Genomic DNA, 101177 nt, shown 5'->3' with positions numbered 1-101177 from the left:
TAATTTTAATAAATAACCTTCAATTATTTTAATTTTATTTTTGGTTAATTTCTTTCCATATTCTTTCATGTATTTTTTCTCTTTGTTTTTTTAATATCTAGGCTTAGACATAATCCTTTTAGTTCATTTTTTAATACAGTTAGTGCTTCTGGTATATTAGGTTTAGGTAATTTTAATCCTTTCACTATTGCTTCATATGTTTTTATTCTACCTTTTATATCATCTGATTTTATTGTAAGCAATTCTTGTAAAATATTTGATGCTCCGAACGCCTCTAAAGCCCATACTTCCATTTCTCCAAAACGTTGCCCTCCAGATTGTGATTTTCCTCCTAATGGCTGTTGAGTAATTAAGGAATAAGGTCCTATTGATCGTGAATGTAATTTATCATCTACCATGTGCCCTAATTTCAACATATATAAAATTCCAATTGTAGTTGGATATTTGAATTTTTCACCAGTCTCGCCATTATATAGAGAATTTTTACTTAGTTTAGATATTTTTGCTTTTTTACAGTATTTTAATAATTCTTTAATTGTACCACCATTAAAAATTGGAGTTTTTATTCTTTTTTTTATTTTATATCCTATTTCTCCAGTTATAGTTTCATATATTTGACCTAAATTCATCCTTGATGGTACTCCTAGAGGATTTAATACCATATCTATAATTGTACCATCTTCTAAGAATGGCATATCTTCTTCTTTTGCTATTTTAGCTACAACTCCTTTATTTCCGTGTCTACCTGACATCTTATCTCCTACCTTTAGATTTCTTTTTTCAGCTATATAAACTTTTACTAATTTATATACTCCATTTTTGAGCTGATCTCCAAAAATTATATTTTGTTTTATGTGCAAATAAAGATTTAGTAGTCTTCTTTTTTCTTTTTTATATTGTTTTAATATATCCTTTAATTCTTTTGGAATTTTCATTTTATAACGACCAAGTGTTATCTGGTTTTTTCTTTTTAATTTTGCTATTTTTAAAAAGTACTTTTTTATATGTTTTATTTTTGCTTTTATAAGATTTATTATATAGTTTATTTGTTTTTTTATATTAACTATAATTTTCGCTTTATTCTTATTTTTTTTACTTTTGGTAAATATCGATCTTCTAATTACTATTCCTTTGAGCGAAGGACCAGCCCTGACTGAGGTATCTTTTACATTAACTGTTTTTTTTCCTATAATTGCTGTTAGTAATTTTTTTTCTGGTTTCATTTTGGTCTCAGTATTTTTAGTAATTTTTCCTACTATTATCCTGCCATGTTTTATAAATGTTCCAACCTTTACTATCCCTTTTTTATCTAAATTTTTCACTTCTTTTTTAGATATTGTCGCTATTTTCTTTGTGAATTTTTCTTTACCTAATTTCGTTCGTCTTGCTTCTATTGTTAATTTCATAATCTTTATAGAAGTAAAAGAATCCTCTTTAATTATTTTTTCTGATACTACAATTGCATCTTCAAAATTATATCCTTTAAAGGGCATAAAAGCTACTTTAATATTTTTTCCTAATGCTAATTCTCCTTGTTTAGTTGCAAAACCTTCAATAAGCACTTGACCTTTTTTAATTATTTCTCCTCTTTTTACTACAGGATTTATATTGAAACAAGTATTTTGATTGGTATTTTTAAATTTAGTAAGATTATGAATTTTTAGATTGCTACTAAACAAATTCTTTTTTCTTTCTTTATATTCTATAATTATTTTTTTACTACTAACATATTTTACTATTCCATCTTGTGGTGCATACATAATACTTCTTGTAGATTTAATCATATCTTTCTCCATTCCTGTGTAGACTATAGGAATATCTGGATTTAATAATGGAACTGCTTGACGCATCATATTTGAGCCCATCAATGCTCTATTTGCATCATCATGTTCTAAATATGGTATTAATGATACTGAAATTGAAGCAAGTTGATTGCAAGCTACATCCATAAAATCTATTTTATCCTTTTTTTTCACCTGGTAATCTGAATTACTTCTACAAATTATATTATTGGAATAATCAAATTGTTTATTGATCTGACATATTCTTTTACCAATTTCTTCTTCACTATTTAGATAAATTATTTTTTTGCTTCTTTTACCTTTTTCTATTTTTAAATATGGTGTAACTAAATGTCCAAGTGAATTTACTTCTCCAAATACGCTGAGAGAGGAAAGTAGTCCAATATTCGGACCTTCAGGTGTTTCAATTGGACACAATCTACCATAATATGAGTAATTAATATCTCTTATTTCATAACCTGCTCTTTCTCTCGAAATTCCTCCCGTTCCTAGATATGACAACCTTCTTTTATGAGTTAATTCTGCTAATGGATTCATTTGATCCAGAAATTGAGATAACGGATTTGTACCAAAGAATGTATTTAATACATTATTTAAAAGTTTTGCTTTTATCAATATCGTTGGTTTAGCGTATTTTAAAATTGTATTAATACTTGACTTTTTCTGAATTTTTTTTCTTACTTTTTCTTTCAAGTAAGATAGTATCTTTTCTACACCCAATGAATATTGAACATATAATTGGTCACCTACTGTATTTACTATTTTATTGCATAAATGTTCTGGATCTTCCAATTCTTTTTTTGAATTATATAGAGCTATGACATTGGCAATTATTACTAGTATATCTTCTAAATAAATTCTTAAACTCTTTTTAGGGTTAACAAGTAATTTGTTTAGTTTTCTTCTCCCTGATTTACTAATTATAAATTTTTTTCTATAAAATAGTAATTTATAAATAAGTCTTTCAGTTGTAGCTTTGTCTTTGGGGTTTTTATTTTTTAATTGTTGATAAAGATATACGAGTGCCTCTTCTTGAGAATTAGTAGGATCTTTTTTTAATGTGTTATATACTATGGAATATTCACTTTTAAAGTCTGACTTGGTTTTTATTAAAATATAATTTACATTGTGTGTTTTTAATTTGTAAACTTGGTTTTTATTTAGTCTTGTATTTCTTTCTAAGAGAATCTTACTTCTTTCTATAGTTAGAATTTCTCCTGTATTTTCATCAACGAAATCTTCAAACCAATATGTTAAAGCCCTACTTGCTAATGTTTTCCCAATTATATTATTTCCTTGTTTTATGTTTATTTGTTTTGATAAATAGAATAACTTCAATATATCTTCGTCTTTACTATATCCTAAAGCTCTTAGGAATGTGGTTAATAAGAATTTCTTCTTAATGTCAAAATTTAGGTTTAATAAATTTTTACTATCCGCAGTAAACTCTATCCATATTCCTTTTTTGGGAATTATTTTACCATAATAGTATTTATATCCATTTTTCATAGATGATTCACCAAAAAAAACTCCTGGTGATCTTATTATTTGTGCTACAATGACTCTTTCGTACCCATTAAAAATAAAGGACCCCAAAGGTGTCATGTACGGAATATATCCAAGAAATATTTTTTCTTTAATTTTTTTTCTTGTTTTCTTTTTTTTTGCTGTTAATTTAAAATTCGTATTTAACTGTACGCTATAGGTTAAACCACGTTCTAAACAATATTCTACACTGTGTAATGGGGGCGAAAGATAATATTTTTTAAATGAAATCTTGAAATTTTTTTGATAGGGTTTGTATGGAAAATGTGTTTTAAATACTTTAGTTAAACCATCTAGTTTATATTGTCTTATTTTTTTTTTATAATCATATGAAATAAATCTTTTAAAAGAAGCTATTTGTATATTTAAAAAGTCTGGATACGTAATTATTTGTTTTACTTTTTCTAAGGATTGTTTGTTTTCTGGAGTCTGCATGGTCTTTTGTTTATTTTAATTCTGCTAAAGCTCCTATTTTGTAAAATTCTTTTATTAATAATTCAGCTTCTGCTTTATTTAAATTACTCTTTATTATACTAGGTACTTTATCAACTAATTCTTTCGAATCTTTCAGACCATGACCAGTTAGCGATCTTATCAGTTTAATCACTGCTAATTTTGATTGTCCAGGGGTTTTAAGAATTAAATCGAATTTCGTTTTAACTTTTTCTTTTGTTTTTTGGTGAGCAGAAGTTTGGGGCGTTTGGGTATTTGTAGTTAATGAGATATCATCAATTCCGTATTTCTCATGAAGAATCTTGGATAACTCATTTATTTGTAAAACAGTTAAGCTTACTAATTCTTTAGCTATTTTTTTTATTTTCATATTTGTAAATGATTTGATTTTTTAAATTACATAATAATAGAAAAATTCTATTTAAAGAAAAAATAGTTTTTCTTATTGAAAAACCAAGATTTGCAATTAAATTAGTTAATAACTCTTTTTTTGATTTCATGTTAATTAAATCTTTCAATCCTTTCTCACCCAGAAATAAATTCTCTTCTGATATTGCTAATTTAAAAATTTTTTTTATACTTAATTCATATTTTTTCGTAAATTTTAATAACAAATAAGCCGTTTCTTTATTGTCTTTTGACCATAACAAAGTTGTATTTTCTTTTATTAATGGAATTATTTCCATGAATTTAGTATTTTTAGTTAGTTTAAAACTTTTTTTTAGCAAGGTATTTTTTACAACCTTAATATTTATATTTGTTTTTCTACTTCTTCTTCTTAAGTATGATTGTTGAAAAGCTTTTATTCCTTTTAAATTTATTAAATAAAAATGCAGCTTTTTCTTTCCAAATAAGTTACTAAAAAAAAGAATGTTTTGTTTTTTGTTCATAATCTTTTAAGGTTTAATTCTATAACTTCGGCCCATTGTACTTGAAATGTATATTTTTTTTATTAAATTTCCTTTTAAGTGTTGAGTTTTGGTCATATTTAAAATATATAGTAAAGATTTTAAATTTTCTAGAATTTGTGTATTCGTAAAATTTATTCTTCCAATAGAAGTATGCATAATACCATATCTATCAGATTTTAGAAATATCTTACCTCTATTAATTTCATTAATTATTTTTTGTGGATTATTATTTACAGTACCCAACATGGTATTTGGCATTAATCCTTTTGGGCCTAAAATTTTCACTAATTTTACAATTGACTGCATGGTTTTTGGTGTTGCAATTAATATATCAAATTTGGTCCATCCTTTTTGTATTTTTTCAATATATTTCTTAAATCCAATTTTTATATTGTTGTTTTTTTTTATTTCATTTCTTTTTTCTTTTTCTACCATAGATAATATTTTATATTTTTTACCATTGCCGTAAGGTAAATTAACTTGTATCCTAATAGGAATATTATTTGTTTTATATTCGATATTTAAAACTAGATCTATGTCAATCGAAGCATAATTTTTGTTTTTATTTTCTTTTTTCATATGAACAATAGCTTCTTGTATACTATATAATTTGTTTTTCATTTTTTTCTTTACTTTATTTCAATTCCTAAAGTTTTAGCTGTTCCAATTATCATTTTTATAGCTGAATCTATTTTAAAACAATTCATGTCTTTAATTTTTTTAATTGCTAATTCTTTTAGTCTTTTCATAGAAATTACTCCTATTTTTTTTGTTTTTGATGCGTTAGATCCTTTTTCTAGATTCAAAACATCTAATAATAAAGAAGATGTTGTGGGAGTTTTTATCTTAATTTTAAAACTTCTATCTTCATTTACTTTTATAACTACTGGTATTAGTTTTCCCATTTGATTGCAAGTTTTTTTATTATATAATTTACAAAATTCAAGAATATTTATTCCTGCTGTTCCTAGTATCGGTCCTATTGGTGGAGAAGGGTTAGCTAATCCTCCTTTTAAATTTAGTTTAATAATTTTTATAACTTTTTTACTATTCATTTTTTTTTAAAATTTAAATAATAATTTAGCATGTATATCACGGATGGTAAGAATCGAACTTACCACCTTCGGTTTTGGAGACCGATGCTCTACCAAGATAAGCTACACCCGTAAAACATATTATTCTAATATTTTAGTAATTTTTCCAGCTCCTACAGTATGACCTCCTTCTCTTATTGCAAATTTTAATCCTTTATTTAAAGCAACAGGTTGAAGCAATTCTACTTCTAGTGTTATATTATCCCCTGGCATTACCATTTCAATTGTTTTAGAAAATTTTATTGTCCCAGTTACATCCGTAGTTCTTAAGTAGAATTGAGGTTTATAATTATTGTAGAAAGGAGTATGGCGACCTCCTTCATCTTTTTTTAAAATGTATATTTGAGCTTTAAATTTTCTGTGTACCGAAACTGTACCAGGTTTAGCAATTACCATTCCTCTTCTAATATCTTGTTTTTCTATACTTCTTAATAAAAGACCTACATTATCACCTGCTTCACCTTTAGCCAATATTTTTCGAAACATTTCGACTCCTGTAACTATTGAATTAATTTTTTTTTCACTTAGACCTAAAATTTCAATAGAATCTCCTGTTTTAATAATCCCTGATTCGATGCGTCCAGTTGCAACTGTACCTCTTCCAGTTATAGTAAAAACATCTTCTATCGGCATTAAAAACTTTTTGTCTTTTTGTCTTTTTGGAATTTTTATATGTTTATCTACTGCTTTCATTAGCTCTAATATTTTGGATTCCCATTTACTTATCCCATTAAGAGCGCATAAAGCAGAGCCATGTATTATAGGAGTATTTTTACCATCATATTCATATTTAGACAATAAATCGCGTATTTCTAATTCTACTAATTCAATCAATTCTTTATCATCTACCATTTCTATCTTATTTAGGAATACTACAATATTAGGAACTCCTACTTGTCTAGCTAATAAGATATGTTCTCTAGTTTGTGGCATTGGTCCATCAGTAGCAGAAATTACTAAAATCGCACCATCCATTTGAGCCGCACCTGTCACCATATTTTTAATATAATCTGCATGTCCTGGACAATCTACGTGGGCATAATGTCTTTCTAATGTTTCGTATTCAACATGTGATGTATTAATTGTTATACCTCTTTCCTTTTCTTCTGGAGCATTATCTATAGCACTAAATTCTTTAGCAAGTGCTAATCCTTTTTTAGCTAAAACATTAGTTATTGCTGCTGTTAATGTCGTTTTACCATGATCAACATGTCCTATAGTACCTATATTTAAATGTGGTTTTTCACGCTTAAAAATTTCTTTTCGCATTAATTTTCAGAATTACTAATTAATATGAATAGCCAATGACGGGTTTTGAACCCGTTGCTTCTTTCATACCAAGAAAGTACTCTACCAATTGAGTTACATTGGCTTAATATATAAGCGGAAAACGGGGTTCGAACCCGTGTTTTCAACGTGGAAGGCTGATACTCTGCCACTGAGTTATTTCCGCTTATAAAAATGGGGAGAGTAGGATTCGAACCTACGAAGGTTAAACCAGCAGATTTACAGTCTGTTCTCGTTGACCACTTGAGTATCACCCCTATTTTATACAAAAATTATAGCCGGAAAAGGGATTCGAACCCTTGACACCGAGATTACAAATCACGTGCTCTGACCAACTGAGCTATTCCGGCAAATATTAAGAATGTCTGTGAATTTGGTTTTTTAATAAATTATTGATTTTGTATAAAAGTTATTAAAAAAAAACAACTTAGAACTAAAGGACAAACATGCTACAATAATAATTATTTATTTTTTATAGAAATATTTAGTTAGTATAGTTTTTTCATTTTTTATATTTTGTTTAATTTTTAAAAAAATTTTCGAAATAAAAATTTTTGTATTTAATTTAAATCTGTTAATATTTATATACTCCTTATTTCCAAGACCAATAACTTTTTTCTTATACTTAACGGGGTTTCTTTTACTATCGAATAAATATATTTTTTTTATAATTTTACTTTTTAATAGATTATAAATCATGTTTTTTTTTAAATTAACAAATAACTTGTTCTTTATAATACAAGAGGTAGAAATCGTCTTTCTATTATCTTTAATTAGAATTATACTATTGTTAGTGAAATTCACAAATTCTGGATAATTGAAATAAATTAATTTAATATTCAGACCATATACAAGTCCTAGTGACGCTGCGAACCCTATTTTAATGCTTGTATATGATCCAGGACCAAAATTGAATGCTAATGCTTTTAAATATATACTTGCCAAGTTGCAAGATTTTAAAATATTTATAATTATTAAATGAATAATATTTATATGCAGAAATTTTCTAGGTGAAAACGTTATATTTTTTAATAATAACTTTTTATATATTAAAGAAATAGAACATATAGTAGTAGTAGAATCCATTATCAAAATAAGAGCCATTTAAATTAAATATTTTAATGCTTCTTGCTTAATTTTATTTAAAATAAATTTAATTGTATTAGTACGATTATAACTGAAAAGTTCGCTTAACAAAGAATTATAACTTAATGAAGTTTTATGATTTATTATATCAATTGGGAAGTTATTTGAATATATCTTTGTAATTAAAAATGAAAACCCCATTATTAGAATGGAATTACTATAAGAAAAAACGTAAATTTTTCTCTTTTTATACAAAAAACCTAGCCATAGGTGAGATTTACAACCATTTAATATATTTTTCTTATTAATGAATTTGGGTTTATAAAAATTTATTTTATTTCCTAGAGTAATTAAGTAATTATATAGAATCTTTTTTTTTTTCAGATAATATAAAAGTATTAACGTTCGTTGTTCTTTTTTTAAAAGAGTTTTCATTAGCTAGATTAAAGTATTAACATAGCATCACCAAAATTATAGAATTGATATTTCTTTTTAATAGCAAGATCATATGCATATTTTAAAAAATCATATCCTACAAAAGCTGCTAATAAAGGCATTACAGTTGATTTAGGTTGATGAAAATTAGTAAGTAACGAATTTGCTATATGAAATTTATAATAAGGATAAATGAACTTATTTGTCCATTTTTTATTTGGAATCAAGGTATTAGAAGGAGAAACAGAACTTTCTAAAGCCCGTAAAGTACTTGTACCAATAGCACAAACTTTTTTTTGTGAATTAATACTATAATTAATAAAATTACAGGCTTTATGAGTTATTTTAAAGTATTCTTCTTTCATTTTATGTTTTTGTATATCTTCGACAATGATTTTATCATAAGTATCATGACCTAGATGCAAGGTAACATAAGAAATATTAATACCATAGAATTCAAGTTTTTTCAAAATATACTTGGAAATATGTAATCCAGGAAAATGAGGAGAAGTAGAGAATAGTCTGCAGATTGGAAAAATCTATAAAAGGCTTTTTAAAATTTGATTAGTCCAGATTGTATTTTACCTAAATTTTTAATTTTGTTTTTAAAGATTTGATTTGGTAAATCGCAAGTAAATTTTATAATACGTCCTTTGGAAATCGTATTATCATGTACTACAGCAATAAGTTTTTCATTGTTTTCATCTAAGAAGAAAAGTCTATTTCCAATTCTAATTTTACGAGCTGGTTGAACCAGTACTTCCCATGATTTTTCATTTGGATTAATTTCTCTTAATAAATAGACTTGTAGATCTGATCCATTTTTTTCTTTTTTTCCATATAATATATATTTATACATTTTAGTATTATTTAAAACGAGAGTATCTCCTGTAATAAAATAACTATTAAAATCATTCATATATTTATGCTGAATAGTCATATTCATTCGATTTAAAACCATAAGTCTAGTTCTATTCTTAGAGAGTCTTGGTTTATTAGGTATTAATTTTTTTGGCACTTTAAAATTAAAATCTGAATTTTTAAAATTAATTAAAATATATTTAGATATATTATATGAATCTTTTTTTGTTTTAAATGCTTTTTTGTTAATTTTGTTAATTTTGTTAATTTTGTTTTGATTCACTTGGTTCCCTTTTCCTTTACGACCAAACAAATTCTTTCTTTTGTGACAAATTCTTTTTTTCATTAAATATGTATTATAATTTCATTAAAAATACTTGAAAATTAATATTTGGATATAAGAAAAAATAGAGAATATAAAGAACATAACACATGCAAAAATATTTTTTAATTTTTTTTTATTAAAAACTACGAAGAGTTTGATCCTGGCTCAGGATTAACGCTAGCGGCGAACATAACACATGCAAGTCGAGGGGCAGAAAAAAATATAAGGTTACTTCTATTTTTTTTAGACCGGCAAACGGGTGAGTATAACATATGTAACCTTCATCATGCAGAGGAATAGTTTCAGGAAACTTAGAATAATACCTCATAATACAAGTAAAATTGTCTACAATGAAACTTGTCAAAGTTTTAACGGCATGAAATGGGCATATGACTGATTAGCTAGTTGGAGAGGTAACTGCTCACCAAGGCAATGATCAGTAGGGGACCTGAGAGGGTGTACCTCCACATTGGTACTGAGACAAGGACCAAACTTCTACGGGAGGCAGCAGTGAGGAATATTGGTCAATGGAGGAAACTCTGAACCAGTTACGCCGCGTGCAGGATGAATGCCAGAAAGGTTGTAAACTGCTTTTGTATATGACTAAAAAATTCTATTGTTAGAAATAATTGAAGGTAATATACGAATAAGTATCGGCAAACTTCGTGCCAGCAGCAGCGGTAATACGAAGGATACAAGCGTTATCCGGAATTATTGGGTTTAAAGGGTGCGTAGGTTGTTTTTTAAGTCAGTAGTGAAAGCTAACAGCTCAACTGTAAAACTGCTATTGAGACTGTAAAACTCGAGTTAGATAGGAGTAACTGGAATGTGTGGTGTAGCGGTGAAATGCATAGATATCACACAGAACACCAATAGCGAAAGCAGGTTACTAGATCTCAACTGACACTGAGGCACGAAGGCATGGGGAGCAAACAGGATTAGATACCCTGGTAGTCCACGCAGTAAACGATGATCACTAACTGTTGGATATAAGATAGAAATAAAATATTCAGTGGTTAAGCTAAAGTGATAAGTGATCCACCTGAGAAGTACGATCGCAAGATTGAAACTCAAAGGAATTGACGGGGGTCCGCACAATCGGTGGAGCATGTGGTTTAATTCGATGCTACGCGAGGAACCTTACCAAGACTTAAATGTACTACGAATACACTAGAAATAGTTTAGTCTTCGGACGGAGTACAAGGTGCTGCATGGTTGTCGTCAGCTCGTGCCGTGAGGTGTAAGGTTAAGTCCTTTAACGAGCGTAACCCCCATTATTATTTACCAGCGTTAAGCCGGGAACTATAATAAAACTGCCAGCGCAAGCTGTGAGGAAGGTGGGGATGACGTCAAATCATCACGGCCCTAATGTCTTGGGCCACACACGTGCTACAATGGTCGAAACAAAGAGAAGCAAATGGGTAACCATAAGCAAATCTACAAAACCGACCTAAGTTCGGATTGGAGTCTGCAACTCGACTCTATGAAGCTGGAATCGCTAGTAATCGTGCATCAGCCATGGTACGGTGAATACGTTCCCGGGCCTTGTACACACCGCCCGTCAAGCCATGGAAGTTGGAAGTACCTGAAGTCAGTGACGTAAAAGAATCTGCCAAGGGTAAGATCAATGACTGGGGCTAAGTCGTAACAAGGTAGCTGTACCGGAAGGTGCGGCTGGAACATTAAAATTAATGAAAGCTATTAAAAGAATAAAGCAGTCTTATAGCTCAGAAGGTAAGAGCACTACACTGATAATGTAGAGGTCGCTGGTTCAAATCCAGCTGAGACTATTACTGGGGGTTTAGCTCAGGAGGTTAGAGCCACTGCTTTGCACGCAGGAGGTCATCGGTTCGAATCCGATCTCCTCCAATAAAAGAGCAAGCAGCATACATAGTAAGATTTAATTAAATAAGTAATTTAAGGGCATTTGGTGGATGCCTAGGCTCTGAGAGTGGAGGAAGGACGTGAGCAGCAACGAAAAGTTACGGTGATTTGCAAAACAGAAGTAGATCCGTAAATTTCCGAATGGGGAAACCTGCTAATATAAAAATTAGCATCTTGTAAAAGAGCATAGACCTAGTGAACTGAAACATCTTAGTAACTAGAGGAAAAGAAAACAATAGTGATTCCGAAAGTAGTGGTGAGCGAAATTGGAAAAGCCTAAACCATTACTTAAGTAATGGTGTTGTAGTACTAACAGATGTAATTTCATTCTATAGTAGAAGAAGTTGGAAAAATTCACCCAAGAAGGTGAGAGTCCTGTATACGAAATAGAATAAATACCTATTAGGATCCTGAGTAAGACGGATCACGGGAAATTCTGTCTGAATCCGCCAGGACCATCTGGCAAGGCTAAATACTACTCAGAGACCGATAGTGAACAAGTACCGTGAGGGAAAGGTGAAAAGAACTTCTAAAAGAAGAGTGAAATAGATCCTGAAACCATTTGCCTACAAGCGGACGGAGCTGTTAAAGAAACAAGTAACGTCGTGCCTTTTGCATAATGAACCTACGAGTTAATTGTACTGGCAAGGTTAAATGATTTAAATTATGAAGCCGTAGCGAAAGCGAGTATTAAATGTGCATATAGTCAGTATAATTATACGCGAAACCGGGTGATCTACTTATGGGCAGGTTGAAGCTTTGGTAAAACATTGTGGAGGACCGAACCGGTAAACGTTGAAAAGTTTTCGGATGATCTGTGAGTAGGAGTGAAAGGCTAATCAAACTCGGAGATAGCTCGTACTCCTCGAAATGCATTGAGGTGCAGCATTGTGTAAAGTATTACAGAGGTAGAGCGACTGATTAGATGATGGGACTATGTAGTCTACTAATTCTAGACAAACTCCGAATGCTGTAATATGTTTTACAATAGTGAGGGCTTGGGTGATAAGGTCCAGGTCCGAGAGGGAAACAACCCAGACCAAAAGCTAAGGCCCCAAAGTATATGCTAAGTTGAATAAACGTAGTTCAGTAACGTAGATAGCTAGTATGTTGGCTTGGAAGCAGCTATTCATTTAAAGAGTGCGTAACAGCTCACTGGTTTAGTTACTGAGCATGGATAATAATCGGGCATAAGTATATCGCCGAAGCTATGGGATCGCAATGATCGGTAGGGGAGCATTGTAATGACAGTGAAGCTTGTTTTGTAAAATCGAGTGGAGTGATTACAAAAGAAAATGTAGGTATGAGTAACGATAATGCAGGCGAGAAACCTGCACACCGAAAAACTAAGGTTTCCTCAGCAATGTTAATCAACTGAGGGTTAATCGGACCTAAGGCAAAACCGAAAGGTGTAGTCGATGGAAAATCGTTTAATATTACGATGTAGTTTACTATTTACTCAAAGGAGTGAAAAAGCAGTTAAACTGTCGCGTGCTGATGGAAGTGCACGTGAAAGTATTAAGGCTTATGTATATAGGAAAATCCGTATATGTTGCTAAAATAAAAGAGTACCAAGAAATGGATAGAACAGATAAATGCTTTCAAGAAAAACTTCTAGAAATAAATGAAATAGTAAATTTCCGTACCAAAACCGACACAGGTAGTTAGGGAGAGTATCCTAAGGTGCTCGAGTGATTCACGGCTAAGGAACTAGGCAAAATTGACCTGTAACTTCGGGAGAAAGGTTGCCTTCTTTGAAGGTCGCAGTGAAAAGGTCCAGGCGACTGTTTAACAAAAACACAGGGCTCTGCAAAATTGCAAAATGAGGTATAGGGTCTGACACCTGCCCGGTGCTGGAAGGTTAAAGAAGAATGTTAGCAATTAATTGCAAAGCTTTCAACCGAAGCCCCAGTAAACGGCGGCCGTAACTATAACGGTCCTAAGGTAGCGAAATTCCTTGTCGGGTAAGTTCCGACCTGCACGAATGGTGTAACGATCTGGACACTGTCTCTGCCATGAGCTCGGTGAAATTGAAGTATCGGTGAAGATGCCGATTCCTCGCAATGGGACGAAAAGACCCTGTGAACCTTTACTGCAGCTTCGTATTGATTTTGAGTAAGTAATGTGTAGGATAGGTGGGAGACTTGGAAGCATTCTCGCTAGAAAGTGTGGAGTCGACATTGAAATACCACCCTTTATTTCCTTTAAATCTAACTCTTTAGAAAACAAAGAGAACAGTGCGTGGGTGGTAGTTTGACTGGGGTGGTCGCCTCCTAAAAGGTAACGGAGGCTTACAAAGGTACCCTCAACACGTTTGGTAATCGTGCTTAGAGTGCAATGGCATAAGGGTGCTTGACTGTGAGACTGACAAGTCGAGCAGATACGAAAGTAGGGCATAGTGATCCGGTGGTACTGTATGGAAAGGCCATCGCTCAAAGGATAAAAGGTACTCCAGGGATAACAGGCTAGTCTCTCCCAAGAGATCATATCGACGGAGAGGTTCGGCACCTCGATGTCGGCTCGTCACATCCTGGGGCTGAAGAAGGTCCCAAGGGTTAGGCTGTTCGCCTGTTAAAGTGGCACGCGAGCTGGGTTCAGAACGTCGTAAGACAGTTCGGTCTCTATCTATTGTGAGCGTTAGAAGCTTGAATGGATCTAACTCTAGTACGAGAGGACCGAGTCGGACGAACCTATGGTATATCAGTTGTATCGCCAGGTGCAAAGCTGAGTAGCTAAGTTCGGATAAGATAAGCACTGAAAGCATATAAGTGCGAAACTAACCATAAGATTAGGCTTCTTTTAAGGGTCGTTGAAGATTACAACGTTGATAGGCTATAAGTGTAAAGATAGTAATATCAAAGCTGAGTAGTACTAATTACCCATAAGCTTATACGTTAAATTTTCTATTGTATGCTCTGAGATCTTAGTTATAATTTTTGTTTCTAATGCAGTGGGCGATTATAGCAATAATGTTCCACCTCTTACCATTCCGAACAGAGAAGTTAAACTTATTAGCGCCGATGGTACTAGTTTTTCTGGAAGAGTAGGTATCGCCCATTGTTTGAATATTTATTAATTAGCTAGAAATAAAGATTTTAGTATTATATTTACGTGTTTGTATTTTGGTACTTTTTCTTTAGACATCAGAAGTATTTATCTTCCTTATTACGAAGAAAAAAGTTCATGAAGAAAAGATAAAAAAAAAAGATGAGTAAAGCTAGTAAATATCAAATTTCAGCGATTAAATATCGTCCTTTAGATTTTGAGAATGTAATTGGACAAAAACATATAACTGATACTTTAAAACAAGCGATAAGCCAAAAAAAAGTAGCAAAGTCTTTTTTATTTTGTGGTCCTAAAGGAGTTGGTAAAACTACCTGTGCAAGAATTTTAGCTAGAAAACTTAATAATGTTATTGAATTGGATTCAGCATATGAATTGGATGCTGCATCCAATAATTCAGTCGATGATATTAAAGACATTATTAAGAAATTAAATTATTTGCCATTTTGCGGAAAATACAATATTTATATTATTGATGAAGTTCATATGCTCTCACATTCTGCCTTTAATGCTTTTTTAAAAGTTTTAGAAGAACCTCCTTCACATGTTATTTTTATTTTAGCAACTACCGAAAAAAATAAAGTTTTACCTACTGTATTATCACGTTGTCAAATATATGATTTTAAACATATTAATATTAAAAATTTAATGAAAGCTTTAATTAAAATTTGTACGTTGGAAAACGTAGAATACGAAAAGGATGCGTTATTATTAATTGCTGAAAATTCTGAAGGCTCTTTAAGAGATGCTTTATCTTCTTTTGATAGATTAAAGCTTTTTTCTAATAACAAAATATCACGTAAAATTGTTGCAAAGCAATTAGGAATATTAGATATTCAATACTGCTTACAAATTACTGAGTTAATAATTGATAAAAATATAATTGATAAAAATATCTTGAAAACTTTACTTTATTTTGAGAAACTTATAAAAAAAGGGATAAATAGAAATTGTTTTATTAATCATATTGCAGCTCATTTTAGAAATTTATTAGTTCTTAAAAATAATGGAACAATTCAATTCTTTAATTATTCTGAAAAATTTAAAAACAGATTATATGCACAATCCAAGAAAGTATCTTCTAATTTTTTAATTAAAGCTTTAATAATATGTGAAAAAACTGATAACTTTATTCGCAAAAGTTATAATAAGAGATTAACGATCGAAATAACTTTAGTAAAATTAATTGAATTAAACTTTAGTATGCGCAAAGAAGAATATGAAAATTTATAAATAATATATATTTATATGTTTTAAGTCTTAAAACAAATGCGCAAATAAGAATATGAATTATTTGAAAGAATTTCAAAATTATGCAATTCAAAAAAAAGCGATAGATAAGAAAACTCTATGTTATTATTTAAATTCAATGAAAAATTCCATTACACCTTATATAATAGAAGAAAGAAAATTAAATTTTTCTCAAATGGATGTATTTTCACGTCTTTTGATGGATAGAATTATTTTCTTAGGTACTCCAATCGTTGATAAAATTTCTAGTATAATTCAAGCCCAGATTTTATTTTTAGAATCTATAGATAACAAACAAGATATACAGATATATATAAACTCTCCAGGAGGGAATATATCATCAGGATTAAGTATATATGATACGATGCAGATTGTAAAGCCTAAGGTTTCTACTATTTGTACTGGTCTAGCAGCCTCAATGGCGGCTATATTACTATGTGCTGGTTATAAGGGCAAACGTTATATTTTAAAACACTCAAGAGTCATGATACATCAACCGATTGGTTCTGTAAAAGGACAATTGTCAGATCTCGAAATATCTACAAGAGAAATTTTCAAGCTAAAAAAAGAATTATATGAAATTCTTAGCAAACATACTGGACAACAATTTAAAAAGATCGAAAAAGATTCTGATAGGGAATATTGGATGAATTCCAAAGAAGCGAAAGCATATGGTATTATTGATGAAATTTTGTAACTTGTTGGAATTATGTTGAATATAAAATTTAAGACATCTTTAAGATGTTCTTTTTGTAGTGCAAAAAAAAAAGAATTAATTAAAGTCTTCATATTTGATAGTGATTTGGTATGTAATAATTGTATTATAAAAATACTATATATATATAAAATATATATTAATTTTAAGAATGCAAAAAATACTCAACAGCTAATTGTCACACCAAAGAATATTAAATATTATTTAGATAAATATATTATTGGCCAAGAAGAAGCGAAACAAATAGTTTCTGTATCAATTTATAATCATTACAAAAGGCTTATTTTATCTGAAAATAAAATAGAAGTAAATAAAGCTAATATATTGTTAATAGGAAATACAGGTACTGGAAAAACTCTGTTTGCAAAAAGTCTTGCTAGATTTTTAAATCTTCCTTTAGCAATAGTTGATGCTACTTCATTGACTGAAGCTGGATATGTTGGAGATGATGTAGAAAATATATTAACTAAATTGTTGCAAAAAGCTAATTTTGATTTAAACTTAGCTGAAAAAGGTATTATCTTTATAGATGAAATAGATAAAATTTCTAAAAAAAGTATTCATAATACTTCAATAACAAGAGATGTTTCAGGCGAAGGAGTACAACAAGCTTTACTTAAGATTTTAGAAGGATCATATGTGAATATCTCAACACAATTTGGTAGAAAACATCCGGAGAACCCAATGGTATCTATAAATACAAAAGATATACTTTTTCTATCTGGTGGTACATTTGCAGGATTAGATGAAATAGTTTATAACAGATTAAATGTATCAAAAATAGGTTTTAATAAGAAAAGAAAAGACAATAAGAAAGAATTATTTGATTCACTAAAATCAGAAGATTTAATTAATTTTGGTTTTATTCCAGAATTTCTTGGTAGATGGCCTATAATTTGTCAGTTACAAAATTTTACTGAAAAAGAATATAAAGAGATATTATTATCAACCAAAAATTCAATTTTAAAACAATATAAAAATCTTTTAAAATTGGATAAAATAGATTTTTCAATTACTAAAAAAGCTATTGAGTTAATAATTAAAAAAGCGATGAAATTAAATATTGGAGCTAGAGGATTACATTATATCTGTGAGAAAATATTTAATAAATATACTTTTTCTTTCGAATGGTTTAAAAAGAAACAAATTAAAATTACAAAAAAAGCAATACAAAAAATAATTTAAACTGAAGATAAAGATGAAGATAAAAACTCATTTAATTAAAAACTATATAAAAAGATGAAGATAATAACTCCTTTAATTAAACAATATAATGAAATAAAAAAAAAATTCACTAATACAATTATATTATTTAGAGTAGGTGATTTTTACGAAATGTTTGGAACAGATGCTATAAAATGTTCGAAAGTATTAAATATTGTTTTAACTAAACGTAAAAATAAGGGTAATACCAACTCGCATGTGGAATTGGCAGGTTTTCCTCACCATTCTATAAATAATTATTTACCTAAATTAGTTAAAGCAGGATTCAAAATTGCGATTTGTGAGGAACTAGAAAAAAAAAATACAAAAGAGAGAGGACTTTTAAAAAGAGGAGTAACCGAAATTATTACCCCAGGTGTCGTGACTAATAGTGACGTGTTAGATGCTAAAAAAAACAATTTTTTATGTGCAATATTTTATAAAAATTATAAAACCCAACTTGGTATTTCTTTTTTAGATATTTCAACTGGTGAATTCTTAGTGGGAGAAGGTAACCAAAATTACATTAATATAATTCTTAATAAATTTTTACCTAAGGAAATAATTTGTCCACAAAAAAAAGAAAAAGATATTAAATCTATTTTAAATAATAATATTTTAAGTAAAAATATCCATTTACAAGGATTAGAAGATTTTGTTTTTGATTTTGATTCTTCTTATAAATATTTAATCCAACACTTCAAAACTAATTCTTTAAAGGGGTTTAATATACAAAAACTTGGGCTTGGTATATCTTCTGCAGGTGCAATTTGCTCTTATGTCTGTAATATCTGTAATTATAAAATATCCCATATTAATTGTATTAAAAAAATTAGTTTAGAGAACTCTCTTAATATAGATAATTTTTCTTTAGAAAATTTAGAAATCATTTCATCTAAAAATGAAGACGCTTTAACATTATTAAAAGTGTTGGATTTTACCAAGAGTCCAATGGGAGGTAGATTACTAAAGAAATGGCTAATATTTCCTCTTAAAGATATAAACAAAATTCATTATCGACAGAATATATTATATGAATTTTTAAACCAAAAACAAATAATAAAATCTATAAGAAACAAACTAAAAAAAATATCTGATTTAGAAAGATTATCAGCTAAAATAGTGAACTTAAGAGCAAATCCATATGATTTATTATTATTAAAAAAAAGTATAAAGAATATAATAGAAATAAAAAAAATCCTGAGCAGATCAAGTAGTAATATTCTTAAAAACTTGGCAAAAGAAATTATTAATTGTAACAAATTATATAATACAATTGAAAAAGTCTTATATGAAGAAGCACCAAAGAAAATAAATGTAATAAAACCCGGAATATCAAAAGAATTGGACAAATTAAGAACTCTAGTAATTGAGAGAGAACAAACAATATTAAAAATATGTGAGAGAGAAAGAAAACAAACAGGAATAAAAAATATAAAAATAAACTCGAATCATATATTTGGCTATTATATAGAAATTAAAAAACCAACCAAAAAGATCAAGGTGCCCAAACACTGGAAAATACAACAAACATTAGCTAAGGTAGAAAGATATATATCAGAAGAATTAAAAAATCATGAAATAAAAATAAAACTTGCACAAGAATCTATTCTAAAAATAGAAAGTAAAATATTGGAAGATCTAACATGTTTGTTATTAGAAAATGTAAAATATAATCAAAGAAACGCAAAAGTAATAGCAAAAATAGATGTAATGATTTCTCTAGCAATATGTGCTAAACAAAATAATTACATATGTCCTAAAGTTAATAATAGTTTTAATCTTTATATAAAAGATGGGCGTCATCCAGTAATCGAAGCACAAATACATTCGCAAGGTGCTAAAGCAATAACTTATATAGCAAATGATATTTTGTTTAAAAAAAACGAACAACAAATATTTATAATAACTGGTCCAAATATGGCAGGAAAATCAGCTATATTACGCAAAATTGCAATTATTATTATAATGGCTCAAGTAGGGAGTTATATTCCTGCAAGTTATGCAGAAATTGGTATAATAGAAAAAATTTTTATAAGAGTTGGAGCATCAGATAATATTTCAATTGGAGAATCAACATTTATGAATGAAATGAATGAAACAGCTAGCATACTAAATAATATATCTGAAAGAAGTCTTATATTGCTAGATGAAATTGGGAGAGGAACTAGTACTTATGACGGAATTTCGATTGCCTGGGCAATCATAGAATTTTTGCATAATCATCCGAACCAACCATTTGTATTATTTTCTACTCATTATCATGAATTAAATAATATGAAAAATTATTATATTAGAATAAGAAATAGAAGCATATCAGTAAAAAAAATAAATAAGCAAATTATATATACAAGAAAATTATTACCATTTGGGTGCAAAAATAGCTACGGAATTAATGTTGCTAAAATTGCAGGGATACCTAAGACAATAATAGAAAGATCAAAAAAAATTATGACTTGTTTAAAACAAATGAAAAAAATTAATTCGCATATAAAATACAAAATAATTAAAAAAAATATTGAAAACTTAAACATAAATACTCTTACTCTTGCGAGTGCTCAAAGCTTTTTAAAACATATAAAATTTATTTTGAAAAAACAAGAAAATAAATAAACATATTAAAAAATATAGAAATAAATCTCGAGAGAAATAAGATATCTGTAGAGGATTACTTATAAAAAATCCTTTCTTTGTTGTCGGTGGTATAACGTAAATCAATTAATTGTAATATTCTCCAGATGACTTCTGAGCAAACAAGTCTCAAATGCATTTACAATATTTTAGTATGCGAGAATAGCTCAGGTTGGTAGAGCATTACCTTGCCAAGGTAATGGTCGCGGGTTCAAATCCCGTTTCTCGCTGAGTTTTTGCTAATTCAGCCTGGATGGTGAAATTGGTATACACACAGGACTTAAAATCCTGGAGCTTGTAAAAAGCTGTGTGGGTTCAAATCCCACTCTAGGTAAAAGAATTTATTTTCTTAAGTTAAAGAATTTTATATGTTATATGTTTTAAGTTCAAGAATTTTATAATGTTATTTCTAACATATGTGTTAATTTTGTTCTCGTTAGCAACTAATTGCATTGCCAGATATTTTGAGATATATTCAATTCCTGGGAGATAATTTGAAAACCCTATTATCGCAGCTTGATTAAAATTATGATATATATAAAAATTAATAAAAGAGGTTTTTATAAAAACAAAAGTTTTGAACTCAATGTTTTCTTGAATAATACTTTTTGAGAAATAAGTTATTATTTGAAATAAACTCAAATTATTAATTTTATATTTTAGTATTTCAGATTTGTTATTACAAAGACAAGCAACTTCCAAAATAAAAGTAGATAATTTTTGAAACAGATCGTTTTTAGTTACAAAATCAGTTTCTGTAGAAAGAATGATAGCTATAATTTTAGTTTTGGTTTTATTTCTTCTGCATAAAATGAAATTTCTTTTGAATTTGGTTTTTGTTCGTGTTGTTCTCGCTTGCTTATTTGATTTATGAATTAAATAAGAAATTCCTAAATTGATATTTCCTTTTGAAAAAATAATTGCTTGTTTACATTCCATTACAGATGCACTAGTAATTTTTCTTAATTTCTTAATATTTTTTAATATTGTTGGTTGCATATTAATATTGTTGGTTTACTAAAACGTGGGTATTTTTCTTATTACTTAAATATAAATGTACACCACTTTCAATTGCATTAGCTATGTAATACAAAATAAGGTTAATAGACTTTGAATTATCATCATTAGCAGGAATTGGAAAATTCATTTTCTCTGGGTCAGAATTTGTGTCGACTATTCCAACAATTGGAATTCCTAATTTTAAAGCTTCTTTAACTGCCGCTTGTTCTTTATTTATATCAATAATTACTATACAATCTGGAATAAAGTTGAGGTTCCTAACAGAGCCTAAGTTCTTTTTTAACTTTGTATAAAGTCGTGAAATGAGTAATCTTTCTTTTTTAGAAATTAAATTATATAAGCCTGAATATTTATTTTGTTTGATCATATTCATTTTATAAATTGATTCTCGTATTGTCGAAAAATTAGTTAATAAACCTCCAATCCAACGTTCATTAATATAAGGCATATTAATATTGTTGGCATAATAAGCAATTATTTTCTTTGCTTGTTCTTTTGTTCCTACAAATAAAACTATCTTACCTGATGCAGTAATTTTCTTTAAGAATAGGCATGAAGAATATATTTTTTTTTTAGTTTTATAAAGATCTATAATATGTATTCCTTTTTTTTGCATTAATAAATAATGGTTTATTTTAGGGTTCCATTTAGATGTCGAATGACCAAAATGGACACCTGATTTTAAAAACTTAGAAAATTTTAAATTATACATATTATCTTTTTGAAAATTGAAATTTTTTTCTAGCTTTCTTTTTACCATATTTTTTACGTTCTACAACTCGAGAATCACGAGTTAGTAACTTATTTTTTTTTAATATTTTGCGATATGATTTATTAAATTTACATAAACTTCTAGATAGTGCTAACAAAATAGCTTCAGTTTGACTTTTTAAACCACCCCCAGATATAGTAATAGAAATATCAAATTTTCCACGAGTATTGGTTAACTCTAATGGATAAAAAATTATATTTTGAAAATTCATTTTCTTATTAATTAGAAATTTTCCAGTGCCAGGCTTAAGATATAATCTAGCAACTGCTGTTTTTCTACGTCCGACAGCATTATAATTTTTCATTAATTCAAATATTTAATGTTACTAATGTTTTGAAATTTCTGTATATTGTCATTAAATATATATAAATTTTTGATCATTTTTTTTTTTAAAGAATTTTTTGGTAACATCCCGAGCACTGCTTTTCTAATTATGAACTCAGGTTTTTTTTTTATTAAGTCTGAAGCTTTCTTGACCTTTTGACCACCTGGATATCCACTGTAACTAATATATGTTTTATTCTTATTTTTTTTTCCAGTTAAAGTTATAGTTTTTGCGTTAATAATAATAACTTTATCACCACCAAGAAAATTAGGTGAAAAGTTTATTTTATGTTTTCCAATAATTATATGAGCAATAATTGATGCTAAACGTCCTAGACGTTTGTCAAATGCATTAATAAGATACCAATTAATTTCTAGATTTGTTTTTATCATTTTCATATGATCTTCTTTAATATAAAAGAATATTATATATTTTTTATATGATCTTAACTCTTAAAGTTTTATTTCTTAAAAACAAAGAACATGAATAAAATAATAGGTATAGATTTAGGTACTACTAATTCTTGTGTTTCAGTAATTGAAGTAAATGGACCAACTGTTATACAGAATGCAGAAGGTAAACGTACGACACCTTCTATTATAGCTTTTACAGAAGGAGGAGAAATTAAAGTAGGTGATCCAGCTAAACGCCAAGCAGTAACTAATCCTAAAAATACAATATTTTCTATTAAACGTTTTATGGGAAGAAAATATTCTGAAGTAATTGACGAATTAAAATATGTACCTTACAAAATAGTTAAAGGTGAAAACGATACTCCAAGAGTAAAAATCGTAAATAAATTATATTCTCCACAAGAAATTTCTGCAATGGTACTTCAAAAAATGAAAAAAACTGCAGAAGACTACTTAGGATATAAAGTGACAAAAGCAGTAGTTACAGTTCCTGCCTATTTTAATGATTCTCAACGTCAAGCAACTAAAGAAGCTGGTGAAATTGCTGGTTTAGAAGTAGAAAGAATTATTAATGAACCAACAGCAGCTGCATTAGCTTATGGTTTAGATAAAAACAATCAAAATAAAAAAATAGTAGTTTATGATTTAGGAGGAGGAACTTTTGATATTTCAATTTTGGAATTAGGAGATGGAGTATTTGAAGTATTATCCACAAATGGAGACACTCATTTAGGAGGTGATGACTTTGATAAAATTCTTATGAATTGGTTAATAAAAGAATTTAAAGAGGAGCAAGGAATTAATCTAGCTGATGATGCTATTGCTTATCAAAGATTAAAAGAATCTGCAGAAAAAGCAAAAATTGAACTCTCTTCTACTACTAAAACAGAAATTAATTTACCTTATATAACTGCTACTCCAACAGGACCAAAACATTTAGTAAAAACATTAACAAGAGCAAAATTTGAAAAATTATCTGAGCCTTTAATTAAAAGATCTATTAATCCTTGTAAAGATGCATTAACAGCAGCTGATTTAAATGCAAAAGATATAGATGAAGTTCTTTTAGTAGGTGGCTCAACTAGAATACCCAAAATTCAAGAAGAAGTAGAAAAATTCTTTAAAAGAATTCCATCAAAAGGAGTTAATCCAGATGAAGTAGTAGCTATTGGCGCAGCTATTCAAGGAGGAGTATTAGGTGGGGATGTAAAAGATGTTTTGTTATTAGATGTTACGCCATTATCTTTAGGAATCGAAACATTAGGAGGTGTTTTTACCAAATTGATACAGTCTAACACCACGATACCAACTAGAAAATCAGAGATATTTTCGACAGCGACTGCTAACCAATCTGCTGTAACTGTTAGAGTTGGACAAGGAGAAAGACCTTTGTTTAATGATAATAAAGAAATTGGTCGATTTGATTTAGTTGACATTCCACCAGCACCAAGAGGAGTTCCTCAAATAGAAGTAATTTTCGATCTTGATGCTAATGGTATTTTAAATGTTTCTGCTAAAGATAAAGGAACTGGTAGAGAACAAACAATTAGAATTCAAGCTTCCTCTGGCTTAGGTAAAGAAGAGATAGAAAGAATGAAAAAAGAAGCAGAAAAAAATTATGAAAAAGATGAAAAGATAAAAAAAGAAATAGAAAAAATTAATACTGCTGATACACTAATTTTTAGTTCTGAAAAATACATGAAAGAATATGGAAAGAAATTAACCAAAAATAAAATTAAAATAATTGAAGGTTATTTATTAAAATTAAAAGAAGCAATCAATCTAAAACAAATGTTAGATATAGATACTTACATAGAAAAAATTAATAATTTTTGGGCTACATCACAAGAAATTTTTAATAAGAACCAAACCAATAATCAATCTAATAAAAGAGATAAGAAAGATGTTGATTCGCAAGTACAAGATGTTGATTATGAAGAAGTAAAATAAATAAAAGAATATGTTTTACTTAGGAATAAAGTTTTAGATTTTGTACAATAAAAAGCATAATCTATTTCTTTAAATTTACTTAATGAAAAGAAAAACAAACAATTAAATAATTAAATTTTATGAATTTACAATTTACAAGCTTCAGAAGGAATTCTTTAAAAGAAAAGAATTAAAAGAAAAAGATTAATATTAAAAGAAAAGAATTAAAAGAAAAAACATAGAATCTTTTAAGAAGAAATACAAAAATTATAAAATTAATTCAGAGATAAAATCTAAAAAAGTTAGATTAGTTGGAGAAAAAATTGAGTCAAAAGTTTATACACTAAAAAAGGCATTAAAAATAGCTAAAAAACTTGCTTTAGATTTAGTAGAAATTAATCCAAAAGCTACAATTTGTAAAGTAATGAATTTTAAAAAATTTTTATATAAGTTAAAGAAAAAAAAACTAAAAAAAAATTTAAGATTGACTAAAGAAATTAGATTAACTTCTTATACTAATTCTCATGATTTATCTTTTAAAATAGAACATGCAAAAAAATTTTTAATATTAAAAAATAAGGTTAAATTTTCTATTTTTTTCAAAGGAAGAAGTATCATTTCTAAAGATTTAGGAGAAAAAATGTTATTAAAATGTATTGACTTACTTAGTACTTTCATTAAAGTAGAACTACCTCCAAGAATGGATGGAAAAAAAATGTTTATTGTTTTAAGTCCGAAACAAAATACACTTAAAAAGACATGAAATTAAAAAGAAAATCTAGTTATAAAAAAAGATTTAAAATAACTAGTAATGGTTTTATAAAGAGAAAAAAGGCTTTTAAAAATCATATATTAACTAAAAAATCAAAAAAAAGAAAAAGAAGATTGTCAAATTTTTCTATAATAAAAAATTCTATTAAAAGATCGATAAAAAAAAATTTATTCTTATAAAATGCCAAGATCTGTAAATGTGGTTGCAGCTAAAAAAAGAAGAAAACAAATTTTAAATAAAGCGAAGGGATTTTATGGGGCAAGAAGGAAATTATATACTGTAGCAAAAAATGCGGTAGAAAAAGCATTATATTGTTCTTATATTGGAAGAAAACAAAAAAAACGTAACTTTAGAAAATTATGGATTATACGAATAAATGCTGCTGTAAGAAAATTTGGTTTCAATTATTCTAAATTTGTTAATATTTTAAAAAACAATAATATTAAATTAAATAGAAAAACTATATCAACTATTCTTAGTGATGAAAATTGAAGAATGAAATTTGTATAAGTAATCTAAAAAAAGTATTCCATTTAAATGATCAAATTCATGTAAAATTACTCTTGCTAAAAAACCTTTTGAGCGTACTTTATGTTTATACCAATTGATGTCAACATATTCAATGAAAATATTTTCCTTTCTTTTAATTTGTTCAAAAACTTTAGGTATACTTAAACATCCTTCAGTATACTCTTTGTCAAAACAATGAGTAATTACTATGCTGGGATTTAAAATGATTATTTTTCTTGAATCAAAACAATTAACTAGAAATAATCTTATAGTTAATCCTATTTGTGTAGCTGCTAAACCTACTCCTTTATGTTTGAGCAATAGATAAAACATTTTTATAATTATATCTTTCAAGTTATTTTTATCTTTCAAGTTATTTTGTTTGTTTATCTTTTTGCATTTTTTATGCAAAATTGGGTCTCCATACTTAATCAAAGTTATAATCATTTTTATTATCTTATATTTTTTCTTACATATTAGATATTTTAAAACCTAATAGAATCTATGCTAATTGAAAAAGGAAAAATATCTAGAATAAAAAATATTAATTGGGATGTTGAAATTCCTTTTGGCAAATATTATACTGATCATATGCTTTTTTGCGAGTATAGAAATGATCTTTGGAAAGAACCCCAAATTCAAACATTTGGTAATTTTATATTTTTTCCAAATACTTTAGTTTTTCATTATGGACAAGCTATTTTTGAAGGAATGAAAGCTTTCAAAGATAGAAAAAATAATATGTTTTTATTTAGGCCATTAGAACATTTTAAAAGATTCAATATTTCAGCAAAACGTTTAGCAATGCCAGTTATTCCAAAAAAAATTTTTGTAGAAGGATTAATAAATTTATTAAAATTGGATACTAAATGGATAGTTCCTAAATATGGTTATTCATTATATATAAGACCTTTTATGATTGCAACAGATGGTACTCTTACTGCAAAACCAAGTTTAAATTATCTTTTTTTTATTTTTTGTACTTCTGTAAATAAGTATTATTCAAGACCATTAAAAGTAAAAATAGAACTCAAATATAGTAGATCTTATAATGGTGGTATTGGTTTTATTAAAGCTGCTGGTAACTATGCAGCTTCTTTTTTTCCAACTAAAAAAGCTCAATTAGAAGGTTTCGATCAAATATTATGGACTGATTCTGCTACACATTCAATTATTGAAGAATCAGGAACGATGAATGTGTTTTTTTATATTCAAAATACTCTTATTACGGCACCAGCAGACGAGAAGATACTAAATGGAATTTCTCGTAGAAGTATTATTGAATTTTCAAAAAAAAACAATATTAATGTTATAGAAAAATATTTAACTATAGATGAATTAAAATATTATTTGAAAAAAAAAGAAGTTGCAGAAATTTTTGGTACTGGTACAGCTGTAGTAATAAATCATTTTGAAAAAATAAATTTAAAGAATAAAAATTATTTATTACCTATTTTAAAAAAAGAGGAGAGGATTTCTTATTTCTTGAAAAAAAATCTGTTAGATATTCAATATAATTTAAATAAAGATCCATATCACTGGAGATTTCCAATACAATAATACAAGTTATTAATGGACAATACAAAATGTAATTAAGAATATGTGTGAAGATATGACCAAATTAATAAACCAATAAGATAATAAGTAAATAAATTTTTTAGTTATTTTTACTATTAGCTATAAGAAGTAAGAAACTAATAATTATAAATTAATCATACAGGCAAGAACCTATTAATTCATTTTTAAAATACAATACAATATACTGACCTTCAGTCATGGCTCTTTGAGGTAATTTAAAACAGATATAAATCCCATTATTAATACAATATAACGTAGCTCTTTGTAATTTTTGTTGAGATCGTATTTTTGCTTTTATTTTAAAAGGTTTCTTCTCTTTAATAATTTTATTATAATTTTTATTTAACCAAGTTATGTGTTTGTTTTTTATAAAAAATACTGATTTAAATAATCCAGGATGTTTTTTGCCTTTACCTACATATAAAATATTATGCTTTAAGTCTTTATCTAGAACAAAAAGAGGGTGATTAAATCCACCAAGTTGAATTCCTTTTCTTTGGCCTTTAGTAAAAAAAGCAACTCCTTCGTGAAATCCAATTTTGTTTCCATCTTTGGGTTTGTATTTGATTTTTTCTGCTAATTCTGCTAAAATATTAATTTTGTTTTTTAATGATAATTTATCTATTTTGTTTTTATAAATATTACATTCTGGGTTTATTAATATTATTGTTCCTATCTTTTTAGTAATTGTTTTTTTTAGTATTGAAGAAAAGTTTTGTTTTCCTAAAAAACAAATTCCTTGAGAATCTTTTCTTTTAGCATTTACTAATTTAGCAGATTTTGCAATTGTTCTAACTTGTTTCTTTTTTATATTTCCAAGTGGAAATAACGATTTTTTTATTTGATATTGATTTAAGCAACATAAGAAGTATGATTGATCTTTCTTATGATCTAAGGCAGTTAAAAGTTTATATGCATGATTGAATCTGCCTGAAATTTTTTTTTTACGTACATAATGTCCTGTTGCAATATAATCTGCTTTTAATATTGCAGATTTTTTCAGAAATAAATTAAATTTTATTTTTTTATTACATAGAATATCCGGATTAGGAGTTTTGCCTTTTAAATAATTATTTATTGTATGATCATAAATTATTTTTTTATAATAGTTTGTTATATCTATAATATAAAATGGTATCCCAAGTTTTTGAGATACCATTAATGCCGTTAGACTTTCCTCTTCCCAATCACAGTTTTTATCCAAAAAGGTGTTTTTCAAATATATACCGATTACTTCATAACCTTTTGTTTTTAATATTAATGCGGCTACACTGGAATCTACTCCTCCTGATAACCCAACTATTACTCTTTTCATACTGAAAGCTTTATATGGTAGAAAAAATGTATTCGTTATTATGTTGTTTTTTTATGTTTCCTAGATTTGGGTGCAAAATTAGGATCATTTTTAAGATTTTGAAAAAATAATTTATGTTCTTTACTAATTTTTTTAGGAACCCAAATATTAATATTTATAAATAAGTCTCCTCTATCTCCTATACCAAAAAAGTTCATTTTAGGTAACCCTTTTCCTTTTAATCTTAATATTTTACCACATTGACAACCAGGTGAGATTTTAATTAGAACTTTTCCATTTAAAGTTGTAATATATTCAGATGTTCCTAATATCGCTTGTGGAATTGAGATATATAAATCATAAAACAAATTCTCGCAGTTTCTTTTGAAGTTTTTATTAGGTATTTCTTCTACTAAGACGATTATATCACCTGTTTTTCCAATACCAAAAGGTGCATCATTACCTTTACCTAAAAATTTAATTTGCATTTTATTTTGAATGCCTGCTGGAATTTTAATATTAATCAGTTCTTCTACTTGTTTTAACCCTTGATTATTTACACCTCTAGGTATTCTCAGAATTAATTTTCCTAAACCAAAACATTGGGTACAGTTTATTGTAGTTTGTAGTTGTCCTAAGAAGGTATTAGAAACTTTGTGAATATAACCAGTTCCATTACATAAATTACAAATTTTAAATTTTACATCTTTAGAAAATTTCATACGTTTAACTTTGATTTTCTTTATTATTCCATTGTTAATTTCATTTAATTCTAACCTAATTTTAATTCTTAAATTTTCTCCTTTTTTTTTTGTTGTTTCTACAAAATCTGAATCTGTAAAGCCATCGGCAAATCCACCTAATTTCTCGTTAAATATATCTCCAAAACTACTAAATATGTCTTCTACATTTAGATCACTATTTTGATTATAAAATTCATTATAATTTTCAGGTCCATATTGATCATATTGTCTGCGCTTATTTTTATCACTTAATATACTGTATGCTTCTGCAGCTTCTTTGAATTTTGCTTCTGCTTCTTTTTTATTTTTTATATTACGATCAGGATGATATTTTAAAGCTAATTTTCTGTATGCTCTTTTTATTTCATCCGAATTAGCATTTCTATCTATCCCAAGAATTTTATAATAATCTTTCTTACTCATTTCTTTTTTTTTAATTACCTACTAGAACTTTAGAAAACTTAAGAATTTGATTTTTTAACTTATAACCTGACTCTATTACAAATAGAATTTTTCCTTTTAATTTTTTATCTTTAGTTTTTTGTATAGAAATAGCTTCATGAACATCAGTATTAAATTTGTCTCCTTTTTTAGTTGGTATTTTTTTGAGTCCCTCTTTTTTTAAAAGATTAAAAAATTTTGTTTTAATGATTTTTATTCCTTGATAAAAGTTGTTTTTATCTTTAAAACTTCTATTAAAATCTTCTCCAAAACTTAACAAATCCAATAATAAATTGCAATTTGCTTTTTCTATTACTAATTTTCTTTCTTTTTCTTTACGTTTTTTATAATTTTCTATTTCAGCTAGAGTTTTAATTAAGAAATTTAGTTGTCTTCTTTTATAAGAATTAAATTGAATAAATAATTTCATTATTTTTTTTTTTACTTTTAAGTTTTTTGTTTCATAGAATTTTATCAAGTCTAAATATATATTTTTAATTCTTGTCATTTTAATAATTGTTTTTATTGTTTCTTTTTTCATTATTTAAATAAAAATAGTATTTAAAATAGTATTTACTATATATTCTTTTTTTTTAAAAACAAATAATATTTTAAGCAATGAAAGAATTACTTAAGAAAAAAGAAGCAAATCCAAAAGCATTAAATTTAGAAGAAGCAGTTATTGGTGGAATATTAATAGATCCTAATTGCTTGGAGGATATTATTGATATAATAGAGCCAGAAATTTTTTATAAACTTAAAAATAAGGAAATAATAAAAGTTATAAGAACATTATATAATAATTCAGAACCAATAGATATTTATACTGTTTCTAATGAATTAAAGAAAATAGGTAAATTTAATGTTGTAGGTGGAGACTTGTATTTAACTAAATTAACAAACAATAGAATTTCCTCAGCGAATATAGAATATCATAGTAAAATAATAAAAAATAAATTTATATTAAGACAATTAATTGAAACTTCATACGAAATAATAAAGCTATCTCAAGAAGAGAAAAGCGACGTATTAGATTTATTGAATTACGCAGAAATGAAATTATTTAAAATAAATAATAAAACGAACCTCAAAGATACTACTAAAAGTATTAATTCATTAATAAAAACAACTATTAATAATTTAAAAACTAATGTTAAAAATTTAAATGGTATTCCATCTGGATTCAGAGATCTTGATAAAATAACTTGTGGATGGCAAAATTCAGAATTAATAATTTTTGCAGCAAGACCTGGAATGGGAAAAACATCATTTGCTCTTTCTATGGCCAGAAACATAGTTGTCAATTTTAAAATTCCTATATTAATATTTTCTTTGGAAATGTCAGCAACTCAATTAGTTACTAGATTAATTTCAGCAGAAACTGGAATTCCATCAGAACGCTTAAAATATTCTGATTTATCTAAATTAGAATGGAAATTAGTTAATAGTAAAATTAAAAGCTTATCTGAAGCACCATTATATATTGATGACACTCATTATCTTTCAATATTTGATTTACGTTGTAAATGTAGAAGAGAAATATCTAAGAATAAAATTAAATTAATTATAATCGATTACTTGCAATTAATGACTTCTGGTAAGTTGGAAACTTTACCAAATTTACCAAGAGAACAAGAAGTATCTTTTATATCTAGAAATTTAAAAGCCATTTCCAAAGAGTTTAATTTACCGATTATAGCTTTATCACAATTATCTAGAGCAGTAGAAACAAGAGGAGGACGTAAGAGACCTATACTCTCTGACTTACGTGAATCAGGTGCTTTAGAGCAAGATGCAGATATTGTTACATTCATTTATCGTCCAGAATATTATGGTTTTACTAATTGGGACAATGGAGAAAATGAATCGTGTAAAGGTGAGGCTGAACTAATAATAGCTAAAAATAGAAATGGTAGAATAGATAATGTAAGAATAAAATTTGTTAATGAAAATGTTAATTTTTCAAATTTAAACTTAGAATAGCACTTAATTGTTCTTTAGAATTAGAACTAAAGCTAATATTATGAGAATACCTTAAAAAAGAATATTAAAGAAAGGTAATCTTTTAACTCATAGATTGGAGATTTCAGAGAACATGTATATTTTAAATCAAAATTCAGAATTTTTATTTTATAAACTTTTAAGTAATTATTATTTGTATAAAAAGAACTTATTAAGTGATATTTTTATAAATGTTCTTAACAAATATAAGAAATATTTATGTTTGAAAAAACGAAACAACATAATAGTAAAGAACAAACCAAATAGATTGAATATCTTATTATTAATTAAATTAATTCATAATTTCTGGAAAATCAAATACATATCAGAACGAGGTTTTCTTTATATAGAAAATATAAAATATTTAAACACATCATTTTTACATTATAAAAAAGTTAATATTTATTCATCAAATGGAATCATCTTACCAGGGCTTATAATACCTAATCAAAAATATAATACAAATTATAAAAAATCTAATACAAAATATAAACTCAAAATAGATATAGGAGTTGAAACTATGAATGAAGTCTATGAATTAGGAATTAATTATAATTCATTAATTTTTTTAACAGATAGTTTAAGTATACTAAATAAGAAATATTTAGTTAGTAATCATATTTCAAGTAAACTTGGTTTATTTATTTTCCTTGAAATAATAAGTTCCTTTAAAAAAAATACAAACATTAACTTTATTTTATATAATAATTTAAAGAACAAAACCTTAATTTTAAAGAAGAAAATTAAAATAATAATAACATTAAACAGAAGCAAAAGAATTGGTATTATTTTTATAAATAAAGATAATTTAGAAAAAATCTTATTCTATTGTCAGAAAACGAATATAATTTGCTATATAAATAATTATAAAATTAATACTTATTTTGTAACATTGAATGTTAAGTATTTAAATACTCCAAATGAAATGATCAAAAAAAAAGATCTTGAGAAGATTATACAATTTTTTATATGGATATTTACAGAATTTAATTAACGAAATTTGATCTTATTAACTAAATAATAATGTATTTATATTTTTGTTTTAATCAAGTATTCAAATCAAATTCAAATTGTTTTTTAATAATAAGGATACTATTACTGCTATTGCTACACCAAATGGTATAGGAGCAATAGCAATAATAAGAATTTCTGGTAAATTATGTTTTAAAATAGTAAGTAGTTGTTTTGTTTCAAAAGAAAAGAAACAAATAACTGAATTAAAAACTAATACTATGTATCTAGGTTTTATAAAACAAAATAAGAAGCTTATTGATAAAGTATTTTTATGTTTATTTAAAAAACCTTTTTCATATACTGGAGAAGATCTTATTGAAATATATTGTCATGGTACTTTATACATACAAAATAAGATATTAAAATTCTTAATAGATAACGGAGCAAGATTAGCTAATCCAGGAGAATTTTCTTTCAGATCCTTTAAAAATGGTAAAATTGATTTAATTCAAGCTGAAGCTTTATCCGAGTTATTTAAAGCAGAAGATGAAGCAGCACATTCTTTGGCAATTAAGAATTTAAATGGAAAATTTTCTATTTTTTTAAAGGAAATCCGAAAAGATATTATCTATTTAAATTCATTAATTAATGTTTCTTTAGATTTTGATGAAGATAATATATCAGAATTCAATTATAAAAAATTTCTAACTACCTTAGTTGTTTTAATAAAAAAAATAAAAATAACAATTATTGGGTTTAAAAAAAATAATATTTTAAAAAAAGGATATTACTTAGTATTAGTTGGTAGACCAAATGTTGGAAAATCTACATTATTCAATCTTTTATTAAAAAAAGAAAGATCAATAGTATCAAATATATCTGGAACTACTATAAATTATATAGAAGAAGATTTCTTCATAAAGGGTATAAAATCTCGTATAGTAGACACAGCTGGAATAAAAGCAAATAAATTGGATAACTTGGATATAAAAGGAATACATAAGACCTACGAAACTATTAATAGTGCTGATTTAATATTAGTTATAAAAGATAAAATAGAAAAAGATTTAGAAAAAGATTTGAAAATATCAATAAAGAAACAAATAATAATTATTATTAATAAATGTGATTTACTTAAAAAAAAAATAAGATCAAACAAACAATATATATTAATATCAGCAAAATACAGAATAGGATTAGAAAGAATAAAAAAACAAATAAATAAAAGATTAAATTATAAATATCATAAAACAGATAATATTATTAATAATATGCGAAATTATGAGTGTTTAAAACAAGTATTACTAACTTTGATGAAAATAAAAAAAACAAGAAAAAATTCTTTAACGCCAGAAATATTCTCTTTTTTATTAAGAGAAGCTAATTATCATCTTGGTAAAATTACTAAAATTGTTAATAATGATGAAATTTTAAATCAAATATTTGCTACTTTTTGTCTAGGTAAGTAAGTCAAATATAAATTATACCGTATATTTTATGAACTTAAAAGATCTTAAATGTTCTTTATATCTACTAATTAAGTTGTTCTTTAGATATTTGAATGTTATAAAAAAATTAAATTGGGGTGATTAGCTCAGTTGGTTCAGAGCGTCTGCCTTACAAGTAGAATGTCACTGGTTCAAATCCAGTATCACCCATGTTTTTTATAAATTATGTATTTCTTTTTAGATTATAAAAAAGATTATAAAAATTCATCAAGAAAAAAAATTCTATTTAATTGGTTTGTTTGTAATTCTGAATTAGAGATTATTGATTTTGCTTTAAATTTTAAAGAATCAAATATTTTAAAGTTTCAAAAAAGTCTAAACAAGTCGAAATATCTTATTGGACATAATATCTTTTTTTTACTAAAATATATGAGATCTTATATATCAAAAGTGAACTATAATGTGAAAAAGAAATATATAATAGATACAGCAACAAGTTCAATAACTATATGGAAAAGATATTCCATGCCAAATATTCAAATACTTTATAAGTGGCTTGAGCAAATAAGTGAGAAAAAGGATAAATACGAAAACCAAATATTAAATATATTATGTTTATCAAAATATTTTTTTAGATTAGTTTTATTAAAAAGAATATTCTTAACAGATCTGAATAACTTAAGTTATATTAACCAAATTATAAAAAAAATAAATGTAATAAGTAATACAACTGATAGAAATTATTTAAAACTTAATTTCAAAAGCACTAAACAAAGAGAAATAAAAGAAAATTTAAAACATAAAATGTGGAGCAAATATTTTAATATACACAATCATAGTAATTATTCAATATTAAATTCAACGATTGAGATAAAGACATTATTAAAAAAAGTGAGAAAATATAAAATGGAAGCAGTTGGTTTAACCGATTTAGGAAATCTGATGGGTACTGTTAAGTTTTTGAAATATATTAAAAACTATAATAAAAATTTTAATTTAAATATTAAACCGATTATTGGTTGTGAATTTTATTTATCTACTAAAAATAAAACAAACATTTACAGCCAAATTTTGATAGCTAAGAATAAGATAGGTTATTATAATTTAATTAAATTATGTTCACTCAGTTCTTTAAAACTAGAATTTGATGAGTATCCAGTTATAACAAAAAATATGATAAAATCATATAGTTCTGGATTAATTGCTTTAAGTGGTGATTTAAATTCCGAAATTTCTAATTTAATTTTAAATAATCAAAGAAAAGAATCTATAAAACAAATGAAATGGTGGCTTAAAGTTTTTAAGCAGGATTTTTATCTAGAAATTTTTCGTCATGGAGAAAAATATGAAAAGAAAGTTAATAGAATTATTTTGAAATTAGCTAAAAAATATTCTGTGGATTATATAATACAAAATAATGTGTTTTATCTGAATAAAAAAGATCACAAATCTTTAAGGATTTTATTATCGATTAAATATGGAGAAAAAATAGATGATAATTTAATCCCTGAAAAACATTATATTAATACTTCAGAATATTATTTGAAAAGTAAAGATAAAATCTATAATTTATTTTCAGATTTGCCATTAGGTTTGAAAAATTTAAGAAAACTTAAGAAAAAAATTTCTAGATATAATATAAAAGAAATAAGAAATTTACCAAAATATTATTTTCATGATTTCAAAATAGATAATAATGTAAAACAACCATATGAATATTTTGAAAATAAACTTTTAAAAAAGATAACTTATAATCACGCAAAAACTAAATATAAGTTCTTAAAAGGTGATCTAATCAAAAGACTTAATTTTGAGTTAAGAATTATTGAAAAAATTAACTATCCTGGATATTTTTTAATTATTAGTGAACTTGTAAAAGAAGCAAAAAAAAAAGGAATATTAGTAGGACCAGGACGTGGCTCAGTTGTTGGATCAGTTGTAGCTTATGCTATAGGTTTAACTAAAATTGATCCAATTAAATATAATTTGTTATTTGAAAGATTTTTAACAAAAAGTAGAATCAGTTTACCAGATATCGACATAGATTTTGATGATAAAGGAAGAGAAGAAATAATTAAATTGGTTCTCAAAAAATATGGAAGAACTAAAGTATCACAAATAATCACTTATGGAACCTTAGGTGCTAAATCAGCTATACGAGACACAGCACGTGTTTTAGATTTTCCTTTTAATGAAATAAACAGATTGTCTAAATTAATTCCTAATTTGACATTAAAACAACTGTTTAAAAGTTCTAATAACCAACTTAAAAAGATTTTAAATATAAAAGATTATGAAAAAGTTTTAGTTTTAAAAAAACAAAAGAAAATAAATGTTTGTTTTAAAAAGGTTATAAAAGTCGCTATGCAAATTGAAGGAAATATAAAAAATACTGGTATTCATGCTTGTGGAATATTAATATCTCCATATGATATAATAGAAAAGATACCAATAAATTATTCTAAAGCATACGATTGTTTAGTTACACAATATGATAAAAAGAATATAGAACAAATAGGTTTATTAAAAATAGATTTTTTAGGGTTACGAACTTTATCTATTATAAAAAAAGCATTAAAAATAATAAATAAAAAAACAAATCAAATAAAAGATTTAAATAAAATATCATTGGAAGATAAAGAAACGATTAAATTATTTAAAAGTGGAAAAACCATTGGGATATTTCAATACGAATCATTTGGTATGCAAAAATCTTTAAAAAAATTGATACCAAATAGTTTTGAAGATTTAATAATTATGAATGCATTATATCGACCTGGTCCTTTTAAGAATTTAAATAATTTTATCTCTATAAAAAATGGAAAATTATACAAAAGTTATTCTTTACAAGAATTAGAAGAATATTTGAAAGAAACTAATGGTATAATAGTTTATCAAGAACAAGTAATGTTGATTTCTCAATATATATCAAATTTTAATAAAACGAAAGCAGACACTTTAAGACATGCTATATCTAAAAAAAATAAATTCCTTTTGACTTCTATGAAAACAAGTTTTATAGAAGGAGGAATAAAAAAAGGACATTTGAAAAAAATTTTAGAAGATATATGGTTTAATTGGCAAAATTTTGCATCTTATGCATTTAATAAATCTCATTCTGCAAGTTATACATTTTTATCTTTTCAAGCAGCTTTTTTAAAGAGTCATTTTCCAGCAGAATATATGACTTCAGTTTTAAGTAATAATATGCAAAATATAAAAGAAATCTCTATCTTAATAAGAGAATGTAAAAAAATGGGTTTAACCTTAGCTTGTCCTAATATAAATTTAAGTTCTTATAAATTTAGATTAAGAAAAAAAAGAATCATTTATGGACTAAGTGCAATAAAAGGTATTGGAAAAGCATCAATAAAAAATCTAATAAAACATAGAAAAAAGAAAAAATTCTTATCTATTTTAGATATTGTTAAAAGAGTGAATTTAAGATTAGTTAATAAAAAGGTATTAGAAAACTTAGCTTATGCAGGTGCTTTTGATGAGTTTAAAAATACTCATAGAGCTCAATATTTTTATAAAGAATACGGTTCTAATAGAATTGAAAAATTTTTACAATTTGGTAGTAAATATCAATTATTAATTAAAAATAGAAAACACACTCTTTTAAAAAAGATTAAAGATATTGAAATAAAGGAACCTAAAATGACCAAATGTAAGAAATGGAGTATTTTAGAAAAAATAAAAAAAGAAAAGGAAGTGTTAGGATTCTATATATCTAATCATCCTCTAGAAAAAATGAAATCCAAAATAAATAAAATAACTAATTTAACAATAACAAAATTCAAAAGTAAATTAGAACTAAAAAAGAAAAGAATAATTTGTGGAGTTGTTACAAATATAGAACTAAGAAAATCAAGAAGACAACGAGATTATATCGTTTGTACAATAGAAGATGCTTCGGATAATATCAACTTCTTTTTATATGGAAAGATGTATTCTAAGTATAAACATATAGTGACTTTTAAGCAAGTATTATTAATAACTTTGATTGATAATCAAATCCTTTCAATTAAGAAATTTTAGTGCTAAGTAAATAATTAGATATATAAAGTTTATAGTTAATATAAAAGTTATATAAAAGGTATATAACCTTTCTTCAGGTCTGATAGTTCAGATGGTTAGAATACGTGCTTGTCACGCACAAGCTCCTGGGTTCAAATCCCAGTCAGACCGTTAGATGATATGACTTGACTGGGATTTGAACCCAGGACCCTTACATTAAAAGTGTAATGCTCTACCAGCTAAGCTATCAAGTCTACTAGATATATAGTATTATTCAAGAAGAAAAAGAAACAATGAAAATATTGAATATAAAAATAAGAAACTAAAAACCAAGTTTTATGTTAAACTTAAAAAAAGTCTTAACAAAACTTAATAAACAAATAAACTTTAAAAACAAAAAAATATATATAGCTGTTAGTGGTGGAGTTGATAGTATGGTGTTATTAAATATTTTTATAAAAATAAGACTAAAAATAATAAGCCTTAGAATAGAAGTATTACATTGTAATTTTAATTTAAGAGTAATTGATTCAAAAAAAGAAGAAGAATTAATAAAGAAAATCTGTAAAAGAAACAAAATTGTGTATCATATGAAAAAATTTAGTTTTCCTTCAAATCAATCTATACAGCTTATAGCAAGAAAGCTAAGATTTTTTTGGTTTAAAAAAATGTTAAAAACAAATTGTTTTAATTATATAGCATTAGGACATAATTTGAATGATTCGATAGAAACATTTTTTATAAATATAAAAAGAGGAACTAGTTTAAAAGGAATGAAAGGAATAATTTATAAGAAAAAATATTTAATAAGACCACTAATAGATTTTAGTAGATCAGATATATTAAAATATGCTAAAAAAAACCATATATCATGGATGGAAGATAAAAGCAATAAGAGTCAAAAGTATTTAAGAAATAAAATAAGAAAAGATTTATCTAATGTTTTAGATCAGAATTTTTATGAGGGTTTTAAAAAAACTTTTATTTTTTTTCAAGAAGAAAATTTGCTGATAAAAAATCATTTAAAAATAATAGAACAGTATATTTGTAAAAAAACAAAAAATCAAATATTTTTTTTTATAAATAAGATTTTAAATCTAAATTTCATTAAATTTTATCTACATAAATATTTCTCTAAATATGGCTTTTTAAATATTAAAGATATTATTAAAATAATAATTTCAAAAAATGGGAAACAAATCTTTTCCAAAGATCTAAATTATGTGTTATTAAAAAAACAAAACCAATTAATTTTAATTAAAGAAAGAAATGAATAAAAAAATTTATTTAGATAATGCTTCAAATACTCCTTTATTGAAGGAACTATCTGAAAATCATATAAAATATTTAAACAAAATAGGTAATCCTTCTTCAAATCATAGTTTAGGATTGATTAAGAAATTTAAAATTGAAAAAGCACGTACTAAAATAGCTAGAATTTTCAAGATAAAACAAGATGAAATAATATTTACATCAAGTGGTACTGAAGCAAATAATTTAATTTTAAGAAGTAGTATAAAATATTTAAACATAAAATGTATAATTACATCATTTTTAGAGCATAAATCTGTATTAGAAACAGTATATGATTTATATAAATACTATAATATAGTAGTAAAATTCGTTAAAAATAATGACAAAGGAGAAATCAATCTTTCTGATTTAAAAAAGAAGTTAAAAGAAGATGAAATGCCTACTTTAGTAAGTTTAATGTATGTTAATAATGAAATTGGTAATATTTTAAATATTAAAAAAGTTGGAAAGCTTTGTAAAAAATATAAGAACAAATATTTTCATTCAGACACAATTCAAGCAATTGGTTGGTTAAAAATAAATATTCATAAATTAAATTTACATTTTGCAAGTTGCAGTGCTCATAAATTTTATGGACCTACAGGAATAGGATTTGCTTTTGTAAACAAGAATCTAAATATAAAGTCATTTCTAACAGGAGGACGTCAAGAACAAAATATAAGAGCAGGAACTGAAAATTTCTCTGGAATTATGGGCTTTACTAAAGCTTTAGAATTCTTAAAGAAAGATTTTATAAAACATAAAACATACTTAAAAAAACTTAAGAAGTATTGTATTAAAGAATTGAAAAGAAATATTCCAGATATTAAATATGTTGGAATGTCTGAAAGTTTAAAATCAAGTATTTACACTATAATTAGTATAGCTATACCTAAAAAAGAATTACTAACCTTCAAATTAGATATGAAAGGAATAATTTTATCACAAAGTAGTGCATGTATGTCAACAGAATATTCTCATGTAATAAAATCTTTAAGAATAAAAAATCTTATTAGAAAGAAAACAATATTAAGAATATCTTTAGGAATATATAATAAGAAAAAGGAAATTATAAAATTTATAAAGATTTTAAAAAATATAATGGAAGATGAAAAAAGTTGATACGCATCAAATATAGATTGCTTGTAACTCACCAGATAGAGTAATCAACTTAATTATATACGTTACGATATAAGAAGAATTTATAAGTTAATAACATTTTGCAAAAATAACTCTTTGTTTAGATAAATTATTACTATAAATACAATGTCCAAAATTGCTTTTTGTTTTACTTTTACTTGGAATACAAATAATCGATGCTGAAGTATCTTCTTTTATTTTCTTTTCGCTTTCTTTCCTTCCATCCCAATGAGAATATATTAATCCTCCATTTGAATTAAAAATTTGTTTAAATTTTTTATAATCATCGATTGTTTTTGTAAATTTGTTTTTTAAAAATAAAGCCTTTAAAAAAATATTTTTCTGTATATTTTTTAAGAAATAAGTAATTTTATTTTTAATATTTCTTATTTTTATATGTTTTCTTTTCCGATTGTCTCTTCTAAAAATTTCGATTAACCCTTTTTGTATTTCATTTTTTCCTATTGTTATCCGTAGTGGAACTCCCTTAATATCATACTCATTAAATTTCCATCCAGGATTGTATCGTTTACGATTATCATAAAAAAATCTTATTTTTTTGTTTTTCAAACAAACTAGTATTTTTTTTACCAATTTCTCAAGAATTTTATTATCTTCTATTTTTTTTATTATGGAAATAATAACAACCTGTATTGGAGCAATTTTAGGTGGAAGAATAAGTCCATATTTATCAGAATGAGTAAAAACTAAAGCTCCAAGAAGCCTTGTAGATATTCCATATGAGGTGCCCCATGGTCGTTCATAAATACCATTTTTATTGAAATATTTAACATCAAAAGATTTTGAAAAATTCTGTCCCAAAAAATGAGAAGTTGCAATTTGTAATGCTTTTCCATCTAGTAAAACAGATTCTAAACAATAAGTAGTATTTGCTCCAGCAAATTTTTCTTTTGGCGTTTTTTTTCCTTTTATTACTGGAATTGAAAGAATTTTTTCTATAAAATATTTATATAAGTTCAAAATTTTTATAGAATGACTAAGAGCTTCTTGTTTTGATGAATGAACAGTATGACCTTCCTGTAAAATAAATTCAGAATTTCTTAACAAGAATCTTGGTCGCATTTCCCACCTAATAATATTAGACCATTGGTTTAATAACCTAGGTAAATCTCTATAAGAATTAATCCACTTTTTTAATGAGTTCCAGATTATCGCTTCAGAAGTTGGTCTAATAATTAATTCATTTTTTAATTTTGAGTTACGATCTAGTAAAATTTTTTTATTTTTTATATTTAAACGTCTATGTGTTACAATAGCACATTCTTTAGAGAAACCTTTAATATGATTATATTCCTTATTTAAATCTGTAATAGAAATTAATAATGGAAAATAATAATTCTCATGTCCAGTTTTTTTTAGTAGATAATTTAATTTATTTTTTATTTTATTCCAAATTTCTAAGCCATAAGGTTGAAAGATTAAACATCCTCTTATTTTAGAGATTTCTGCTAAGTTTGATTTGCATATTAAATCATTAAACCACTTATACGAAAGATATTTGTTACAAGAAAAATTCATGTTATAAAAAAATATTTAAAAAGCTATAAAGAAAAACCAAATATCAATTTATCTTATTTTAAAACATCAAAAACAAGATATTTGATAACTTAAAAAAAAATATATACTAATTAATCCAAATTAAGCCAAAGGAGAGATGGCAGAGTGGCTGAATGCGATGGTCTTGAAAACCGTTGAGTATCAATACTCCGGGGGTTCAAATCCCTCTCTCTCCGTTATATAAGAAATTATTAGCATCTGACTATATATGAAATTTATTTACTGACTTTAAACCAAGTATCGAAATAATTAAATTTGTTATTCATTAAATATTTAGTATTTGTTTTGTTTCTTGGTTTATATTATTAATGTTATGAATCTTTTATAAAACTAAAAATGGAAAAAAACAAAGGTCATATAAAAGTTGCTGCAGATAATATCTTTCCGATTATAAAGAAATTTTTATATTCAGAAAATGAAATTTTTTTAAGAGAAATAATATGTAATGCAGTTGATGCTTGCAATAAAATAAGAACTTTAAAACAGTTAGGAAAAATAACCAACATAAAAGAAAAATTAGAAATAGAAGTAAAAATATATAAAGAAGAGAAAATTATTAAAATAATAGACAATGGAATAGGAATGACAAAAAAAGAAGTTGAAAAATATATTAATCAAATTGCATTCTCAAGCGCTGGTAAATTTCTTGAAAAATATAAAGCCCAAAATACAATGATTGGAAATTTTGGTTTAGGATTTTATTCAAGTTTTTTAATTTCTGATAAAGTGGAAATTATAACGAAATCTTATAAAAAAAAAACCAATGCAGTACATTGGATATGCGATGGTAGCACTAAATTCAGTATACAAAGAGCTAAAACAAAAAAAAGAGGAACGACAATATTATTGCATGTAAATGAAAAATTAAAAGAATTTTTAGAAGGGTATAGGATATTAGGAGTATTAGAAAAATATTGTAGATTTTTGCCAATCCCAATAAAATTTAAGAATAAAATTATTAACATTATAAATCCTTTATGGAAATTACATCCTCTGAAAATAAAAGAAAAAGAATATAAAAAATTTTACTATGAATTGTTTAATGATCGAATAGATGAACCTTTATTATGGATTCATTTAAATATAGACCATCCCTTTAAATTAACTGGTATATTATATGTTCCTAAATTAATAAATACAATAACTTTAAAAAAACAGCAAATACATTTATATCAAAATCAAGTATTCGTTACAGATAATTTACATGGAATAGTACCATACTTTTTAAAATTTCTAAAAGGAATAATTGATTCTCCAGATATTACACTAAATGTTTCTAGATCACAATATAAAAATGATATTACATTAAAAAAAATTTACAATTATATTACTCTAAAAATTGCAGATAAACTAACGAAAATTTTATTAAAAAATAGAAAATATTTTGAAAAAATATGGAAAAGTATTAAGTTACTTATTGAATATGGCATGATAAGTGAACAAAGTTTCTACGAAAAATCGAAAAAATTTGCATTATTTTATAATACTGATGGTAAATATTACTTATTTAGTGAGTTTTTCAACTTAATAAAAAAAAAACAATTATCTAAGGAGAATAAAATCATTTGTTTCTACGCATCAAATCTAGAGGAACAGTCTTTATATATAGATAGTGTATTAGCTAAAGGATATAAAATTTTATTATTAGATAGCCCTTTTACTGTTCATTTAATTCAAAAAATAGAAATGGAAAATAATAATATAAAGTTTCTAAGAGTAGATTCTCAAAACATTGACAATATTTTTAGTGAAACGAAAAATGTAGATGATATTAATGAACTAAAAGAACTAAAAAAAGAATTAGAAAACCATTTAGATAATACAAAATTTACAATTCAAATAGAACAGTTAAAGGATAAAAATCTGCCTTTTTTAATAAATATTCCAGAAATTGTACGTCGTATAAATGAAATAAATTTAATAAACAACTTTGAAAAAACAAGAAAGAATGAACAACATTATAATCTTATTGTAAATACGAATAATAAAATAATAAAAAAAATCTTAAAAGAAAAGAACAAGTACAAAGAACTTCTTATAGATTCACTTGAATTAATATTATTCTTTCATAATATTCTACCTCTTAAAAAGAAAAAAGAATTTCTAAAAAGAATTTTAAACAACATATTTTTAAGTTACAAAACCAAGAAATAGAGAAAATAAAAGAGCTATTAATAATTTAATTAGAATAACTCACTAAGATAAGAATTATGAGTATCTATTTTTAGTAACCTAACGAGTTTACAAGTATTAAGAATATTATTTGGAAATGGAATATTTACTCTTACTCTTATATAGTTCTCAGTAAATCCAAAGATCTCTCCATATCTATTGTTTTTTTTTTCAAATAAAACTCGATAAATTTGAAGATTATTTTTAAGATAAAAGATCTTTCTCTTTTTCTTGGAAAGAAATCGGATTATTTGACTACGTTGGAAACATATATTTGGGTTGATTTTATTTTTCATTGAATTAGAATATGTATTGTCTCTATCGGAATATTTAAAAACATGAATATAAGATATATTTATTTTTTTTAATAAATTAAAAGTTTCTAAAAAATTATATTCGTTTTCCCCTGGAAAACCTACAATTACATCAGTTCCGATACAAGCATATGGGAGAATATTTAAAATTGTATTTACTTTTTGAATATATATATTAGGATTATATCGTCTTCTCATTTTCTTTAATATTTCGTTACTACCAGATTGTAATGGAATATGAAAATGAGGAACAAATAGTTTACTTTTTGAAATAAAATTTATTATTTTATAATTTAATAAATTGGGTTCAATAGATGATATTCTAATTCGTATCTTAGTAGTAATTTTTTTTTCAATGATTTTAATTAAATAAAAAAAATCATATTTTTTGTTTTCTATACCATAATTTATAAAATCTCCAAGGTTAATTCCAGTTAAAACTACTTCTTTAATATTTAGTAAAACAAGTTTTTTAATTGTAAGAATAATGTTAAAAATATTTTCAGATATAGAATTTCCTCGTATATTTGGAATAGTACAATAACTACATTTGTAATCACATCCATCTTGGATTTTTATAAAAGATCTAGTACGTGTGTAATCAAATGAAACAGAAGAATTATATTTGGTGTATTTGGTTAGGTCTGAAACTGAAATTTGTTTGTTAATTTGATTTGTTAAAAACAAATGTAATTTGAATTTTTCATTATTACCAAGGACTAAATAAACTTGTTTTAAAAATGAACTGTATGAACTAATTGTATCATCTGCATCTATTTTCTTTATATATATTTTATTATATAAACTCTGAGGATAACATCCCAAGAGTATGATCTTAGCTTTTTTATTGTTTGTTTTTATTGTTTTTATTAAACCCAATAATTTGTTATCAGCATTATGAGTAATAGAACATGTATTTATTATATAAATCTGAGAAGAATAATCAAAACCGACAATTTTATATCCTACATTTAATAAATTTCTTTTTATTGTAGAAAATTCAGAATAATTTAATTTACATCCATAAGTAATGAAGGAGATTTTTTTCATTTCTTTTTATTTTTATAAAAACAAATATGAAAAAAGAAAAAGAAATCAAATAAACTAATAAAAGAAAATGAAAAATATAAACAGACTAGTAACAGACCTCAAAAAGACAAATTACAAATTAAATTCAGGAGATACAGTAAAAGTATATTACGAAATTAAAGAAGGAGAAAAAAAAAGAATACAAAGTTTTAAAGGAATAATAATTAAAAAGCAAGGAAATTCCACCTTTACAGTTCTAAAAAAAATTGGTACAATTGGCGTAGAAAGAATTTTTCAAATTAAATCTCCAAATATAAAAGAAATAAAAAAGATAAGGTCGGTAAAAGTTAGAAGAGCAAAACTTTATTATTTTAGAAACTTAATAGTAAACCAAGCGAAAAGAAAACATTACATCACAAAGCGTTAAAAATGAGAAACCACAAAATTTCTTTGAAAGAAATTGTATCATATGCAAAAAAATATGGTTTTATTTTTCCTACAAGTGAAATTTATGATGGAATAAATGCTATTTATGATTATGGTCCATATGGCATTCATTTAAAAAATAATATAAAAGAATATTGGTGGAGATCAATGATCCAAATAAATGAAAATATAATTGGATTAGATACTAGTATATTGATGCATCCAAAAATCTGGAAAGCTTCAGGACATGCAGAGAGATTCAAAGAAATTTTTTTATATAATAAAAGTAAAAACTACAGTTATCGGCTTGATTTTTTGTTAGAAAAAATATTTAAACCAAATAGTAAAGGAGACAATTATTTATGTAAAAAATTCTGTAAAATAAAAACAAAAAAAAATAACTTAAAAAAGAGAATAATTCAATATATTGCTGATAATATAGTATTAAAAAAATCTAAAAAAATATTAGTATTAGTAAAAAAATTTCAAGATAAATGGAACTATATATATGAATATAAATTAATGTTCCAAATAGATTTTAAAAAACAAACAATTTATTTACGTCCAGAAACAGCACAAGGGATTTTTACAAATTTTTTAAATGTGCAGAATAGTAGGAAATTAAAAATTCCATTTGGGATAGCTCAAATAGGAAAAGTTTTTAGAAATGAAATAATGGCAAGGCAATTTATTTTTAGAATGCGAGAATTTGAACAAATGGAAATGCAATTTTTTATTCATCATAAAGATGAAGATAAATGGTTTAAATATTGGAAGAATAAACGCTTAATATGGCATTTAACTATAGGCTTGGGGGAAAAAAAATATAGATATTTTGAACATGAACAATTAGCACATTATGCAAAACAGGCATATGATATTCAATTTAATTTTCCTTTTGGCTTTAAAGAATTAGAAGGAATTCATTCAAGAAGAAATTTCGATCTTAAAAAACATGAAAAATATAGTAAAAAAAAACTTAGAGTTTTTGATAAAGAAAATCAAATATATTATATTCCATATATAATAGAGACATCTGTAGGAATAGACAGAATATTTTTGGCGATTTTATCTTCCTCGCTAAAAATGGAAGTTATAAAACAAAAAACTAAAAGAACTGTCTTAAAGATAAATCCTTCTTTAGCTCCAGTAAAAGCTGCTATTTTTCCTTTAATACAAGATAAAAGATTAATAGCTTATGCTAAATATATATTTAATTCCTTAAAAAGTTCTTTTCTTTTAACATATGAAGAAAATGATAGTATTGGAAAGAGATATAGAAGACAAGACGCAATAGGCACTCCGATATGTGTTACAATAGATTTCAAAACTTTAAAAGATAAATGTGTAACGATAAGATATCGAGATAGTATGTTACAAAAAAGAGTATTAATAAAAAACTTAAAAAAGGAAATAAAACAAGAAACTAGTATAAAAAAACTTTTAACCAAATTTTTAATGTTGGAAAGTACAAAATGATCACAGCAGGAGTCGAACCTGCAACATACTACTTAGAAGGCAGGTGCTCTATCCATTGAGCTATGTGACCAGAACAAATCATAAACAATTGAAATCGGGATAATAGGATTCGAACCTATGACCTCCTGGTCCCAAACCAGGCGCGATAACCTTACTACGCAATATCCCGTTGCGGAGAGTGTGAGATTCGAACTCACGAGGTTAAACCTACAGTTTAGCAAACTGCTCCATTAACCACTCAGGCAACTCTCCATATAAACTGAATAGATGTAACATTATTACTTTATCGCCTGTTAATAATTCAGAATACGCAGTAAGCAAATTTCTAACATATTACGTATAATTAACGTAGAATTAATTCAGAGTACGCAGTAAGATAACAAATTTTTTGATTTAATAATTCAATATTATGTGTTTTTATTGCAGAAACAAATATAATCTTATTACCATATTTTTTATATATAAAATATTTTTTAGTATTTAAATTGTTACATTTATCTATTTTATTAAAAACTTTAATAAGTTTTTTGTTTGTACCTATTTTTATACATAGTTCTAATAAAATATTTTCTACACAAGTTATATCTTTAATAAAAGAGTTTTTATTTATATCGATTAAATGAATTAATAAATCAGACTCTTTCATTTCGTATAAAGTAGATTTAAAAGAAGTTCTTAATTGATGTGGTAAATTAGTTATGAAGCCTACTGTATCTGATACTAAAAATATTTTATTTCTAATTTTTATTTTCCTTACTGTTGTATCTACAGTAGAAAAGAATTTATTTTCTACATAAACATTTGCATTACTTAAAACGTTCATAAGTGTAGATTTACCAACATTTGTATATCCTAAAAGAGATATCCTTAGTATATGTTTTCTATGTTTTCGCTGAGTTTCCATTTGTTTATCAATTAATTTAATTTTGTTTGTTAGCTTATTAATACTTGTTCTAATATTTCTTCTATCAGTTTCTATTTCAGATTCTCCAGGACCTCTAAAACCTATTCCTCCTCGTTGTTTTTCTAAATGTGTCCATAGTTTTGGTAACTTAGACAAATAATATTTATATTGAGCTAATTTAATTTGAGTTTTAGCATAAGATGTTTTTGCTCTTTTATAAAAAATATCTAAGATAACTTTAGTTCTATCAACCACTTTTGATTTAAAAAGTTGTTCTATATTTTTCAATTGTGAAGGTGAAAGATTCTCATTAAATATTGCTATTTTAATCTTTTTTAGTATAATAAATTTTTTGATTTCTTCTATTTTTCCTTTTCCAATAAAAGTTCTTGGATTTTTATTTTTTATATTTTGAACAAATATTTTAATGACTTTCGCCCCTAAAGTTTGAGCTAGATAATTTAATTCATTAATTTCGTTTTTAACTTGTTCTTGATTTTTAAATTTTAAAATAGCAGCTACAATAATAACTTTTTGTTTGATATAATCATTCTTCTCAAACATATAAATTTTATTCATACAGAAGAATATTCTTTTTTTTTAATTTCGACATCTTTAGCAATTTAATTTTTATAGGAATTCCAACTAAATCAAAATTTTCTCTTATTTTTTTTTCCAAAAATCTTTTATAAGAACTAGGTATAAGGTTCGGATTCTTACTAAAAAAAATGAATTGATTAATTCCTTTTTTAAAAATTGGAACGCAATACTTTATAGCAAATTTGTTTCTATTTCTAAACTGATTTCTTTCTATTATCGTAAGCATAATTTTCTTAAAAGAACTGGTACTTATATTTTTTTTTTGCTTATTAATTATGTTTATACCTTTTTTAAAAGCTTTAATAATATTTTTTTTTGTATAATTGGATATAAAATATATAGGAACATCTGTAAAAGGATATATTTTTTTTAAAATATTATTTTTTAATTTTTGTAATTCATTTTTTTCTTTTATTAAATCGCATTTATTAATCAAAATTATAATAGAAATTATTTTTTTTTTAATAAAATTAAAAACCTTTAAATCTTGTTTGTTAAAGCCAATTTTAACATCAAGCATAAAAAAACATAAGTCAGAACTAGAAATAAATTTAGTAGTTCTAAGAAAAGAAAAGTATTCTATATATTCAGACTTGATTTTATTTTTGAGAAATCCTGCAGTATCTATCAAAATACATTTAAAATTAAATTTCTTATAAAATACTTCTATTCCATCTCTAGTAGTACCAGGCTGATCACAAACAATACGTTGTTTCTTATTCAATAATGTATTTATTAAAGAAGACTTTCCTACATTTTTCCTTCCTACGATAGTAATTCTAGGAAGAATACTTAAATTATAATTAATAACGTTTTTATAGCTCTCATTCGCATCTACAAAAATAGAATCTAATAATTCGTTAATACCTATTCCATTTAAAGAAGATATAAAAAAAAAATACTTAAATCCTAAGTTAAAAACTTCTTTTATATCAAAAATAGTATATTTATATTTGTCTATTTTATTTATAGCAATAAAAACTTTTTTTTTTGATCGTTGTAAGATATTACAAATTTTATAATCAATGGGCAATATTCCAGATAAAATATCTAATATAAAAATAATATCAGAAGCTTCTTCTATAGCTAATAAAAATTGTTCTATAATTTTTTTTTCTAATTCTTTAGTTCCAAAAACATATCCTCCAGAATCTATCAAAGTAAAATTATTTCCTCTCCATTTACATTCACAATATATTCTATCTCTTGTTACTCCATGAGTATAATCAGTAATTGCTTTACGGTATCCTACTAAATAATTAAAAAGTGTAGATTTACCAACATTTGTATGGCCAACTATAGAAATTATTTTCTTCATAGTTAATACTAAGTTAAGATGTAATTGTTAATATTAATAAAATATAACCGATTATGAAAATTACTATTGTAGGTGCTGGAAATGTGGGTGGAACCTGTGCAAGTTTTATAGCTGCTAAAAATATAGTTACTAAGATTCTTTTGTTAGATATTAGCAAAGAAAAAGCCATGGGAAAAGCTTTAGATATATGGAATTCTTCACAATTATTGACAACTAATACAAAAGTTATTGGTCTTGGAAATAAGGAGTATATAAAGACTAAAAATTCCAAAATCTGTATTATTACTTCAGGTTTCATAAGAAATACAGGAATGACTCGTGATCAATTAATAACTAAAAATGCTGTGATAATAAAGGAAGTAACTAATAAGTTCTTAAAATACTCTAAAAATGCATTATTCATTATCGTGTCAAATCCATTAGATATTATGACTTATGTAGCTTTTAAAGAATTAAATATTAGCAGATTTAAGATTTTTGGTATGAGTGGACTTCTAGACACTGCTCGTTATAATTCTTATATTGCGACAGCGTTAAAATGCAATCCTAAAGATATACAATCCATGCTGATAGGTGAACATGGAGATACAATGATTCCTTTACTACGCTATACAACTGTATCTGGAATACCTCTTGGTGAATTATTAAGCAAAAGCAATATAAATTTTATAATTCAGAAAACCAAACAAACTGGTGGTGAAATATTAAATATGTTAAAAACATCAGCTTGGTATACTCCAGGAATAGCAATTGCAAATATGGTTGAAGCAATAATTAAAAATTCCAAAAATATTATTACTTGTAGCTGTTATCTAACGGGAGAATATGGATTAAATAATGTTTTTTTAGGTGTACCTGTTATTTTAGGAAAAAATGGTATAGAAAAGATTCTTGAATTACAACTTAATAAAGAAGAACGTAAGAACTTGAAGACTTCGTCATTAAAAATAAAAAAAATGATTGCACAATTATTAGAAGAATGAAGAAATTGCTATGTTAACGAATATGTTTATAGGCATTATAAGAACTTCTAACTAATGGATTGCTTTCTACAAAGAAAAAACCCATATTCAATGCTATGTTTTTGTAATATTTAAATTTTTTGTTATTAATAAAGTTTTGAACTTCGTAATGTTTGAAACTTGGTGAGAGGTATTGACCTAGAGTTAATATATCTATATTCGCTTTTCTAATATCTTTCAAAGTATTTAGTATTTCTACTTCAGTTTCCCCTAATCCTAGCATAAGACCTGTTTTAGTTCTTATGTCACATTTTTTTTTTATATATTTTAAAAGTGACAAGCTTCTCTCATATTTAGCTGTACTACGTACTTGTTTTAATAATCTAGGTACAGTTTCTATATTATGAGAAATAAGTTCTGGTTTTTCTTTAATAAGTAGAGATATTGGCTTTTGTTGCCCTTTAAAATCTGGAATCAAGGTTTCTATAGTAGAAGTAGATATTTTTTTTATTTCTCTTATGGTCTTCAACCATAAGGTTATACCTAAATCTTTTAAATCATCTCTATTGACGGATGTTAAGACAACATGTTTTATTTTAATTTTTTTTATTGTGTTGGCAATTTTATAAGGTTCTAATAAATTCAATTGTTTAGGTTTTCCAGTTTTTATTGAACAAAAATGGCAAGACCTAGTACATATATTTCCTAGTAAAAGAAAGCTTAAAACTCCATGTTTCCAACAATTTCCAATATTAGGACAATCACTTCTTTGGCAAATTGTATTTAAACTTGCTGTTACTAACAAGTTATTGATTTTAGAATACTTATCACCAATATTTAGTATAACTTTTAACCATATTGGTTTCTTATTAAAATTCATAAAAAATAAAAATAAGATGCTAAAAACTTCTAAAGTTTAGAACTATGGCAACGATGGAATCACAGTTAAGATATCTATATAGATTACAATTAATTGATTTACGTTATAACTATTTAACTTTTCTAAGAAATAGATTTAAGAAATTTATTATAAGATTTAATTGTTTTTTAATCAAGAAAAACAAATATTTGATTAAACTCCTTAAAAAGATTAAAATTAAAAAAAATGATTTCAGAAAATATAAGAAATTAAAAACACAGAAACAAAAGATTATAAAACTTTTAACATTAGAAAGCATTAAAAAAGAAAATCCAACTCATTTATTTATGAGTATAGAATATTACACGATGGATTTTATTATAAAAAAAAGAAAATTTTTAAAAGAAAAGAAAAGAATTATTTTGATTAAAAATAAAATTAAAAATATAAGAAAATTTATAAAACAACAAAAAATCAAATTTAAATTAAAATTCATATATTATAATACAAAATATACAGAAATAAATAATAAAACTAATGAATTACGTAGTATTTATAAAAAAATTAAAAACAAACTGAATAAGGTCTTGTATAAAAGATATAAAATTATTATTTCAACTAACAGTTTAGCGGTTGTACCGATATATAAGCAAATACCAGTAGGAAATTATATCTTAATTAGTAAAATAAAATATTCTAATTTATTAGAAAGAAAGAATCTAATAATAGATGAACAAAGTGGAAAAATACTAATTGATTATGATTTAGCATACAAAGAAAATAAGAAAATGAATAAGATATTATTTAATAAGAATTTTTCGTTTTCTTAATAAAGAATTGTTTCTTTTGTTTTTATATTGTTTTTGTTTTCTTAAAACTCTAAAACCAAGTTTTCTTCTTCTTTTTATTTTTGATGGATTGTAAGTTCTTTTCATGTTACTTAGTAAATAGCAATACCTGGAGTGGGATTTGAACCCACATGATTTAGAATCACTGAATTTTGAGTTCAGCTCGTATACCATTCCGGCATCCAGGTAATTTCTATAATTAGTGCGGATAAAGGGATTTGAACCCTTATATCTTTATAGATACTAGATCCTAAATCTAGCGTGTATACCAATTCCACCATATCCGCCAAAAATATCTTTATTTTTTCTTGTGTCTATTTTTTCGTTTTTTTTTCTTTCTTTTATGTGTTGCTATTTTTTTTCGTTTTCTTTTTTTCCCACTTGGCATAAAGATTTATTCTTAAATAAGAATTTAATTTTATTTATTATTTAAAATAAAGCAAATTGACTAACTTGAATTTTATTTCTTGTAATTGCGTTAATAAGAAACTTAATTTCATGCTGCTCTCACAACCAAAATGATTAATAAATTCTAAATGTGAATTATATACTGTATAAAAATTACTCAAAATAGAGCATGAGTATCTTGATTAAGAACAATCAAAAACATTGCGAACTTGTTTCATGGTTGGTTGAATTATTTCTTTCATTTTTGTAGCACCTATTTTAAATATTTTTTCTAATTTACTTTTTTTGTTAATGTAATATTTATATAACTTACGTTCTTTTTTAAATTTACTTATTAAGAAACTATAAAATTCTTCCTTCGCATGTTGATAACCAACATTCAATTTATTTTTAATTTTTTTTGAACCTGCAAAATTAAGATAAATATTGTATAAATTATCTGTTAATAATTTATTTTCTTCATTTAAAAACTTGTTTTGGGTTTTAATTTTAAAAATTTGTTTCTTTATTTGTTTCTTTTTTGAAAAAATATCTATAATATTCTTTTTAGATTTACTCATTTTTTTTCCATCTGTTCCTTTTATCAACTTTGTAAATATTTTTGCTTTAGGAATAGTAAATATTCTTTTTATTTGATTTATTTTTTTAGCTATTTTTCTAGCTATTTCTAAATGTTGTAGTTGATCTTTTCCAACTAAAATTATTTCAGCTTTACTTATTAATATATCTGCTGCCATTAAAATTGGATATGTTAATGTTGCAGTATTAATTATTTTATTATTTGTTTTATATTCTTTAAATGAATGTACTAATTTTAATCTATTATATGGAAAGATAGCACTAAAAAACCATAATAATTCAGTAATTTCTGGTATATCCGATTGTCTGTAACAAATAACTTTTTTATAATCTAGACCACAAGCTAACCAAGCTGCTAAAATTTTGTAACTATTTTTTTTGTTATTTTTAATAAAATTATAATTAGTAAGAGTATGAAGATTAGCAATTAATATAAACTGTTTCTGAAACATTTCCTTATTAATCAAGAATATAGTAGGAGAAATAATACCTATAACATGTCCTAGATGAGGTCGTCCTGTACTTTTAATACCTGTCAAGAGATTATCCATGGAATAGAATGTTTGTAAATAATATTAAAATTTTTTTAACTATTTAGTTAGAATAAAAGTATTGAAAATGCTAATACAAAACCAAAAGAAAGAATTATTATTAAAACAAATGAAGGATAGAATGAATAAAATATTAAATTATTTTAAAAAATTTGTTTCAAAAATTAGAATAGGAAAAGCCAATACGGATATTTTAGATGATCTTACCGTAGAATATTCGGATAAGAAAATTAATTTATATCATATTGCCAGCATAACAGTAAACAATAGAAATACGATATTAATTAAACCATGGGAAGCCAATATTTTACCATTAATAGAAAAAAGTATACTTAAATCAAAAATTGGACTAGTTACAATTAATACTGGAAAGATTCTAAAAATTGTACTTCCAAATTTAACAGAAGAAAGGAGAAAAGAAATACTTAGAATTAATAATATCAAATTAGAAAAAGCAAAAATTAGATTAAGAAATATAAGAAAAGAATACAATAAAATAATTAAATTAAACATAATAGATATAGATACTTTCAATAGATATAAGAAACATATAAATACAGTAACAAGAGAATATATATGTTTAATAGAAAATATCTTTAATAAAAAAAATAAAGAAATAATAAAAATTTAATAAAATGTGCAATACAATAAAACAAATTTTCAAACAAAATACAATATTAATAAATAAAAAAATAGTAGTAAAAGGTTGGGTCAAACACAAAAGAACAAATAAATTAAAAACGTTTGTTATAATAAACGATGGTTCAACAAGAAAAAATTTACAAATAATTCTAGAAAAAGAAGACAAATCTATAAATCTAGGTGTTTATTTAAAACTAAAAGGTAGAATAGTTTTAAGTAAAGGAAAAAAACAAAATATTGAATTATTAGCAAACAATATAAAAATTTATGGAATTTTCAAGTATAAAGATTTACAAAAAACCATATTACAGCCGAAAAAACATAGTTATAAAAAATTGCGAGAACAATCTTATTTAAGATTTAGAACAAACTTTTTTAGTTCAATAATGCGTATTAGACATAATGTATCATACCTAATTCATAAATATTTTCACAAAAATGGGTTTTATTATATTCATACACCAATAATAACAAATTATGACACAGAAGGCTCTAGTAATCTTTTTAAAGTTACAAATTTAAATTTAAAAACAAATGATTTTAATTCAGATTTTTTTGGAGAAAACGCATATTTGACAGTTTCTGGACAAATGCACGCTGAAGCTGCTGCTTTAGGATTAAGAAAAATTTATACTTTTGGTCCTACTTTTAGAGCAGAAAAATCCAAAACTCCTAGGCATTTAGCAGAATTTTGGATGGTGGAACCAGAAATAGCTTTTTTTAATTTAAAAAATAATATGTTTTTAGCAGAAGAATTCATAAAATATATTATTAAAAATATTATGATATTATCTAAAGATGATATAGAACTTTTAGATAAAAAAAATATTATAGTTAATAATTTAAATAAAATCTTAACTAAAGAATTTAAAAGAATACATTATTCAAAAGTAATTAGAATTCTAATTCAAAATGGATATGATATGAAATGGGGACAAGATCTAAATTATGAACATGAAAAATTTCTAGTAGAAAGTTATTTTAAATACCCAATAATTATCTTTAATTATCCAATTGATATAAAACCATTTTATATGAGAAAAAATAAAGATAAACAAACAGTTGCTGCAATGGATATTATTTTTCCAAATGTTGGTGAAATAATTGGTGGTTCACAAAGAGAAGAAAGATACGAGATACTCTTATCACAAATGAAATATTTTAAATTAAATCGTACAATATTAGAATGGTACATTAATACAAGAAGATTTAGCACTGTTCCACACAGTGGATTTGGATTAGGTTTTGATCGTTTAATTCAATTCATTACAAATATGAAAAATATAAAAGAGGTTATCCCATTTCCAAGATCTATAAACAAGATTTATACTTAAATCTAGAATTAGAGACCTCGGCCTAAAAGGTCTTATAGCTCAGTTAGGTTAGAGCACTTGACTCATAATCAAGAAGTCGCTGGTTCAAATCCAGCTGAGACCAAAAGACTAAATGTTTTATTTTTTGATGAAAGCTTATTTTGAAGCTTTAGGAAAACAATATTGTGCAAAACCATACAAATATATAGACATTCCTTTTATAAAAATTGAAAAAATAGGACAAAAAATTTTATTAAAAAAAATTCTATTATTTTCAAATAAAGAAAAATTTAATATAGGAAATCCCTATTTGAAAAATCTTTATATTTTAGCAAAAGTAATATCTCATTATAAAGAAAAAAAAAAAATTTGTTTTAAAAAAAAAAGAAGAAAAGGTTACAAACTAAAAAAAGGACATCGTCAAAATATGACTAAAATAAAAATTCTTTCAATAGTAAAAATAAATGGCACACAAAAAGGGAGTAGGAAGTTCTAGAAATGGACGTGATTCTAAAAGTAAACGATTAGGTGTTAAAAAATATTGTGGTAACATAGTTAAGCCTGGAAATATTCTTGTAAAACAACGTGGCTCTAAATTTATACCACTTAAAAATGTTTATATGAGTAAAGATTATTCGATCCATTCGTATATTTATGGAAAGGTTTCTTTTCAAAAAAAAGGAAAAAAAATTCTTCTATCAGTATTATAGTACTAACTTAGGGGCTGCTTTGGTTTTGACAGAAAGTAAATATAATAAGAAAGCATATCGTGAAATGTAATGTAATCACGTAAAAAATTCATTACAAAGAAATAAGAGGCGAAACCAAGAATTACTCTCTTGCAGCTTAAGTACTTAAGCTAAGACAGTTAAGAAGTAAGTTATGCAATTATTTGTTTCTTTTTATTCTTCTACTTTTAGGGCTTATAACTAAAATTAGATTATAACTTTTATAAGCTAAATATGTAGACGTCTTATTATATTACTTTTTGGACACGGGTTCGAATCCCGTCAGCTCCATTAAAGAGAAATTCCTTATAAAAGATGGATTTTAAATCAGCATGTTATGAAACATTAATAGTTATTTCTCCAACTGTTTCAGCAGAAGAGAAAAAAAAAATTCTTTATAACGTAGAAACTTTCTTAAAAAGAGAAGGAGAAATACTTTATATAGTGAACTGGGGGCAAAAAAAATATGGACTTTTTTATATATTTTATTGTAAAATTTTAAAAACCTCAGTTAAAAAGATAGCAAAAAAAATAACTCAAAATGAAAACATAATTCGATTTTTAATTATTAAAATTACTAAAAAATCTAAATATTATTTAGATGAAAGATTTAATATAATCTGAAATAAAAGAAATAATGATTAATAAATCTGAAATAAAATTTTTAACACCTTTCAATATAGAAAATAAAAAAAATAAGAAAAAATGTTCTTTCAAAAAGAATAATATTAATTATATAGATTATAAAAATTATTATTTATTAAAAAATTTTTTAAATGAAATGGGTGAAATTTTACCAAGAAAAATAACTTATACTACCGCAAAACAACATAGAAGACTTAAAATCGCAATAAAAAGATGCCGACATATTGGTTTATTACCTTTCACTACTGATAATTTTCAATAAATTAAGTTTTAAAGAAACTAAATGAAAGAAATTAAAATTCTATTAATTAAGGATGTTCCTCCATTAGGATTTAAATATGATATAGTTGATGTTCAATGTGGATACGCCAAAAATTTGTTAGTCCCAAAAAAATTAGCAATTTTATTTACTGCTTCAGTTAAAAAAAAATATTATACCATCTTATATAACAATATAAATATTGAGAAACAAATAATAAAAAGAAAGAAATGAAAAATATTAGAGTACGTTTTGCACCAAGTCCAACTGGACCATTGCATATTGGTAATTTAAGAACTGCATTATTTAATTATTTGTTTGCAAAGAAGAAAAAAGGATCTTTTATAATAAGATTTGAAGATACAGATAAAGAGAGATATATTAAAGCATCTGAAAAACACATTTTGAATTCTCTAAAATGGTGTGGTATTCAGGCTGATGAGGGACCAGACAATGGAAATTATGGACCATATCGTCAATCTAAAAGAAAACATATATACAAAAAATATGTTAAATATTTATTGAAAAAGAATTATGCTTACTATGCTTTTGAATCAAAAGATGAATTAAAACAAATAAGAACTGAGTATAAAGACAAAGGTAAATTATTTATTTATAATTATTCAACTAGAAAAAATCTAAAAAATTCCTTTAATAATTGTTATTATAATCAAATTAAAAAGAAACAAACAAAATATATAATAAGATTAAACGTTCCTGTATCAAAGACTATTAAGGTTTATGATCTATTACGGGGGAATATATCAATAAATTCAAATGTAATCGATGATAAGGTATTAGTAAAATCTGATGGAAATGTAACATATCATTTAGCAAATGTAATCGATGATCATCTGATGAAAATTACACATGTTATTAAAGGAGAAGAATGGATATCTTCTTTTCCTATATTGCATGTGTTGTATTATTATTTTAATTGGAAAATGCCGAAATTTATACATCTTCCTTTGATATTAAATAGTTTTGGAAAAGGTAAATTAAGTAAAAGAAATTATAATAAATTAAATATTCCTATTTTTCCATTAAAATGGAAAGATCCGATTAAATTAAAAACTATACTTGGTTATCGTGAATTAGGATATTTCCCTGATGCTTTGCTTAATATGTTAGCATTGTTTGGGTGGAACCCAGGCTGCGAGCAAGAAATTTTTTCATTAAAAGAATTAATAGCTACATTTTCATTAAAGGATATTAATTTTTCATCTGCGAGGTTTGATAAACAAAAAATTGACTGGATTAATCATAGACATCTACAAAGCCGATCTATTGATGAATTGACGAGATTAGTTAAATTATGTTTGAATGAACAAAAAATTTATTTTAATAATGATAAAACTATAAAACAAATTATATTACGAATTAGATCACAATGTACTTTTGTATATCAAATTATAGAAAAAGCAATTTATTTTTTTAAAAAACCAACTTTAAAGAAAAACTACATAAAAAAACAAATAATAAATATAAAAATAACAAAAAAAATATTATTTTTAATAATAGAATGGTTTAATAATTATGACAAAAATAATTTAAAGTTATTAAGACTTTTTTTGGCTAAATTAGCTTTTAAGAAAAATATTAAGATACATTATTTCTTAAAACTTTTACGTTTAAGTTTAGTAGGGAAATTAGTAGGATTAGAAATCTTGTTTATAATTACAAAATTAAAAACACAAGATATCATTAAAAGAATTTGTAATGTAATCTTGTTATTAAATTAAATGTTGTACTTACTAATTACAAAATTAAAAATAAACTACAGCTGCAGTTCTTGTTATTAAATTAAATGTTGTACTTACTAATTTAAAAATAAAAGATTAAAATTTTAACAAATTGCTTAAAGCATAAGAAAAATAAAAGATATGATACAATCTTTTTTATTCTACTTAGCATCTTTATTGAAAAGATCTGATTTAATATCATTAGTATTTTCTGTCTTTTCTTTCTCATTACATTCTTTTTTCAGAGCTTTAACTGATGATATAACTGTTTTAGAGTCATGTAATATTACTATTTGTTTTGTATTTAAATTTTTAACATAAAAATTTTCTCCTATATCTAAATTTTCAATATTTATTTCTATATGATCAACCATATCTTTCGGTAAAGCCTTAATTTTTAATCTTCGTAGTTTATATATATATTCTCCACCGTTAGAGACTCCTTTAGGCAAACCTTTAGGCTTAATAGGAACCTCATAAGTAATATATTTTTTTTTATTTAGTTCACAAAAGTCTAAATGTAATATTTTCTCATTGATTGGGTGATATTGTATTTCTTTTAAAATTGTAGTAATATTAATTTCATTATTTATCGAAATCATAAATTTGTTTATAGTTTTATTTTTTAAAATTTGTTCAATTAAATAATAATCCAAAAAGAAATTAATGTTTTTATTCTTACCGTACACTGTACACGGTAAATAACCAGATTCTCTGAAACTTTTCATTTGTTTTTTTTTTACAATAAATCTTTGTTCTGCCTTTAAAACTATTACTTTCATTTACTATTTAAAATACTTTAAATTAAAAAAATATTATTTTAAAATCTAATTTTATATAGCTAAATTTCTTATTTAATAATATTATAAAAATTCTTGGTACTGTGGCCGAGTGGTTAGGTAAAGGTCTGCAAAATCTTTAACAGTGGTTCAATTCCACTCAGTACCTTAAGAGATATAATTTTAATATATAAAATATAAGATAATAGAAAAATTGATCTAGATGTATTTTGATATAATTGTAGTAGGAGCAGGACATGCTGGCTCAGAGGCAGCTGCAGTATCTGCAAAATTAGGCTCTAATACTTTGCTAATTACTACTAATACAAATAATATAGCGAAAATGTCTTGCAATCCCGCAATGGGTGGTATTGCCAAAGGCCAAATTATAAAGGAAATAGATGCCTTAGGGGGGGCCTCAGGAATTATAACTGACAGAAGTTTGATTCAATTTAGAATGTTAAACAAGTCTAAAGGGCCTGCCATGTGGAGTCCAAGAGCTCAATGTGAGAGAATAAAATTTTCAAAAAATTGGAAATCTGCTTTAAAAAAAATTAATAACTTAGAAATTCGTAAAGCAACTATCATAGACTTTCTAATTATTAATAATAAAATAATCGGTGTAAAATCTATAATTGGGCAAAAATTCTTTGGCAAGGCAGTAATTTTAGCTGCTGGTACATTTCTAAATGGGATAATTTATATTGGTAATAAAAAAACAGAAGGGGGGAGATTATCAGAAAAACCAATATTAGGATTAACTAAAAAACTCGAAAATATGGGATTTTTTTCTGGACGTCTTAAAACTGGGACATCACCAAGAGTATATTCTAGATCTTTAAATTATAGTAAAATGAAAACTCAATATGGAGATATTCCAATCGAATATTTTTCATATTTAAAGAAAAAAACAAAAAGTAAACAAAATATATGTTATATCACTTATACTAACAAGCAAGTTCATGAATTAATTAGAAAAAATATTTATCTTTCTCCATTATATAATGGAAATGTTCAAAGTCTAGGGCCAAGATATTGTCCATCTATTGAAGAAAAAATATATAGATTTCCTACTAAGACTAGGCATCAAATATTTGTAGAACCAGAAGGTACAAACTATATAGAAATGTATATAAATGGTTTTTCCACCTCTTTACCAATAGATATACAAGAAAAAGCTTTACTAAAAATACCTGGATTTGAAAAAGCTAAAATTTTAAAACCAGGATATGCAATAGAGTATGATTATTTTAATCCAATTCAATTAAAAAAAAATTTAGAAACCAAAAGAATTAGAAACCTTTTTTTTGCAGGACAGATAAATGGAACTACTGGATATGAAGAAGCTGCAGCACAAGGATTACTCGCTGGCATAAATGCTCACTTAAAAATTAAGAAAAAAAAACCGTTAATCTTAAAAAGAAATGAAGCATATATTGGCGTTTTAATAGATGATTTAATAAATAAAGGTACACAGGAACCATATAGAATGTTTACTTCACGAGCTGAATATAGACTTTTATTAAGACAAGATAACGCAGAGAAAAGATTAATGCCTATAGCATATAAATTAGGATTAATTTCTAATAATATTATAGACAACTTAAGAAGTCAAACGAATAAAATTAATAGTTGTATAAACTATTTGAATATTAGAAATAAAATGAAAGAAATTGAAAATAAAAACAAGAAACTAAACAAGGAGATATTAAAGAAAGTATATATAAATATGAAATATAAAGTTTATATAAAAAAAGAAGAAAAAAACATAAAAAAAATTTCAAAATTAAATAAATTAAGAATTCCTAAAAATTTTAATTTTTATCAAATGAAATCTTTATCTAAAGAAGCTATTGAAAAATTTTCTAAGTTTAGACCAAAAAATATTGGAGAAGCTATAAAGATTAGTGGAATCTCTCACTCAGACTTAAATAATTTCTTATTCTATATAAGATCGTGATAATATATGTCTAAAACAAATTTTTTAGAAAAAATTATTGATAAAGATATTAAAAATGGTTTACCTAAGAAAAACTTATCATTTAGATTTCCTCCAGAACCTAATGGTTTTTTACACTTAGGGCATGTGAAATCAATATATTTAAATTATTCATTAGCGAGAAAATACAAATGTCCTTTTATATTACGTTTTGATGATACTAATCCTATTAACGAAGAAACCAAATTTATTAAAGCAATAAAAAAAGATATAAATTGGCTAGGATTTAAATGGTGTAAAGAAACTTATGCCTCAGATTATTTTGTAGAGCTTTATAAATTAGCTAAAAAATTAATTTTGCAAGGTAAAGCTTTTGTAGACAGTCAAACAAAAAAGAAGATTAAAGAACAAAGAAGATCTAGTTATGAAGATGGTATAGAAAGTCCATATAGAAAGAGGTCGATATATGAGAATTTAGAATTATTTAAAAAAATGAAAAATGGTTGTTTTAAAGAAGGTGAATGTGTATTACGGGCTAAGATAGATATGAATTCACCGAATATAAACCTTAGAGATCCTATTATGTACAGAATAATTAAGAAAAAGCACTACAAAACAGGAAAAAAGTGGTTCATATATCCAACTTACGATTGGGCACATGGACAAAATGATTATTTAGAAAAAATATCTCATTCTTTATGTACGTTAGAATTTCAACATAATAAACCATTATATAATTGGTTTCTTAGTAAAATTAAAAGTTCTGGTCATATATTACCAAAACAATACGAGTTTTCCAGATTAAATTTAAATTACTCGATAATGAGTAAAACAAAAATTAAATTTTTAATAGAAAAACAAATAGTAGAGAATTGGGATGACCCAAGATTACCTACCATTTCTGGACTTAGAAGAAGAGGATTTACTCCTGATGCTATCTGTAAGTTTATAAAAGAAATAGGAATTTCAAAACGAGAAAATAATATTGATATTTATTTATTAGAATTTTATTTAAAAAAAAACTTAGCTAAGATAGCTGAACAAGTAATGGTTGTATTTAATCCTTTAACTTTAAAAATAGAAAATTTAAATGAGACTAAATGGTTAAGATTTAAAGATAGAAATATTCCATTCTCAAAAGAAATTTACATAGAAAGCAAGGACTTCATAGAAAATAAAAAAGATAAATTTTGGCGTTTATCTATTGGACAAAAAGTAAGATTAAAATCAGCATTTACAATAAAGGCGAAATCTATAATAAAAAAGAAAAATGGAAGTATAAAATATATATTATGTAAAATATACAAAGATAAAAGTAAGTATAAGGCTACTTTGCATTGGGTAGCTAAAAAATATTCTTTACCAATTAAAATAAATTTATATGGAAAATTATTTAACATTAAATGTCCTGAAAAAATTAAAAATTTTACTGATTATATTAATAAAAAATCAAGAATACAAGTAAATGCTTTTGCAGAGCAATTTTTAAGAAATGCTAATTCTAAAACAAAATATCAATTTTTAAGAAATGGTTATTTTTGTCTTGATAATAAAAGTACTAAGAAAAATAATAGAAAGTTAGTTTTTAACAAAATAATTTCATTAAAACAAAAACGGTTTAATATTTAGTAAATTTAAGAAAATAAACTACTATATTTTAACTTTCAGAGTTTTGCAGAGTTACATTATAGTTAGAATTTCTCTTATTCTATCTGAAAAGCACTATATTTGTCACAAAATTGCAAATGAAAGTGAATATTCAGTTAAAAATATGACTCATCTTAAAATAGAAAAATTGTTATATAAAAGTTTTAAATATAATATATTACCAACAGGTATCTTAATTTTTGGATCAGAAGGATGTGGTCATTTGAAATTAGGAGTAAAACTTATAAAGTTTTTTTTTAAAAAAGATATCTTAAAACAGAATGTTTTGCCTCATCCTGATATTCTTTTTATGTATCCTTTGCCAAAAGAGAAAAACAAAATAGATGAGATATTTATTAAGTTTTTAGTTAAAAAACCTTATGCGAGTTTATTCAATTGGAAAAAAGAAATAAATTCTGAAAATATAGATTTAAAAATTTCTTTGTTTCAAGTTGAATATATTTTAAAAATCATAAATATCAAACCTTATGAATTATCTCATAAAATAGTAATAATATGGATGTCAGAGTATTTAAATATTTCTGCTAATAAGAAGTTATTAAAGATTTTATATTCACCAAGAAAAAATGTAATATTTGTTTTTATCTCAGAAAATGAAAATTTCTTTCTAAATAATTTTAAATCTATAGTATATAGAATAAATTTAAATACTATTTATAACTATAATATAAAACCAATTGAAATACAACTTAAAAAAAACTTAATTAGAAAATTAATAGTAATAAATATATTAAAAATATGCGATACGAATAAGAGCTATAAATATTATTATTATAAATATTATAATATTGAGCATTATGATTTATTTGATAAATCTTTAAAGAAGAATTTTATTGTTTGGATGAGACTATTATTTGGGTTAAAAAATAAAATAGATTTATTATTTAAATGGTGTTCTAATATTAATTTATGGAGTCGGGATAAAAAAAAAATGTTTCTTTTATTTTCATTAGAAATTTTTAGAATAGCCCATCGTTATAATTATGATAAGAATTACATGAATCCATTTTGGTCTGCTAAAAATTTTAATTGGAAAAATTTTTGTAAATACATAAATACTAAAAAAGTAAGTTTTATAAATAAATTAATTACTGAAGTAATAGAAGGAATTGAGAATTTTTTGATTTTTTGGTTTAGTATATTGGATTTATCTTTTAATCTTAATAAAATATTATATTAAGAAAGTCTTATTAAGTTTATTTTAACGTTTCATATGAAATATATTAGGAATTTTTGTATTATAGCTCATATAGATCATGGAAAAAGTACTCTTGCAGATAGATTCTTAGAATATACTAATACTATTTCAAGAGAAAAGATACTAAAAAAAAACCAATATTTAGATAACCTTGAAATTGAGAGAAAAAGAGGAATAACGATTAAAAGTCATCCGATTCAGATGGAATATACTCTTGAAAATAAAAAATATATTTTAAATCTAATAGATACACCAGGTCATGTAGATTTTTCATATGAAGTTGAAAGATCTATTTCAGCTTGTGAAGGTGTATTGTTATTAGTTGATGCTACCAAAGGAATACAATCACAGACTATCTCGAAAATTTCTTTAGCAGTAAAAACAAAAAAAAGAATAATACCTATAATAAATAAAATAGATTTACCTAGTCTGAATTTAGAATATCTTAAGCAAGAGATGTGCTACTTATTAAAATGTAATCTGCAGGATATCTTGTGCATTAGTGCAAAACAAGGTATAGGTATAAAAGAAGTAATTTCTAACTTAATACAAAAAATCCCAGCACCCTTAGGGAAGAAAAAAGACAATTTGCAAGCTTTAATATTCGACTCTGTATATAATTCATTCAGGGGAGTGCAAATATATTTTAGAATAATAAATGGTGAAATATATAAAGGACAAAAAATTAAGTTTTTGTCTAACCAAAAACAATATTATGCTCATGAAATTGGAATTTTAAAGAATACAAATATTTCTAAAAACAAAATTTCGACTGGAAACGTAGGTTACTTAATACCTGGAATAAAAAATCCATCTGAAATTAAAATAGGAGATACATTAACTGATGCTAAAAATCCCAATTCTAAAGCTCTTAACGTTTTTCAAAAAAAACAACCAATAGTGTATGCTGGAATATATCCAACGAATCCAAATAAATATAAATATTTAAAAACTTCTTTAGAAAAATTACATTTAAACGATTCTTCATTATTCTTTATCCCTGAAAATACTGAGACGTTTGGTTTAGGTTTTAGATGTGGTTTTTTAGGATCACTGCATATGGAAATTATAAAAGAAAGATTAGAAAAAGAATACAATTTACAAGTAATTCTTACTATTCCTAATGTAAGATATAAAATTACTTTAAAGAATAAAGATGTTAAATTAATTAATTCTCCTAAATCCTTACCAGATAAAAACAAAATTTCCTATTTTGAAGAACCTTATGTGAAAGTTAAGATTTTTATAAGATATGAATTTATTGGTACTATTCTAGATTTAGTAATTCATAAAAGAGGAAAATTGCTTTATCAAAGATATTTAAGTACTTCTAAAATAGTATTGGTTTTTGAAATTCCTTTTTCTGAAATAATAATAGATTTTTATGATAGTATTAAAAGTTTATCAAAAGGATATGCTTATTTCAATTACGAAAATATTCATTATAAAAAATCTGATTTAGTAAAAATAAACTTTTTAATAAATAGAAGAGTAATTGATGCCTTTTCAATTCTTATAGAAAGAAGTAAATCATTGCTTTTAGCTAAGAAAATCTGTAATAAGTTAGCTAGCGTAATACCTAATAAACAATTTGAAATTCCAATACAAGCAACAATAGATAATAAAGTAGTTTGTAGAATGAATATAAAACCTATACGAAAAGATGTAACTTATAAATGTTCTGGCGGAGATCTTTCAAGAAAACGTAAGCTTTTAGAAAAACAAAAAATAGGAAAACAAAAGATGAGAATAATAGGAAATATTGTTTTACCTAAATCAATTATACGTTCTGTTTTAACACTTAATTAACACTTAAAAATTGCAACTTATTCTAGATTTAGATATAAAATCTAATCAATTACATGTTGTTACAATTACGTATTATAAACTTTTGTAGAAATAACAAGTCTAAAGCGTAAGCTAGATTTTTAATTCGGGAATATTCCTCAGTAGCTCAGTTGGTTAGAGCACCTGACTGTTAATCAGGGTGTCGTTGGTTCAAGTCCAGCTTGAGGAGTATGAATAACCCTGCTGAAATTTGTTTTATAAGATTTGTATATATATTTTTCTTTTATTTAGGTAAAAATATTCTGAAATTTGTTTTTTATTTATAATTATTTTTTTAACTAAAGTTTCATTTTTAATCTTTTTAGAATATTTCTTAATAGTTTGTAAGAACAAAGAATCTTCAGTGTTCAAATAGATTCTTATTCTTTTAGATACATAAAATTTTTGTTGTTTTCTTAAACTTTGAATTTGTTTTATAAAATCTCGTAATAAACCTTCTAATTTTAACTTTTTAGTTAATTGTGAATCAATTCCAATAATAAAATTTTTATTAATACTTAATTTCCAGTTGGTTTTTGATTTATATTCTACTAGAAACTCTTTAAGATTAAGAGTAATTTTTTTGTTATTTATTATTAAATTAATTTTTTTCTTTTCTAATAAGTTACTTTCTTTATTTTTGATATAATTAAGAATTAATCTAAGATCTCTTTTATATTTAGGTCCTAATACTTTATAATTAGGTTTCAGATTTATTTTAGCAATTTTCTTAATTGTCTTAATCTCATGAGAGAATTTCATTTTATTTACATTAACTTCAGTTTTAATTAAAGTTAATATTTTAGTTGCTAATAACTTATTGTTAAAGATTTTCTTGTTTAAAATAATTACAATAGCTTTATTCAATTTATGCCTAACTTTTATATTTAGTTTTTTTCTAATAGCTAATATTTTGGAAGTAATATATTGTGCTAATTTCATTCCATTTTCTATTGATAGATCTATAACTTTTTCGTTATAAGTTGGAAATTGTTCTAAGTGTACACTTTCAATTTTTTTATTAATTTGATTAAGATTCTTATAAAAATAATCCATAAAAAAAGGTGCAATAGGTGATGATATTTTAAAAATATTAATTAAGCATATATAAAGAGTTTGATAAGCGTTAATTTTGTCTTCATTATAATCATTTTTCCAATATTTTCTTCTAGAAAGACGAATATACCAATTACTCAAATCAAAAATTACAAATTTTTCTATTTTTTTTGCTACTTGAAAAAGATTATATTTTTGATAAAATCTAGAAGTATCTTTTATTAAAGAATTTAATTTCGAAATAATCCATATTTCTAATAGAGATAATTTGTTAATTATTAATTTTTCATTATTTGGAACGAAATTATCTAGATTAGCATATAATGAAAAAAAGGAATATGAATGAAATAAAGTTAAGAAAAATTTGTAAGTTCTCTTTTTAATACAATTTTCATTAAATTTAATGTTTTTCCAATGTTTAGAATTAGAAATTAGATACCATCTAATTGGATCAGCCCCATATCGTTGAAAAAGTTGTACTGGATTAATGGTGTTTCCAATATTTTTAGACATTTTTTTACCTAATTTATCTAAAATAAAACCATTTGAAATTGCAGTTTTAAAAGCAACCGAATTGTAAATGATAGTAGCAATAATGTGTAAAGTAAAAAACCAGCCCCTAGTCTGATCTACACCTTCACAAATAAAGTCCGCTGGAAAATTTATTTTCTTTTCGATTAATTTTATATTCTCAAAAGGATAATGGAATTGAGCATACGGCATAGCACCAGAATCAAACCATACATCAAGAATTTCTGGTTCTCTTCTTAATGGTTCATTGGTTTTAGACACTAAGATTACTTTATCTAAATTATGTTTATGAAGGTCTATTTTAGAATAATTTTTAGTGCTCATATTTCCAATTATAAATTTTTTAAATGGATTTTTTTTCATATATCCTGCATAAACTGATTTATCTATTTCATTGATCAATTCTTCAATCGAACCTATTACTTTTTCTTCATCTTCTTTATTAGAACGCCAAATTGGTAAAGGTATTCCCCAATATCTAGTTCTAGATATATTCCAATCTTTTAAGGACTTTAACCAATTTTCAAATCGTTTGAGACCAGTCTTGATAGGTATCCAATTTATTAATTGATTTAATTTAATTAATTTTTTTTTATAGCTTGTAGTTTTAATAAACCACGAATTAATAGGATAATATAATATTGGAGCTTGAGTTCTCCAACAATGTGGATAAGAATGAATATTTTTTCCAATGTTAAAAATTTTATCTTTTGTTTTTAAATATAAAGCTAGTTTTATATCTGTAGATATTTCAGATTTCTTAGTTTTCTTTGAATACTCTTTCTTAAGAAATTGTCCACTAAATAATGGATGTAAATTTTTTATAAATCTTCCTTTTTTATCTACTAAAGGAATTAACTTATTCTTTTTACCTTTTATCATCATCAAAGGTATATTATTTGTTTTGGCCAATTCAAAATCTTTTTCTCCAAAAGTTGGCGAAATATGCACAATGCCTGTTCCGTCATATTGACTGACGAAGTCGCCAGCTATAATTTTAAAAGCGTTTTCCAAACATTGACTTTTATCAGGTTTTTTCCAACGAATAAGTTGTTCATAAGCTGTATTCAATAATACTTTACCTTTAAATTTTTTTATTATTCTATATGGAATCTTTTTACTTTTTTTTTTAAATAAATCAATTTTTTTTTTAGTTTTTAAAAACAACCTAATGTCTAAATTATTAGTTAAACTTTTTTCAGAAATAATAATATTAATTCTTTCTAATGTTAAAGGATTATAAGTATTTATTAATACATAAGAAATATTTTTACCAATAGCTAATGCTGTATTAGAAGGTAAAGTCCAAGGAGTAGTCGTCCAAGATAATATATAGATATCATCTTTAATCTCAGAAAATTTTTTATAGAGATTTGGTTTTTTCATTTTGAATTTAACTACTACTGTGGTGGTATTTAGTTTTTTATAACAACCAGGATAATTTAATTCATGTATACTTAACCCAGTACCTGCTAATGGCGAATAAGGTTGTATTTTAAAATCTTTATAAAGATTTTGTTTTAAATAAATTTTTTTTAATAACCACCAAACGGTTTCTATATATTTTGCATCATAAGTGAAATATGCCTTGTTAAAGTCCAACCAATATCCAATATTATTACTTAATTCTTTCCAGCTTTTCAAATTTTTTATAACTAACTTTTTACATTTTTTATTAAATGTTTTTATTCCAATTTTTTGTTTTATTTCGTCTTTTGATATACCAAGTTCTTTTTCTAGAACTAATTCTACTGGTAAACCATGAGTATCCCAACCAGCAATTCTATTTACTTTATTATTTTTTAAAGTAAAGTATCTACAGAAAATATCTTTAATAGATCTAGAAAATAAATGATGTAGACCAGGGATTCCATTGATCGACGGAGGACCTTCATAAAAAACTACATTATTCTTATAATCTCTTGAGAAACATTTCTTAAATATATTTTTTTCAGACCAAAATATTTTGATTTCTGTTGAAATTTCATCCATTTTTAAGTTTTGGTATTCTTTAAATGTCTTAACCATGTTGCAGTTTATTTGTTTCTTATAAGTTCAATATTCTATATATTGTAAAATTAAATTATATAGTATTGCGGGGACAGGACTTGAACCTGTGCGCTTCGGGTTATGAGCCCGACGAGCTACCATCTGCTCTACCCCGCTAGTCTGAAAAGAAAAGACTAAAAAGAAGAAAGAATATATATTCTTTATAGTTTCAGAAACTTATTTTTGATATAATTTATTCAAATTTAATTACTTGTCTACTAATATTAGTAAAATCTACTATTGATAATTGCTCAACCCTTTTATTAAAAATTGGATTACTAAGAAATTCATTATCAAATAATATTTTGTTTAAAGAATTTTTTATTTGTTTTCTCCTTTGGCTAAAAGCTGTTTTTACTATTTTCTTAAGTATTATATAATTTATAGATATATTTTTTTTTCTTTTTATTTTTATAACAGATGATTTAATTTTTGGTTGTGGGCTAAAAACTGAATTACTTACTGTAAATAAATATTTAGTTTGGAAATAAGTTTTTATCAAAATAGTTAATACACTGATATTTTTTTTTCTTTTCTTTTTATTTACTATTCTGTCTGCTACTTTTTTAGGAAACATACCTACACATTCAGTTATAAACTCTTTATATTTTAATAAATAAAATAAAATCTGTGATGATACACTATATGGAAAATTTCCGAGTAATATAAAATTTGTTAAATTAAAATGTAACGGATTAAATTTGATAATATCAAGATTTATTATTCTTTCTTTTAAAGAAGGAAATTTTGCTCTTAATATATTCACATATAAAGTATCTAGTTCAATTAGCAATAACTTTGATTTTAATAAATATTTGGTTAATATCCCATTTCCTGCTCCTACTTCAAGAACATTTAGTGATTTTTTATTTTTTTTATAGTAAAGTGCATTAACTATTTTTTTTGCTATATTATTGTCAATTAAAAAATTCTGTCCTAATTTTTTAGCATATTTCATAATCATATTACTATATATGAATATTATAAAATATAGAACTCATACTTGTGGTGAATTAAATACAAACAACATCGGACAATATGTTATTCTATCTGGTTGGATTCATAATATAAGAAATTTTGGATATTTTAGTTTTTTGGATTTAAGAGATAGATTTGGTATTACTCAACTAAAAATTAATAATCAAATTTATAATACTTCTGTTATAAGTAATGAAAGTATAATTACAATAAAAGGAACTGTTTTGGAAAGATCCAAAATAAATGAGAATCTTTATACAGGAAAAATCGAAGTATTAGTTAATAAGATAAAAGTTTTAAATGATTCTAAAAAAATTCCAATAATAATAGCTAATAAGAAAAATAATGAATCTATTAGATTAAAATATCGTTATTTAGATTTGCGTAGTGAGTTATTAACTAACAATATTATAATGCGGAATAAAACTTATATAGAAATTAGAAAATATTTATTAAATTGCTCATTTCTAGAGATTGATACGCCAATTCTAAGTGTTCCTACTTCAGAAGGAGCAAGAAACTTTACTGTTAAATATAGATTTGATCAAAAATATTCTTATTCTTTATCTCAATCTCCTCAGATATTTAAACAACTTCTAATGATAGGAGGCTTTGATAAGTATTTTCAATTTGCTAAGTGTTTCAGAGATGAAGATTTTCGAAGGAATAGACAAATAGAATTCACTCAATTAGATTGTGAAATGTCTTTTATTAATTCTGATGAAATATTAAAAATATTCGAAAGATTAATAATCATATTGATTAAAAAATTGAACGGAGAAAATATAAAAAGGATTAAAAGAATAACTTATAAAGAAGCAATTGAAAAATATGGAACAGATAAACCAGATACTAGATACAGTTTAAAATTTACAAATATAACTAAATTAGTTTTTAATGATAAGATAAATATAGTTAAACAAAAAAAAGAAACAATAGCGATAAAAATTCCTTTTTATTTTTTCAAAAATAATAATAACGTTTACAAATCTTTAATTAAAACCGTAAAAACAAATGATATTAAAATCAAAGATATAGTATTTATAAGTAATAATATAGTGAATAAAGCAAAATATAACATAACAAAAAAAATAAAAAATAATATAAAAAAATTGGTTAAAGCTAGTAAAAAAGATATCATAGTAATATTTTTTGATCAAAATTTTTTGAAATTAGGAAAACTTAGAAAAACAATATATAAGACTTTAAGACCCAAACTAAAAAAAAAAATTTCTCCATTATGGATAACAAAATTTCCTTTATTTAAAAAAGTAAATAATAAATTAAAGAGTGTTCATCATCCTTTTACAGCGCCAATACCAGAACATATAAAGTATTTAAAAACCAAACCAGAAATTGTAAAATCTCAATCTTATGATTTAATAATTAATGGTATAGAAATTGGCGGAGGTTCAATAAGAATTAATAAAAAAGATTTACAAAAAAAAATTTTTAGCCTTCTAGGATATAGCAAACAAAAAATTAAAGTTGAATTTGGTTTTTTTTTAGAAGCTTTAGAATTTGGAACACCACCGCATGGTGGAATAGCTTTCGGTATAGAAAGACTTATGTCAATTTTAACTTTAGAAAAGGACATAAAAAATTTTATAGCTTTTCCAAAAAATAAATATGGAATAGATTTAATGTGTAAAACACCAAGAAAAATTTTATAACATTTCTTAAAGTGATTATTTCTATCTTAGTTTTTTTTTTAAATTATTTAAAAGGTTCTCTATTTTACCATTCATAAATTCTTCTAAGTTATAAAAAGATTTATTGATTCTGTGATCTGTTACCCTGCCTTTATGAAAATTATAAGTTCTAATTTTTTCTGATCTATCTCCAGATGAGAAGAATAACTTTCTTTTAGAATGAATTTTTTCTAGTTGTTTTTTAACTTTTAAATTAAAAATTCTATCTTTTAAAATTTTTAGCGCTTGTTTCAAGTTTTTGTGCTGTGAACGTTCTGCTTGGCATTCTGCAATAAGACCTGTAGGCAAATGAGTTAATCGAATTGCAGTTTCAGTCTTATTAACATTTTGTCCACCTGCTCCTCTTGATCTAAAAGATTCTCTTTTTATTTCTTCTTGATTCAGTGAAATATTCATTTTTTTTTTTAGTTTGGGTAATACTGCCACAGTAATAGCTGAAGTATGTAGTCTTCCTTGTGATTCAGTTTTAGGAATTCTTTGTACGCGATGTACTCCAGATTCATATTTTAATATATTGTATACGTTATTACCAGAAATTTTAAATATTAGTTCTTTATAACCTTGATAATTACTATAAGTAGAATTTAAGATTTTAACTTTCCATGAAAGTTCTTTAATATACATACTATACATTCTAAAAATTTCTTCAACGAATATACATGCTTCATTCCCCCCTGTTCCAGCTCTTAATTCTATTATTGCACTATTTATTTCCTTAACTACTTTGTTTTCCACTGATTCTCTTTTTATTTCTTTTTCAGAAAATTCAGCTTTTATTTTGTTTTTTAAAACAGTGTTTTTTTTTCTTAAAACAGTTATTTCAGAAGTTATAGATTTTATTAATTTTACATCATTTGACTTATATGCTAGATAAGTTAAATCGAAAATTTCTTTATTATTTGTTTTATATTTATTAAATAAATATAGTATTTCATTATATCTTTTATATTTTTGAAAAAGTGATATTAATTTCTCATCATTTTTAGATTTTTCTTTTTTGTCAGTTATTATATCTATTCTATCGAAATAATATTCAAGCAAATTTTTATCAAGCAAATTTTTAATTTCTATTTTTATTTGTTTTAGTTTTTTTAAAGTCTTTATATTCATCTTATAATCATATTTAAATATCTAAAAATATGTTTTTAAGAATATAAACAATTGAAAATATATGAAATTAATGCTAAAAACTTGTTAAGAACAAATAATAATAAATATAATATGAATTATTTCATGTACAAAAACCATCTATAAATAGATTGAATTGGTTCAATAATTCTGAAAAACTTGTTTTTAAAAAAAATATAATTAAAAGAAGATTTTTAATATGTGAAGGTGTATTAGAAATAATAAATAACAAATTTGGCTTCTTAAGATCATCTAAATTTAACTATCTTTCTTCCAGTGATGATATCTATATAAGTAATACTCAAATTAAGTCATTTTGTCTAAAAACTGGTGATACACTTAAAGGAAGTATAAGATATCCTAAAAAATGTGAAAGATATTTCTCTTTGAAAAAAATATTTCGTATAAATGGAAGAAACCCGTTTTTACTAATTAATAGAGTATCTTTTAAGATTTTAACTCCTTGGTATCCTAATGAAAAATTAAAAATTTCTGGACTATTCAGTACATACTCAACTAGAATAATAGATATGTTTGTACCTATTGGTAAAGGCCAGAGAGGAATGATAGTTGCGCCTCCAAAAACAGGAAAGACAACTTTATTGAAAGAGATAGCGAATACTATATCATTTAATCACCCAGAAATATATTTAATAATCCTTCTAATAGATGAAAGACCTGAAGAAGTAACTGATATTAAAAGAGATGTTAAATGTGAAGTTATCTCTTCAACTTTTGATGAAACTTATCAAAAACATGTAAAAATTGCTAATTTAGTCTTAAAGAAATCTAAAAGATTAGTTGAAGGTGGACATGATGTTGTGTTATTATTAGATTCCATTACCAGATTAGCAAGGGCTTACAACACACTTACTCCATCTTCTGGAAAGGTTTTATCAGGTGGGGTAGAAGCTAAAGCATTACATAAACCAAAAAAATTTTTTGGTGCTGCTAGAAACATTGAAGGTGGTGGCTCATTATCAATATTAGCTACTGCAATAATAGAAACAGGTTCCAAAATGGATGAAATAATTTTTGAAGAGTTTAAAGGAACAGGTAATTTTGAACTACAATTAGATAGAAAAATAGCTAATAAAAGAATATTTCCTGCTATTAACTTGTTAAAATCTAGTACTCGGAAAGATAATTTATTAATTGATTTAAAGACTTTAGAAAAGATTGTATTTATAAAAAGTAAACTGTTTTTAATTTATCGCTCTCCTTCAGATGTTATTAAGTGCATTAGAGAAAATCTTTTTAAGACATCTAATAATGATGATTTTTTAGAATTAATGTCTAACTATACTAACTATACTAAATCTCACGAATCAAAACATTAGTATTATATTATGAATGTAAAAGAACTTTAAAACTCAAATAAATCTTGTTTCTTTTAAATTTTGATTCTAATATTAAAATATTTATTACATTGCCATCAAGAAATACAGAACTAAAATGATTTCTAAAATTTATAAATACATTCTTGTAAAATTTATAAAACAATTTAAAAACCTCTTTTTTATGTAACAAACCATCAAAAGATGGATATATTTCTACTAAAATTCCAAATTTACGTAAATATTTAATTTTTCCTTTTATAATATTTCCAGCAAAAAAGACTTTTCTTCTAAAAAACTTACAATCATCAATAAAAAGTTGCTTAAGTCCTAATTGTACTCTTTTTCTTAAGATATCTACGTACAAGACTAAGAATTTTCTTGTTTCTCCTAAATTTATTATTTCGACTGGATGTCTAATACGTTTAAAACTTATATCTGATATATGACATAAACCATCTAAACCTCTACCTAAGGCAATGAAACAACCATAATTAGTTATATTCTTAACTATACCTTCTACTATTATCCCTTTAGTTAATTTTAAAACTATACGTTTTTTTTTTTTTAAATTTATTTTGTCTAATATTATTTTATGAGATACTACTATATTTTTAGTAGTTTTATTTATTTTTACTATCTTGCCATCCAAAATGTGGCCTACATAATAATCAAAATTTGTTACTTTTTTATATTCTACTTGTGAACCAGGTAAAAAACATTCTATATTATATAAAGATACAATTAAACCGCCTTTAGTTCTTGCTAAGACTAGAAATGTTACAAGCTCATTATTTTTATAAGCTTCATTAACTCGATTCCATGATTTCATTTTCTTGGCTTTTAGGTATGATAAAAAACATTTACCCTTATAATCTAATTTTTCAACAAGAACATCTATTAATTGATTAACCTTAGGTACAAGTTTTATAGTTTTTAATTCTCTATTTTGTAATTCTATAGTTTTTAATTCATTTCTAGATAATATACAGTCGTACTTAAATCCTATATCAATTAATATTCTTTTATTCTTTATTTTTAAGATCCTACATGTTTTAATATCTTGGTTTTTAAGTTTATTGATAGTAGAACTATATAAATTGAGTAGTTTTATTATTTCTTTTGATTTTAAAACTAGTGTTTTCTTATCTTTTTTTTTTCTTTCTATATTAGAATGACCGTTTTTATTAATTAGATCTTTTTCAAGATTCATTTAATTAATCCTAGTTTTGGAATGTTATTTTGTTTGGTAATATAATTTTGGAATTACCTTATTACAGCTTTAAATTTTTGTTTTATTTGTTCTTTTATATTGTATACTTGTAAATTAACTAATTTAGCAGTAAAAGTCTTTTTTAGATGTTGAAAAACAATTCTAATAGTATAATATATAACATTTTTAGTCTCTTTTTTCTTAAGATATTCTTCTAACAATATTATATCTTTAATAATCTTTCGATATTCTCGTTTAATTATTGATTTTATATCATTAAAACAAAATTCTGCATTTATTATTAAAGATATATCACGACTTACACACGGAAATTTAGAAATTTTTTTATAAACGATATCTTTGTTTTGTGAATATTTTTCTAATCTGCTCAAATTAATTTCTGAATAAAAAACTTGTCCTTTAATTTGAAAGTTATTCAAAAAATTTGTATTAATTTTTCCAAGTTTACAAATTTTTTTGTTTTTATAGAAAATATTTAATGATCTATCTGCAAAGAAATCTTTTGATAAGTAACTTTTTTGTTTAGTTAATTTGAGCCCATAAATTCTTAGAATTTTTTCGGTTAGACCTTTTATCAAAAACAAGTTATTATTATTATTTGTATATTTTTCTTTTTTATAAGAAATGAATCCTAACTTCTTTATTTCTTTTTCTCCTTTAGTTTTTCTGTAAATTTTACCTAATTCAAATAATTTAATATCATTAATTTTAAAGAAAATATTTCTATTAAGATTATAAAAAAGATTTTGTAGAAGACCAAATAGAATTGTATATCTTAAACAAGTTAAATTTTTATTATTAGTATTTATAATTTTAACAGTATTTTTGTATTTTAAATTATCTTTTGGGTTATCTATTAAGGATATATTTATTACTTCATTATAGCCATTGCTTATAAGAAAATGATATATCCTTTTTTCTATATATGTATTATAATGATTTCTATCACTTGTTCTGTTTGATTCATACTTCATATCATTTTTCAAATAGATAGTATCCGAACCATAGATTCTGAGTATTTCACCAATTAAGTCTGCTTCTATATTCAGATCTGTTCTATATAACGGAACTAAAAATTTCAAACAATTATTTTCAAAATTAACAATTTTAAATTCAAGACAAAATAAAATATATTCTATTTTTCTAGATGATATTCGTACCCCAATTCTTTGGTATAAATTATATAGCCTTAAAGAAATAATAGTCTTTTTTAAACAAACATTTAAATTTACACTTAATTTTATTTTATCATAATGATAAATTTTACAATGATTTAATCTCTTTATTAATTTTCTAGCATATATTATTATTTGTTTTATAAAGAATGGATCTGGGTTAGAAACTTTGTTATAAAAATTACTATTAAAGTCATTATGTTGAAAATTAAAATTTTTATTGTTATAAAATTCATAAAGGTTGTAAAGTTTTCTTGGTGAAAAAATATAAGCTAACAGAATTATCCTTTTTGTTCTTTTATTAAGAATGAATTGTTTTTTATTAAAAATGCCAAAGATACTAACTGGAACAGATCTATTAGAAAAAAGAACATTTGTATTATTTATCATAATTCTCTTATTATTAAGTTTAATTTTTATAAATTGCTTAACATCTAATATTTCCATATTACTTTTTAGAAAGTTATCACATTTATCACCATCTAAAATGAGAAAATTAACACCAAACTCATGTTGAAAAAAAGACATGAGATCTATTAAAGAATTAACAGTTTGATAACCTAAACTATTCAAGTATATTTTTAACCAAACTGGTGAAGATACTATTTTCAAATTTTTTAATAAAACTGGATAAATTCTTAGCACACGGTATGAAGCGTTTAATAGATTTTTTTTATTAACTATCCTAAACTTATTTAAAGTTAATTTTAGATTTAATTCTTTACCTAGCCTATAAGGGTTCATTAAATAATATTTATTTTGAGGTAACTTGATATTTATTATGTAATCTATAATTGTTCTTTTATCTTTCAACTTATAAAAGACTTCAGAAACTTTAGCAACTTCTACACCAAGTTTTGAAATAAATAATATGATTCTGTTGATCTTGGGTTTATTATATAAAAATTTCTTTAAATATTTAAATGAGATCTTCATTCTTATTTATGTTAAAGGTATTATTATTCTTAATATTTTTTCTTGTTTCAAAGAAAATATTGGTTGTATTATTGCCGGAGTATATTTATCTTGAAATTTAATTTCTATATCTTTGCAGGTTAAATTACTTAAACCTTCAAGTAAATCTTTAGAATTGAAACTAATTTCTAAATTTTCACCACTATATTCACATATTAATTCTTCAAAACCTTTATTAGTTAATTCGTTATTTTCAGCAAAAATTATATTTTGTTTTAAAGAAAAACTAAAAGTTATTCTATTATCTTTGGGGTTAGAAAATAAATTTATTCTTTTAATAGCTTTCAGTAAATATTGTACATTTATAATTAATTTATTCTTTATTTTATATTTTGGAATAATTGAATCATAATTTGGAACATCTCCTTTAATTAATGAACTAATAAGTACTTTATTACTGACTTTAAACCAAGTATTGTATTTATTATACTGTATTTTAATATATTTATTTTGTTCTTTATTTTTTAGATTATTAAGAAAAATTTTTTTTAATATTAGTAATGTTTTTTTTGGCAAGATAAATTGAATTTTATCTTTATTTTTTAGATTATTAAGAAAATATTTAGCTAAGATTTTCGCATTAGTTGCAACGAAACTACCTTTTTGTTTTTTTATGTTAAAGCATACTCCATTCAGAACTGGTCTAAGTTCTTCATTTCCGACAGCAAATAAAGTATTATTTATAATATTTAAAATTGTATCTTTTTTGAGCATACAATATTTAGGATTCTTTATTTTCTTATGTTTTGGAAATAATTTATGGTCTAAAACACCAAGCTCATAGTTTCCTTTCAAACAAGAAATTCTAAGTTGGTTATAATTTATTTTTTTAATTTTTATTGGTTGTTCAGGTAGTTGTTTTAAAATTTCTAGTAATAATTTTGCTGGTACAGCTGCTTTTCCATTCCTTTTTGATACTACCTTTAATGTAATTTTAATACAAAGATATAAATCTGAAGCTTTAATCTTTAAGAATCCATTTGTAAGATTTAAAATAAAACAAGTTAAAATATTAATATTATTACTTTTACTAAGAACGCTATAAATTGCTTTTAAATTTTGAAAAAAATATTTACTATCTATTACAAAATTCATATTTTATGAAAGTTAAATTAAAGTTAAAGAAAGAATATAAAAAAATTAATGTCTTGGCCCAAATCTTGTTTATAAATCTTTTTTTACAAGTTATTTAGCTAATAAAGTCATTTGGTTGTGTTAATATTTTACTTGTTTTAAAAAGTGCTTTAATGAGAATTATATTTGGAATAATAAAAGTAAATTAAGTGAAATATTCGCTTATCGCCCAACAATACTTACTTATAATTAGAATCATATATTTGAGATATTTATGTTTATGTATCATAAAAGTTTCTTTTATTTTCTGTTGTGATAATAGTTGAAAAAAAATCTATCTTTGTGGTCTATTGTTTATAATTACTATTTAGATGTTATCAATATTATAAGAAACTCTCATTTCTTTTAAAAAAATATGTACAATGATATTTATATAATCAATCAAAATCCATTGACTTGTTTCAAGCCCTTCAACCTTATTAGGATTTTTCTCTAATTTTAAATTTTGATAAATATAATAAACATGTTTCTTTGACTTTCCATTACAAATTACAAAGTAATCATAAATTCTGTTTTTTTTTTTATAGAAATTTAATAAAGTAATTTCTTCTCCATCATTTCTAGATATTACATCTATAATAGATTTTAATAAGAAAAAATTTTTTATCATAAAAGGATAGTTATTATATGTAACTTAGAGATTTTTACTTTAAGCAACACATTTACTTTAATATTTTATTTAAGAATTTAATCTTATTTATACAATCAATTCTCTTTTGTTTTTCCAACTTTAGTATCTTTTCTGGTACATTATTTAAAAATTTATCATTTGTTAATTTTGAATTTATTTGCTTTAAAAAGATTTTATAATAGGATATTTTACTTGTTAGGTTATCAAAACTATTTCTTTTATTTTTCTTTGTAATGTGTTTTTTAATTATATATATTTCATTATCTGAAACAAACATATAATTTTTAGTATTGTTAGTATATCCTGTAATTTTATCTAAGACTCTTATAGTTTTTATATTTCCTAATAATATCAATATATCTTTAATTGTTTTTTTATTTATATAATTTGTTTTAGAAATATATATTGTAATTTGTTTAGAAAAATTATAATATAATCTAAATTTTCTGATTTGTAAAATTATCTTATAAATTAATTGAAACTCTTTAAGAAGTTCTATGTTTACCTTTTTGGTAGAAGGCCATTTTTCATGAATAAGAGAAGATTTTTTGAAATTTGTAGAATTGGTTGGGAAAAATGTCCAGATATATTCTGTTATAAATGGAATAAAAGGATGATACATGATCAAGATATTTCTAAAGAAATTATATAATTTAGTTATAAATAAATAATTTAAAACATACAAATTAGCCTTCTTAAGAATTTCTAAAAAAATAGAACAAAAATGTTTTTTAAAAAAGTTATTAATCAAAATGAATACTTTACTAAGTTTAAATCTTTCAAAGAGTTTATTGATTAAAATAATTAATATATTAAATTTATTTTCTATCCACAAAAATATATAGTTATTTAATTCAACGTTTCTTTGATTCCTTTTGTTCAATTTAAATTTTGCAATTAATTTCAATGCATTCCAAAGTTTATTCTTAATATTGTGAGCTTTAAAAAAAACTTTCTTGTCAAAGACAATATCATTTTCAAAATGTGCCATTATTAAAATTCCACTTCTTACCGTATCAGCTCCATATTCATTAAGAATTTTTTTTAGATTTGGGGAATTCCCAAGAGATTTCGACATCTTTAGCAGATTCTTATCTTTTACCAAACCATGAAAATAAATATTTTTAAAAGGTTTTTTTTGAAGAAAAAAAAGACCAGCAAGAATCATCCTTATTACCCAAAAAAATAAAATGTCTTTTCCAGTAACTAATACTGTCGTTGGATAATAATATTGTAATTCAGAATTATTTATTTGTTCTATTCCATTAAAAACGACTACTGGCCATATACAGGCTGAAAACCATGTATCTAATACTTCAATATCAGAATCTTTTTTATAAAATTTTGGTATTCTATGTCCCCACCATAATTGTCTTGAAATATTCCAATCTTTAAGATTTACAAACCAATCTTTTATTTTTTTTTTAATGCTTTGAGGATATAATTTGATGAAATCATTTTTGTGTATATTATTTAAAGCTTTTTTAGCAAAGAAATTCATTTTTACAAACCATTGAGTGGATAATAATTGTTCTACTTCTGTATTAGATCTTTCTGAAAAACCAATTTGCGAATGATATTGTTCTACTTTTAGTAAATTGTTATATTTTTTTAAACAGTATATAACATTTTTTCTAGCAACTTTTATAGTTTCTCCAGAAAAATTTAATCCATACTCATTAAGTGTTCCATTTTTATCAATTAATTTAATAAACTCTAACTTATGCCTTTCAGCAATTAATTTATCATTAAAATCATGAGCTGGAGTTATTTTTACACATCCAGTTCCAAATTTTTGATCGATATAATTATCTGCTATTATTGGAATAACTTTTAAAGATATTGGTACGATGGCTTTTTTATTTCTAAATTTTACATATCTTTTATCTTTAGGATTAACACATAAAGCAGAATCAGCAAATATAGTTTCAGGTCTTTTTGTAGCAGCTATAATATACTTAGTATCATTTTGTATTTGATATTTTATATAATATAATTTAACTCTGCAAGTTTTATAAAGAATTTCTTCGTTAGAAATAGCAGTATGAGTTTTACAATCCCAATTAACGATTCCATAATTTCTATACAAAAAACCAGAATTTGCTAATGTTATAAAAATTTTCTTTACTGACTTAGATATTTCAGCATCCATAGAAAATTTTAATCTGTTCCAATCACAAGAACATCCAATTTTTTTTAATTGTTCAATGATATTTTTGCTATATTTTAGTTTCCATTTCTTAGCTAAATTTAAAAATTTTTTAAAACCTATCTTTTGTTTTGAACATCCTTTTTTTTTTAATTCATTTATTAGTTTAAGTTCAGTAGCTATTGAGGCATGATCTAGGCCTGGTACCCAACAAGTATTAAAACCTTCTAATCTTGCCTTTCTTACTAAAATGTCTTGTATAGTATTATTTAATATATGTCCAACGTGAAGGTCTCCAGTAATATTCGGTGGTGGCATAATTACGACATATGATAGACGATTATCAGGAAAAGAAGCAAAATCTTTATTTTTTTCCCATTTTTTGTAAATTATAGTATCATTTTTCTTATAATTATATTCTTTTTCAAGATTTGTATAAATCATTTTACTTGTAAGAAAATATTCTTTCTTGTTTAAATTGATCATAAAATTTAAATAAAAATGTTAAATATAAAATTACCTAAAGGCACTAGAGACTTTACAAACAAAGAAATAATAAAAAGAAAGTTCTTAATTAATATAATTATAAAGAATTTTAAATTATTTGGATTTTCTCCTTTAGAGACAAGTTCAATAGAAAAAATATCAATTTTAAAGAAAGTATATGAAAAAGAGAATCATAAAATGCTTTTTAACGTTATTAATTCAGTAGATTTAGGACTAAAAAAAAATGCTTTAATATATGATTTAACTGTACCTTTAGTACGCCATATAAAAATGAATTTATCAAAAACATTATTACCTTTTAAAAGATATCAAATACAAAAAGTATGGCGAGCTGAGAAACCACAAAATGGAAGATTTAGAGAATTTTATCAATGCGATGCAGATATTATAGGCCAGAAGTCTTTTTGGCAAGAACTTGAAATAATTTTACTTTGTGATAAGATATTTAAAGACCTAAAATTAAAAATTGAGATAAAATTTAATAGTATAAAAATCTTAAAAGAAGTAGCATCTTACTTAGGTCTTGAAAAGAAATTTAAGAAATTCAGTATAATATTAGATAAATATCCAAAAATAAATGAAAAACAAACATTAAGTTCTATTTTAAAGTTAGGTTGTAAGAAGGAAAAAATCAAAATATTTAAGTTTTTTTTTACAATAAAAAATACATTTAAAAAAAATATAAAGTCTTTAACGAAAATTTTAAATATAAAATCTATCTCAGAAATAAAAAATTTAAAAAGGCTTTATAAGCTTTCAAAAAAAATAAATCTAGATTCTAGTAAGCTTACTTTTAGTCCAACATTAGCAAGAGGAATCAATTATTATTCTGGAATAATCTTTGAAATTTTTTATAAAGAAGAAAAACTTTCCTTAGCAGGTGGTGGAAGATATAAAAAACTAATTAATAGCTTTAAATTAAACGATAACTTATCTGGAATAGGTGTATCTTTTGGATTAGATCGAATATATAATATATTATATAAAAAAAAAATATTGAAAAGAAAAACAAAAGATAGATTAGATACTATCATGTTTATTAATTTTGGAGATAAAGAAGCATTCTATTCTACCAAATTAATTAAAAAGTTAATAACCTATGGTATATCTGCCTTTCTATATCCAAAGAAAATTAAAATAAAAAAACAAATTAAATATGCATTAAAAAGAAAACTAAGCATAGTTTTTTTACTTGGAAAAAAAGAAAAGAAAAACAAAATACTTAAAATTAAATTATTAGCTAACAAAGAAGAAATGATTTTTAAAAATATAGAAGAATTTATAAATTGTTCTTTAAAATTTAAGAAAATTAAAAAAAAAACATAGCTCATTTTTTAGGTTTTTTTTAAAACTTTTTTTCTTTATACTTTTTTCAGTTTCTTTTTCGATAGAAGTAACACAATAGTTCTTATTATTAATACCACAAGTCAAAATTGAAAAAAATATATTTAAATCAGGATTAATATTTAAAGCTAATCCATGCTTAGTTATATAGTTTATTATTTTAATACCAATAAAGCCGATCTTATAAAACAAATTATAATTTCTAACCCAAATTCCAGATTTATTAATTATTCTAAAAGCAAATATTTGATTTTTTAAAAGAGTAATTATAATAATATTTTCAAGAAAACGTAAATAAAGATTAAAATCATAATTAAATAAAAATAAGTCTAAAATAAAATAAATAACAAGTTGTCCTGGCCCATGAGAAGTAACTTTTCCACCTCGATCTACTTTGAATATTTTTATTTTTTTAAATGTTTTATTGTTAGAAAACCTAAAGAAATTAGAACATTTAGTACTAGTACCAAAGGTATAAACATTATTATGTTCCAAAACAAGAAGAAAATTATATTTTTTATTAAGAAATTTAATTTTTAGATTTAAAATTTGTTTTTGTATGTTCCATAAACCGAGAAAATCTGTGCAACCAAAATCTTTTATATAAAAAATAGGTTGTTGTTTCACAATATATTTTTTTCACAAATTTTATAAGTTACAGGGTAAGTTCAACAAAACTAAGTCAAAGGACAAAATAAATATACCTACAAATAAAAGCTTACTAAAAATACTAAGTGAGTAAAAAATACTACTGTAGTATACATATGTATGGTAGAAAATATAGTCTATAATAGATATAGTTATACACTAACTAATGATGAATATTTACCAGCCTCAAGAGCTATGCTCTATGCTACAGGGCTAAACTCAAAAGATTTAAATAAACCTCAAATAGGAATAGTAAGCAATTGGTATGAGGGAAATCCATGTAATATGCATTTGAATATTTTATCTAAACAAACAAAAAAATCAATAAATAAAAATGATATGATTGGGTATCAGTTTAATACGATAGGAGTAAGTGATGGAATGACAATGGGAACACCAGGTATGAAATACTCATTACCTTCTAGAGAAATAATAGCAGATAGTATTGAAAGTGTAGTAAAAGCTCAACATTATGATGGAATAATTGGAATACCAGGATGCGATAAAAACATACCAGGAGTGTTAATGGGTATAATAAGAACTGGAAGACCCAGCATAATAATTTATGGGGGTAGTATAGAATCTGGAAAATATAAAGATAAAAAATTAAATATAGTATCAGCTTTTGAGGCATTAGGAAAAAAAAAGATAGGAAAAATATCAAATTCAGAATACCAAAACATTATAAAAAAATCTTGTCCAGGGCCTGGAGCTTGTGGTGGAATGTATACTGCTAATACCCTTTCAACTTTTTTAGAAGCATTAGGAATGACTTTACCTTTTTCATCTTCTTGTTTAGCTAGTAATCTAAATAAAACATATGAGTGTGATAAAATAGGTTTTTATATAAAAGAGCTGTTAAAAAAACAAATAACTCCAAAACAAATAATTAATAAAAGCTCTATTACAAATGCAATTACAGTTTCCATGGCTTTAGGCGGTTCTACTAACTTAGTACTACATGTCTTAGCTATTTGTAAAACAGCTAATATAAAATTTAATATTGATAATATCAAAGAGCTCGCTGAAAAAGTTCCAATGATAGGTAATCTAAAACCAAGTGGGAAGTATTTGATGGAAGATATAGAAAAAATTGGAGGTACTCCAATTCTAATGAAATACTTACTAAATGAAGGCTTACTAAATGGTGACTGTTTAACAGTAACAGGAAAACAAATAAAAGAAAATTTAGAATGTATACCAAATATATCTTTTGACAATCAAAAAGTCATTTCAACATTATACAAACCGATACAAAAGAAAGGACATATTCGTATATTATATGGTAATATTGCTCCTAATGGTGCAGTAGCTAAAATTTCTGGTAAAGAAGGACACTGCTTTAAGGGTACTGCTAAAGTATTTGATTCAGAACTTGAAGCAAATAAGGCAATATTAAAGAATAAAATTAAATCTGGAAATGTTATAGTAATAAGATATGTAGGTCCACAAGGGAGTCCAGGAATGCCAGAAATGTTAAAACCTACTTCGTACATAATGGGTGCTGGCTTAGGGGATAAAGTTGCTTTAATAACCGATGGAAGATTTTCAGGAGGTACTCATGGTTTTGTCGTTGGTCATATAACACCAGAAGCTACGAGTGGTGGAGTAATCGCCCTAATCGAAGATAAAGATATAATAAAGATAGATGCTATAAAAAATATAATTACATTAAAAATTTCAAAACAAGAATTACAAAAGCGATATAAAAAAATTAACAAAAAAACTAAGAAATTAGAGAAAGGATATTTATCTAAGTATTCGCAATTAGTAGCATCTGCAACAGAAGGGTGTATTACAGATAAGCGAAAAAAATGACATCACCAGGTGCAGAAATAATAGTTAAAAGTTTAATTTATAATAAAGTAAAATTTATATTTGGGTATCCTGGTGGAGCAGTCATGCCAATATATGATTCATTGTTTACTTACAAAAAACAAATTAAGCACATATTAACTCGTCATGAACAAGGATCAATCCATGCAGCACAAGGGTATGCTAGAGGAACTGGAAAACCGGGAATTTGCTTATCTACATCAGGCCCAGGCTCAACTAATATAATTACTGGCTTAGCCGATGCCTTAATTGATAGTACTCCTTTATTATGTATAACAGGTCAAGTGTCTTCAAATTTATTAGGTTCAGATGCATTTCAAGAAGTAGATATAATAGATATATCAAGACCAGTAACCAAGTGGAATATTCAAATTACTAAACCAGAGAAAATATTCGAAGTCATAGCTAAAGGATTGCACATTGCCACAAGTGGTAGACCAGGACCAGTGTTAATAGATATAACAAAAGATGCACAACAAAAAATAATTTCAAAACCATATAAAAAAGAATTAATAATTTCAAAAACATATAAAAAGAAAAACAAAATTAATAAAAAAGAATTACAAAAGCTTATTAGAACAATAAAAAAAGCACATAAACCAATACTAATAATTGGCCAAGGAGTAAAATTAGCTAATGCAGAAAATCAATTAAAAAAATTTGCAGAAAATACGAGAATCCCAGTATCAAGTACATTACTAGGATTAGGAATATTAAAAACCAAACATAATTTAAACTATGGAATGTTGGGAATGCATGGAAATTACCAAAGTAATATTTTAATTTTAAAATCTGATTTAATACTTGCGATAGGTTTACGTTTTGATGAAAGAGTAATAGGAAATATAAAAAAAATCTCACAAAAAACTATAATTATACATCTAGATATAGAGAATTACGAAATTAACAAAAGGATAAAAAGCACTATTCACTTAGTAGGAAATTTAAAAGATAATTTAACTTATCTAAGTAATAATTTCAAAAATAAAAAATATGTAAATTGGTTAAAAAAAATTAACATATTAAAGAATATTGAAAAAAAATATATAAAAGAGAAAGAATTTATAAAACCAAAAATAGGCATTACTATGCCTGAAGTAATAAATTATGTCAATTTATATAAAAACAAAAATTGTATATTAGTAACGGATGTAGGACAACATCAAATGTCAGCAGCAAGATATTTTAATTTTACGACTATAAAAAGTCAAATTACATCTGGAGGTTTAGGTACTATGGGTTTTGCATTACCAGCAGCTCTAGGGGCAAAGATTGGAGCTAAAAGACGTCAAGTTATATGTTTTGTAGGTGATGGGGGTTTTCAAATGACTCTGCAAGAGCTTGGGACAATAATGCAATATGAAATACCTATAAAAATTATAATTATTAATAATAATTTTTTAGGAATGGTAAAACAATGGCAAGATTTCTTCTTCAATAGAAGATTTTCTAATACTAAAATATATAATCCAAATTTCACAGAAATTTCAAAAGCATATAACATTAAAAGTAAAAAAGTTTTTATTAAAGAAAAATTGAAAAAAAATATAAAAAAGATGTTCAAATCAAAAGATGCTTTTTTAATAGAAATTTTAGTCGAAAAAGAGTATAATACCCTACCAATGATCCCTACTAATAAATCAGTAGCAAAAATATGTTTTTAAAAACAAATAAAATGAAAAGAAAAATAATTTTATATATTGTTTCAGAAAATTATTGTAATGATAATAATCAAACTTTCAATCAAAGAATATTAAATATGTTTAATACAAGAAATTTAGAAATAATAAAAAATTTTTGGTTTAAAAAAGACAAACAAGCATTGTGTATACTAGAGATTGAATGTGTCGTAGACATTATCTTGAAAATAATAGTACGATTATTTAAAACAATAGGAATATTGGATATTTATTATTGCAAATCATAATAACTAAGACTATAGAATAATATAACATAAGTAAAAAATTTTGATATTTAGTAAAAATTTACTAGATTTCATATCATACAATATGTATATGAAAATAAAAATTGGTTCAAACTACGAAGAACTTATAACTAAGAAAGAATTTAGTTTAAATAAAGCAAGAGAAATTTTATCAAATGAAAGAATAGCAGTACTAGGATATGGAATACAAGGACCTGGGCAAGCATTAAATTTAAAAGATAATGGTTTTAATGTAATAATAGGCCAAAGAAAAAAATCAAAATCGTGGGAAAAAGCTTTAAAAGACGGCTGGATAGCTAATGAAACTCTATTCGAAATAGAAGAAGCAGCAGAAAAAGGAAGTATAATTATGTTTTTATTATCTGATGCAGCTCAAATTGAGGTGTGGCCAAAAATTAAAAAATTTCTTTCTCCAGGAAAAGGTTTATATTTTTCTCATGGCTTTGGATTAACATTCAAGAAAAAAACAAAAATATTACCTCCAAAGGAAATTGATATTTTTCTTGTGGCTCCTAAAGGATCAGGAACTTCTTTAAGAAAATTATTCCAAGAAGGTAAAGGACTAAATTCTAGTTATGCAATATATCAAAATTATACTGGGAATGCAAAAGAAAGAGCTTTAGCAATTGGTATAGGCATCGGTTCGGCTTTGTTATTTAAAACAACTTTTCAAAAAGAAGTTTATTCAGATTTAACAGGAGAGAGAGGAACTTTGATGGGGGCAATTCAAGGAATCTTTTCAGCTCAATATCAAGTGTTAAGAGAGAATGGGCACTCTCCTTCTGAAGCCTTTAATGAAACAGTCGAAGAGCTAACTCAAAGCCTGATGCCTTTAATAGCAGAAAAAGGTATGGATTGGATGTATGAAAATTGTTCTACTACAGCTCAAAGAGGGGCTTTAGATTGGTGGAAAAAATTTAGAGATATTAATATTTCTTTATTTAGGGAACTTTATAAAGACGTTTCTTCTGGAAAAGAAGCTGAAAGAACTATTTCATTAAATCGTAAAAGTAATTACAGAGAGCTTTTAAAGAAAGAATTAAAAGAAATAAAAAATAGTGAATTATGGAAAGCTGGAGAGGAGATACGAAAATTAAGACCATATTAATCACATAAAATACTAAACTTGTAGTGAATAAAATAGAAAAATTAGTTTTTCATAAAAGAAAATTTTTCTAGAAATATTTTAATATAAAGAAATGGAGAAAGAATATAATAAAAAAGCAAATCATATAGAATTGTCTTCTGATCAAAAATATGAGAGTGAAGTTAATCGGTTTAGAAAGAAAAGAAAAACAAAACATATATTTTCCTTAACAAAAAGTTTTCTATTAATATCTTATATTGTTATAAGAATAATTTATTTATATTATTCAGGGTAAATCGTAAGCTTAGATTTTACTAAATCAGGGTATATGCTAGAGTTTCTGAAATCATTAAAAGAATTAAAAAAAATTTTAGGAAAATTAAATTTATTGTTTAAAAATAATAACTTTCAAGAGTTAGAGAAAGTTAACAAAAAAAAAATAGGACGAAGAATTAATACATTAAAACAAAATCTTAAAAGAAAGCTTGAAGCTTTTAACCACTTTAAAAACCCTAGAAAATATGAAAATGAAAAAATCAACAAAAAACATTATTTCACTAAACAATATAGCTTAGGAACTATACATCCGATTTCGATTATAAATAATAAAATAATATTACTATTTCAGAAAATAGGATTTGAACTTTGTGAAGGGCCTGAAATAGAAGATGATTGGCATAATTTTACTGCATTAAACTTTCCATTGTATCATCCAGCGAGAGATATGCATGATACTTTTTTTATAAAGAAAAGCAAAAAAATACTTCGTACTCATACTTCTTCAATCCAAATTAGATTTTTGGAAAAGAATATTCCACCTATTAGGATCATATCACCTGGAAGAGTATATAGAAATGAAAAAATTTCATCTTCTTCACATTGTGTATTTCATCAAATAGAAGGTTTGTATATTAGCAAAAATGTCTCTTTTAAAGATTTAAAAAAGACAATAAATTATTTTATTAAAAAGTTTTTCTCAAAACATACTATTTATCGATTTAGACCATCATATTTCCCATTTACTGAACCAAGTGCAGAAGTAGATATTCTCGATACTACTGATGCCAACCAAAAAAAATGGATAGAAATTCTTGGTTGTGGAATGGTCCATCCAAAAGTATTGAGAAATGTCAACATAAACCCTGAACTATATTCTGGGTTTGCTTTCGGTCTAGGAATTGAGAGAATGACTTTAATAAAGTATAAAATACCAGATATTAGAATATTTTTTGAGAATGATATAAGATTTTTAAAACAATTCAAAAAAGAATATTTTTATTAGTTCAAATATTCATCAATTTATAAACATTATAAGAAATATACAGTATAAATGTTATTCTACCTCAGTTCTAAGATATTTTTCTACTTCAATTGCTGAAATACAACCTGATGCTGCAGATGTTATTGCTTGTCGATAACTTGAGTCTTGCACATCACCTGCAGCAAAAATACCAGGGATATTAGTAATAGTTGATTTTGTAATTATATATCCATCTTTATCTAATTTGATATTTGGTTTACAAATAAGTGTATTTGGAATTTGTCCAATAGCTAAAAAGATTGCTTCTACATGAAATAAATAAGTTCTATTATTTGTTCTATTCTTACAGTATATAGCTTGTAGCTTTTGTTTTCCTATTAGTTTTCTCACTTTATGATTATAAAATATTTCAACATTGTTAATATTTACAACTTGTTTTTGCAGAATCTTTGATGCTTTCATTTTGTTATCTCTTATAATTATATATACTTTTTTACAAATATTAGACAAATAAATCGATTCTTCTGCAGCTTTATCTCCCCCACCGATTACTGCTACTTTTTTCTCTTTAAAAAAGTATCCATCACAATTTGCACAGGTATAAAGACCCTTTCCTATTAATTTTTTTTCATTCTCTATATTTAAATATCTAGTATTAGCTCCGGTAGCTATAATTATGGCTTTTGTTTTAATTTTTAAAGAATTATCTAATACAGTTTCATGCATATTCATAACTTTTGGTTTTCTGTTAATCTTAATTTTTACTACACTATTATATTTTACCTGAGTTCCGAATTTTTCACTTTGTGCTTTAAAAGATTCCATTAAGTTATACCCAGATATTCCATCCTTAAAACCAGGATAATTTTCTATTTTCTTGGTTGATATCAATTGTCCCCCTGGTTGAAACCCCGTAAAAAGAATGTGTTTTATTTCTGCACGAGCTAAATAAATTGCAGCTGTATATCCTGCAGGACCACCTCCTATAATGATACAATCAAAGATTTGCCCCAAAACTCTACTTGACATAAAGTTAAACATAAAGTTAAATCTAGTTATTTATCTAATTCTTTATCTACTTGACATAAATAATATATTTTAGCAATTAGTTCTTTCACTATATCTGCCTTTTTTAAAAAATATATCTTATTTTTTTTATCTGCTTCTGTTATTAGAAATACTAATTTAGCTATATTATTAAATTTTTCTTCATTATTATAACTCATAACTTTGTCTAGGCAGATGTGAAATATCTTATTTAAAATGAAATTTATTGGTTTGACTTCAACCATATTGTTAAAATAAATATTTGTAATATAAATATACTATAAAAATAGAAAGCAACAAGTTTTATGACGATTAAAAATAAAAGATATAGTTTAATGTTAGAAAAATTTAAGACAATTCCTTTTAATGGTAAGTTGTACGTATTTTGCTTAATTAGAAAAAAATATTGTCTTTTAACTAAAGAAGAAGTTGTTAGACAACAGCTAATTTCTTATCTCATAAAAAATAGAGGATATAATGTGAATGAAATATATGTTGAATTTAAATATTCTATTCATAATATGACAAATAAAATTGATATTATAGTTTTTAAAAAAAAACGACCTTTTATAATAGTTGAATGTAAATCTAATGATGTAAATATTTCATACAAATATTTTGATCAAATTCTGAAATATTATTTAATAATCAAAAGCAAATATCTAGTTCTTACCAATGGGATTAAAAATATTATTTTTGGATTTCAAAATAATGCAAATGATATCGAGTTCTTCAAAAAGATTCCTAAAAATTCTTAACATAGTATTTTCATTGGTTCTAACAAGTATTCTTTTAAAGTAAGCAAGAAGGCACTTCCTACTGCTCCATCTATAATTCTATGATCACAAGCTAATGTAAATGTAATAGTATTTCCTATTTTGATTTTGTTTTTCTCAATTATCGGTTTTCTTTGAATACTTCCTACTGATAAAATACTAGAATTAGGTTGATTTATTATAGAAGTAAAAAAATCTATCCCAAACATCCCTAAATTAGAAATTGTAAAAGTACTTCCGACCAAATCTTTGGGAGAATTGTTTTTATTTCTAGATTTTTCTACTTTTTCTTTTAGTTCTTGTGAAATTTTTCTTACAGATTTTTTGTCTACTGAATTTATGACAGGGACAATTAGTCCTTCAGGATAAGAAACTGCTATCCCGATATTAATATCTTTGTGATAGATAATTCTTTCTTTATTAAATGAAGAATTTATTTCTTGGTTTTTTTTAAGTGATAAAGCAGTAGCTTTCACTATTAAATCATTAAAAGAAATTTTACTATTATATATTTTATTAATATACTTTTTAAATTTAATTAAATTATCTGCAGGCAATTCGATAAATAAATAATAATGTGGTGAAATCTTTTTGGATTTTGATAATCGGTCAATTATTATTTTTCTTATATTAGAAATTGGTTTTATTTTCTTTGCTTTCTTTTTAATAATTGTTAATATGTCTTTTTTAACAATTCGGTTTTGTGGTCCACTTCCTTTTATATCTTTTAAGTTTATCCTTTCCTCTAAAGCAATTTTTTTTGCTAATGGCGAAATTAAGCATTTTTTTTCTTTTATATGATTCATATCTTTATTTACTATTTGCTTCTCAGATTTAATACTATTTTCCTTGTTGTATTTCTTTTTTATTAAATACTCTATCTTTTCATTTTGTTTTCCCAAAATACATAAAAGATCATTTAGTTTTGCTGTTTCTCCTTCATTAACTCCTCTATAAAGTAGAGTAGCATTAAATTCTGATTCAAATTCTTGAATAGCTTTATCAGTTTCTATTTCTGCTAAGATTTCACCTGAGGATACTTTTTCTCCGACTTGTTTATACCATTTTACTATTGTCCCTTCTTTCATAGTATCACTTAAGCGTGGCATGTAAATAATCTCTGCCATTTGTTTCTTTGAAAATAGTATTTTTTATTTTAAAAAAGGATATTTTTTTTGAGAATAAACCACATTATACATAGTATTTTTATGTGGTGATTCAGAGATTTCTGCAAAAACAACACATTCATCTATTTTTTTTATTAATTCTAAATCAAGCGCAGTTAAGAACTTTTTATTAAGAAGTTGTTGTTCTAATATTTTGTTTTTTATTTTTAAAATTGGATCATATCTTTTATGTTCTATTACTTCCTCTCTTGTTCTATAAGATTCAGGATCAGACATCGAATGTCCCCGAAATCTATAAGTTAATATTTCTAAAAAAGAAGGTCCTTTGCCATTTTTAGCTCTTTTAATAGCTTTCTCTACTTCTTTAGCAATTTTTAATGGGCTAGTTCCGTCTAATGATTTAGCTGGCATATCGTATGAACATCCAATTTTGAAAATATTTTTAATACATGAAATTGTTGTTACTGAAGTTCCCATTGCATATGTATTGTTTTCGCAGATATAAACTACTGGTAACTTAAGGAGCATTGACATATTGAAAGTTTCATGTAAAGCACCTTGCCAAATAGCCCCATCTCCCAGAAATGTCACAGTAACTGCTTCTCTATTAAAGTATTTATCAGCAAATGCAATACCTGCTCCTAATGGAATTTGTCCACCTACAATGCCATATCCGCCATAAAATCTATATCTTTTACTAAATATATGCATAGATCCACCTAAACCACTTGAAGTACCAGTCTTTTTTCCATATAATTCTGCCATCACCTTTTTTGGGTCTATTCCCATTGCTAAAGCAAGTATATGACATCTATATCCAGTAATCATATTATCTGTTTTTAAATTCATTACATAAGTTATACCGGACGGGATAGCTTCTTGCCCACTATATAAATGGAGAAAACCACTTATCTTTTGTTTTAAATATAATGATCTGCATCTTTCTTCAAAGTTCCTCCAAAAAGACATATCTTTATACCACTTCAAATAGGTTGCATTCGTAATTTTTTTCATTCTTCTAGGCTTCTAAGTACCTAGTTCTTACTTAGTAAGTAAGTCAGTCACAGCATTTCATATATGACTGCAATACTGATCTTATAACTGCGTATGTTTTCAGGATATATATAACATAAAAGTTATAAAAAATTTTCAGTTTATATCATATCCTTGGCCTTGTAGCTTAATTGGATAAAGCATCTGACTACGGATCAGAAGAGTAAGGGTTCAACTCCTTTCAAGGTCTTAATATTATCTGAATGAGAACTTGGTGTCTTTCTGAGCAAAATTTGATAAGAATAAAAAAGCTTAAAACATTAAAACAAATAAATATTAATCCTTATCCTTCTGAAGAATATACAATAACTTATAATTCAAAAGAAATAAGGAATAATTACAAAAAAAAGAAAAAGGTTATTCTGGCGGGTAGAATTATTAGAATTCGAAGAATGGGAAAAGCTTCTTTTATAGAATTAAAAGATAAATATGGAATCATACAAATATATATATCAATAAACAATTTTAATTATGAAAAAAAGATATACAATTTGTTTTTCAAAAAACTTTTAGATATCGGAGATATAATAGGGATTAAAGGTTACTTATTCAAAACGAAAAAAAAACAAATTTCTGTATTTGCAAAAAAAATAAAGTTATTATCTAAATGTCTACATACTTTACCAAACGTAAAAATAGATAAATCGGGAAATACATTTGATTCTTTTTCTAAAAATGAAAAAAGACATAGAATTAAATATGTTGATTTTCTTGTTAATGAAGAAATTAAACATGTTATTTTAACACGTATTCAAATCATAACTTTTATAAGGAATTATTTAAATGAAAGGAATTATTTAGAAGTTGAAACTCCTATTTTACAAGCTATTCCGGGTGGAGCTATTGCTAGACCTTTTATTACATATCATAACACCTTAAAAAGTACCTTCTATTTAAGAATTTCAAATGAATTATATTTAAAAAAATTACTGGTTGGAGGTTTAGAAAAAGTTTATGAGTTTTCTCGGAATTTTAGAAATGAAGGTATAGATAAAAAACATAATCCAGAATTTACTATTCTAGAATTATATATATCATATAAAGATTATTATTGGATGATGAAATTCACTGAAAAATTCTTAAACAAAATTTGTTGTAACATTTACCAATGCTTTACTTTCAAAGTAGGTAAACAAGATATTAATTTTCTTTCACCATTTATTGACCCATTTCAACAAATTACTTTTTTTGAAGCTCTTCAAATTTATACTGGCTTTGACCTAAGTGATACTAGAGAACCTGAAATTATAAAAATATGTGCTGAAATAAATGTTAAAATTGATAAGAATATGAAAAAAGGACAAATTCTCGATCAAATATTCAGTCAAAAATGTGAAAAAAAAATTATTAAACCAACTTTTATAATTGATTTTCCCATTGAAATGAGTCCATTAGCTAAAAAACATCGCTTTAAAAATGGGGTATCTGAAAGATTCGAATTGATTATTAATGGTGTCGAAATAGCAAATTCTTATTCAGAATTAAATGATCCAATTGATCAATTCAAGAGATTTAAACAACAAATTAAATTATATAATAAAATTGAAGCTGAAAATATGTTAATAGATAAAGACTTTCTTCTTTCCTTAGAATATGGTATGCCACCTTGTACTGGAATAGGATTTGGTATTGACCGATTAATCATGTTATTTACTAATCAAAGAAATATTAATGATGTATTATTTTTTCCTACAATTAAAATTTTGTAATAAATAACAATGAAAAATAAGCTACAAATTTTACCACACCAAGATGCAAAGAAAATTTCAGCAGGATATGTAATTAAAAGACCCTCTGCAGTAGTAAAAGAATTATTAGAAAACTCAATTGATGCAAAGGCAAAAAATATTCAATTGATATTATCAAATGGTGGAAAAGATTTAATTCATGTCATAGATGATGGAGAAGGTATGAATCCTTCAGAAGCAAAAAATAGTATTAGTAGATTTTATACTTCAAAAATTGAATCTCTTAAAGATATAAAATATATAAATACTAAAGGCTTCAGAGGCGAAGCTCTATACTATATTTCTTTGGTTAGCAATATAGAAATATACACTAAAAGAAACAACTCAGAATTGGGAGTATTCTTAACTTTAGCAAATAACAAAAGAAAATTTAAAACTGTATTATTGAAGAATTTAGTAAATGGTACTAGTATATATGTTAAAAACTTATTTTACAATTTTCCCAATAGAAAAAACTTTTTAAAATCTTCAACAATAGAATTAAGATATATAATATCAGAAGTTCATAAGATAGTTCTTTCACACCCTTATACAAACTTTTTAATTATGCATAATAATAAGAGAATTACACGTTTTAAAAAATCAGATATAAAATCTAGAATAATTGAAATCTTTGGCGATTATTATCAGAATGTCTTAATAAAAGTGATGAAAAAAGAAAAGTTATTTCTTATAAAAGGATATATCACTTCTACAAGTTTTTTTAATACTAAAGTTAATAATTCTTATTTATTTGTTAATAATAGATATGTAGTAAACAAAAGAATTCACACCGCCATTATTAGTGCCTATAACGGGATAATAAGCAAAAGTAATAAACCAAATTATTTTTTATTTATAAATATTCCACAACCAAAAATTGAAATCAATATTTGTCAATCAAAAACAAAAATACTCATTAAATCAGAAGCAGAAATTTGTAAAAAGATTAATATAATAATTAAAGAATCTTTAGGACTAAAGGATGTTTTTAAATGCTGGAATAGCAATAAGAGCAATTACTCGAAAGAAAATACTTTGAAAGAAGTTATTAAGAAAATTGATTTTCAGCAGGTTCCTTATAAGATATATAAAAAAAAATATATATTCTGTCTTTTAGATTTTGGAATTTTAATAATTAATAAAACTCTAGCATCTAATATAATTTTAGATTATAACTTTAAAAAAGAAATAAAAACAAACAAAAGGTTAGATCACCCGATTAAGTTAGAGAGTTTTACAGATTTTACAATTTATAAAAAGGATAAACAAGATGAACAACGAAGACAAGCAGGAATTATAGAAATTTTCAAACACTTTGGTTTTCAAATAAAAGGTTTTGAAATTACTTCTGCTCCTAAGTTTTTAAAAAGAATATATTTATGTAGGTTATTATATGATCTGTATCTTTCTTTGTCTAAGCTTGATTACAAAAATGAGAAACAAATTTCAGAATTAATATCTCAAAAGCTCTACCACTATTACAAGTTAGAATTTACAAAAAATATCGCGTTTTTAGAAATAAGTAAACTCATTACCAAAATAGTAAAACTTGAAAAAGTACGATATAAATTATATAACAAAATCTTTTACTTCTTAGATATAAATAAGATATTTTTAAAGTATGTCTATAAGCCAGATTCTGTATAATTTATCATTTATCTAGTATAAAAGTTACCTTTTCTCTCTATCTGCCTACCCACCATTATAATAGTTATGGAGAAACTATACTTTTTTCAAAAAGTTTCTGGTATATTTGGCATTTCACAACACAGAGTTTACATGATTTCACTACAGCTCAACTGTATATACTTTCTGTTGTACTATTCCTCATCTCACGATGTACGGGTGTTATCCGTTGTGTTCTCCATAATGTGTCCGGACTTTCCTCTTGTTTTGAAAAACAAAACATGCGATAAATCAACATACTTTATAGTTATAAAGTTAACCAAACTTCACAAGTTAAATTGAACAATTAGCAGTACAACAACTTATATTTTTTGTGTAATTCTTAAGATAGCGCTTTTCGCTCTATTATTTGTATATATTTCTTGTTTTGTAGGAAAAATTCTTTTAGTATATCTTTTATGAAATGGAGATAAATTATTCCCTTTCTTATCATATCTAAGAATACCATGTATATTTCCAGTTTTAAAGAAGTTTTTAACTAATCTATCTTCTAAGGAATGATATGAAATAATAGCTAATCTACCACCCTGTTTTAAGATATTTCTTGCTTGTTTAAGGAATTTCTTTAATGCATTTATTTCATCATTTACTTCTATTCTTAAAGCTTGGAATAATCTAGATAAAAATTTAATGTTCTTATTGAATAATTTTACTAAATCAAAAGTAGTGTTAATAAATTTACGGTTTAATAAAATTTTTCTAGAGATTATTTGGGGATTTTTAAATTCACCATATTTATAGAAAATATTATTTAACTCTTCAAAAGAATAAGTTTTTAGAATATTTAAAGCAGACTTGGTTTTCGATAAATCCATTCTCATATCCAAAATGTTATTAAATCTTATTGAAAATCCTCTTTGTGGTGTATCTATTTGATAAGAGGAAACTCCTAAATCTGCCATTATTCCTGAGACATTATTTAGAAGGTTGTTTTTAGAATCTTTTAATATTTTTTTTATTTTTCTAAAATTAGCGTTAAACAATATTATTCTTTTCTCACAAATTTTATTTTTAATAATTGAAAATTGATCTTGATCAAAAGCAATTAATTTACCTTTATTACTTATTTTCTTTA

At 24.7% G+C, this 101177-nt stretch carries 82 protein-coding genes, 22 tRNA genes, 3 rRNA genes, 2 other RNA genes and 2 pseudogenes (1 of these 111 cut by a window edge); 58 read left to right on the top strand and 53 right to left on the bottom strand.

All coding sequences use genetic code 11. The features are described 5' to 3' along the window. Positions 1 to 65 precede the first annotated feature (65 nt). The 15 genes from rpoB to ONB78_RS00845 all read right to left on the bottom strand — a co-directional run bounded on the left by rpoB (position 66) and on the right by ONB78_RS00845 (position 9820). A complete protein-coding gene (gene rpoB / locus ONB78_RS00915; RefSeq protein ID WP_274095981.1) occupies positions 66 to 3782 on the bottom strand; it encodes a DNA-directed RNA polymerase subunit beta in 3717 nt (1238 codons plus the stop codon). Positions 3783 to 3792: 10 nt separating this feature from the next. Then, the gene (gene rplL / locus ONB78_RS00910; protein WP_274095980.1) at positions 3793 to 4170 is read right to left on the bottom strand and encodes a 50S ribosomal protein L7/L12; all 378 of its coding nucleotides are present in this window, start codon (positions 4168 to 4170) and stop codon (positions 3793 to 3795) included. Continuing rightward, on the bottom strand, positions 4148 to 4690 hold the full coding sequence (rplJ, locus tag ONB78_RS00905; RefSeq protein ID WP_274095979.1) for a 50S ribosomal protein L10: 543 nt from the start codon (positions 4688 to 4690) through the stop codon (positions 4148 to 4150). Before rplJ ends, rplL begins: the two co-directional genes overlap by 23 nt. 6 nt (positions 4691 to 4696) lie before the next feature. After that, positions 4697 to 5332, bottom strand: coding sequence for a 50S ribosomal protein L1 (locus tag ONB78_RS00900; RefSeq protein WP_274095978.1), 636 nt, complete (start codon positions 5330 to 5332; stop codon positions 4697 to 4699). A gap of 8 nt (positions 5333 to 5340) precedes the next feature. Continuing rightward, positions 5341 to 5766 carry a 50S ribosomal protein L11 gene (rplK, locus tag ONB78_RS00895; RefSeq protein ID WP_274095977.1) on the bottom strand — a complete coding sequence of 142 codons (426 nt, stop codon included), beginning with the start codon at positions 5764 to 5766 and terminating at the stop codon, positions 5341 to 5343. Between the two features lie 38 nt (positions 5767 to 5804). Further along, positions 5805 to 5878, bottom strand: a tRNA-Trp gene (locus ONB78_RS00890). A gap of 8 nt (positions 5879 to 5886) precedes the next feature. Then, positions 5887 to 7074, bottom strand: coding sequence for an elongation factor Tu (gene tuf, locus ONB78_RS00885; protein WP_274095976.1), 1188 nt, complete (start codon positions 7072 to 7074; stop codon positions 5887 to 5889). 30 nt (positions 7075 to 7104) lie between these two features. After that, a tRNA-Thr gene (locus ONB78_RS00880) sits at positions 7105 to 7177 on the bottom strand. 10 nt (positions 7178 to 7187) lie between these two features. Beyond that, positions 7188 to 7258, bottom strand: a tRNA-Gly gene (locus ONB78_RS00875). 9 nt (positions 7259 to 7267) lie between these two features. Further along, positions 7268 to 7349, bottom strand: a tRNA-Tyr gene (locus ONB78_RS00870). Positions 7350 to 7368: 19 nt separating this feature from the next. Next, positions 7369 to 7442, bottom strand: a tRNA-Thr gene (locus ONB78_RS00865). Between the two features lie 115 nt (positions 7443 to 7557). Continuing rightward, positions 7558 to 8196: a hypothetical protein gene (locus ONB78_RS00860; RefSeq protein ID WP_274095975.1), complete on the bottom strand. Its 639-nt coding sequence runs from the start codon at positions 8194 to 8196 to the stop codon at positions 7558 to 7560. Next, positions 8197 to 8613 (bottom strand): SufE family protein, encoded by a 417-nt coding sequence (locus tag ONB78_RS00855; protein WP_274095974.1) that lies wholly within the window; start codon positions 8611 to 8613, stop codon positions 8197 to 8199. A gap of 8 nt (positions 8614 to 8621) precedes the next feature. Further along, positions 8622 to 9098, bottom strand: a complete 477-nt coding sequence (locus ONB78_RS00850; RefSeq protein WP_420720525.1) for an S-adenosylmethionine:tRNA ribosyltransferase-isomerase — start codon at positions 9096 to 9098, stop codon at positions 8622 to 8624. A 68-nt stretch (positions 9099 to 9166) separates the two neighbouring features. Continuing rightward, entirely contained in the window at positions 9167 to 9820 is a 654-nt protein-coding gene (locus ONB78_RS00845; protein WP_274095972.1) for an S-adenosylmethionine:tRNA ribosyltransferase-isomerase, read from the bottom strand. 121 nt (positions 9821 to 9941) lie between these two features. Here ONB78_RS00845 and ONB78_RS00840 point away from each other — a divergent pair. From ONB78_RS00840 to ONB78_RS00795, 10 genes are all read left to right on the top strand, one after another. Continuing rightward, positions 9942 to 11489: ribosomal RNA gene (locus tag ONB78_RS00840) — 16S ribosomal RNA — on the top strand. A gap of 26 nt (positions 11490 to 11515) precedes the next feature. Beyond that, positions 11516 to 11589, top strand: a tRNA-Ile gene (locus ONB78_RS00835). A 116-nt stretch (positions 11590 to 11705) separates the two neighbouring features. Continuing rightward, a 23S ribosomal RNA gene (locus ONB78_RS00830) occupies positions 11706 to 14578 on the top strand. A gap of 55 nt (positions 14579 to 14633) precedes the next feature. Beyond that, a 5S ribosomal RNA gene (gene rrf, locus ONB78_RS00825) occupies positions 14634 to 14742 on the top strand. The 16S, 23S and 5S rRNA genes sit together here with 1 tRNA gene alongside, the layout of an rRNA operon. A gap of 148 nt (positions 14743 to 14890) precedes the next feature. Then, positions 14891 to 15979: a DNA polymerase III subunit gamma/tau gene (dnaX, locus tag ONB78_RS00820; RefSeq protein WP_274095971.1), complete on the top strand. Its 1089-nt coding sequence runs from the start codon at positions 14891 to 14893 to the stop codon at positions 15977 to 15979. Between the two features lie 52 nt (positions 15980 to 16031). Then, the gene (locus tag ONB78_RS00815; RefSeq protein WP_274095970.1) at positions 16032 to 16694 is read left to right on the top strand and encodes a ClpP family protease; all 663 of its coding nucleotides are present in this window, start codon (positions 16032 to 16034) and stop codon (positions 16692 to 16694) included. Between the two features lie 12 nt (positions 16695 to 16706). Beyond that, on the top strand, positions 16707 to 17897 hold the full coding sequence (clpX, locus tag ONB78_RS00810; protein WP_274095969.1) for an ATP-dependent Clp protease ATP-binding subunit ClpX: 1191 nt from the start codon (positions 16707 to 16709) through the stop codon (positions 17895 to 17897). 54 nt (positions 17898 to 17951) lie between these two features. Further along, complete coding sequence (mutS, locus tag ONB78_RS00805) at positions 17952 to 20528, top strand: DNA mismatch repair protein MutS (RefSeq protein WP_274095968.1); 2577 nt, start codon at positions 17952 to 17954, stop codon at positions 20526 to 20528. Positions 20529 to 20702: 174 nt separating this feature from the next. Next, a tRNA-Gly gene (locus ONB78_RS00800) sits at positions 20703 to 20776 on the top strand. Positions 20777 to 20793: 17 nt separating this feature from the next. Further along, positions 20794 to 20880 (top strand) — tRNA-Leu (locus tag ONB78_RS00795). Positions 20881 to 20900: 20 nt separating this feature from the next. Here the strand turns inward: ONB78_RS00795 and ONB78_RS00790 are convergent. The 4 genes from ONB78_RS00790 to rplM are packed head-to-tail and all read right to left on the bottom strand — an operon-like array spanning position 20901 to position 23061. Then, complete coding sequence (locus tag ONB78_RS00790; protein ID WP_274095966.1) at positions 20901 to 21545, bottom strand: translation elongation factor Ts; 645 nt, start codon at positions 21543 to 21545, stop codon at positions 20901 to 20903. A 1-nt stretch (position 21546) separates the two neighbouring features. Next, a complete protein-coding gene (gene rpsB / locus ONB78_RS00785; protein ID WP_337992634.1) occupies positions 21547 to 22326 on the bottom strand; it encodes a 30S ribosomal protein S2 in 780 nt (259 codons plus the stop codon). Further along, entirely contained in the window at positions 22280 to 22642 is a 363-nt protein-coding gene (rpsI, locus tag ONB78_RS00780; protein WP_158380290.1) for a 30S ribosomal protein S9, read from the bottom strand. The genes rpsB and rpsI overlap by 47 nt, the downstream gene beginning before the upstream one ends. Continuing rightward, positions 22642 to 23061: a 50S ribosomal protein L13 gene (gene rplM / locus ONB78_RS00775; protein WP_274095964.1), complete on the bottom strand. Its 420-nt coding sequence runs from the start codon at positions 23059 to 23061 to the stop codon at positions 22642 to 22644. Before rplM ends, rpsI begins: the two co-directional genes overlap by 1 nt. A gap of 84 nt (positions 23062 to 23145) precedes the next feature. On the opposite strand from rplM, the gene dnaK reads away from it, so the two are divergent. The 4 genes from dnaK (at position 23146) to rplT (ending at position 26269) form a co-directional block, all read left to right on the top strand. Then, complete coding sequence (gene dnaK / locus ONB78_RS00770) at positions 23146 to 25026, top strand: molecular chaperone DnaK (protein ID WP_274095962.1); 1881 nt, start codon at positions 23146 to 23148, stop codon at positions 25024 to 25026. A 202-nt stretch (positions 25027 to 25228) separates the two neighbouring features. Next, positions 25229 to 25768 carry a translation initiation factor IF-3 gene (gene infC / locus ONB78_RS00765; RefSeq protein ID WP_337992638.1) on the top strand — a complete coding sequence of 180 codons (540 nt, stop codon included), beginning with the start codon at positions 25229 to 25231 and terminating at the stop codon, positions 25766 to 25768. Next, on the top strand, positions 25765 to 25956 hold the full coding sequence (gene rpmI, locus ONB78_RS00760; protein ID WP_158380294.1) for a 50S ribosomal protein L35: 192 nt from the start codon (positions 25765 to 25767) through the stop codon (positions 25954 to 25956). Before infC ends, rpmI begins: the two co-directional genes overlap by 4 nt. A 1-nt stretch (position 25957) precedes the next feature. Then, a complete protein-coding gene (gene rplT / locus ONB78_RS00755) occupies positions 25958 to 26269 on the top strand; it encodes a 50S ribosomal protein L20 (protein WP_274095958.1) in 312 nt (103 codons plus the stop codon). On the opposite strand, the gene def is transcribed toward rplT, so the two are convergent. Next, a complete protein-coding gene (gene def, locus ONB78_RS00750) occupies positions 26243 to 26734 on the bottom strand; it encodes a peptide deformylase (RefSeq protein ID WP_274095955.1) in 492 nt (163 codons plus the stop codon). The two genes, rplT and def, sit on opposite strands and share 27 nt — an antisense overlap. Before the next feature lie 57 nt (positions 26735 to 26791). Between def and ONB78_RS00745 the strand changes: the two genes are divergently transcribed. Beyond that, entirely contained in the window at positions 26792 to 27847 is a 1056-nt protein-coding gene (locus tag ONB78_RS00745) for a branched-chain amino acid aminotransferase (RefSeq protein WP_274095953.1), read from the top strand. A gap of 148 nt (positions 27848 to 27995) precedes the next feature. Here the strand turns inward: ONB78_RS00745 and mnmA are convergent, their stop codons facing one another. The 3 genes from mnmA to ONB78_RS00730 are packed head-to-tail and all read right to left on the bottom strand — an operon-like array spanning position 27996 to position 30884. Further along, positions 27996 to 29180 (bottom strand): tRNA 2-thiouridine(34) synthase MnmA, encoded by a 1185-nt coding sequence (gene mnmA, locus ONB78_RS00740; protein ID WP_274095951.1) that lies wholly within the window; start codon positions 29178 to 29180, stop codon positions 27996 to 27998. Between the two features lie 38 nt (positions 29181 to 29218). After that, positions 29219 to 30325 carry a DnaJ C-terminal domain-containing protein gene (locus ONB78_RS00735; RefSeq protein ID WP_158380299.1) on the bottom strand — a complete coding sequence of 369 codons (1107 nt, stop codon included), beginning with the start codon at positions 30323 to 30325 and terminating at the stop codon, positions 29219 to 29221. A gap of 10 nt (positions 30326 to 30335) precedes the next feature. Continuing rightward, positions 30336 to 30884 carry a nucleotide exchange factor GrpE gene (locus ONB78_RS00730; protein ID WP_274095949.1) on the bottom strand — a complete coding sequence of 183 codons (549 nt, stop codon included), beginning with the start codon at positions 30882 to 30884 and terminating at the stop codon, positions 30336 to 30338. Positions 30885 to 30961: 77 nt separating this feature from the next. Between ONB78_RS00730 and dnaB the strand changes: the two genes are divergently transcribed. The 6 genes from dnaB (at position 30962) to ONB78_RS00700 (ending at position 38937) form a co-directional block, all read left to right on the top strand. Beyond that, positions 30962 to 32326, top strand: coding sequence for a replicative DNA helicase (dnaB, locus tag ONB78_RS00725; RefSeq protein ID WP_274095947.1), 1365 nt, complete (start codon positions 30962 to 30964; stop codon positions 32324 to 32326). A 112-nt stretch (positions 32327 to 32438) separates the two neighbouring features. After that, the gene (locus ONB78_RS00720) at positions 32439 to 33338 is read left to right on the top strand and encodes a zinc-binding metallopeptidase family protein (protein WP_274095945.1); all 900 of its coding nucleotides are present in this window, start codon (positions 32439 to 32441) and stop codon (positions 33336 to 33338) included. 76 nt (positions 33339 to 33414) lie between these two features. Next, a complete protein-coding gene (mnmE, locus tag ONB78_RS00715; protein ID WP_274095944.1) occupies positions 33415 to 34767 on the top strand; it encodes a tRNA uridine-5-carboxymethylaminomethyl(34) synthesis GTPase MnmE in 1353 nt (450 codons plus the stop codon). Positions 34768 to 34881: 114 nt separating this feature from the next. Next, positions 34882 to 34956, top strand: a tRNA-Val gene (locus tag ONB78_RS00710). Positions 34957 to 34971: 15 nt separating this feature from the next. After that, a complete protein-coding gene (gene dnaE / locus ONB78_RS00705) occupies positions 34972 to 38787 on the top strand; it encodes a DNA polymerase III subunit alpha (protein ID WP_274095942.1) in 3816 nt (1271 codons plus the stop codon). A gap of 76 nt (positions 38788 to 38863) precedes the next feature. Further along, positions 38864 to 38937: transfer RNA gene (locus ONB78_RS00700), tRNA-Asp, on the top strand. A gap of 10 nt (positions 38938 to 38947) precedes the next feature. Here ONB78_RS00700 and ONB78_RS00695 read toward each other — a convergent pair. Next, positions 38948 to 39020 (bottom strand) — tRNA-Lys (locus ONB78_RS00695). An 84-nt stretch (positions 39021 to 39104) separates the two neighbouring features. On the opposite strand from ONB78_RS00695, the gene tilS reads away from it, so the two are divergent. Further along, entirely contained in the window at positions 39105 to 40043 is a 939-nt protein-coding gene (tilS, locus tag ONB78_RS00690) for a tRNA lysidine(34) synthetase TilS (RefSeq protein WP_274095940.1), read from the top strand. After that, positions 40036 to 41181, top strand: a complete 1146-nt coding sequence (locus ONB78_RS00685; protein ID WP_274095939.1) for a cysteine desulfurase family protein — start codon at positions 40036 to 40038, stop codon at positions 41179 to 41181. Before tilS ends, ONB78_RS00685 begins: the two co-directional genes overlap by 8 nt. Before the next feature lie 87 nt (positions 41182 to 41268). On the opposite strand, the gene proS is transcribed toward ONB78_RS00685, so the two are convergent. Then, a complete protein-coding gene (proS, locus tag ONB78_RS00680) occupies positions 41269 to 42738 on the bottom strand; it encodes a proline--tRNA ligase (RefSeq protein ID WP_274095938.1) in 1470 nt (489 codons plus the stop codon). A 130-nt stretch (positions 42739 to 42868) separates the two neighbouring features. Here proS and ONB78_RS00675 point away from each other — a divergent pair. Together ONB78_RS00675 and htpG are read left to right on the top strand one after the other, a co-directional pair. Beyond that, positions 42869 to 42953, top strand: a tRNA-Ser gene (locus ONB78_RS00675). A 160-nt stretch (positions 42954 to 43113) separates the two neighbouring features. After that, positions 43114 to 44931 (top strand): molecular chaperone HtpG, encoded by a 1818-nt coding sequence (gene htpG, locus ONB78_RS00670; protein WP_274095937.1) that lies wholly within the window; start codon positions 43114 to 43116, stop codon positions 44929 to 44931. 29 nt (positions 44932 to 44960) lie between these two features. Here the strand turns inward: htpG and ONB78_RS00665 are convergent, their stop codons facing one another. After that, positions 44961 to 46313, bottom strand: coding sequence for a MiaB/RimO family radical SAM methylthiotransferase (locus ONB78_RS00665; protein WP_274095935.1), 1353 nt, complete (start codon positions 46311 to 46313; stop codon positions 44961 to 44963). Positions 46314 to 46380: 67 nt separating this feature from the next. Between ONB78_RS00665 and rplS the strand changes: the two genes are divergently transcribed. Together rplS and ONB78_RS00655 are read left to right on the top strand one after the other, a co-directional pair. Then, positions 46381 to 46719, top strand: coding sequence for a 50S ribosomal protein L19 (gene rplS, locus ONB78_RS00660; protein ID WP_274095934.1), 339 nt, complete (start codon positions 46381 to 46383; stop codon positions 46717 to 46719). Positions 46720 to 46721: 2 nt separating this feature from the next. Next, a complete protein-coding gene (locus ONB78_RS00655; RefSeq protein WP_274095933.1) occupies positions 46722 to 48197 on the top strand; it encodes a glycine--tRNA ligase in 1476 nt (491 codons plus the stop codon). On the opposite strand, the gene ONB78_RS00650 is transcribed toward ONB78_RS00655, so the two are convergent. The 5 genes from ONB78_RS00650 to der form a co-directional block, all read right to left on the bottom strand. Beyond that, positions 48195 to 48267, bottom strand: a tRNA-Arg gene (locus ONB78_RS00650). The genes ONB78_RS00655 and ONB78_RS00650 overlap by 3 nt on opposite strands. Before the next feature lie 24 nt (positions 48268 to 48291). Beyond that, positions 48292 to 48366 (bottom strand) — tRNA-Pro (locus ONB78_RS00645). Between the two features lie 3 nt (positions 48367 to 48369). Then, a tRNA-Ser gene (locus ONB78_RS00640) sits at positions 48370 to 48449 on the bottom strand. 91 nt (positions 48450 to 48540) lie between these two features. Further along, positions 48541 to 49680: a GTPase HflX gene (gene hflX / locus ONB78_RS00635; RefSeq protein ID WP_274095932.1), complete on the bottom strand. Its 1140-nt coding sequence runs from the start codon at positions 49678 to 49680 to the stop codon at positions 48541 to 48543. After that, a complete protein-coding gene (der, locus tag ONB78_RS00630; RefSeq protein WP_274095930.1) occupies positions 49673 to 51019 on the bottom strand; it encodes a ribosome biogenesis GTPase Der in 1347 nt (448 codons plus the stop codon). Before der ends, hflX begins: the two co-directional genes overlap by 8 nt. Before the next feature lie 53 nt (positions 51020 to 51072). Here der and ONB78_RS00625 point away from each other — a divergent pair, with 53 nt between their 5' ends. Beyond that, entirely contained in the window at positions 51073 to 52002 is a 930-nt protein-coding gene (locus ONB78_RS00625) for a malate dehydrogenase (protein WP_274095928.1), read from the top strand. 13 nt (positions 52003 to 52015) lie between these two features. Here the strand turns inward: ONB78_RS00625 and lipA are convergent, their stop codons facing one another. Continuing rightward, on the bottom strand, positions 52016 to 52861 hold the full coding sequence (lipA, locus tag ONB78_RS00620) for a lipoyl synthase (RefSeq protein WP_274095926.1): 846 nt from the start codon (positions 52859 to 52861) through the stop codon (positions 52016 to 52018). A gap of 44 nt (positions 52862 to 52905) precedes the next feature. On the opposite strand from lipA, the gene ONB78_RS00615 reads away from it, so the two are divergent. Continuing rightward, positions 52906 to 53670 carry a hypothetical protein gene (locus tag ONB78_RS00615; RefSeq protein WP_274095925.1) on the top strand — a complete coding sequence of 255 codons (765 nt, stop codon included), beginning with the start codon at positions 52906 to 52908 and terminating at the stop codon, positions 53668 to 53670. Here ONB78_RS00615 and ONB78_RS00610 read toward each other — a convergent pair. From ONB78_RS00610 to trpS, 4 genes are all read right to left on the bottom strand, one after another. Next, on the bottom strand, positions 53641 to 53775 hold the full coding sequence (locus tag ONB78_RS00610) for a 50S ribosomal protein L34 (RefSeq protein ID WP_158380316.1): 135 nt from the start codon (positions 53773 to 53775) through the stop codon (positions 53641 to 53643). The genes ONB78_RS00615 and ONB78_RS00610 overlap by 30 nt on opposite strands. 19 nt (positions 53776 to 53794) lie before the next feature. Further along, positions 53795 to 53876, bottom strand: a tRNA-Leu gene (locus ONB78_RS00605). Positions 53877 to 53891: 15 nt separating this feature from the next. Continuing rightward, positions 53892 to 53975: transfer RNA gene (locus ONB78_RS00600), tRNA-Leu, on the bottom strand. Between the two features lie 303 nt (positions 53976 to 54278). Then, positions 54279 to 55226, bottom strand: a complete 948-nt coding sequence (trpS, locus tag ONB78_RS00595) for a tryptophan--tRNA ligase (RefSeq protein ID WP_274095923.1) — start codon at positions 55224 to 55226, stop codon at positions 54279 to 54281. Between the two features lie 67 nt (positions 55227 to 55293). On the opposite strand from trpS, the gene ONB78_RS00590 reads away from it, so the two are divergent. The 10 genes from ONB78_RS00590 to gltX all read left to right on the top strand — a co-directional run bounded on the left by ONB78_RS00590 (position 55294) and on the right by gltX (position 60555). Further along, positions 55294 to 55857 (top strand): ribosome-recycling factor, encoded by a 564-nt coding sequence (locus ONB78_RS00590; RefSeq protein ID WP_274095921.1) that lies wholly within the window; start codon positions 55294 to 55296, stop codon positions 55855 to 55857. A 4-nt stretch (positions 55858 to 55861) separates the two neighbouring features. After that, complete coding sequence (gene asnS, locus ONB78_RS00585) at positions 55862 to 57202, top strand: asparagine--tRNA ligase (RefSeq protein WP_274095919.1); 1341 nt, start codon at positions 55862 to 55864, stop codon at positions 57200 to 57202. Positions 57203 to 57230: 28 nt separating this feature from the next. Beyond that, a tRNA-Ile gene (locus tag ONB78_RS00580) sits at positions 57231 to 57305 on the top strand. A 24-nt stretch (positions 57306 to 57329) separates the two neighbouring features. Then, positions 57330 to 57677 (top strand): 50S ribosomal protein L21, encoded by a 348-nt coding sequence (gene rplU, locus ONB78_RS00575; protein WP_337992637.1) that lies wholly within the window; start codon positions 57330 to 57332, stop codon positions 57675 to 57677. Continuing rightward, a complete protein-coding gene (gene rpmA, locus ONB78_RS00570; protein WP_274095916.1) occupies positions 57646 to 57891 on the top strand; it encodes a 50S ribosomal protein L27 in 246 nt (81 codons plus the stop codon). The genes rplU and rpmA overlap by 32 nt, the downstream gene beginning before the upstream one ends. 10 nt (positions 57892 to 57901) lie before the next feature. Next, positions 57902 to 58203: a transfer-messenger RNA gene (ssrA, locus tag ONB78_RS00565) on the top strand. 21 nt (positions 58204 to 58224) lie between these two features. Next, positions 58225 to 58533 (top strand): 30S ribosomal protein S6, encoded by a 309-nt coding sequence (locus ONB78_RS00560; RefSeq protein ID WP_274095914.1) that lies wholly within the window; start codon positions 58225 to 58227, stop codon positions 58531 to 58533. 13 nt (positions 58534 to 58546) lie between these two features. Next, complete coding sequence (rpsR, locus tag ONB78_RS00555; protein WP_274095912.1) at positions 58547 to 58816, top strand: 30S ribosomal protein S18; 270 nt, start codon at positions 58547 to 58549, stop codon at positions 58814 to 58816. Positions 58817 to 58837: 21 nt separating this feature from the next. Beyond that, positions 58838 to 59047, top strand: coding sequence for a bL9 family ribosomal protein (locus tag ONB78_RS00550; protein ID WP_274095910.1), 210 nt, complete (start codon positions 58838 to 58840; stop codon positions 59045 to 59047). Next, entirely contained in the window at positions 59044 to 60555 is a 1512-nt protein-coding gene (gene gltX / locus ONB78_RS00545) for a glutamate--tRNA ligase (protein ID WP_274095908.1), read from the top strand. The genes ONB78_RS00550 and gltX overlap by 4 nt, the downstream gene beginning before the upstream one ends. Positions 60556 to 60716: 161 nt before the next feature. Here the strand turns inward: gltX and ONB78_RS00540 are convergent, their stop codons facing one another. Continuing rightward, on the bottom strand, positions 60717 to 61337 hold the full coding sequence (locus ONB78_RS00540; protein ID WP_274095906.1) for a 50S ribosomal protein L25: 621 nt from the start codon (positions 61335 to 61337) through the stop codon (positions 60717 to 60719). Between the two features lie 95 nt (positions 61338 to 61432). Between ONB78_RS00540 and ONB78_RS00535 the strand changes: the two genes are divergently transcribed. The 6 genes from ONB78_RS00535 to ONB78_RS00510 all read left to right on the top strand — a co-directional run bounded on the left by ONB78_RS00535 (position 61433) and on the right by ONB78_RS00510 (position 68156). Further along, positions 61433 to 61503, top strand: a tRNA-Cys gene (locus tag ONB78_RS00535). 54 nt (positions 61504 to 61557) lie between these two features. Beyond that, positions 61558 to 63294 (top strand): tRNA uridine-5-carboxymethylaminomethyl(34) synthesis enzyme MnmG, encoded by a 1737-nt coding sequence (gene mnmG / locus ONB78_RS00530; RefSeq protein ID WP_274095904.1) that lies wholly within the window; start codon positions 61558 to 61560, stop codon positions 63292 to 63294. 6 nt (positions 63295 to 63300) lie between these two features. Further along, positions 63301 to 64902 (top strand): glutamine--tRNA ligase, encoded by a 1602-nt coding sequence (gene glnS, locus ONB78_RS00525; protein WP_274095902.1) that lies wholly within the window; start codon positions 63301 to 63303, stop codon positions 64900 to 64902. A gap of 142 nt (positions 64903 to 65044) precedes the next feature. Then, complete coding sequence (locus tag ONB78_RS00520) at positions 65045 to 66121, top strand: hypothetical protein (protein ID WP_274095900.1); 1077 nt, start codon at positions 65045 to 65047, stop codon at positions 66119 to 66121. Between the two features lie 33 nt (positions 66122 to 66154). Continuing rightward, on the top strand, positions 66155 to 67948 hold the full coding sequence (gene lepA / locus ONB78_RS00515) for a translation elongation factor 4 (RefSeq protein ID WP_274095898.1): 1794 nt from the start codon (positions 66155 to 66157) through the stop codon (positions 67946 to 67948). 134 nt (positions 67949 to 68082) lie between these two features. Further along, positions 68083 to 68156: transfer RNA gene (locus ONB78_RS00510), tRNA-Asn, on the top strand. Between the two features lie 26 nt (positions 68157 to 68182). On the opposite strand, the gene ileS is transcribed toward ONB78_RS00510, so the two are convergent. From ileS to rsmA, 3 genes are all read right to left on the bottom strand, one after another. Beyond that, complete coding sequence (ileS, locus tag ONB78_RS00505; RefSeq protein WP_274095897.1) at positions 68183 to 71581, bottom strand: isoleucine--tRNA ligase; 3399 nt, start codon at positions 71579 to 71581, stop codon at positions 68183 to 68185. Between the two features lie 65 nt (positions 71582 to 71646). Beyond that, positions 71647 to 71719, bottom strand: a tRNA-Met gene (locus ONB78_RS00500). Between the two features lie 76 nt (positions 71720 to 71795). Beyond that, positions 71796 to 72560 carry a 16S rRNA (adenine(1518)-N(6)/adenine(1519)-N(6))-dimethyltransferase RsmA gene (gene rsmA, locus ONB78_RS00495; RefSeq protein ID WP_274095896.1) on the bottom strand — a complete coding sequence of 255 codons (765 nt, stop codon included), beginning with the start codon at positions 72558 to 72560 and terminating at the stop codon, positions 71796 to 71798. Between the two features lie 16 nt (positions 72561 to 72576). Here rsmA and aspS point away from each other — a divergent pair, with 16 nt between their 5' ends. After that, a complete protein-coding gene (gene aspS, locus ONB78_RS00490; RefSeq protein WP_274095895.1) occupies positions 72577 to 74253 on the top strand; it encodes an aspartate--tRNA ligase in 1677 nt (558 codons plus the stop codon). 21 nt (positions 74254 to 74274) lie between these two features. On the opposite strand, the gene ONB78_RS00485 is transcribed toward aspS, so the two are convergent. Beyond that, positions 74275 to 75402, bottom strand: a complete 1128-nt coding sequence (locus ONB78_RS00485; protein ID WP_274095892.1) for a PCRF domain-containing protein — start codon at positions 75400 to 75402, stop codon at positions 74275 to 74277. A gap of 212 nt (positions 75403 to 75614) precedes the next feature. On the opposite strand from ONB78_RS00485, the pseudogene rho reads away from it, so the two are divergent. Then, positions 75615 to 76760, top strand: a pseudogene (gene rho, locus ONB78_RS00480) (transcription termination factor Rho); the annotation flags it as partial. A gap of 7 nt (positions 76761 to 76767) precedes the next feature. Here rho and ONB78_RS00475 read toward each other — a convergent pair. The 5 genes from ONB78_RS00475 to ONB78_RS00455 all read right to left on the bottom strand — a co-directional run bounded on the left by ONB78_RS00475 (position 76768) and on the right by ONB78_RS00455 (position 84541). Beyond that, positions 76768 to 77970: a 30S ribosomal protein S1 gene (locus tag ONB78_RS00475; protein WP_274095891.1), complete on the bottom strand. Its 1203-nt coding sequence runs from the start codon at positions 77968 to 77970 to the stop codon at positions 76768 to 76770. Between the two features lie 53 nt (positions 77971 to 78023). Continuing rightward, positions 78024 to 80102, bottom strand: coding sequence for a phenylalanine--tRNA ligase subunit beta-related protein (locus tag ONB78_RS00470; RefSeq protein WP_274096071.1), 2079 nt, complete (start codon positions 80100 to 80102; stop codon positions 78024 to 78026). Positions 80103 to 80108: 6 nt separating this feature from the next. Next, positions 80109 to 81236 carry a DNA polymerase III subunit beta gene (dnaN, locus tag ONB78_RS00465; RefSeq protein ID WP_274096070.1) on the bottom strand — a complete coding sequence of 376 codons (1128 nt, stop codon included), beginning with the start codon at positions 81234 to 81236 and terminating at the stop codon, positions 80109 to 80111. 346 nt (positions 81237 to 81582) lie between these two features. Further along, positions 81583 to 81885, bottom strand: a complete 303-nt coding sequence (rsfS, locus tag ONB78_RS00460) for a ribosome silencing factor (RefSeq protein WP_274096068.1) — start codon at positions 81883 to 81885, stop codon at positions 81583 to 81585. 52 nt (positions 81886 to 81937) lie between these two features. Continuing rightward, complete coding sequence (locus ONB78_RS00455) at positions 81938 to 84541, bottom strand: valine--tRNA ligase (protein ID WP_274096067.1); 2604 nt, start codon at positions 84539 to 84541, stop codon at positions 81938 to 81940. A gap of 15 nt (positions 84542 to 84556) precedes the next feature. Between ONB78_RS00455 and hisS the strand changes: the two genes are divergently transcribed. After that, positions 84557 to 85888 carry a histidine--tRNA ligase gene (hisS, locus tag ONB78_RS00450; protein WP_274096066.1) on the top strand — a complete coding sequence of 444 codons (1332 nt, stop codon included), beginning with the start codon at positions 84557 to 84559 and terminating at the stop codon, positions 85886 to 85888. Here the strand turns inward: hisS and lipB are convergent. After that, positions 85856 to 86533, bottom strand: a complete 678-nt coding sequence (lipB, locus tag ONB78_RS00445; RefSeq protein ID WP_274096065.1) for a lipoyl(octanoyl) transferase LipB — start codon at positions 86531 to 86533, stop codon at positions 85856 to 85858. The genes hisS and lipB overlap by 33 nt on opposite strands. 141 nt (positions 86534 to 86674) lie before the next feature. On the opposite strand from lipB, the gene ilvD reads away from it, so the two are divergent. From ilvD to pheS, 6 genes are all read left to right on the top strand, one after another. Further along, a complete protein-coding gene (gene ilvD / locus ONB78_RS00440) occupies positions 86675 to 88372 on the top strand; it encodes a dihydroxy-acid dehydratase (protein WP_274096064.1) in 1698 nt (565 codons plus the stop codon). Further along, positions 88369 to 90054 (top strand): biosynthetic-type acetolactate synthase large subunit, encoded by a 1686-nt coding sequence (ilvB, locus tag ONB78_RS00435; RefSeq protein WP_274096063.1) that lies wholly within the window; start codon positions 88369 to 88371, stop codon positions 90052 to 90054. The genes ilvD and ilvB overlap by 4 nt, the downstream gene beginning before the upstream one ends. Before the next feature lie 11 nt (positions 90055 to 90065). Beyond that, positions 90066 to 90317 (top strand): hypothetical protein, encoded by a 252-nt coding sequence (locus ONB78_RS00430; RefSeq protein WP_274096062.1) that lies wholly within the window; start codon positions 90066 to 90068, stop codon positions 90315 to 90317. A gap of 88 nt (positions 90318 to 90405) precedes the next feature. After that, positions 90406 to 91443, top strand: coding sequence for a ketol-acid reductoisomerase (ilvC, locus tag ONB78_RS00425; protein ID WP_158380346.1), 1038 nt, complete (start codon positions 90406 to 90408; stop codon positions 91441 to 91443). Between the two features lie 91 nt (positions 91444 to 91534). Beyond that, positions 91535 to 91717 carry a hypothetical protein gene (locus ONB78_RS00420; protein WP_274096061.1) on the top strand — a complete coding sequence of 61 codons (183 nt, stop codon included), beginning with the start codon at positions 91535 to 91537 and terminating at the stop codon, positions 91715 to 91717. Positions 91718 to 91750: 33 nt separating this feature from the next. Beyond that, positions 91751 to 92704 (top strand): phenylalanine--tRNA ligase subunit alpha, encoded by a 954-nt coding sequence (gene pheS, locus ONB78_RS00415; protein ID WP_274096060.1) that lies wholly within the window; start codon positions 91751 to 91753, stop codon positions 92702 to 92704. A 51-nt stretch (positions 92705 to 92755) separates the two neighbouring features. Here the strand turns inward: pheS and trxB are convergent, their stop codons facing one another. Beyond that, positions 92756 to 93712, bottom strand: coding sequence for a thioredoxin-disulfide reductase (trxB, locus tag ONB78_RS00410; RefSeq protein WP_274096058.1), 957 nt, complete (start codon positions 93710 to 93712; stop codon positions 92756 to 92758). Between the two features lie 26 nt (positions 93713 to 93738). Next, positions 93739 to 93975 carry a hypothetical protein gene (locus ONB78_RS00405; RefSeq protein WP_274096057.1) on the bottom strand — a complete coding sequence of 79 codons (237 nt, stop codon included), beginning with the start codon at positions 93973 to 93975 and terminating at the stop codon, positions 93739 to 93741. Positions 93976 to 94035: 60 nt separating this feature from the next. Here ONB78_RS00405 and ONB78_RS00400 point away from each other — a divergent pair, with 60 nt between their 5' ends. Then, positions 94036 to 94488, top strand: coding sequence for a type I restriction enzyme HsdR N-terminal domain-containing protein (locus ONB78_RS00400; protein ID WP_274096056.1), 453 nt, complete (start codon positions 94036 to 94038; stop codon positions 94486 to 94488). On the opposite strand, the gene ONB78_RS00395 is transcribed toward ONB78_RS00400, so the two are convergent. Further along, complete coding sequence (locus ONB78_RS00395) at positions 94485 to 95633, bottom strand: dihydrolipoamide acetyltransferase family protein (protein WP_274096055.1); 1149 nt, start codon at positions 95631 to 95633, stop codon at positions 94485 to 94487. The genes ONB78_RS00400 and ONB78_RS00395 overlap by 4 nt on opposite strands. 24 nt (positions 95634 to 95657) lie before the next feature. Continuing rightward, positions 95658 to 96647 carry a pyruvate dehydrogenase (acetyl-transferring) E1 component subunit alpha gene (gene pdhA / locus ONB78_RS00390; RefSeq protein ID WP_274096054.1) on the bottom strand — a complete coding sequence of 330 codons (990 nt, stop codon included), beginning with the start codon at positions 96645 to 96647 and terminating at the stop codon, positions 95658 to 95660. Between the two features lie 155 nt (positions 96648 to 96802). Between pdhA and ONB78_RS00385 the strand changes: the two genes are divergently transcribed. From ONB78_RS00385 to mutL, 3 genes and pseudogenes are all read left to right on the top strand, one after another. After that, positions 96803 to 96876 (top strand) — tRNA-Arg (locus ONB78_RS00385). 13 nt (positions 96877 to 96889) lie between these two features. Next, on the top strand, positions 96890 to 98395 hold the full coding sequence (gene lysS, locus ONB78_RS00380) for a lysine--tRNA ligase (protein WP_274096053.1): 1506 nt from the start codon (positions 96890 to 96892) through the stop codon (positions 98393 to 98395). Positions 98396 to 98404: 9 nt separating this feature from the next. Next, a pseudogene (mutL, locus tag ONB78_RS00920) lies at positions 98405 to 99439 on the top strand (DNA mismatch repair endonuclease MutL); the annotation flags it as partial. A 589-nt stretch (positions 99440 to 100028) separates the two neighbouring features. On the opposite strand, the gene rnpB reads toward mutL, so the two are convergent. Together rnpB and rsmH are read right to left on the bottom strand one after the other, a co-directional pair. Further along, an RNA gene (rnpB, locus tag ONB78_RS00375) (RNase P RNA component class A) lies at positions 100029 to 100345 on the bottom strand. Between the two features lie 59 nt (positions 100346 to 100404). Beyond that, a protein-coding gene (gene rsmH, locus ONB78_RS00370; RefSeq protein WP_274096052.1) for a 16S rRNA (cytosine(1402)-N(4))-methyltransferase RsmH crosses the window boundary here: on the bottom strand, positions 100405 to 101177 show its 3' portion. Its footprint extends 118 nt past the window's final position; the window shows 773 of its 891 coding nt (coding positions 119-891); the start codon falls outside the window, past its right edge; it ends in the stop codon at positions 100405 to 100407.

The sequence above is a fragment of the Candidatus Karelsulcia muelleri genome, assembly GCF_028673255.1.
Taxonomy (GTDB): domain Bacteria; phylum Bacteroidota; class Bacteroidia; order Flavobacteriales; family Blattabacteriaceae; genus Karelsulcia; species Karelsulcia muelleri_D.
Note: the sequence above shows the minus strand (reverse complement) of the source record. Positions and strands in the feature narration are given on the sequence as shown.

What these genes read in the sequence shown, in the direction of transcription:
- ilvB (WP_274096063.1), top strand. Translation starts at nt 88,369, where the DNA reads ATGACATCACCAGGTGCAGAAATAATAGTTAAAAGTTTAATTTATAAT.
- lepA (WP_274095898.1), top strand. Translation starts at nt 66,155, where the DNA reads ATGAAATATATTAGGAATTTTTGTATTATAGCTCATATAGATCATGGA.
- proS (WP_274095938.1), bottom strand. Translation starts at nt 42,738, where the DNA reads ATGAATTTTTCTTGTAACAAATATCTTTCGTATAAGTGGTTTAATGAT.
- ONB78_RS00475 (WP_274095891.1), bottom strand. Translation starts at nt 77,970, where the DNA reads ATGAATCTTGAAAAAGATCTAATTAATAAAAACGGTCATTCTAATATA.
- rpsI (WP_158380290.1), bottom strand. Translation starts at nt 22,642, where the DNA reads ATGAAAAATTATAATGCTGTCGGACGTAGAAAAACAGCAGTTGCTAGA.
- dnaB (WP_274095947.1), top strand. Translation starts at nt 30,962, where the DNA reads ATGAAAGAATTACTTAAGAAAAAAGAAGCAAATCCAAAAGCATTAAAT.
- mnmA (WP_274095951.1), bottom strand. Translation starts at nt 29,180, where the DNA reads ATGAAAAGAGTAATAGTTGGGTTATCAGGAGGAGTAGATTCCAGTGTA.
- ONB78_RS00610 (WP_158380316.1), bottom strand. Translation starts at nt 53,775, where the DNA reads ATGAAAAGAACTTACAATCCATCAAAAATAAAAAGAAGAAGAAAACTT.
- lipA (WP_274095926.1), bottom strand. Translation starts at nt 52,861, where the DNA reads ATGAATTTTAATAAGAAACCAATATGGTTAAAAGTTATACTAAATATT.
- rpmA (WP_274095916.1), top strand. Translation starts at nt 57,646, where the DNA reads ATGGCACACAAAAAGGGAGTAGGAAGTTCTAGAAATGGACGTGATTCT.
- mnmG (WP_274095904.1), top strand. Translation starts at nt 61,558, where the DNA reads ATGTATTTTGATATAATTGTAGTAGGAGCAGGACATGCTGGCTCAGAG.
- mutS (WP_274095968.1), top strand. Translation starts at nt 17,952, where the DNA reads ATGAAGATAATAACTCCTTTAATTAAACAATATAATGAAATAAAAAAA.
- dnaE (WP_274095942.1), top strand. Translation starts at nt 34,972, where the DNA reads ATGTATTTCTTTTTAGATTATAAAAAAGATTATAAAAATTCATCAAGA.
- ONB78_RS00860 (WP_274095975.1), bottom strand. Translation starts at nt 8,196, where the DNA reads ATGGCTCTTATTTTGATAATGGATTCTACTACTACTATATGTTCTATT.
- tilS (WP_274095940.1), top strand. Translation starts at nt 39,105, where the DNA reads ATGTTAAACTTAAAAAAAGTCTTAACAAAACTTAATAAACAAATAAAC.
- ONB78_RS00395 (WP_274096055.1), bottom strand. Translation starts at nt 95,633, where the DNA reads ATGGCAGAGATTATTTACATGCCACGCTTAAGTGATACTATGAAAGAA.
- lysS (WP_274096053.1), top strand. Translation starts at nt 96,890, where the DNA reads ATGAGAACTTGGTGTCTTTCTGAGCAAAATTTGATAAGAATAAAAAAG.
- gltX (WP_274095908.1), top strand. Translation starts at nt 59,044, where the DNA reads ATGAAAAATATTAGAGTACGTTTTGCACCAAGTCCAACTGGACCATTG.
- der (WP_274095930.1), bottom strand. Translation starts at nt 51,019, where the DNA reads ATGAAGAAAATAATTTCTATAGTTGGCCATACAAATGTTGGTAAATCT.
- rplU (WP_337992637.1), top strand. Translation starts at nt 57,330, where the DNA reads ATGAAAGCTTATTTTGAAGCTTTAGGAAAACAATATTGTGCAAAACCA.
- rplL (WP_274095980.1), bottom strand. Translation starts at nt 4,170, where the DNA reads ATGAAAATAAAAAAAATAGCTAAAGAATTAGTAAGCTTAACTGTTTTA.
- ONB78_RS00900 (WP_274095978.1), bottom strand. Translation starts at nt 5,332, where the DNA reads ATGAAAAACAAATTATATAGTATACAAGAAGCTATTGTTCATATGAAA.
- tuf (WP_274095976.1), bottom strand. Translation starts at nt 7,074, where the DNA reads ATGCGAAAAGAAATTTTTAAGCGTGAAAAACCACATTTAAATATAGGT.
- rplK (WP_274095977.1), bottom strand. Translation starts at nt 5,766, where the DNA reads ATGAATAGTAAAAAAGTTATAAAAATTATTAAACTAAATTTAAAAGGA.
- clpX (WP_274095969.1), top strand. Translation starts at nt 16,707, where the DNA reads ATGTTGAATATAAAATTTAAGACATCTTTAAGATGTTCTTTTTGTAGT.
- rsmA (WP_274095896.1), bottom strand. Translation starts at nt 72,560, where the DNA reads ATGAAATATGCTAAAAAATTAGGACAGAATTTTTTAATTGACAATAAT.
- ONB78_RS00665 (WP_274095935.1), bottom strand. Translation starts at nt 46,313, where the DNA reads ATGAAAAAAATCTCCTTCATTACTTATGGATGTAAATTAAATTATTCT.
- pdhA (WP_274096054.1), bottom strand. Translation starts at nt 96,647, where the DNA reads ATGAAAAAAATTACGAATGCAACCTATTTGAAGTGGTATAAAGATATG.
- def (WP_274095955.1), bottom strand. Translation starts at nt 26,734, where the DNA reads ATGATTATAACTTTGATTAAGTATGGAGACCCAATTTTGCATAAAAAA.
- rplS (WP_274095934.1), top strand. Translation starts at nt 46,381, where the DNA reads ATGAAAAATATAAACAGACTAGTAACAGACCTCAAAAAGACAAATTAC.
- dnaN (WP_274096070.1), bottom strand. Translation starts at nt 81,236, where the DNA reads ATGAATTTTGTAATAGATAGTAAATATTTTTTTCAAAATTTAAAAGCA.
- trxB (WP_274096058.1), bottom strand. Translation starts at nt 93,712, where the DNA reads ATGTCAAGTAGAGTTTTGGGGCAAATCTTTGATTGTATCATTATAGGA.
- ONB78_RS00655 (WP_274095933.1), top strand. Translation starts at nt 46,722, where the DNA reads ATGAGAAACCACAAAATTTCTTTGAAAGAAATTGTATCATATGCAAAA.
- ONB78_RS00420 (WP_274096061.1), top strand. Translation starts at nt 91,535, where the DNA reads ATGGAGAAAGAATATAATAAAAAAGCAAATCATATAGAATTGTCTTCT.
- ONB78_RS00550 (WP_274095910.1), top strand. Translation starts at nt 58,838, where the DNA reads ATGAAAGAAATTAAAATTCTATTAATTAAGGATGTTCCTCCATTAGGA.
- rplJ (WP_274095979.1), bottom strand. Translation starts at nt 4,690, where the DNA reads ATGAACAAAAAACAAAACATTCTTTTTTTTAGTAACTTATTTGGAAAG.
- ONB78_RS00845 (WP_274095972.1), bottom strand. Translation starts at nt 9,820, where the DNA reads ATGAAAAAAAGAATTTGTCACAAAAGAAAGAATTTGTTTGGTCGTAAA.
- rsfS (WP_274096068.1), bottom strand. Translation starts at nt 81,885, where the DNA reads ATGATAAAAAATTTTTTCTTATTAAAATCTATTATAGATGTAATATCT.
- ONB78_RS00540 (WP_274095906.1), bottom strand. Translation starts at nt 61,337, where the DNA reads ATGAAAGTAATAGTTTTAAAGGCAGAACAAAGATTTATTGTAAAAAAA.
- ONB78_RS00520 (WP_274095900.1), top strand. Translation starts at nt 65,045, where the DNA reads ATGACTCATCTTAAAATAGAAAAATTGTTATATAAAAGTTTTAAATAT.
- rpsR (WP_274095912.1), top strand. Translation starts at nt 58,547, where the DNA reads ATGATTAATAAATCTGAAATAAAATTTTTAACACCTTTCAATATAGAA.
- hisS (WP_274096066.1), top strand. Translation starts at nt 84,557, where the DNA reads ATGTTAAATATAAAATTACCTAAAGGCACTAGAGACTTTACAAACAAA.
- ONB78_RS00730 (WP_274095949.1), bottom strand. Translation starts at nt 30,884, where the DNA reads ATGAAAAAAGAAACAATAAAAACAATTATTAAAATGACAAGAATTAAA.
- ONB78_RS00590 (WP_274095921.1), top strand. Translation starts at nt 55,294, where the DNA reads ATGCTAATACAAAACCAAAAGAAAGAATTATTATTAAAACAAATGAAG.
- ONB78_RS00815 (WP_274095970.1), top strand. Translation starts at nt 16,032, where the DNA reads ATGAATTATTTGAAAGAATTTCAAAATTATGCAATTCAAAAAAAAGCG.
- ONB78_RS00625 (WP_274095928.1), top strand. Translation starts at nt 51,073, where the DNA reads ATGAAAATTACTATTGTAGGTGCTGGAAATGTGGGTGGAACCTGTGCA.
- rplM (WP_274095964.1), bottom strand. Translation starts at nt 23,061, where the DNA reads ATGAAAATGATAAAAACAAATCTAGAAATTAATTGGTATCTTATTAAT.
- ilvC (WP_158380346.1), top strand. Translation starts at nt 90,406, where the DNA reads ATGAAAATAAAAATTGGTTCAAACTACGAAGAACTTATAACTAAGAAA.
- trpS (WP_274095923.1), bottom strand. Translation starts at nt 55,226, where the DNA reads ATGGATAATCTCTTGACAGGTATTAAAAGTACAGGACGACCTCATCTA.
- ONB78_RS00455 (WP_274096067.1), bottom strand. Translation starts at nt 84,541, where the DNA reads ATGATCAATTTAAACAAGAAAGAATATTTTCTTACAAGTAAAATGATT.
- ONB78_RS00405 (WP_274096057.1), bottom strand. Translation starts at nt 93,975, where the DNA reads ATGGTTGAAGTCAAACCAATAAATTTCATTTTAAATAAGATATTTCAC.
- ONB78_RS00855 (WP_274095974.1), bottom strand. Translation starts at nt 8,613, where the DNA reads ATGAAAACTCTTTTAAAAAAAGAACAACGAACGTTAATACTTTTATAT.
- ONB78_RS00560 (WP_274095914.1), top strand. Translation starts at nt 58,225, where the DNA reads ATGGATTTTAAATCAGCATGTTATGAAACATTAATAGTTATTTCTCCA.
- dnaK (WP_274095962.1), top strand. Translation starts at nt 23,146, where the DNA reads ATGAATAAAATAATAGGTATAGATTTAGGTACTACTAATTCTTGTGTT.
- ONB78_RS00485 (WP_274095892.1), bottom strand. Translation starts at nt 75,402, where the DNA reads ATGAATATAAAGACTTTAAAAAAACTAAAACAAATAAAAATAGAAATT.
- rpmI (WP_158380294.1), top strand. Translation starts at nt 25,765, where the DNA reads ATGAAATTAAAAAGAAAATCTAGTTATAAAAAAAGATTTAAAATAACT.
- ileS (WP_274095897.1), bottom strand. Translation starts at nt 71,581, where the DNA reads ATGGTTAAGACATTTAAAGAATACCAAAACTTAAAAATGGATGAAATT.
- asnS (WP_274095919.1), top strand. Translation starts at nt 55,862, where the DNA reads ATGTGCAATACAATAAAACAAATTTTCAAACAAAATACAATATTAATA.
- pheS (WP_274096060.1), top strand. Translation starts at nt 91,751, where the DNA reads ATGCTAGAGTTTCTGAAATCATTAAAAGAATTAAAAAAAATTTTAGGA.
- ilvD (WP_274096064.1), top strand. Translation starts at nt 86,675, where the DNA reads ATGGTAGAAAATATAGTCTATAATAGATATAGTTATACACTAACTAAT.
- rpsB (WP_337992634.1), bottom strand. Translation starts at nt 22,326, where the DNA reads ATGGTAAAAAGAAAGCTAGAAAAAAATTTCAATTTTCAAAAAGATAAT.
- ONB78_RS00470 (WP_274096071.1), bottom strand. Translation starts at nt 80,102, where the DNA reads ATGAAGATCTCATTTAAATATTTAAAGAAATTTTTATATAATAAACCC.
- ONB78_RS00735 (WP_158380299.1), bottom strand. Translation starts at nt 30,325, where the DNA reads ATGAGTAAGAAAGATTATTATAAAATTCTTGGGATAGATAGAAATGCT.
- ONB78_RS00430 (WP_274096062.1), top strand. Translation starts at nt 90,066, where the DNA reads ATGAAAAGAAAAATAATTTTATATATTGTTTCAGAAAATTATTGTAAT.
- ONB78_RS00745 (WP_274095953.1), top strand. Translation starts at nt 26,792, where the DNA reads ATGCTAATTGAAAAAGGAAAAATATCTAGAATAAAAAATATTAATTGG.
- dnaX (WP_274095971.1), top strand. Translation starts at nt 14,891, where the DNA reads ATGAGTAAAGCTAGTAAATATCAAATTTCAGCGATTAAATATCGTCCT.
- aspS (WP_274095895.1), top strand. Translation starts at nt 72,577, where the DNA reads ATGAATATTATAAAATATAGAACTCATACTTGTGGTGAATTAAATACA.
- ONB78_RS00685 (WP_274095939.1), top strand. Translation starts at nt 40,036, where the DNA reads ATGAATAAAAAAATTTATTTAGATAATGCTTCAAATACTCCTTTATTG.
- ONB78_RS00615 (WP_274095925.1), top strand. Translation starts at nt 52,906, where the DNA reads ATGGCAACGATGGAATCACAGTTAAGATATCTATATAGATTACAATTA.
- glnS (WP_274095902.1), top strand. Translation starts at nt 63,301, where the DNA reads ATGTCTAAAACAAATTTTTTAGAAAAAATTATTGATAAAGATATTAAA.
- ONB78_RS00400 (WP_274096056.1), top strand. Translation starts at nt 94,036, where the DNA reads ATGACGATTAAAAATAAAAGATATAGTTTAATGTTAGAAAAATTTAAG.
- htpG (WP_274095937.1), top strand. Translation starts at nt 43,114, where the DNA reads ATGGAAAAAAACAAAGGTCATATAAAAGTTGCTGCAGATAATATCTTT.
- ONB78_RS00720 (WP_274095945.1), top strand. Translation starts at nt 32,439, where the DNA reads ATGTATATTTTAAATCAAAATTCAGAATTTTTATTTTATAAACTTTTA.
- rpoB (WP_274095981.1), bottom strand. Translation starts at nt 3,782, where the DNA reads ATGCAGACTCCAGAAAACAAACAATCCTTAGAAAAAGTAAAACAAATA.
- hflX (WP_274095932.1), bottom strand. Translation starts at nt 49,680, where the DNA reads ATGAATAAAATTTATATGTTTGAGAAGAATGATTATATCAAACAAAAA.
- rplT (WP_274095958.1), top strand. Translation starts at nt 25,958, where the DNA reads ATGCCAAGATCTGTAAATGTGGTTGCAGCTAAAAAAAGAAGAAAACAA.
- ONB78_RS00790 (WP_274095966.1), bottom strand. Translation starts at nt 21,545, where the DNA reads ATGCAACCAACAATATTAAAAAATATTAAGAAATTAAGAAAAATTACT.